The following is a 115,343-nucleotide window of genomic DNA, read 5'->3' as shown; positions in this document are numbered from 1 at the left end:
ACAGGCGCACCTGCCCGCCATCGGTGGTCTTGACGTGGATCTGGTTCAGCGCGTCCGGGCCGATTTTCTCGCCCGATTGCGATTGCAGCACCACGCGGTACTGGCTGGCCTGGGTGTAGATGGTGGAAATCTGGCGCTGGCCGAACGCGTCATACAGGGCATCGGTGATATTCGCCACCGACACCCCGACCCGCGAAGCGGCGTCACGGTCGATCACCAGATAGACCTGCAATCCCTTGTCCTGCAAATCGCTGGCGACGTCGGCCAGCTCCGGGCGCTCGCTCAGGGCTTCGACCAGGCGGCCGCTCCACAGGCTGAGCAACTCGGCATCCGGCGATGACATGCTGAACTGGTATTGCGTACGGCTGACGCGGTCTTCGATGGTCAGGTCCTGCACCGGCTGCATGAACAGGCGAATGCCGACCAGCTTGTCCACTTCCGGTTGCAGGCGGGCAATCACCTCGGAGGCACTGAGATCACGATTGCCGTGGGATTTGAGGTTGATCAACAGGCGACCGCTGTTGAGCGTCGAGTTGTCGCCATCGACACCGATGTAGGACGACAGGCTCTCGACGGCCGGGTCGGCGAGGACCACCTTGGCCAGCGCCTGCTGGCGCTCGCTCATCGCTGCAAAGGAGATCGACTGCGGCGCTTCGGAGATGCCCTGGATGACCCCGGTGTCCTGGACCGGAAAGAAGCCCTTGGGCACCACCAGGTACAGGAACACGGTCAACGCCAGCGTGCCGACAGCCACCAGCAATGTCAGCGGCTGGTGCTTGAGAACCCACGTCAACTTGCGCCCGTAAGCCTCGATCATCCAATCAATGACCGCACCGCTGGCCCGATAGAAACGGCCCTGCTCTTCCTCTTTGGGTTCACGCTTGAGCAACCGCGCGCACATCATCGGCGTCAGGGTCAGGGACACCACCAGGGAAATCAGGATCGCCACCGCCAGGGTGATCGCGAACTCGCGAAACAGACGCCCTACCACATCGGCCATGAACAGCAGCGGAATCAGTACGGCAATCAGCGACAGCGTCAGGGACACCAGGGTGAAGCCAATCTGTTTCGCGCCCTTGAGCGCCGCATTCAGCGGACTGTCGCCCTCTTCGATGAAACGGGAAATGTTCTCCAGCATCACGATCGCATCGTCCACCACGAAACCGGTGGCGATGGTCAGGGCCATCAGGGTCAGGTTGTTGACCGAGAAACCGGCGAGGTACATCACGCCAAAGGTGCCAATCAGCGAGAGCGGCACCGCCACCGACGGAATGATCGTCGCGCTGGCCCGGCGCAGGAACAGGAAGGTCACCATCACCACCAGGGCAATGGCGATCAGCAATTCGTGCTGGACGTCGGTCACGGAAGCGCGAATGGTCTGGGTGCGGTCGGTGAGGACGGTGACCTCGAGGCCGGCCGGCAGGTTATCGGTGATGCTCGGCAGCAAGGCCTTGATCCGGTCGACCACCTCGATGACGTTGGCGCCCGGCTGGCGCTGGATGTTGAGCAACACCGCCTGGCTTTCATTGGCCCAGGCGGCGAGACGTTCGTTTTCGGCGCCGTCGGCGATTTCCGCCACATCCTTGAGTCGCAAGGGTGCGCCATTGCTGTAGGCCAGGATCAGGTTGGCGTAGTCTGCGGGCGAGGTCAGTTGATCGTTGGCATCGAGCATCGAGACCCGCGTCGGGCCGTCGAAGTTGCCCTTGGGCTGGTTGACGTTCGAGGCGCCGACCAGCGTGCGCACGTCCGACAGGTTCAGCCCGGCCGCCGCCAGGGCCTCGGGGTTGACCTTGATCCGTACCGCCTGGCGCTGACCACCGGAAATACTGACCATGCCGACGCCGCTGATCTGGGCGATTTTCTGCGCCATGCGGGTATCGACCAGGTCATTGAGCTTGGGCATCAACATGGTCTTGGAGGTGATCGCCAGCGTCAGTACAGGGGTGTCGGCCGGGTTGACCTTGTTGTACACCGGCGGCGCCGGCAGGTCTTTGGGCAACAGGTTGGTCGCGGCATTGATCGCGGCTTGCACCTCCTGCTCGGCGACATCCATGTTGATGTCGAGGCTGAACCGCAGGGTCAGCACCGAGGCGCCGCCGGAGCTTGTCGAGGCCATCTGGGTCAAGCCCGGCATCTGCCCGAACTGGCGCTCCAGTGGTGCCGTCACCGCGCTGGTCATGACATCCGGGCTGGCGCCGGGATAAAGCGTCATCACGCGGATGGTCGGGTAGTCGACCTGGGGCAAGGCCGACACCGGCAACAGGCGGTAGGCGATCAGGCCGGCCAGGACAATGGCCAGCATGCTCAGGGTGGTGGCTACCGGGCGAAGGATGAACAGCCGCGAGAGATTCATGCGCCGCCCTTTTTCGCCTTGTCGGTGGTGACCGGCTCAGTCGTGCTGGCCGCCGACTTGCCCTGCAGGTGCCCGGTCGGCGAGGTCGGTACGTCCTTGGTGTCGTTGACCACTTCCACTTCGCTGCCTTCCTTGAGGCGGTCGGTGCCTTCCAGGACGACGCGTTCACCCGCCTTCAGGCCCTCGATGACAACGGTGTTCTCGCCATCGCTGGCGCCGACCTTCAACGGGCGGATCGTGACTTTCTTGTCACCGTCCATCGCATAGACGAACGTGCCGTTGGTGCCGAACTGGATGGCTGCCGCCGGGGCCAGCACCACGTCTTTCAGGGTGTCGGCCAGCAAGTGGACGTTGACGAACTGGTTGGGGAACAGCGCTTGGTCGCGGTTTTCGTAGCGCGCCTTGAATTTCAGGGTGCCGGTGGCGACATCGATCTGGTTATCGAGGCTTTGCAACACGCCGGTGGCCTGCAATTTGGCGTCGCCACGGTCCCAGGCCTCAGCGGGCAGCCTGGCGCCGCTGCGATAGCGGGCCAGCACCACGTCGAGGCTGTTCTCCGGCAAGGTGAAGGCGACACTGATCGGCTGGGTCTGGGTGATGATCGCCAGCGCCGTGGTGTCGTTGGCGGCGACCAGGTTGCCGACGTCGAGCTGACGCAGGCCGACGCGCCCGGCAATCGGTGCGCGGATGCGGGTGAATTCGAGATTGAGCTTGGCGTCGTTGACCGCCGCCTGGTTGGTCTTGACCGTGCCCTGGTACTGGCCGACCAATGCTTCGGCGGTGTCCAGGGTCTGCTTGGCGATGCTGTCTTCGCGATACAAACCGCGATAACGCTCGACGTCGACCTGAGCATTTTTCAGTTGTGCCTGATTCTGCAGCAAGGTGCCTTCGGCCTGCAGCAAGGCGTTCTGGTAGGGACGCGGGTCGATTTCCGCCAGCAGGTCGCCCGCCTTGACCATCTGCCCCTCTTCGAACGACACCTTGATCAGTTCGCCGCCCACGCGGCTGCGCACATTGATGGTGTTCAACGCCGTCACCGTGCCCAGCGCCCGGTAATACAATGGGAAATCGCCCTTGACCGCCGGCGCAACACGCACCGGCACCGCCCCGGCCGCGCCACCGAAGCCGGGCCGCATCCCGCCGGCGCGCCCCGCATGGCCCACCGCGGCTTTCTGCCCTGCCCCTTCTTTGGGTGCAGCACCACCGGGCCAGAATTTCCAGCACAGGGCAGCGATGACCAACAGGACGAGCAGGCCGAACAGCCAGCGACGAGGACTACGGGAAGCGGAGGATTGCATGGAATGATCAACCATTGGGCGCGTGGGCTTTTTCTACAGGAGGCTGAACGATAAGCACTGGCGGCTAAATAGCAAAGCGCCTTTACCGGCAATTTACCTTCGGCTTACGTATCAGGAGAGTTATCTAAGGGACTGAAGCACAAATGAAAACGGCCTGAACAGGAGCAGGCCGTTAACAATTGTAAGCGATTGCTTATTTCAGAACGGCGAGTGCCGCGTCGTAGTTCGGCTCCTGACCGATTTCACTGACCAGCTCGCTGTGCAGCACGTTGTCGTTTTCGTCCAGCACCACCACGGCGCGGGCAGTCAGGCCTTTGAGCGGACCGTCAGCGATGGCCACGCCATAGTTCTCGATGAACTCGGCGCCACGCAGCGTCGACAGGTTCTGCACGTTGTCCAGGCCTTCGGCACCGCAGAAGCGCGCCTGGGCGAATGGCAGGTCGGCGGAGATGCACAGCACCACGGTGTTCGCCAGGTCATTGGCCTGGGCGTTGAACTTGCGCACCGAGGTGGCGCAGGTCGGGGTGTCGACGCTTGGGAAAATGTTCAGCACTTTGCGCTTGCCGGCGAAGCTGGCCAGGGTGGTATCGGACAGGTTGCCAGCCACCAGGGAAAAGGCTGGCGCCTTGGAGCCGGCTTGAGGCAGTTGGCCGTTGACTTGAACCGGGTTGCCTTTAAGAGTGACTTGAGCCATGAACGGAGTCCTTCTGCACGTTGTTGTAGAGAATTTTGAAGAGGCAGAAGTTAACCACGAAACGGGCCGACGACCTACCGGCAGATACAAATTGTGAACACTCTCCTGAAGACCTGTGGGTGCGAGGCGGCTCCGGGCGGCGTTCCGACGATTGCGGCGTGTCAGGCATTTTGATGTTGGATGTACCGCCCCATCGCTGGCAAGCCAGCTCCCACAGGATCCCTGTTGTCCAGTCATCCTGCGCCTGGCCACGAACAATTGTGGGAGCTGGCTTGCCAGCGATGGCTGGTGTATCACACAACGACGATGTTCAACTCATCGCGAGCAGGCTCCCTCCCACAGAAGGTTTTTTCCAACTGTGTCGATTTGGCCACTTGCCAACCGACCATAGGCTGAATCAACACAATCCAGCGGAGACACCACCATGCGATTCATGATCATCATTAAAGCCAGCGCCGATTCCGAAGCCGGCGTCATGCCCAGCCAAGAACTGCTGACGGCAATGGGCAACTACAACGAAGAGCTGGCCAAGGCCGGGATACTGCTGGCGGGCGAAGGCCTGCACCCTAGCAGTAAAGGCGCCCGCGTTCGCTTCTCCGGTGACAAACGCTCGGTCATCGACGGCCCGTTCGCCGAAACCAAGGAGCTGATTGCCGGCTTTTGGCTGTGGCAGGTCAAGTCCAAAGAAGAAGCCATCGAATGGGTCAAGCGCTGTCCCAATCCAATGCCGGGCACCGAGTCAGAGATCGAAATCCGCCAGGTATTTGAACTGGACGATTTCGGTGTCGAACTCACGCCCGAGTTGCGGGAGCAGGAAGAACGGGCGTTTGGAAAGAGGGGCTGACCCTTCCCCAAATCGGTTTGCGTAACCACGGTACGATCACGTCTGCAACGCACGTGATCGCTCGATTCGCCGATCAAACCGGAGACAAATGTTCATTGCTGAGCACGACATAAACCGGATCAAGCCCTGAGCTTGCAGGGAAAACCACGATGTAGTCATCAGGCTCGACGTGTTGTCCATCACCGGAAATCACTTCAATCGCCGGCACCGGTGACGAATAAATATGGCCCAAGCGTTTTGATCGCACCGGGGCGTCCGGAACACGGCTGTCCTGAACAGCCGGCGCACACCAGCAAACAGTGGCGGGAGCAGTGCCATCCGCCGTAAAACGCAAGGCGCGCCGTTGCTCATCGTATTGTGCAGGCCTCACGCGAACGCTGGAAGCCAACGATTGTCCTCGGCAAGCACTGACGTGTATTTGCGTCAGCGTTTCGACCTCCCGTAAACCTTGAAACATCGTTTTAGGTTTTGCGGGCACTACGGCCGTTCCGATTCTGAAGGGCAGATCAACTTCAAGATGGTGAGTTGCCAACAACTGCCAATCAGGCCCTTCGAGTGGCTGAAGTTCAGCCAGGGGTACGCTAATGCCAAAAATACGAGTGTCCGCCCGACTGGAACATTCGAAGCTCAACACGGCTGCTCGCTGGTTTTCATCAGAGACCTCACCTGAAGTGTGCTGCCACGTAAACTCGGCAACCGCTGAACGAACGGCTTTTTGCATATCGATGCGCTGAGACAGATACAACGCTGGTGATGTGCCATTAAGCAGAACATCAGGACGAGTGTCGACAAAGTCCAACAACGCTTGCATTACGGAGGGAGTGCGACCGGAATTTGATTCGGCCAGTGCGCGAGAATGAATGAGCTTCTCCTGCGCTGAGATCAAAAGGATTTCAGCTTCATCATGCTGTGCACGATGACGTTGGTTGATGCCAGCCAGTCGTGAGAGGTAGCCGTCATGCAGCGCATTGATTTGTTGCGCGATGCTTTGCCGCTGCGCATGGTCCGATCGCGCATAAATCAAATTGTCCTGTTCGCGTTTTCTTGCAAACTCGAGTCGCATTTTCCAGAACTTGAACTTATTGATGGCCGTAGAGGCTTCGTGCTGGGCAGCCTCAAGTGTCCGAATGCTTGTTTCCCTGCCGGAGATGTCCATCTGCGCAACCTGGAGACTGCGCATGTGCTCAATAGCCTGCAGGAAAATAGCGGCAGCTGATTCAACGATCAGTTCAGCCGCAGCCACGTCTGCGGCCAGCTTGTGCATTTCCGCCAGGCTGATTTCAATGGCGCTTTTTCGTGGGGTGGGAAGAGGCACGGAAACGGTTTCTTCCTTGAAGGCCGCCACCCCCTGGCGCTGATGCCAGTTCCTGACGCGGTTCACAACCGACCCTTGGCTGCTCCAGCTGTCGCGTTCGTCGGGATAAAAGAGCAGGTCCGCGCCCTCGGGGTGGCCAACAATGCGATCGAAATGGTTGATCAGCCGATCATGATCCTTCTTCGGAAGATCGACCTCCCTGATTCGGTTGATCAGCGTCTGAAATTCCGACGCGGTGTATTCCTTGAGTGTTGATTTGAGTTCCATTGGTTCTTCCTTGAATCTCTTTTACAAAGCCATCGCGGACAATGGCACCTGCCCGGTTCAGAGCAAGTGCCATCAAGTTGTCAACGAGATGGGTTTATTCCGGTTTGAAGCCGGGCTTGTTATTGGCTGCACGCCATTCCTTGACTGTCTTCAAGATGCCTTCGGCACTGTCTTCCTGACCTTCCTTTGGGTAGAAGATGACGTCTGAGCGGTCCGGGTGTTCCGTTATGAGTTCGAAGTGCGCGAGAAGATGATCCAGATACTTCTCCAGCGCCTTTCCTTTCAGCCCGGGGGGATAGTCGGTAAATCCTTGTAAAAAGGATAAGAACTCCGATTCAGTATAGTCTTCCAGCTTCTCTTTAAAGATCATGATTGCTTTCCTTGTGCAGCTGTATATGACGCCGTGGTGTCATTACTAAAATGTTATCGACCCCGTAAACATCACCCCCGCTAGAAACCTTGACGTCGTGATGCAGTTCGAACGTCTTGCGCCCCCCTAGCTGGTCAGCAAGTTGAGGATAAGGAGCCAGGCCTTCCATCATTCTGCTTAAGTTTCGAACAGAGAACTGTTGCCGTAGGGACGCATCTGCTGCCACAGCCTTCCAAAACGCCTCTCTAAACCGATGAAAGTTCGCAAACTCTTTACCCCTTAACTGATCGGCAATCTGCAATGGAACTGGCGCCCCATCTCCACGCGCAGCATCGCCCAACCATACCCCTGACACCACCCGCCCTGCCCCGGTCGCAACCCCCGGATCATCACGCCGATCACGAAACAACGCATCCGGCGAAGGCAGTTCCATATCTCCCGGAAACCCAGGAATACTCGCCCCAATCTCACCTTCGTCAACAGCCGGAAACGTCTGGTTTGGCGGTAGGACGGGGACGGCAGGGCTGCCGGGATAAATCAACGGATCGGTCGACGTGATCGGCGAAGCCGTCGAGTCAATATACTCGCTACCCGGTGGCACCAGAGGCTTCCAACTGCTGGCCGGCGGGATGGCCCAAGGAACCACCGCAGGAACTATCCCCACCCATCCTGCTGTGCTGTCCGGCGTCTTGATGCTGATTTTGTCGAGGTTAAAGGGATCCGTCCAAAATTCCGGCCGTTGCTCATAACGCAGCTCAAACTCACGGAACTCACCGACCCACGTGCTTTTCGGTGCATAGGGTGCGAAACCTTGTTCGACGCGCTTTTTGTTGATGTCATCCAATCCGGAGATCAGAACACGCTGTTCTCCGAGGGTTTGCCAGAAGGCTTTATCGAACGCATCGAACGATTTGAATTGGCGACCTCGGAACTGATCGCCGATTTCACTGGGGATGGCCGCACCTTGCGGTTGGCTGGCGGCCTTCCACCAATCCAGCGTCGCCGGTTGACCGGTCCCGGTGACCACGCCTGCGCCCATGGGCGGTACGTTGAACGACAGGTACAAGGGCTCCAGACCGGGCACGCAGACGATGCAATCCTGAATGCGCAGGTCGACACCTGCCGGGATATCTTGAATCTGCGGCTCCGTGACCATCAGCCTGGGCTGACTGCCACTGGCCGAGTCGGGCATCGCGTCGGGCGAGAACTCCACATATCGAGTCGGTGCACCCGGAACTACGGCGGTGTAGACGCCTGTCAGCGGATCAAGCACTGCACTCACGACCGAAACTCGCGGAGCGATTTCGCCCCCGGTACTGGCAACGATGATGGCGGTACCTTCCGGTGTGGCAACGGGTTTCAGCCGGTATTCGGCTTCTACCGAAGCACCAGTGCTGGCAGCATCATGCAACTCTTCGGAATCATGAAATTCCAGTGCGTGCGCCGGAATGACGACTGCTTCATACAATCGATTCCTTTGTTCGGGGGTTAATTCACCGTTGCCCAATTCACGGGTTGGAACAAGCATTCCAGCCATGAAAACGGCGACTTGCGGTCGCGTCACGGTGCTCAGGACGGAATAGGTGAGGATGGACGCACGCGTAGCAGCGGCGACCAGTTTCTGCGCATGGCCCCACTCGCCGCCGTGGCTCGGTAGCAGCCCGCCTGGCATTGTCGATTGTGCGATAGGGACGTGTAAGGTGTTAGCTTGCTTGACCCGTTCCAGACGTGTATCGGCATCCGCCTGCTGTTTGAATCGAATGCGCGCATCACGCTGTTCGGCTTGTAGACGATGCCGCTCCTGTTGTGCTTCCCGCTCACGCCAGATAACGGACTGCTCGGCGTGATGCTTGGCCAGGTCGTTGGATTTTTGCGCAAGTGCATTTATCTGGGTTGCTAACCACTGCGCCTCATGAGCGGCGTTGTAGGCGTTTTCCCAGGTTTGATGACCGCTGTTAAGCGCCTCGCCGAACTGCTCCAGCCGGGCCCGATAATCTGCTTCGGTGCGCGTGAGCGGATCGTGTCCATCGAATGAAAGTGCTGTTGCGTGCTTGATCCCAAGTTCCGCAGTTTTGCGGTTGATCAGCCCATCGATCTCGTTTTTTTCTTTGGTGATCAGGTACAGCTGCCAGCGCTCGGACGGATTGTGCACGGGAGGCTGTTGCGCTGCTGAAATTTCCTGTTCAAGGGATAACGTGAGTTTCTCGATTTTGGTCGCAAACGCCTGGTCGAGTTCGACCCTCACCGCGTTGTGACGCTGGACTAAACCCGCGAGCGCTTGTTGACGCGCCTGAACACGAGCCCGCCGCGCGGCTTCTGCCTGGTCCCTCGCCGCCTTTTCTGCCCGCTCCCTCTTGGCCGCTTTTCTGAGCGCGGCCGTCCTTCTACTGACACCGCCAAAATTACCCGACGCGCCGACCCGGTTGCCTCCTCCGCCGCCAATGCCGCCACCCCAACCGCCGACACCGCCAGAAGCAGGCGGGCCGGACCTGATAACGACATCCCCCGTAGATCCATCATGCAATGTTCGTTGTGCCATACAGTCTCTCCTTGTCTGTAAGGGCACAGCATGTGGATCGGACAATGATCAGGTGCGGTACATAGTTATCGCTTGCACAATTCAACCGGTCCCGTCCGGAAACTCGCGAGGTGATGCACGGATATAGCAGGAGTCCGGATTACCGGTGGTTTGTGGCGCAGTGATTTGGCTCCGCTGTGTTCTTGAAACCGCGAGCAGGCTCGCTTTCACAGGAGTGCGCGTGAGCCTGTGGGAGCGAGCCTGCTCGCGAAGGGACCCTCAGCCCCTAATACCTCATTTGGATTTGAGCTTCAGATACGACTGGTGCAGATCCGACGCCCAGCCATCGATCACGCCTTTCACGTCATCGGCCTTCATCACCTGCGAATCGTTTTCCAGCGGCTTGCCGGTGCCTTTGCGCACCACCTGCGCCAACACATGGTTGTTGCCGCCATCGAGGAACACCGCTTCGGTGGCCAGGTCGGTTTCCTGGTCGCGAATGCCGCTGGCGGTACTCACCGCCGCCGCCACCAGCGCGATCGGAATCACTTCATAAGGCTTCAGGCCTTCGGTCTTGCTGCTGACGGCGGTGATCGCCGCCCGCACCACGATCACACCCGGCCCGGGACCGGACGCCAGTGGCAGGGATTTACCGATCTCACGCTTGAGCGCCTGATCGTAATAACTGGTGATGCCGTTCAAGGTGGCCTGCGGAATCTTCACCGTTGGTTGAGGCTTGGGGTACAACTGGGTTGGCTCGACGTACACGCTTTTGTATTTGTCGATGTCCAGCTTCGGATCGATCCAGCGCATCACCACCGCACCCGACGGCGACTTGGCCTCCTTGAGCTGGCTGTAATCCTTGAGGAACCCGGAATACTGATCCGGCTCGACGGTCTTGCTGGCGCAGCCCACCACGCCGATCGAGGCGATGCAGACGGTGCTCACTATCAATGCCAGCTTCATGCGGTAACTCCTGTAGGCGGTCGACGACAGTTGGGGAACGGTGTAACAGGTATAGCCAATGCCGCAGGTTTTGCCTTGGAAAATCACCGTCAATTGACAGACTCCGGACCCTGTAAGAGCGAGCCTGCTCGCGATAGGGCCGACTCAGCCCACGAGGGTGTCTAGCGCCTGCGAAACAACGGCCTCGGCTCAATCACCGAGCGCCCATACAACACGCTCATCCCCGCCAATCCCTTGAGCGCGTCTTCGGCGGACTTGTCTTCGCGCACGGCAAAACTGTCGAAGCCGCATTGACGCATATGGCTGAGCTGATCGCGCAGGACGTCGCCGATGGCGCGCAGTTCGCCGGTCCAGCCCAGGCGGGTGCGCAGCAGGTACGCCTGGCTGTAGGCGCGGCCATCACGGAAACTGGGAAAGTCCAGGGCGATCAATGGCAGCGTGTCGAACCAGGGTTCGAGGCGCTGCACCTCGTCATCCGGCCCCAGCCACACACCCTGCCGTTGCGGGTCCTGCAGCCAGCTCTCCAGCGGCAATATCAGCGGACCGGCGGGGCGAGCGACCTCGGGCTCGCGGACCAGCGTCCACGGATCATCGCTGACCCTGCGCGCCTCACCCATGTGCAGTCGCAACAGGTTGTTCATGCCGACGCCTCCAGCACTTTCGGATACACCACTTCCTTGAACGGCTCCAGGCCGATGCGCTGCAAGGTGTCGACGAACAGCTCCTCGCTTTCGCGGTAGCGCACGAAGGTTTCGATGATGCGTTCGATCACACCGGGCACTTCACTGGCACTGAAGGACGGGCCGATGACCTTGCCCAATGCGCTGTCTTTGCCTTGCGCACCGCCGAGGGTGATCTGGTACCACTCGCTGCCGTTTTTATCGACGCCAAGAATGCCGATGTTGCCGATGTGGTGGTGACCACAGGCATTCATGCACCCGGAAATGTTCAGGCTGATGTCGCCCAGGTCATGCAGGTAATCCAGGTCTTCGAAGCGCGCCTGGATGCCTTGGGCAATCGGGATCGACTTGGCATTGGCCAGGGCACAGAAATCGCCGCCGGGGCAGGCAATGATGTCGGTGAGCAAACCGGCATTGGCACTGCCCAGACCCTGTTCACAGGCCAGCGTCCACACTTCGAACAGCTTGGCTTTAGGCACATCCGGCAGGACGATGTTCTGTTCATGGGCGATGCGAATCTCGCCGAATCCGAACTGCTCGGACCACGCCGCCACGGCCTCCATCTGCTGCGCAGTCACGTCGCCCGGCGGTGCGGCGGCCCCGGGTTTGGTCGACAGCACCACGCTGGCGTAGCCCGACACCTTGTGCGGCTGCACGTTGCGCGTCACCCAACGAGCAAAGGCCGGGTTCTCGGCCATTCGCGTGCCAAACGCCAGGTCGGTGTTGGCCAACGCCTGGTAATCCGGCGGCAGAAAGGCGCTTGCGACCCGTTCATACTCTTCGTCGGTGAGCTGGGCCGGGCCGTCCTTGAGGTATTGCCACTCCTCCTCCACTTCCTTGGCGAAGGCTTCGATACCCAGCGCCTTGACCAGAATCTTGATCCGCGCCTTGTACTTGTTGTCCCGCCGGCCGTGACGGTTGTAGACCCTCAGCACCGCTTCGACGTAGGACAGCAAGTGGTGCCACGGCAGCCCTTCACGAATCTGCAGCCCGAGGATCGGTGTGCGCCCCAGGCCGCCCCCGACCATGACCCGCAACAGCATTTGCCCGTAGGTGCCGCGATACAGGTAAAGCCCGATGTCATGCATCATGATGGCCGCGCGATCCTGCTCGGCGGAACAGATGGCGATCTTGAACTTGCGCGGCAGGAACAGGAATTCCGGATTGATGGTCGACCACTGCCGGAGGATTTCCGCCAGTGGACGCGGGTCGATCAACTCGTCTGCCGCTACCCCGGCAAAGGCTTCGGTGGTGATGTTGCGCACGCAGTTGCCCGAGGTCTGGATCGCATGCATGTTCACCTCGGCCAGGCGTTCGAGGATCTGCGGGACCTGATCGAGTTCGATCCAGTTGAACTGCAGGTTTTGCCGGGTGGTGAAATGGCCGTAGCCACGATCGTAATCCCGGGCGATGCTCGCGAGCGTACGCATCTGCCGCGTATCGAGCGTCCCATAGGGAATCGCCACGCGCAGCATGTAGGCGTGTTTTTGCAGGTACAGGCCGTTCTGCAGGCGCAACGGCAGGAATTCCTCTTCGCTCAACTCGCCGGCCCGGTAGCGTTCGACCTGGTCGCGAAACTGCGCAACCCGCTCGAACACCAGGGCGCGGTCATAGTCGTCATATTGATACATCTGGCTGCCTCATCAGGGTTCTTCGAGCCTTCGGTCATTGCACCGCTCCCACAGGGATGGCGTCGGGAGGCGAGTTCCGTGGTTCGTTTTGAGAGCGTGACTATGAGCCCCCGGCACAGTGCACGACAGATTCACCTGAAGGTTAAAAAACCGGATCAGAATGCAGCATGTCACCGTTGGCATGGCTGCGGATCTGATCCGCATAAATGAAGTTTTACTGAGTCTGTTTTGTTTCTTCCGGGGTTTCTACAGTGCAGGGGCATGCCAGTCCGGGTGGCCTGGCAAGACTTTGCAACCGTGGAAGCATTGACCATGAGCACAGCAACAATCGGACAGGCCTACAACTACAAGGTCGTCCGCCAATTCGTCATCGCGACCGTGTTCTGGGGCGTGGTGGGGATGGCAATGGGGGTGTGGATCGCCTCGCAACTGGTGTGGCCCGAGATGAACCTCGACCTGCCCTGGACCACCTTCGGCCGCCTGCGGCCGCTGCACACCAGCCTGGTGATCTTCGGCTTCGCCGGCAGCGCCCAGTTCGCCGCCAGTTACTACGCCGTGCAGCGCACCTGCCAGGTACGCCTGTACTCCGACACCCTCGCCGCCTTCACCTTCTGGGGCTGGCAATCGGTGATCGTGATCATGCTGGTCACCCTGCCGCTGGGCTACACCACCACCAAGGAATACGCCGAGATCGAGTTCTCCGGCGCGGTGTGGATGGCGGTGGTCTGGGTCGCCTACGCCATCGTGTTTTTCACCACCGTGGTGCAACGCAAGACCAAGCACATCTACGTCGGCAACTGGTTCTTCGGCGCGTTCATCGTGGTGATCGCCATGCTGCACGTGGTCAATCACCTGTCGATCCCGGTGGACTGGTTCAAGTCCTACCCGGTGTATTCCGGCGCCACCGACGCCATGGTCCAGTGGTGGTACGGCCACAACGCCGTGGGCTTTTTCCTCACCACCGGCTTCCTCGGCATGATGTATTACTTCGTGCCCAAGCAAGTCGGCCGGCCGGTCTACTCCTATCGCCTGTCCATCGTGCACTTCTGGGCGCTGATCACCCTGTACATCTGGGCCGGGCCGCACCACCTGCACTACACCGCCCTGCCCGACTGGGCGCAGTCGCTGGGCATGGCGATGTCGCTGATCCTCCTGGCCCCCAGCTGGGGCGGCATGATCAACGGCATGATGACCCTCTCGGGCGCCTGGCATAAGTTGCGCAGCGACCCGATCCTGCGCTTCCTGGTGCTGTCCCTGGCGTTCTACGGCATGTCGACCTTCGAAGGGCCGATGATGGCGATCAAGACTGTCAACGCCCTCTCCCACTACACCGACTGGACCATCGGCCACGTGCACGCCGGGGCCCTGGGCTGGGTGGCGATGATCACCTTCGGCGCCACCTACCACATGGTGCCCAAAGTCTTCGGGCGTGAGCAGATGCACAGCACCCCGCTGATCAACCTGCACTTCTGGCTCGCGACCATCGGCACTGTGCTGTACATCGCCTCGATGTGGGTCAACGGCATCACCCAGGGCCTGATGTGGCGCGCGATCAACGACGACGGCACGCTGACCTACTCCTTCGTCGAAGCCTTGCAGGCCAGCCACCCCGGCTTTGTGGTGCGCTTTGCCGGTGGCGTGTTCTTCCTCAGCGGCATGCTGCTGATGGCCTACAACGTCTGGCGCACCGTGCGGGTGGCGGACGTGCGCCTGGCCGAACGTGAAGCGCAGATTGCCTGAGGCAAGGAGATTGAGATGGGCGAGATACTGCTGAACTTACTGTTTGTCGCCGGGCTGTGGCTGGCGGTCGAATACTGTCTGAAGCGGGAGACCGCGCAGAGCCTGGACGACGCCAGCCTGATCCCCTTCGCCGACGATCCGGAAGTGGCGCGGCGCGTGGAGCTGGCGACCGGCAAGGTCGTCAAGGCGGTGACGCCCGAAGAAGCCAGGCCGGGGTATGTAAACCTCGATATGTGATGCAACGGCAAACCCTGTGGGAGCGAGCAGGCTCGCTCCCACACTGAATGGGATTCAACGTCAGGGATTCAGCCGCGCTCGCGGGGAATCAGGCTCTGCAACTGCTGCGCCAGAAAATTCGCATCGAAAGTAAAGTTGTCGGACTCCTTCAAGCCGTTGGTCTTGCGCCATTGCCAGCTGTCCGACGGCGGCAGGCACACCAGCGAAATGCTGCCATACCGCGCCGCCGTCAGGCCCATCACCGCCAGGGAAATCTGCCCGCCTGCGCCCATCACGTCGGGCAGGAACTCCACGGGTTTGCCGGCGATCACGATACTGAGCTTCTCCGTCTTGAACGTCGAAGTCTCCAGCGGAACGCTCGGCCCCGAAGCCACATAGGCTTCGCGTGATACTTCCAGCAGGTTCGGTGCCTGGACCGGTTCCAGCCATTGCTGGATCTGATCGAACAGTTCGGTGATGCGTGTCGTCCACACCGCCGATTGCGCCTCGAACAGTTGTTGTTTGTGCGCCTTGCCGTCTGCGTAGTGGCGAAGCATCTCACCCAGTTGCTGTACGTCGTCCATTGCGATGTTCCTTTGGTGGAAGCCGTGCTGCGGACCCTGAGCATGGCAGATGCCGACGCCGGCCGTACAAATCAATGATGGCCGGGCACAACGCACACCGGCGATTCGACGACAGCTCGCGCTCACAGAAAGCCAGGCTGGCGGTCTGATCAGGCGTTGGGGGCCTGCCGGAAGCTGACGGCCAGGCGATTCCAGCTGTTGATCGTAGTGACGGCAATGGTCAGGTCGACCAGTTCGTTTTCGCTGAAGTGCTGTCGGGCCTGCTCGTAGACGTCGTCCGGCACGTGGCTGTCGGCAAGCAACGTGACCGATTCGGTCCAGGCCAGCGCCGCGCGCTCGCGCGGGTTGAAAAAGTTGCTGTCGCGCCAGACCACGATCGAATACAGGCGCCGGTCGGTCTCGCCGAGGCGCCGCGCATCCACCGAGTGCATGTCGGTGCAGAAGGCGCAGCCATTGAGTTGTGAAGCGCGGATCTTGATCAGGTGCAGCAACTCCGGCTCGATGCTCAGGTGGCTGGTCAGCGCCTCCATGGCAATCATGGCTTTCATCGCCTTGGGCGATGCGCTGTAGTAATCCAGGCGGGACGTCATGACTAGCCTCGGGGGTCGATGGGGACTGTTCAAAATTAGGCGCTGATGCCTCGCCGTGACAGAGCCAATTACGCGAAATACCAGTGGACCATTGCGTAAAAAGACCAATCCCGGGTTTTTGCACCACGCAACTTCTGCGCATCCACGCTTGCGGGTAATCTTGCGCGACGCAAACGCGCGTCAACTGCCCCAGGAGCCCCGTCGGTATGGAACTTCATGTAGTCATCAACGGCCGCAAGGACCTGGCTGGCCAGTTGTACAACCAGTTGCGCAGCGCCATCGAATCCGGCCGCCTGGCCGCCGGCACGCAGTTGCCGCCCAGCCGCCTGCTGGCGGAACAACTGGGCATCTCGCGCAAGACCATTTCCGACACCTATGCGCAACTGACGTACGAGAACTTCCTGACCGGTGTGATCGGCAAGGGCACGTTCGTCAACACCCGGCCAGCGAAAGCACAGCCCAAGCAGAGCCATACGCAACTGGCGAGCGCCGAGGTCATCGAGTCCTGGCGCAACCTGCCGGTGTTCCTGCGCCACCCGACCCTGGAAGGCTCATTGCGTTATGACTTCATCGGTGGCGCCACCAGCAAGGGCCAATTCCCCCAGGACGACTGGCGACGCTGCACCGCCCACGCGCTGCGCCAGATCGCCGGTTCCAAGGGGTTCTACAGTTTGCCCGAAGGCCTCCCGGCGCTGCGCAACGCAATCGCCCGGCACATCGCATTTTCCCGTGGGGTGAACTGCCAGGATGAAGATGTGGTGGTGTGCAACGGCGCGCAACAGGCGCTGGACCTGATCTCCCGGGTGATGACACGCCCCGGCAGCATCGTTGCCATGGAAGACCCCGGCTATCCGCCCGCGCGCCTGTTGTTTGGCAGTCATGGCGCCACGGTGGTCGGCGTACCGGTGGACGCCGAAGGCATTCAGGTCGACAAAATCCCCGACGGAACCCGCCTGATCTATGTGACCCCCTCACACCAGTTTCCCCTCGGCATCGCGATGAGCCAGGCTCGCCGAGCAGCACTGCTCGAACGGGCCCGCGAATTGGGCGCGATCATCATCGAGGACGACTACGACAGCGAATTCCGCTACGAAGGCCGCCCCACCGACTCCCTGCAAAGCATGGACGAGCACGGGATCGTCGCCTACGTGGGGACCTTTTCGAAGACCCTGCTGCCGGAACTGCGCCTGGGCTACATGATTCTGCCGCCGGCGATCCTCGACGCGGTGGTCCGCGCCAAGCAACTGACCGACCTGCACACCTCCACCCTGCCCCAGTGGGCACTGGCCAAGTTCATCGCCGAAGGTTGCCTGCTCAAGCACATCCGGCGCTGTCATACGATCTATGCCGGACGGCGCGAACGCCTGCTGTCGCGTGTTGCCGGGGATCTGGCCCCCTGGCTCGAGGCGATCCCGAGCACCGCCGGTTTCCACATGACGCTTAGATGCAAAACACCTATCGATATGCCGTTGTTGGTCGAACTGGCAAAAAAAGTCGAGGTCGGCCTGTACCCCATCGAGCCCTTCTACTACCAGCAAACACCCCAGGCCGGCCTGCTCATGGGCTTTGGCGCCATTGAAACCCTGGACATCGACACCGCACTGGACCGGCTGAGGGACCTCTTGCAGCAGGTGGCGTAAGGCATTGGCCTGGGGTTTTATCCGGCGATTGGCTATTGGCGGTCCGGGAGTGCAGGCCTATTCTGCATGGGCGTTGTCCCTCAATGAGCAGGATTCGTCCGGCCTGATTCAGGAGTGTGAGTAATGTCCAACGAAGTGATCAATACCGTAAAGGTGCAGGCCGTCTCCGGCCGCTCGGAAGAGCTGGGCAAGCAACTGCAAAAGATTGTCGAAACCCTGCGCGAGTTACCGGGCTGTGAATCCTATATGGTCGACCGCTGCCCCGAGGACAGCAACCGCTGGAACGTCAGCGCCCGCTGGCAATCGGAAGCGGCCATGCACAGGCATTTCAACTGCCCGGAAGTCCAGGGTTTCATCGGCCTGATCGACAACCAACTGGCGAACGCCGTGGATTTCAACAGTTTCCCCCTCCGCTGACACGCTTGAAAGATCGCAGTCTTCGGCGACGCCTGCAGGGCCATGGGTACCTCTGCAAGCCTCGCCGCAGGCTGCGATCTTTTTTGTGCGCGAGCAGGATTGGTCCCCTCGCCTTCACGAAAATTGGCCGTTTGAACACCCGGGTACGCGGTCTACTCTGGTCCCTGACGACTAACCACTGCAGGTGATAATCCATGAAAGCTTTGCACTTGTGTGCCGCTCCGCTGGCGGCTCTCGCCCTGACCCTCTCGGCCTCGGCATTTGCCCACGACCCCTCGGAAAAAGTCACGATCCTGCAGGACGAAGTCCTCAAGAACGTCCCGGACAAAAAAGCCCTGATGCTCGAAGTCGACTACAAGCCCGGCCAGTCGTCCATCGCCCACAAACACGAAGGGACGGCGATGGCGTACGTACTGTCCGGATCGATTGTTTCCCAGGTCAAGGGCGAACCGGCAAAAACCTACAAGGCGGGCGAGTTCTGGTACGAACCGGCCGGCTCGGAACACCTGGTGTCGAAAAACGCCAGCAAGACCAAGCCGGCCAAGCTGCTGGTGTTCATGGTGTTGTCGCCGGACGAGAAAGTGTTGATTCCGCTGGAACATTGAACAGACACGCGAGCGGTAATCCCAGTGTGGGAGCGGGCTTGCTCGCGATAGCGATAGACCTGCCGACAACTCAGTCGACTGTGCCGCCGCCTTCGCGAGCAAGCCCGCTCCCACAGGGTTTTGCGGCGAGCCCGATTTCGGCCATAAAAAAGCCCCGTATCTTTCGATACGGGGCTTTTTCATTCAACGCCTGATCAGGCCGGTTCCAGCTCCGCGCTGGTCTGGGCTGCAGCAGGCACTACCGCTTGTCCGCTCAACGCCAGATCCAGCAACTCACGGTTGGCCACCGCATACATGGCGTAGTCCGTACCGCTGGCGGCACGGATTTCCACCAACATGGAGCGCCAGCGCTCGATCATGCTCTCGTGCTGCGCCATCCACGCCTCCAGACGGGCTTCCACCGAGCCTTCGCCCAGTTGCAGCACCGAGATGGTGATGGCGCGCTGTTGCCAGTCGACGTCATCGCGGAACGCTTCACGGGCCAGGGCCTGCCAGTTGTTTTCAACCGGCAAGGCACTGATCTGTTGCAGGTACCAGGTGATGTCCAGCTTCTCGCCCACCGCGAAGTAGGCCTTGGCCACTTCGGCAGGGTCCTGGCCGGTCACGTCGGACGCCTCGATGACAGGCAGCAGGGTGTACAGGTGCGAGGTACCCGCCACCATACGTGCCAGCAACTCCGGCACACCCGCTTCGACGTAAGCCAGGTAACGCTTCTGCCAGCCCTCCCGGGTCGGGCCTTCCAGCAGTTCGTCGAGCTTCAGGCCCAGCTCCTTCAGGTGCGGGCCGAAATGCGCGACGTCACGGGCGGCGTTCTGCTCGTTGCGGCGGGCACGCAGGAACCAGCGCGTGGCGCGACGGCCCAGGCGCATCAGCTCGTCCATCATCTCCAGTTGCACGTCAGCGGACACCTTGTAGTCCAGGGCTTCGATCTGACGGAACCAGTGCGGGAGGTGGAAAATGTCCCGAACGATGACATAAGCACCCGCAACATTCGCCGGGCTCATGCCGGTCGACTCCTTGAGTCGCTGAACGAAGGTGATGCCCATGTGGTTCACCAGGTCGTTGGCGATCTGGGTGCTGACGATTTCGCGCTTCAGGCGGTGACGGCGCATGGCCTCGGAGAACTTGCTCACCAGGGTTGGCGGGAAAGCGGTTTCCATGTCCCGGGTCAGGTACTCGTCATCCGGCACCAGGGACTCGAGCAATTGTGCCTTGAGGTCGATCTTGCTGTAGGAGATCAGGACCGACAGCTCCGGACGGGTCAGGCCGTGGCCCGCCGCGACGCGTTCGTTGATCTGGTCTTCGGACGGCAGGAACTCGATGGCACGGTCCAGCTTGCCGCGACTTTCCAGGTCGTTCATCAGGCGCTTGTATTCAGCGATGCGTGGCAATGCACGACGCGCCGCCAGGGACAGGGCCTGGGTCTGCTTGTAGTTGTTGCCCAGCACCAGGCCACCGACTTCGTCGGTCATGCTCGACAGCAACTGGTTGCGCTGCTTGTCGGTCATGTCGCCGGCCTGAACCACTTCGTTCAGCAGGATCTTGATGTTCACTTCATGGTCGGAGCAGTCCACGCCACCTGCGTTGTCAATGAAGTCGGTGTTGGAACCGCCGCCATTGAGACCGAACTCGACGCGGCCCAATTGGGTCATGCCCAGGTTACCGCCCTCGCCCACGACCTTGCAGCGCAGCTCATTGCCGTTCACGCGCAACGCATCGTTGGCCTTGTCGCCGACGTCGGCGTGGCTCTCGCTGCTGGCCTTGACGTACGTACCGATACCACCGTTCCACAACAGGTCCACCGGCGCCTTGAGCAAGGCGTTCAGCAGTTCGGTCGGGGTCAGTTTGTCGGCCTGGATGTCGAAGCGCTCTTTCATCTGCGGGGAAATCGCGATGCTTTTCGCGCTGCGGGAGAAGATCCCGCCGCCTTCGGACATGATGCTGGTGTCGTAATCCGACCACGCCGAACGCGGCAGGTCGAACATGCGCTGACGCTCGGCGAAGCTGGTCGCCGGGTTCGGGTTCGGGTCGATGAAGATGTGCAGGTGGTTGAACGCCGCGACCAGTTGCAGCTTGTCGGACATCAGCAAGCCGTTACCGAACACGTCACCGGCCATGTCGCCGACGCCCACGACTGTAATGCTGTCTTCCTGGACATTGATGCCGCGCTCGCGGAAGTGACGTTGCACGCCCACCCACGCGCCCTTGGCGGTGATGCCCATTTTCTTGTGGTCGTAACCGGCCGAGCCGCCGGAGGCGAACGCATCGCCCAGCCAGAAGCCGTAGTCGATGGCGATGCCGTTGGCGATGTCGGAGAAGGTCGCGGTGCCCTTGTCCGCAGCGACGACCAGGTACGGGTCATCGTCGTCATGGCGCACGACGTTGGCCGGCGGAACCAGCACGCCGTCCTTCAGGTTGTCGGTGATGTCCAGCAGGCCGGAAATGAAGATGCGGTAGCAGGCGATGCCTTCCGCCGCGATCTCGTCCCGGCCGCCGCCCAGTGGCAGGCGACGTGGCAGGAAGCCACCCTTGGCGCCCACCGGCACAATGACCGAGTTCTTCACCTGCTGGGCTTTTACCAGGCCCAGCACTTCGGTGCGGAAGTCTTCCTCACGGTCGGACCAGCGCAGGCCACCGCGCGCCACGTTGCCAAAGCGCAGGTGCACGCCTTCGACCCGTGGCGAGTAAACGAAGATCTCGAATTTCGGCACCGGCTTGGGCAGCTCGGGGATCAGGTGCGGGTTGAACTTGAAGCTGAAGTACGACTTGTTCTGACCATTGGCATCGGCCTGGTAGAAGTTGGTCCGCAGGGTCGCCTTGATCAGGTCCAGGTAACGACGCAGGATGCGGTCTTCGTTGAGCACCTGAACCTCATCCAGGGCGCTGAGAATCGCGTGTTCCAGGCGTTGCTGCTTGTCGTCCAGATCGTCGCCGCTGAGCTTGCGCGCCAGGTAGAAACGAGTCTTGAACAACCGGGTCAACTCGCGGGCGATGTCGGTGTGGTTGTTCAGGGTGCTGGCGATGTAGCCCAGATCGAAGCCCAGGCGGATCTGCTTCATGTAGCGGGCGTAGGCACGCAGCAGCGCCACATCGCGCCATGGCAGGCCGGCGGTCAGCACCAGGCGGTTGAAGGCATCGTTCTCGGCATCGCCGCGCACGATGTGGACGAAGGCGTCCTGCAGGGTGTCGTTGAGTTGCTGGATGTCCAGGTCCAGGCCTTCGGCGGCGGTGAACGCGAAGTCATGGATCCAGAACTCGCGACCGTTGGTGTGACGCAGACGATAAGGGAATTCACCGAGCACACGCAGACCGAGGTTTTCCAGGATCGGCAGCACGTCGGACAGTGCCAGCGGGGTGTCGGCGTGATACAGCTTGCAATGCAGCTCGCGCTGGCCGGACACCTGGCCCAGTGGCTGATAGAAGCTCATCACCAGCGGGTTCTTTTCGTTCAGGCTCAGCAGGTGCTGCATGTCGACCACGGCCGAATGCGCCGCGAAACGCTCGCGATAACCGGCCGGGAAGCCTTTCGGGAAGTCGGCCAGCACGTTGGTGCCGTGGGCTTCGCCGAAGCTCTCGACGGTCAGGGCGGCGTAATCGTCCTGCCAGCTGCGGCAGGCCTGGATCACTTCGTTTTCCAGTTGCTGCGGGTCGATGTCGATGCGGTTTTTCGGGTCGACGCGCAGAATCAGTTGCACGCGGGCCAGCACAGACTCGGAGAAGAAGGTCCAGAACTCGCAATCCGAGGCCTTCAGGCGATCCATCAGGACCTGCTGGATCTTCTGGCGCACTTCGGTGGAGTAGATGTCACGCGGCACATAGGCCAGGCAGTAGCAGAAACGGCCGTACGGGTCCTTGCGCAGGAACACGCGGATCTTGTTGCGTTCCTGGATCTGCACGATCGACATCACGGTGCTGAACAGTTCGTCCACCGGGGTCTGGAACAGATCGTCCCGTGGCAGCACTTCGAGGACCTGTGCCAGTTCCTTGCCCAGGTGAGCCTTGGCCTGGAAGCCGGAGCGGCGTTCGATTTCCGCCACCTTGCGACGGATGTACGGAATGACCCGCACGCTCTCACCGTACACCGACGAAGTGTACAGGCCCATGAAGCGGCATTCCTTGATGACCTTGCCATCGGCGTCGATTTCACGGATCGACACGTAGTCAGGGTAAGCCGGACGGTGGACACGGCTCGGGTGCGCAGCCTTGGCGAACGACAGCAGGGTCGGTTCGCGCAGGTAGTTCACGGCGTAGTCTTCGATGCGCAGGTCATCGTAGGTCAGGCCGACACGCAGCAGCTTGGCCAGGCCCAGGAAGGAGCTCTGGTCGTATTCGATGTGACCGCCATCGGCCTGGTCGGTGACCACGAACTCTTCGTAGCCGAGGAAGGTGAAGTGGTTGCCCACCAGCCATTCCAGGAAGCTCTTGATTTCGTTCTTTTCTTCGGCATCGACGGCGAAACGGCTGTTGTCCAGGTTGGTCAGGATTTCCTGGACCTTGGCCTTCATCGGCTCGAAATCGGTGACCGCGACGCGCACTTCACCCAGCACCTGCTCCAGCTCTTTGCTCAGCACGTTCAGTTCGGCGGTATTGGCGCAACGGTCGATTTCCAGGTACATCAGCGACTCTTGCAGCACGTCGTCGCCCTGGGTGCCTTTTGGCAGGATTTCCAGCAATTCGCCCTTGCTGCCACGACGCACGCTCAGCACGGTGGTCTGCAGGGTGTGAATGCTGTAGCCGCGACGGTTCAGCTCGGTGCGTACCGAGTCCACCAGGAATGGCAGGTCGTGGTGCAGCACTTCGACCGCGGTGTGGGTCGACTGCCAGCCGTGGCGTTCGTAATCGGGGTTGTAGACGCGCACTTGCGGTTGCGCGTGATCGAAGCGCTCAAGCAGGCGCCACGCAGAAAGGGTACAGCCAGCGAGGTCGGACAGGCGACGCTGGGTCAGCTCGTCCAGGGAAATGATGCCGAAGAATTGTTCAGCGAACAGCGCCACTTGTGGCAGTGCCTGTTCACTGATGTGCTGCGCCAGTGCCGCTTGCAGTTGGTGCTGGAAGTCGGCTTTGCTGGCTGCGGTGAAGAACGCCATCTGTGGTACTCCGCTTGGGCTTGTTATTGATTGAAGCGTCGCGTGCAACACCCCTTTCGGGGCGATCCGTCATCCTGTTCCTGATTCTCGGGCAGAGGAAACAGGGTGACAGGTGGGTGAAGCTGGACGGGACACTCAGGTCACATTCACCTTCCGTGAATGGGCATCTGCAAAAACCACCGTGCGATCAATTGCACACTCTCTTTACAGGCAGGTTTTACAGATATCCATTCGATGCGCAGCTTAACCAGTGCGGCAAGGCCGGTGCTTGCAGTGCTGCGACATATTCGGTCATCGGAATGCAGCTGGCGCGACATGCCTCGAACAACACTAGCAGCCGCGAGGGAAATTGGGCGTTTTATCCCCGTATTTACGGCACGGGCGTACCAGAAATGACCGACAGGACATCGGATGTTCACGAAGGATTCGTCGAGTCAGCCAAGCAGAAATGCCCGAGGGCTGGCAGAATTGCCTTTTGTCGCTTTCACAACGCTCGTCGAGCCAGGAATTCCCCATGCAAATGACCACCGCCCTGTTGATCGTCAACCCGTGCGACGACGAAGAAGACAACATGGCCATGCTGGCCTGCCACAGCAACCAGGGGGAAATGTTCCTGATGACCCGCTATCCGGACGAGGACGAGCTGGAAATCACCCTCGACGGCGAACCTTCGACCCTGGACGGCGTGAAAGTCACCCTCAGCCCGACTCGCCTGCTGATCGAAATCGCCGCCGCGGATGCCGATGCGCTCAATGGTGATGATTCGCTGGAAATCATTCACGGCACCGATGCGGGTGACCTGGCGGAGGTTGAGGAGACCTTGCGCAACATTCTCAAGGGCACCGGGACCTACATCAGCGAACTTTGATGGCGTTTGTGCGGGCCCCGTCGCGAGCAGGCTCGCTCCCACAGGGGCTATACGAACGGCTTCTTTGTGGGAGCGAGCGTGCTCGCGATGGCGCTCGCCAGGTCGCCACCGTTCCCATCATTTCCCACACTTTGCACAAAATGCCGTTAGTCGCCGCCCCCCGCGATGGATTAAAGTAACGCCCCCAGCCCTGGCGTTAATTCGAACGTCTTCGGTCACCCTTTCCAGGAACAGTCATCGATGGAACATCGTGAAGCGCTAATCGCGCTGCGAACCTTTCTTTCAACGCAGATTCTCGGCCAGGAAAAACTCATCGAGCGCTTGCTCATCGCCCTGCTCGCCGATGGCCACATGCTGGTCGAGGGTGCACCGGGCCTGGCCAAGACCAAGGCCATCAAGGAGCTCGCCGAGGGCATCGAAGCCCAGTTCCATCGTATCCAGTTCACCCCCGACCTGCTGCCCGCCGACATCACCGGCACGGAGATCTATCGCCCGGAAACCGGCAGCTTCGTGTTCCAGCAAGGCCCGATCTTCCACAACCTGGTGCTCGCGGACGAAATCAACCGGGCCCCGGCCAAGGTGCAATCGGCCCTGCTCGAAGCCATGGCCGAGCGCCAGGTCAGTGTCGGGCGCAGCACCTACGAGTTGTCGCCGCTGTTCCTGGTGATGGCCACGCAGAACCCGATCGAGCAGGAAGGCACCTATCCGCTGCCCGAAGCTCAGCTCGACCGCTTCCTGATGCACGTGAAAATCGGCTTTCCGGACGCCGCGGTCGAACGCCGCATCCTGCAACAGGCCCGTGGCGAAGCGCTGAACGGCGAAACCAAGCCGGAACGCCGGGTCAGCCAGCAGGCAATCTTCGCCGCGCGCAAGGAAATCCTCGGCCTGTACATGGCCGACGCCGTGGAGGAATACCTGGTGCAACTGGTCATGGCCACGCGCACCCCGGCCAAGTTCGACCCGGAGATGGCCGAGTGGATCGCCTATGGCGCCAGCCCGCGCGGTTCGATCGCCCTGGACCGCTGCGCCCGGGCCCACGCCTGGCTGGCCGGTCGCGACTTCGTCAGCCCGGAGGACATTCAGGCCGTGCTGTTCGACGTGCTGCGCCATCGCATCATCCTGTCCTTCGAAGCCGAGGCCGCCGGCATTGACCAGGACCGGGTGGTCCAGCGAATTCTCGACGTCGTAGCCGTCGCTTGACCCCGATGAACGCCCACCTGCCGCCCGAGCCGGGCATCCGCATCAGCCTCTCCGACCTGATCGAGATGCGCCATCGCGTGCGCGAAGTGCAACTGTTTTCCACGCCGAGCCAGCGCAGCCCGCTGATCGGCCTGCACCACTCCAAGCTGCGGGGTCGCGGGGTGGATTTCGATCAGGTGCGGGTCTACCAGGCCGGTGACGACGTGCGCACCATCGACTGGCGCGTCACCGCCCGAACACAGGAACCGCACACCAAGCTGTTCCATGAAGAGCGCGAGCGACCGATCTTCATCATGGTCGAGCAAAGCCGTCGGCTGTTCTTCGGTTCCGGGCTGATGTTCAAGTCTGTGCTCGCCGCCCAGGCCGCGAGCCTGATCGGTTGGGCGGCGCTCGGTCATAACGACCGGGTGGGCGGGCTGGTGTTCGGCGACAAAGAGCACTACGAGATCAAGCCACGCCGTAGCAAACAAAGCCTGCTGCAACTGCTCAACCGGCTGGTGCGGGTCAATCAATCCCTGCACACCGAAACCGAACAGAATCGCGACACCCTCAACCTGGCCCTGCGCCGCGCCCGTGAAGTCTTGCGCCCTGGCAGCCTGGTGATTCTGATCTGCGACGAGCGTGCGTTGACCGAGGGCACCGAACAGCAATTGAGCCTGCTGTCGCGCCATTGCGACCTGCTGCTGTTGCCGGTATCCGACCCGCTGGACCACGCCCTGCCCGCCGCCGGCCTGCTGCGCTTCGCCGAACGTGGCGCGCAACTGGAGATCGACACCCTGAACTTCGAGCTGCGCCAGACCTATCGCGCCCAGGCCGAGGCGCGGATCGCCCGCTGGGAACTGCTGGCGCAAAAGCTGCGGGTGTTGTTGATGCCATTGAGCACCCAGAGTGAAATGGTCGAGCAACTGCGCGAGTACCTCAACCCACAGAATGCGGGGACGGGTCGATGAGCAGCCTGGACCAGTTGCAACCGCTGATTTCGCCGCCGCCCATCAGCCTCTGGCCGCCGGCGCCGGGCTGGTGGCTGTTGCTGCTGGCACTGGGGCTGATCGCATTCGGTCTGTGGAAAGCCCGAAGCCTGCTGCCGAGCAAGCGCCTCATCGTGCGCGCCGAACAACCCCTGGACCCGGTGCGCCTCGCCGCACTGGCGGAACTGGCGCTGCTGCCCAAACCCTACGACGGCGCCCCGGCCGGTGCCTGGCTGCAGCAGCTCAACGGCCTGCTCAAGCGCCTGTGCCGCAACCATTACCCCTACAGCCAGAGCCATACCCTCAACGGTCGCCAATGGCTGGCATTCCTCGACAACCGCTGCCCCGCCGCCGGCCTGACGCGCTGGATGGTGCTGGTCGAAGGCGCCTACAAACCCGAATGCAAACTCGACGACAAGGCCATCGCCGGCCTGACCCAGGCCGTCGACACCTGGATTCGCAAACATGTTTGAATTTGCCTGGCCGTGGATCTTCGCCCTGCTGCCGCTGCCGTGGTTGATGCGCCTCGTGCTGCCGGTGGCCGACAGCGGCGAGCCGGCGCTCAAGGTCAGCTTCCTTGGCGACCTCGAAGGCCTGGCGCGACGCCGTGCCCGGGCCAACCTGCCGGCCTGGCGCCAACAGGCACCGTTCATATTGCTGTGGCTGTTTCTGCTGATTGCCGCAGCGCGCCCGCAGTGGCTCGGCGAACCGCTGCCGATTGCCGCCAGTGGCCGCGACCTGCTGGTGGCGGTGGACGTGTCCGGTTCCATGGATTTCCCCGATATGCAGTGGCAGGAGGACGAGGTCAGCCGCCTGACGCTGGTGCAACACCTGCTCGGCGACTTTCTGGAAAGCCGCGACGGCGACCGGGTCGGCCTGATCCTGTTCGGCAGCCGGGCTTACTTGCAGGCGCCGCTGACCTTCGATCGACGTACGGTGCGAATCTGGCTCGACGAAGCGCGGGTCGGCATCGCCGGCAAGAACACCGCCATCGGCGACGCCATCGGCCTGGCCCTCAAGCGCCTGCGCCTGCGCCCGGCACAAAGCCGTGTGCTGATCCTGGTCACCGACGGCGCCAACAATGGCGGCGAAATCGACCCCTTGACGGCGGCACGGCTGGCGGCCCGGGAAGGGGTAAAGATCTACACCATCGGCATCGGCGCCGACCCGGAGCAGTCCGGCACCCCGGGCTTTCTCGGCGTCAACCCGAGCCTGGACCTCGATGAGCCGGCGTTGCAAGCCATCGCCGCCGCCACCGACGGCCAGTATTTCCGTGCTCGTGATGGCGCGCAGCTACAGGCGATCAAGCAAACCCTCGATCAACTGGAGCCGGTGACTCAACAACCGACCCAGGCCCGCCCCGCACAGGCGCTGTACCACTGGCCGCTGGCGATGGCGCTGCTGCTGAGCATGTTGCTGGTCGTGCGCGAACGCTGGCCGGACAACCCGCTGCAGCGCCTGTTCACCAAGGACCTGCTGTCCCAGACCGCCCTGCCCGACTGGCGCCAGCGGCTCAGGCGCCTGCGCCTGCGGAGGCGCCGATGAGCGCTCTCTGGCCTTACTGGTTCCGGCCCGGGTGGCTGTTGCTGGTGCCGCTGCTTGGCTGGTTGCTCTGGCAGCTGTGGCACCGGCAGAAACGCGCCGGGCGCTGGCAGATGATTCTGCCCCCGGCGTTCCACGCCGCACTGCTCAGTGGTGGTAACGGTCGCGACAGCAAGTTGCCGTGGGCGGCGCTCGGCGTGGCCTGGTTGCTGACGGTTCTGGCGCTGCTCGGACCGAGCTGGGAGCGTGTCGAGCAAAACAGCCAGAAACCGGCTGACCCGCTGGTGGTGATTCTGGAGCTGACCCCGGAAATGCTCGCCACCGACGTTACGCCCAACCGCCTGGAACAGGCACGCCGCAAGCTGTTCGACCTGCTGCAGAACCGCAGCGATGCACAGACCGCCATCGTCGTCTACGCCGGCAGTGCGCACACGCTGGTGCCGCTGTCGGACGATCTCGCCACCAGTCGCAATCTGCTGGATGCGCTCAAACCGTCGCTGATGCCCCAGGCCGGTCATCGCGCCGACCTGGCGGTGACCAAGGCCCTGGCATTGCTGAATCAGGGTGCATTGGGCGATGGCCGCATCCTGCTGATCGGTTCGTCCTTGAACGAACTGGAGCGCGAAGGCATTCAGCAGGCGCTGGATGGCAAATCGACCCAGTTTTTGATGCTCGGCGTCGGCACGGCCGAAGGATCGCCGATCACCCAGGAAGATGGCAGTTTCCTCAAGGACGATCAGGGCGCGATCCTGGTCCCGCACCTGGACGAGCCGAGCCTGAAAGCCTTCGTCAATGACCTCGACGGCCGTTATCGCCATGCGCGGCTCGAGGATGCCGACCTGCGCGGCCTCGGCCTGCTCGGTGGTCCGCGCAACCTGCGCGATGACGGCCAGACCCTGCGTCTCGATACCTGGGCCGACCAGGGTTACTGGCTGTTACTGCCTCTGTTGTTCCTCGCAGCCTGCGCCGGGCGGAGGGGCTGGTTGTTCTGTGTGCCGCTGCTGTTCCTGCTGCCACAACCAAGTTACGCCTTCGACTTCAAGGATTTGTGGTTGCGTCCCGATCAGCAGGGCCTGCACCTGCTCAAGCAGAAGCGCCCGGCCGAGGCCGCGCAGCACTTCGAGAATCGGCAATGGCAAGGCGTCGCGCTCTATGAGGCCGGCGACTACAGTGGCGCCGTCCAGCGCTTCGCCGAAGGCAATGATGCCCACGCCCACTACAATCGAGGCAACGCCCTGGCCAGGAGCGGTGAGCTGGAAGCCGCGCTGGACGCTTACGAACAGGCGCTGGAGCTGCAACCGGACTTGCGGCCGGCGCTCACCAACAAGGCGCTGGTGGAAAACCTGCTGAAGCAGAAGAAGGCGCCCAAGCCAGTCGAGCCGGATAATAACCAAGACGACAAGACAGACGCCCCGCAGGAACCACAGCCCGGCGCCGCCACGCAGCCGGCCAACGCCGACGAATCCAGGCCCGACGCACAGGCGCCCGCCACAGAGACACAGGACCCGGAAACGGCACCGCCACGACCGGGCAGCAATGAAGTGCCCGGTAGCGAGCTGGGCGACGAACAAAGCACCACCCCGCCCCTGCGCCCGGCCAGCGATGCCATCGACGGCGAACAGCGCCAGGCACTGGAGCAATGGCTGCGCAAGATCCCGGATGACCCGGGAGAATTGCTGCGGCGCAAATTCTGGTACGAACAGCAACAGCATCAGGATCAGGAAAAAACTCGATGACCCGCTTCACCGTTTTCTTGGCCGCCCTTCTACTCTGGACCCTGCAGGCCCAGGCTGCGGAGTTGGTCGCCAGTGTCGACCGCACTCGCCTGAACTCCGGCGAAACGGTCGAGCTGACCCTGGAAACCAACGATGTGACGCAGTTCGGCAAACCCGACCTGACGGCGCTGGAGCCTCTGTTCGAGGTGCGCGGCACGCGCCAGGTCAACCAGTTGACCACCATCAACGGCGACAGCCGCGCCACCACCCGCTGGATCATTACCCTGCTGCCACGCCAGAACGGCAGTGTGGTGATTGCCCCGCTGAAACTGGGCGACGTGCAGAGCCAGCCCATCACCCTGCAAGTGGTCGAAAGCGAAAGCCGCGACACCACCGGCACGCAGGCACCGGTGTTCATCGAGGCCAGCCTCGATCAGTCCAGCGTGTACGTGCAGGCCCAGGCGATCCTGACGCTGCGTATCTACCATTCCGTCTCGCTGTACGACGACAGTAACCTGACCCCCTTGCAGATCCCTGACGCGCGTATCGAACAGCTGGGTGAATCACGCACTTACGAAAAGGACATCAATGGCCTGCGCCACGGCGTGATCGAACTGCGCTATGCGATCTATCCGCAACACAGTGGCCAGTTGACCATACCGGCACAGATCTTCAGCGCCACCCTGGTGGACCCGCAGCCAGCCCAGGACATCGAAGCCCAGGTGCCGAAATCCGGCAAGCTGATGCGGGTCAGCTCGGCCGAGCTGATGCTGACCGTCAAGGCCAAGCCAGCCTCGTATCCGGCCGACGTCCCCTGGTTGCCGGCCCGAAGCCTGAGCCTGAGTGAAAGCTGGAACCCGGAGCCGGACCATCCGCAGGTTGGCGACTCGCTGACGCGCAGCCTGACCCTGAAGGCCGAAGGCCTGGCCAGCTCGCAACTGCCGCCGCTGCCGGGCACCGACGTCAACGGTTTGCGGCGCTACCCCGACCAGCCAGTGCTGGGCAATCAGCACAGTGAGCGCGGCCTGGTCGGCAGCCGTGAAGATCGCGAGGCCCTGGTACCCGTGCACAGCGGCGATATCGAGCTGCCGGCGGTGGATGTGGTCTGGTGGAACACCTTCGAGGACCACCTGGAACACACCAGCCTGCCGGCCCGCACCCTGAACGTGGCGAACAATCCCGGCCTGATCGTCGATACCCCGGCCGGCGTGCCAGCGGTTATCTCCGCTGCCGACAATGAAGCGCTGTGGTGGTGGAAACTCAGTACCCTGATCCTGGCCTGCACCACGCTTATGGGCTTCGGCCTCTGGTGGCGCGCCCGCTGGCAGCCGGCGATCCTGCGAGCCGCACAGACCGGCCCGAGCCCGCGCACGTTGCTCGATGACCTCAAGCGTGCCTGCCAGGCCAACGACACCCACGCCACCCGCCAGGCCCTGGACGCCTGGGCTCGCCAGCAACCGGAAACCCTGGCGGACATGGCCGCGCGCTTCGTTCCGCTGTCCGACGCACTGGATGGTTTGAACGGCGCGCTGTACAGCGAGACCGGCCAGCACTGGCAGGGTGAGGAGTTGTGGCGGGCGATCCGGACCATACCGATCGCCGAACGGACCCAGGACCCGCTGGGCGACAGCGGATTACCGCCGCTTTACCCCAAGTAAACGCAGCGAAGGCGCCAGCCCGTTACCCGCGATGGCGCCTGCTCCACCGCCTTCGCGAGCAGGCTCGCTCCCACAATGTCCGTGGCAACCCCAAATCTGCTACCCCCCTGTGGGGGCGGGTTTGCTCGCGAAGAGGCCCTCACATTCCCTATCGATGGCAACTGATCCACCGCTTTCGTGAGCCCCCCCGCCCCGACAATGCCCAATTTGCACGGCGAGTGTTATGTATCACTCCCGCTTTACCCTTAAACTCTTCCCCCTTTCGCCGCTGTCCATTTCCTCGCGGCCATGACCTTATTTCCTACGGAGCTCGCCTTGCGTCTGTTTCACACCTCCGACTGGCACCTTGGGCAGAACCTGCACGGCCAGGATCGCGATTTCGAGCACGCCTGCTTTCTCGAGTGGCTATTGCGCCAGCTGAAGCTGAACCAGCCCGATGTGCTGTTGATCGCCGGCGACATCTTCGACACGGTCAATCCACCGGTCAAAGCCCAGGAGCGCCTGTACGACTTCATCGTCAGCGCCCACGAACAACAACCGAAGCTGACCATCGTGATGATCGCCGGCAACCACGATTCCGGTTCGCGCATCGAACTGCCCGCGCCGCTGATGCGTCGCTTGCGCACCCATGCGCTGGGTCGTGTGCTGTGGCTGGACGATGGCCAACTCGACGTCGAACGCCTGCTGCTGCCACTGCCGGATGCCAAAGGCAAAACGGCGGCCTGGTGCCTGGCGCTGCCCTTCCTGCGCCCGGCCGAAGTCACCGGCGCCCATCTGGGCGACGACTACCTGCGCGGCATCGGCCAGGTGCACGAATGGCTGATCGAAGCCGCCAACGCCAGGCGAAAGAAGGGTCAGGCCCTGATCGCCATCAGCCATGCGCACATGGCCGGCGGTTCGGTATCGGAAGATTCCGAACGCAGCCTGATCATCGGCAACGCAGAAGCCCTGCCCGCCAGCCTGTTCGGCCCCAGCATCAGCTACGTCGCCCTCGGCCACTTGCACAAGCCGCAAAAGGTCAACGGTGAAGAACGCATTCGCTACAGCGGCTCACCGATCCCGCTGTCCTTCTCGGAAATCGCCTATCAGCACCAGATTCTCGACATCCAGCTCGATGGCGAAACCCTGGTCAGCGTCGAGCCCCGGCTGATTCCCCGCGCCGTCAACCTGCAACGCATCGGCCCTGCCCCATTGGCCGACATCCTGCTGCAACTGGCCGACCTGCCCAACGTCGACCTGCTGGCGGACATCCAGCGCCAGCCGTGGCTGGAAGTCCGGGTTCGTCTCGACGAACCGCAGCCCGACCTGCGCAATCAAGTGGAAACGGCCCTGCAAGGCAAAGCCGTGCGCCTGGTGCGCATTGCCGCCGAATACGCCGGCAGCGGCAGTCGCGATGGCGTCGACGACGGCGCGGCCTTGATCGAACTCGACCAGCTCACGCCCCAGGAACTGTTCAGCCGCGCTTGGCAGGACAACTATGGCAGTGAGGTCGACGAGCAAACGCTGAAGGACTTTGCCGAGTTGCTGCAGGACGTGCAGATGGAGGGCGAGCAGCCATGAAAATCCTCGCCATCCGCCTGAAAAACCTCGCCTCGCTGGCCGGGCCCTTCGAGATCGACTTCACCGCCGAACCCCTGGCCAGCGCCGGGCTGTTCGCCATCACCGGCCCGACTGGCGCCGGCAAGAGCACCTTGCTCGATGCGTTGTGCCTGGCGCTGTTCGGTGCCGTTCCGCGCTTGAGCAATGCCCAGGCATCGGCCAAGGCGCCGGACGCCGACGGCGAGATCAGCACCGGCGACCCACGCACCCTGCTGCGTCGCGGCACCGGCGAAGGCTACGCCGAAGTGGATTTTGTCGGGATCGACGGCCGCCGCTACCGGGCGCGCTGGGAAGCCAATCGCGCCCGGGACAAGGCCGGCGGCAAGTTGCAGGCCAGCCGCCAGAGCCTGCGCGACATCGACCTGGATCAACTGCTCGCCAGTCAGAAAGTCGAGTTCAAGACTCAACTCGAATCGGTGCTGGGCCTGAATTTCGAACAGTTCACCCGCGCCGTATTGCTGGCCCAAAGTGAGTTCAGTGCCTTCCTCAAGGCCAACGACAACGAACGCAGCGAGCTGCTGGAAAAGCTCACCGACACCGCGCTCTATACGCGTCTGGGCCGGCGTGCCTTCGACAAGACCAAGGAGGCGCGCGAGGCCCACAAGCAACTGCAGGATCAAGCCACCGGCGTCACCCCGTTGGCTGCGCAGGCGCGTGCCGAACTCGATGAGCGCTTCAACCAGGCGCAGCAGCAGCTCAAGACCCAACAGGCGCAACTCAAGCAACTCGAGCAGCAGCACACCTGGCTGAAACAGCTAGGCCAATTGCAGGACGAACTGCTCAGCGCCCGCGAACAACTGGCCAGTGCCGAGCAGGACTGGCAACACCTGGCCGGCGAACGCCTGACCCTGGCTCGCCTGGAACAACTGGCGCCGCAACGCCACCAGTTTGCCCGCCAGAGCGAACTCAGGGCCCGGCTCACGCCGCTGGCGGCGCAGATTCAGCAGCACACTCAGCAGGAACAGGCCTTGCAAACGCGCCAGGCGCAACTCGAACAGAGCCTGAGCGCCGCGCAAACCGCACTGACCGAAGCCCAAGGGCTGCACCGTTCGAGCGCCCCGCTGTTGCGTCAGGCCTTTGAAGCCCAGAGCACCCTGGCCCGCCTGACCCGCGAAGCCGGCCTCAGCGCGGACCTCAGGCAGCAAGCCGAACACGCCTGCAGCGAAGGGCAAAACACCCTCAAGGGTTTGCTTGACCAGCAGCAACGGGTGGCCGAGCGCCTGCAACAGATTGCCGCCGAACTTGAGCAAAGCACTCCGCTGGCGCCGATCAGCGAGGCCTGGAGCGCTTACCGTGACCGCTTGCAGCAGCTGGTGCTGATCGGCAATCGCCTGAACAAAGGTCAGGCCGAACTGCCCGCGCTGGAGCAGAACGCCAGCCTTGCCAGCGCAGAATGGACCGCGCAAAAGCAACACCTGGAAGTGTTGTACAAGGAAGCCGGCGCCGAACCGGAAGCAGTGGCGGAACAGATCCAGTTGCTCGGCAACCTGTTGCAGGACAACCGCAAACAGCTGCGCGCCTTCGAAGAGCTGATGCGACTCTGGAGCAGCCAGCAGGCTCTGGACCAACGCCTGGCCGAGTTGCAACAACGCCAGGCCAGCGCCCAACAGGAACGCGAACGCCTGACCCAGGACGGGGTGAAAACCCGTAACGAACTGGCAGTCGCCGAGCAGACCCTGACCGTCACCCGCGAACTGCTCGAACGTCAGCGCCTGGCCCGCAGCGCCAGCGTCGAAGAACTGCGCGCGCAATTGCAGGATGATCAGCCCTGCCCGGTGTGCGGCAGCCCGGATCACCCCTACCACCAGCCCGAAGCACTGCTGCAGAGCCTCGGCCGCCATGATGAAAGCGAACAGGCCAACGCGCAGAAAGCGGTGGATTCGCTCAAGGAGAAGCTCACCGACCTGCGCACCGAGGTCGGCGGCGTGATCGCCCAGCAAAAGGAACTGCTGCAACAGCAGGAACACCTGCTCACCCAGCAACAGGGCTTGGCGTCGGAGCTTGAGGCGCACCCGTTGTCCACGCAGCTGTTCAACCAGGACCACGCCAGGCGGGATGCCTGGCTGGCCCAGCAAAACAGCCAATTGAACCAGAGCATCAGCCAGGACGAACAACGGCAGACCGCCCTGCTGACCCTGCAGCAGGACGCCGCACGCTTGCAGCAGCAACTGCGCGGCGCCGAGACCGCCAGTCAGCAGGCGACCCAGCACCTGGTCAATCAACAACGTGAGCTGAGCAGCGATCGCCAGCGTCTGGACGAGGAGCTGAACGCGTTCAGCAGCCTGCTCCCGGCCAACACCCTGGAGGCCTTGCGCGTCGAGCCGGCCGCGACCTTCATGCAGCTGGATCAACAGATCGCCCAGCGCCTGGAACAACTCGATCAGCAGCGTGACGAACTCGGCGAGCAGCAACAACGCCAGCAGACGCTGGAGAAGGAACAGGACCGGCAACTGACCCGCGTCCAGCAGCTCGAAGCGGCGCAACAGCAATTCGCAGCGCTCGCCGATCAGCAGCAGGTCTGCCAGCAGCAATTGGCACAACTGCTCGGCGAGCACAGCAGCGCCGAACACTGGCAACAGGCGCTGGATCAAGCGGTCGAACAGGCGCGCCAGGCCGAAACCACGGTCAATCAGGACCTGCAAACGGTGCGCACGCAACGGGTGCAACTGGCGGCCGAACTCAACGCCCAGCAGGAGCGCCTGATCACCCTGGAAGCTGAAGATCTGCAACTGAGCGCAAGCATCGGCGACTGGCGTGCACGGCATCCGGAACTGGATGACGGCGGCCTTGAGCAACTGCTGGGCATCGACGACCAGCAGCTTGGTGAGTTGCGCCAGCGTCTGCAACAGAACGAAAAGGCCATCGAACAGGCCAAGGTGTTGCTGCAGGAGCGCGACAACCGGCTTACCAGTCATCAGGCGCAGCACAATGGCAACCTCGACGCCGAGCAACTGACCAGCGCGCTGGCCGACCTGCAACAGCAGTTTGCCGTCAGCGAACAGCTGTGCGCTGAGCTACGGGCCGAACAGGCCGAGGATCAACGCCGGCAAAACGCCAACCAGGCACTGGCGCAACAGATCGCCCAAGCCTATGCCGAGTATCAGCGCTGGGCGCGCCTGAGTGCGTTGATCGGCTCCGCCACCGGTGACACCTTCCGCAAGATTGCCCAGGCTTACAACCTCGATCTGTTGGTGCATCACGCCAACGTGCAATTGCGTCAACTGGTGCGGCGCTACCGCCTCAAGCGTGGGGGCAGCATGCTCGGCCTGCTGGTGATGGACACGGAAATGGGCGATGAGCTGCGTTCGGTGCATTCGCTGTCCGGCGGCGAAACCTTCCTTGTGTCGCTGGCACTGGCGCTGGGCCTGGCATCGATGGCATCGAGCACGCTCAAGATCGAATCGCTGTTCATCGACGAAGGCTTCGGCAGCCTCGATCCGGAGTCGCTGCAACTGGCGATGGACGCCCTCGATGGCTTGCAGGCCCAGGGCCGCAAGGTCGCGGTGATCTCCCACGTGCAGGAAATGCATGAACGGATTCCGGTGCAGATCCAGGTGCAGCGCCAGGGCAATGGCCTCAGCACCCTGGAGGTGAAGTGATCACCCTCTACTCCTTCCGCCGCTGCCCGTATGCCATGCGCGCCCGCATGGCCCTGCGCTACTCGGAGGTGGCGCTGGACATCGTCGAAGTCAGCCTGAAGGCCAAACCGGCCGAAATGCTGGCGTTGTCGAGCAAAGGCACGGTGCCGGTGCTGAACGTCGATGGCCAGGTGATCGATGAAAGCCTGGCGATCATGCACTGGGCACTGGCGCAGCACGACCCGCAGGATTGGCTGCTCAGGGACGACCCCGTCGGGCAAGCGTCAATGGCGGCATTGATCGAAGAGAACGACCAGGTGTTCAAGGTGCACCTCAATCGCTACAAATATGCCGAACGCTACCCCGAGCAGCCGATGGTGTTCTATCGGGGCGAAGGTGAGCGATTCCTGAGCAAGCTGGAGCAGTTGCTGGCGCAGCACGCCTATTTGCTGGGCACTCAGCCGAGCCTGGCGGACGTGGCGCTGATGCCGTTCATCCGGCAGTTCGCGCATGTCGATCGCGAGTGGTTCGCGCAGAGCCCTTACCGGCGCTTGCAGCGTTGGCTGCAGGGATTTCTGGACTCGGCGCTGTTCACCGCGATCATGAAAAAATAACCTTTCAAGCAAACACTTCGCACATCTGCACCGCCGAGCAATCGATCTGGAAAGGACCGAAGAAATCGCCCTGGCGTTTCACCGGCGGATTGCCGGCCAGCAAGCCCATGGCCTTGGCGGTTTCAATGTTGTGCGCTAGGTTGTGATTGGCCTCGATCGACCGCGCGACCGAGCCTGCGGAGCCGTGGCTGAAGCCGAGCAACGAAGGCCCGTTGGTCATGAACGCCAGGAAGGCAACGACCCAGAGTCTGACCCCTTTCATATCCCTGCCACTCCCGCCGCGTCGACGTGATCGACCACGGCGTTTTGCACGCGATGTTCGAACTGGATGCCTGGGTGAGCGACCTGGATCGGTGCGTCCATGTCACGTTGAGATTGCGCCGAAAGGCTGACGACCAACACCAGCGCCACGTAAAGACCGATGGCCAGGTAGGCGCCGTATTTGGCTGAAGTAAGAATGCTGCTGGCCATGATGTTCTCCGTGGGCATGTTTCGATGTCCACAGAATCGATCAAAAAAGCAGTGATAACCACTCAGGGTTATCCATAGTGACCATCAGCTTTATTGATCATTGAGCCAGTCTATATCAGCCTTCAATAAAACTTATCATGCGCTCGCGCGCAGCATCGGGCTCGCCCGGAATGGGCGTGTGAGCGGATAGGATGGGAGTTGAATAGAGGCAGAGAAGAACTACGGCCAGACGCATCGCCATACTGTCGATCCTTTTTATGGGGGGAAGGAGTCAGAACGTCAGCGACAAATCTAAACACATGGCCATGTGATATCAAGCATTGCACTGATAGCACTGTGACAGTGTCGTGAACGCGTTATGCAGGAGCGACATCACTCGGGTTTCAATCAAGTGACTTCGCTCCTGCATAAAGGGTGCAGTGCCTGGCTTTCAGGCTTGGGTCTTGTGATCCAGTGCGGCGTAGAAATTGGCGCTCTGTTGCAGGTATTTCTGGGTGTAGCTCTGGGTGTGGGCTTTTTTATCGCTGATTTCCACGTTGGCGCTGGCTGGCAGAGCAACGGTGGCGGAGATGGCGGAAGCGGCGATGATGGAGAAGAGATTGAAGTTCATGGGGTATTCCTCGTAGTCAGTGGGCTTGCTTGCCGGTTAAGGCCGTGGAGCAAACTTAACGTTCGAGGTTGGTGCGTTGAAATCTTTTGTAGCACTAACGCATATCACTGACATTGATAGAAAGCTACAGGCCCCATCAACCGGGGCCTGCGGTCTATTGACGCACCAGGAATTTCAAGTCGCTGGGGGCATCCATCGGCAGTTTCTGGACGGTTTTGCCCAGCAGGCCGCTCTTGGCATCGCGTTCGATCACGACAATCTGATTGCTCTTCTGGTTGGCGATCAGCAGAAAGCGGCCACTCGGGTCGAGGCTGAACTCGCGCGGGTGATCGCCTTCCACCGAACGACGCTGCAGCTCCTTGAGGTGGCCCGTGGCGGGGTCGATGGCGAATACCAGCATCTGGTTGGCGGTGCCACGGTTGCTGACGTAGAGAAAGCGCCCATCGGCCGAGGCATGCAGCGCGGCAGCAGCCTTGTCCGACACCGGTTGCCCAGCGGCAAGGTCGACACTCTGCGTTTGCTCAAGCCTGCCGTCGCGGTAGTCGAACACTGCGACCTGTGCGCTCATCTCCATCGTCAGCCAGGCATGCTTGCCATCGTCGCTGAACAGCAAATGCCGAGGACCGCTGCCCGCTGGCAATTGCACGAACGCCGGGTCGGCGGGCACCAGCGGCAGGTCCGGGTTGGCCTTGGGATCGAAGCGATAGACAAACACCCTGTCGGCGCCCAGGTCATTGGAGAACACAAACCGGCCATCCGGCGACGACACCGTGGAGTGGACATGCGCCGACATCTGCCGCTCGGGGTTGACCCGGCTGGCGGGATGGCTGCTCATCTGCACCACGGGCCGCAGTTGGCCAGCGGTGCCCAGCGGCAACACGGCCAGGGTCCCACCCGGGTCTTCAGCCACTGAATAGTTGCTGACGAACAGGTGGCTGGCGTCCTGGCTGAGGCTCGAATGGGTCGGCTCATTGCCCAGGCTCTGCACCTGGTTGATCAGGCTCAGCGCGTGGGTCTTGGGATCGATGGCATAGCTGCTGACGCGTCCGACCGGGTCGGCCTGTCCCGGACCGTTTTCGTTGACCACGAACAGGTAACGCAGGTCCTTGGACAGGGTCAGCCAGGACGGGTTTTCGCTCTTGACCACTTGCAGTGGTTTGGCCTCGAGCTGGCCGCGGACGCTGTCGAAATCCAGGCGATAAATCCCCTGGCTCTGGCCCGCGGTGTACGAACCCACCAACACCTGGTAGTGCTCGGCAGGTGCTGCCTGCACGCCCATGGCGCCGACGCTGCCGGCCATCAACAGCGGCCAGAGCTTACGCATCCTCATGCACATCATCCTCGTTGTCACCACCCGTGGCGTCCAGACAGACCAGGCGGTGCTCACCGGACTGACCGCTGATGACCCAGCTTTGCAGGGTGGCATCGAAGGTCGCCGCTTCAATCTGCGCCATATTGAACACCCAACGCTTGAGCGCACGGCCGTCCATGCATTCGATGTGCAGTTGGTCCTCTTCATCAAGGGAGAAATCGAAGGCGTGCAGCCCGTCGATTTCCAGCATGTCGCAGGTTTCGAGGGCGGCGAGCAAGGTGTGGGTTACGGCAGTCATGGCAGTCGTCTTTATCGGTAAAGACGCAATGATAGCTCAATGTGATGCTGGCCCCGATGCTGCGACCAACATAGAACGAAGGTGGGAGCGGGCTTGCTCGCGAAGAGGTAGTGTCAGTCGCCGATGATGTGACTGATAGACCGCTTCGCGAGCAAGCCCGCTCCCACCCTTGAATCGTGTTGCGACGTGGCGGTTTTCAGCCGTTACAACCCCTCACGCGACGGCTGTCCATCCACCAGCCGCTGGATGCCCAGTGGGTTGGCGTTTTTCAGCGGGTCCGGCAGCAAGCTGTCGGGGTAGTTCTGGAAGCACACCGGGCGCAGGAAACGGTCGATGGCCAGGGTGCCCACCGACGTGCCACGCGCATCGGAGGTGGCCGGGTACGGGCCGCCGTGGACCATCGAATCGCAGACTTCGACACCGGTCGGGTATCCATTGAGCAGGATCCGCCCAACCTTTTGCTCCAGCAACGGCGTCAGCTCGCCGAACTGTTCGAAATCGCCAGGCTCGCCAATGATCGTCGCCGTCAGTTGCCCGTGCAGGCCGTGCAAGGCTGCACTCAACTGCGCCTGGTCGGCGACTTCGACAAACACCGTGGTCGGGCCGAAGATCTCTTCCTGCAACACTTCATCGCCATCGATCAGCAGGCCGACATCTGCCTTGAACAATTGCGGTTGCGCCTGATTGCCCTGCTGCGCACTGCCGGCCAGATGAGTCACGGCCGGGTGCGCCAGGAGCTTTTGCAGCCCCTTGCCGTAGCTGCTCAAGGTGCCGGCGTTGAGCATGGTTTGCGCCGGCTGATCGTTGATCAACCCCGCCACCTGCTGCACGAACGCACTGAATTGCGGCGAGCGAATGCCAATCACCAGGCCAGGGTTGGTGCAGAACTGGCCACAGCCCTGGACCACCGACGCCGTCAGGTCACGGGCAACGGTTTCGCTGCGCGCTTGCAGTGCCTGGGGCAGGACGATCACCGGGTTGATGCTCGACATCTCGGCGAACACCGGGATCGGTTGCGCCCGGGCGGCCGCCATATCGCACAGGGCGCGGCCGCCACGCAACGAACCGGTGAAGCCCACTGCCTGGATCGCCGGATGCTTGACCAGCGCCTCGCCGACCCCGCCGCCGTAGATCATGTTGAACACACCGGCCGGCATATCGGTTTTTTCCGCAGCACGGATGATCGCGTCGGCAACCTGTTCTGCGGTCGCCATGTGCCCGCTGTGGGCCTTGAAGACCACGGGGCAACCGGCGGCCAGGGCCGAAGCGGTGTCGCCGCCCGCCGTGGAAAAGGCCAGCGGAAAGTTGCTCGCGCCGAACACGGCCACGGGACCCAGGCCGATGCGGTACTGACGCAAGTCGGGACGCGGCAAGGGCTTGCGTTCCGGCAAGGCCTGGTCGATCCGCGCGCCGTAGAAATCGCCGCGTCGCAGGACCTTGGCGAACAGACGCATCTGGCCGCTGGTGCGACCGCGCTCGCCCTGAATCCGTGCTGCCGGCAGCGCGGTTTCGCGGCAGACCACGGCGACGAAATCGTCGCCCAGGGCGTCCAGCTCATCGGCAATCGCATCGAGAAACTGTGCGCGGCGCTCGGCGCTGAGGCTGCGATACGCCGGGTAAGCCACAGCGGCGGCCTTGGCGGCGGCATCCACCTCCTGCGGCGTAGCCTGCACGAACGTGCCTGGCAGCGCCTCGCCGGTGCTGGCGTCGACGCTTTGCAGTTTGACCGTGCCGGCCGCGCTGCGCGAACCGCCGATGTAGTTGTGACCCAGTAGCTGACTCATGGGGGTTTCCTTAAAGAGTACCGATGGTGCCGGGTTCGAAGACCGCTTCAACCGGTGCAATACCGTTGACCAACGGTGCGCCGAACTCGGCCTGACTGATTTCGAAGACATCACCCGGCTGCGTACGAATGCCGTCGGCAAACGATAGCGTCGCTGTGCCGAAGAAGTGAATGTGCACGTCACCCGGGCGCAGGAACTGACTGTACTTGAAATGGTGGTATTCGAGGTTCTCCAGGCTATGGCACATGTTCGCCTCACCGCTCAGGAACTCGTTCTGCCACAACACTTCGCCGTTACGCACGATGCGGCTGGTGCCCGCCAGATGTTGAGGCAGTTCACCGACCCGAAGTTCCGGGCCGTAGCTGCAACTGCGCAATTTCGAGTGCGCCAGGTACAGGTAGTTCTTGCGCTCCATGACGTGGTCGGAAAACTCGTTGCCAACCGCAAAGCCCAGTCGATAAGGCTTGCCATCGTGGCCGATGACATACAGGCCGCTGATCTCCGGTTCTTCACCGGCGTCTTCGGCGAATGGCGGCAGCGGGAACGGCTGGCCCGGGCGCACGACGATGCTGCCGTCGCCCTTGTAGAACCATTCCGGCTGCACGCCGGCCTGGCCCGCCGCCGGCTTGCCGCCCTCCACGCCCCACTTGAAGATACGCATGGTGTCGGTCATCGCCGCTTCGTCGCCGGCTTGCTGGTGCATTTTGTCCCGCGCCGAGGCGCTGCCCAGATGGGTCAGGCCGGTGCCGCTGACCAGCATGTGCGCCGGGTCCGGATGGTCCAGCGGCGGCAGGATGCGCAGCTTGGCCAACAGTTCGGCGTATTCGTGGCTGATGCCCAGGCCCAGTGCATTGACCTGCCGCTCAAGGTTGACCCCGGCTTCGATGGCCGCCAGGGCGAGGTCGCGCACCGTGTGCGCATCCTGTACTTCGCGCACCAGACCGGCCTCGACCACACCGACCCGGCGTTCACCGTTAACCAATTCGAATTGAACCAGACGCATGAATTTCTCCTGTTTGATTCAACACCGCCTATCCCTGTGGGAGCGAGCCCGCTGGCGATAGCGGTGTTTCAGTAGCATGAATATTGAATGTGATATCCCTTCGCGAGCAGGCTCGCTCCCACAGGGGGTGGAGGTGCTCCGTATTCAGCTCCGGCGGGCACTGGCGGCAAACTGATCCGCCGGCAATACATGCTTGCGCTCCAGCTGGCGATACACCACGCCGGTCAGGATCAGCCCGAACACCATCACCCCGGACAGGAAGTAGAGTCCCGACGCCAGATTGCCGGTGTATTCCTTCAGCGCACCGATCACGAACGGGCCAATGTAGCCGCCGAGGTTGCCCACCGAGTTGATCAAGGCAATCCCCGCCGCCGCGCTGGCACCGGCAAAGAAACGGCCCGGCAACGTCCAGAACACCGCGGTGCAGGAAAACAGCGCGAATGCCACCAGGCACAATGCTGCCAGTTGCAGCACGGGCAACGTCAGCCAGGCACTGAGGAACAGGCCGATGGCCCCCAGGACATACAGCACCGCCAGGTGACCGTAGCGATCATTCAGGCGGTCGGAACTGCGCGGAATGATCAACAGGCCGACGATCCCGAAAATGTAGGGCACCGAGGAGACGAAACCGGTGACCAGATCACTGCCGCCGAACTGTTTGATCAGTGTCGGCAGCCACAGGCCCAGGCCATAGATGCTCAGGGTCACCGGCAGGTAGAACAGCGCCAGCAGCAGCACGCGGGTGTCCTTGAGCGCATGCAATGGATTGCCATGACGCGTCTGGCCGTATTCCGCCAGGTCTCTTTTCAGCTCGCCGGCCAGCCAGTCCTTCTCGGCCTGGTCCATCCATTTCACCTGTTGCGGACCATCCGGCAACCAGCGCAGTACCGGCCAGGTCAGCAAGATCGCCGGGGTGCCGATGACGATGAACAGCCACTGCCAGCCATGCAAACCGAGGATCCCGTCCATCCCCAGCAAGCCACCGGACACCGGGCCGGTGATCAGCATGGCAATCGGTTGGGACAGGATGAACAGGCCGAGGATCTTGCCGCGATGGCGCACCGGGAACCATTGGGTGATGTAGTACAGAACACCCGGAAAGAAGCCGGCTTCGGCGGCGCCCAGCAGGAAGCGCATCACATAGAAGCTGTGTGGCCCCTGGACGAAGGCCATGCCGATGGTGATGGCACCCCAGGTGATCATGATCCGCGCAAACCAGCGTCGTGCGCCGAAGCGTTCGAGCATCAGGTTGCTGGGGATCTCGAACAGGAAGTAGCCAATGAAGAACAGCCCCGCACCGAGGCCGTAGGCCGCATCGCCGATACCGATGTCAGCGCCCATGTGCAGCTTGGCAAAACCCACGGCGGAGCGATCCACATAGGCGATCAGGTACAGCAGGATCAGGAAGGGAATCAGTTTGAGTGTGATGCGACGAATAAGCCGCAATTCCTGGCTCATGAGATCGGTCTCCGATTGTTGTTGTTATGGAACCTCGGGGGACGCCTCTCGCGAAAATCGCCAGGGCCATCCCTCCAGTGAAAGCGACTATATAGTAATACTATTTAATCGAGCAACACTTCCAAAGCGGAGAAATTGCGCTTATGGTACGGGTCAGCACGAACAATATAGTCATACAATAAGAGAATCGATCATGTCTGATAAGAAACCCACCCTGCGCTCCGCCCAATGGTTTGGCACGGCCGACAAGAACGGCTTCATGTACCGCAGCTGGATGAAGAATCAGGGCATCGCCGACCACCAGTTCCATGGCAAGCCGATCATTGGCATCTGTAACACCTGGTCGGAGCTGACCCCCTGCAACGCGCATTTCCGCCAGATCGCCGAGCACGTCAAACGCGGCGTGATCGAGGCCGGCGGTTTCCCGGTGGAGTTTCCAGTGTTCTCCAACGGTGAATCGAACCTGCGCCCGACCGCCATGCTCACCCGTAACCTGGCGAGCATGGACGTGGAGGAAGCCATTCGCGGCAACCCGATCGACGGCGTGGTGCTGCTGACCGGTTGCGACAAGACCACCCCGGCCCTGCTGATGGGCGCCGCCAGTTGCGATGTGCCGGCCATCGTCGTCACCGGTGGGCCGATGCTCAACGGCAAACACAAGGGCAAGGACATCGGTTCGGGCACCGTGGTCTGGCAACTGAGCGAACAGGTCAAGGCCGGCACCATCACCATCGACGATTTCCTCGCGGCCGAGGGCGGCATGTCCCGTTCGGCGGGCACCTGCAACACCATGGGCACCGCCTCGACCATGGCCTGCATGGCCGAAGCGCTTGGCACCTCCCTGCCCCACAACGCGGCGATTCCAGCGGTGGACGCACGCCGCTACGTGTTGGCGCACATGTCCGGCATGCGTGCGGTGGAGATGGTCCGTGAAGACTTGCGGCTGTCGAAGATCCTCACCAAGGAAGCGTTCGAAAACGCCATTCGAGTCAACGCGGCGATTGGCGGTTCGACCAACGCGGTGATCCACCTGAAGGCCATCGCCGGACGGATTGGCGTTGAACTGGACCTCGATGACTGGACCCGCATCGGTCGTGGCATGCCGACCATCGTCGACCTGCAGCCGTCCGGGCGTTTCCTGATGGAAGAGTTCTACTACGCCGGCGGCCTGCCTGCCGTACTGCGACGCCTGGGTGAAGCGAATCTGATCCCGAACCCGAACGCCCTGACGGTCAACGGCAAGTCCCTGGGCGAGAACACCAAGGACGCGCCGATCTATGGCGAAGACGAAGTGATCCGTACCCTCGACAACCCGATCCGGGCCGATGGCGGGATCTGCGTGCTGCGCGGCAACCTGGCGCCGCTCGGTGCCGTACTCAAGCCTTCGGCGGCCACGCCGGAACTGATGCAGCATCGCGGGCGCGCCGTGGTGTTCGAGAACTTCGACATGTACAAGGCCCGGATCAACGACCCGGAACTGGACGTGGACGCCAGCTCGATCCTGGTGATGAAGAACTGCGGGCCGAAGGGTTATCCGGGCATGGCCGAAGTCGGCAACATGGGCTTGCCGGCCAAACTGCTGGCCCAGGGTGTGACCGACATGGTGCGCATTTCCGATGCGCGCATGAGCGGCACCGCCTACGGCACCGTGGTATTGCACGTGGCGCCGGAAGCGGCGGCTGGCGGTCCTCTGGCCGTGGTGAAGGAAGGTGACTGGATCGAACTGGATTGCGCCAGCGGCCGCCTGCACCTGGACATTCCGGATGCCGAACTCGCTGCGCGCATGGCCGACCTGCAACCGCCACAACAGTTGCTGGTGGGCGGCTATCGTCAGTTGTACATCGACCATGTCTTGCAAGCGGACCAGGGTTGCGACTTTGACTTCCTGGTCGGCTGCCGTGGGGCCGAAGTGCCGCGCCACTCGCACTGACCCTCTTCCAAGGGATGGCCCCCATCCTGTGGGAGCGGGCTTGCTCGCGAAAGCGGTGTATCAGTCGCCCATGTGTTGATTGGCACACTGTCTTCGCGAGCAAGCCCGCTCCCACATATGTTCTGCATCTGCCTCAAGACCGTGCCGTGCCTGCTATCATGCGCGGCATATCCCCCCGCACAGGATCGCGCCGTTCCCCATGGACTACCGCAAACCCTCCGACCGCAAGAGCATGCATTCGCGCATCGTCCAGGAACTGGGCATGCAGATCGTTTCCGGGCGCTTCAAGCCGGACGACAAACTGCCCGCCGAAGCCCTGCTGTGCGAAGAGTACGCGGTCAGCCGGCCGGTACTGCGCGAGGCCACTCGCGTGCTGGTCGCCAAGGGCCTGGTGTATTCCCGTCCGCGGGTCGGCACGGTGGTCAAGCAGCGCAAGGAGTGGCACATGCTCGACCCGGACGTGCTGCACTGGCTGATGCAAAGCAGCCCGCAAAATGAATTCTTCGACCTGCTGACCAGCGTTCGCAGCATCATCGAACCGGCCGCCGCCGCCCTGGCCGCGCAGCACGCCACGGACGCCGACATTGCCGCCATCGGTGAAGCCTACCAACGCATGGAGACCGCGCCGACCCCCGAAGCCCTGCTGCAACCGGACCTGGACTTCCACAGCCGCATCGCCGATGCCACCCACAACGACCTGCTGGCCAACCTGTGCAACATGCTCGCGGTGGCAATTGCCGAGGCCTTGAAGCACTCCAATCAGCGCCCGAACCTGCATGAACTGGCACTGCCCCGCCACAAGGCGATCCTGACCGCCATCGAGAACCGTGACGCCCTGGGTGCGCGGCACGCGACGCTGGTGCAGCTGGATGATGCGCGCAGCGCGCTGCATGTGGTGTTGGGTAGCGATCCGGCCTGACCCCCGGCACCACAAATCCCTGTGGGAGGGAGCCTGCGCGCTCCCACCCGATTGGGTCAGCATGAATTCGAGACATGAAAAAGCCGCAACCTGGGTTGCGGCTTTTTCATTTCAGGCCGGGATCAGTGGGCAAACAACGAATTGCCCTTCTGCCCCGCCAGTTTCTCCGGTTTGATCAGGAACCGCGCCAGTGCCGGCAGCAGCCACAGCGCCCCGAACATGTTCCACAGCAGCATGAAGGTCAGCATCAGGCCCATGTCGGCCTGGAACTTGATGGCCGAGAAGATCCAGGTGCACACGCCAATGGCCAGGCACAGGCCGGTGAACAGCACCGCTTTACCGGTGGACTTCAGGGTCTGGTAGTACGCCTCCTGCAACGGCAAGCCGGCGCGCAGGAAACTTTCCAGGCGACTGTAGATGTAGATGCCGTAGTCCACGCCAATCCCCACGCCCAATGCCACCACCGGCAGAGTCGCGACTTTCACGCCGATGCCCATGAAGGCCATCAGGGCGTTGCCCAGGACCGAGGTCAGCACCAGCGGCAGGACGATGCACAGGGTCGCCGCCCAGGAGCGGAAGGTGATCATGCACATGACCGCCACGCAGATGTACACCAGGATCAGGATGGTCAGCTCGGACTTCTTGATCACCTCGTTGGTGGCCGCCTCGATCCCGGCGTTACCGGCCGCGAGGATGAATTCCAGGCCATCCTTGTTGTTTTCCTTGGCGAACTCCTGCACCGCATGGACGGCGCGGTCGAGGGTCTCGGCCTTGTGGTCGTTGAGGAACACCAGCACCGGCGCCAGGGAGCAACTGTTGTTATACAGACCATCGGCACGGGCGATGGAGTTGTTCAGCACGTCGGAGTTGCGCGACAGGGTTTCCCATTTCAGGTTGCCCTCGTTCATGCCCTTGATCATCTGCTTGGACACGGTCACCAGGGAAATCGCCGACTGCACGCCCTCGGTGTTCTGCATCTTCCACATCAGTTCGTCGATCGGCGCCATGGTCTCGTAGTGCGAACAGCCTTCGGCCTTGGTCTTGACCATCACCACCAACACGTCCGAACTGGTGGAGTAGTTGCTGATGATGAAGTTGTTGTCCTTGTTGTAGCGTGAATCCGGACGCAGTTCGGGAGCTCCCTGGTCGAGGTCGCCGATCTTCAGGTTCTGGCTGTACCAGAGGCCGCCACCGAAGGCGATCAGTGCCAGGGCAATGGAAACCGGAGCGACTTTCGGGCTGGCGAAGCTCGACAGCAGGCGCCAGAACGGGTGCTCGCGGTGCGCGTCCTTCTTGCTGCGCTCGACCGCGCGCTTGCTGATGCCGACGTAGGAAATCGCCACCGGCAACAGAATCAGGTTGGTGAACACGATCACCGCCACACCGATGGACGCACCGATGGCCAGTTCGCGAATCACACCGATATCGATGATCAGCAGCGTGATGAAGCCAACCGCGTCCGCGAGGATCGCAATCATCCCCGGCAGGAACAATTGACGGAACGTACGTCGTGCCGCCGTCAGCGCGTTATCAGCCTCGCTCGACTGCAGGGCGATACCGTTGATCTTCTGTACGCCGTGGGAAATACCGATGGCGAAAATCAGGAACGGCACCAACATCGAATACGGGTCGAGGCCGAAGCCGAAGAAGTGCATCAGGCCCAGTTGCCAGACCACCGCGACCAGCGTCGTGCTCAACACCGCCACGGTGCTGCGCATGCAGTGGGTGAACCAATACAGCAGAATCAGAGTGATGACGAAGGCGACGCCGAAGAACATCACCACCATCACCAGCCCGTCGATCAGGTCGCCGACCTTCTTGGCGAAACCGACGATGTGGATCTTGACGTTGGGGTTCTGTTTTTCGAACTTGTCGCGGATCTTTTCTTCAAGATCGTGGGAGAACTTGCGGTAGTCCAGTGCCAGCAACTTGCCCTGGTCCTGCGGGTCCGGGTAGGACTCCAGCAACGGGATGTCGACGATGCTCGACTTGAAGTCGTTGGCCACCAGGCGTCCGATCTGACCGGACTTGAGCACGTTATTGCGCAGCAGGTCGAGGCTTTGCTGGGAACCGTTGTAACTCTGCGGGATCACTTCACCACCGGCAAAGCCCTCCTCCGTCACCTCGGTCCAGCGTACGCTCGGGCTCCACAGCGACTTCAGGCCGGAACGGTCAACGCCGGAGATGTAGAACACCTCGTCGTTGATCTGGCGCAGCGTCTCCATGTACTCCTTGGAGAAGATGTCACCGTCGGTGGCTTCCACCGAGATGCGCACGGTGTTGCCCAGGTTCGCCAGATCGTTGCGGTGCTCCATCATCTTCTGGATGAACGGATGCTCCAGCGGGATCATTTTTTCGAAGCTGGTGGACGGCCGGATCAGCGTCGCCTGCCAGAACAGGAAAATGCTGACCAGCAGGCAGATGAAGATCACTGCCGGGCGGTTATTGAAAATCAGGCGCTCGAGAAACGTCGCCTTGTCCTGGTGATGGCTTGTCATGGATGTCATAGCTCCGCCCTTCTTATTATTTGCCCAGCTCTGAGCCGGTTGGCGAAGTAGCGCGAACGCCGCCCTGTCCTGCCAGAATCAAGTTGCCGTTGCCTGCCGCGGTCACCGCAGAAACGGAGATGCGGTCCGGACGGTTGAATACGCTGAAGGTTTCGCCGTCGTCGTTGCTGCGCACGACGCTGCCACCGTTGCCGACGATCACGATGGAACCGTCATCCAGCAGCGTAGCGCCCGACAGCCCGAACTCCAGCGCGCCGCGGGCCGCCTTCAGCTCGACCGGTTCCCAGGTGCTGCCAAAGTCGGTGGAACGAAACAGGTTGCCGCGCAGGCCGTAGGCCAGCAGCGTGTTGGGTTGGGCTGTGCCGATCACGCCAAACAGCGAGCCTTCGTACGGGCCTTCAAGCTTCTCCCAGGTCTGGCCCCCGTCGGCCGAACGGAACATGCTGCCCTGCTCGCCGACGATGAACAGCCCGGCATCCTTGACCGCAGCGATGGCGTTGAGGTGGTACTGGTCTTCGTTGTCGAGGCGGTCGCTGGCGTCTTCCCAGTGCTTGCCGCCGTCGGTGGTCGCCATCAGCGAACCATAGGCGCCCACGGCAAAGCCGTTGTTGGCGTCCTGGAACCAGACGTCGAGCAGCGGCGATTCGCGGGTGAGGTCTTCGAATTGCTTGGTCCAGGTGACGCCGCCGTCTTCGCTGGCGAGGATCTGGGCGTCATGGCCGACGGCCCAGCCGTGCTTGTCATCGACAAAATACACCGAGGTCAGCAGTTGCCGGGTCGGCACCTTGGCCTGGGTCCAGGTGGCGCCCTGGTCATCGGAGTACAGGATGTGCCCGCGATCGCCGACCGCCACCAGGCGCTTGCCGGCGTGCACGACGTCGAGCATCAGGCTTTTACTGGCCTTGGCCGATTCCACGGAATAGATAACGTCGGATGACGGCGCGGCGGCAGCCAGCACAGGAGCCGACCACACGGCGCAGCCCAGCAGCGAGAGCGCTGTGGCCAGCAACGCGAATTTGCGCAGTGCCGGCGGGCGGCTGGCACCCACACCCATGACAGGCTCACTCATAGACCTTCCCCCATTATTATTGTTAGGTCATTCAACCTTTCAGGGCGCCGCAAGGGGTACTCGAAGGGATTGAATGGTTAGGAGCATAGTCCTGAAACCCGCAATCCAGAGCCCCTTCGGAAGCTGGGCTTATCCTATCGGGGTTTGGAAAGGTCTGACAATCGACGCCACGTTATCTTTTGTTAACCCGGCGGGGTCGGGAGGGAGGCTGAATGATGGGGTATCAGGCGGGGTGATCGGGAGCGGCCACCTGTGGGAGCGAGCGGGCTCGCTCCCACAAGGATTGAGTAATGAACCAGCCGAGGCTTACGCCAGGCTCTTGCTCACCACTTCAAACACATCGCTGGACAACTGGCCCGAAGCGCGGATCCGCTCCAGTTCACCTTTCATCAAGGCCTGGCGAGCGCCGTCGTACTTGCGCCAGCGCGTCAGCGGCGCCAGTTGGCGAGAGGCGATCTGCGGATTGAAGGCATTGAGCTCGATCACCAGATCCGCCAGGAAGCGGTAGCCCGAGCCATCGGCCGCATGGAAGTTGATCAGGTTCTGCCCGGCGAACGCACCGATCAGTGCCCGCACCTTGTTCGGGTTCTTCAGGTTGAACGCCGGGTGCTGCATCAACGCCTTGACCCGATCCAACCCGCCCGGCAGGGTGCTGCCGGCCTGGACGCTGAACCACTGGTCCATGACCAGCGGGTTGTCCTTGAAGTGCTCGGCAAACGCCGCCAGCGCCCGGGCCTTCTGCTCTTCGTGCGGCGAATTGACCAGCACGGCCAGGGCCGTCAGGCGCTCGGTCATGTTGTCACTGTTCTCGAACTGCTCGAGCGTCGCCGCCAGCACTTCGGGTTTGCCACTCAGCATCAGGTACGACAGCGCAATGTTCTGCAACGCACGGCGTGCAAAGTGCTCGGCCTCGGCGATGTAGGGCGTCTGTTTCGACAGGTCGCGATTGGCCTGGTAACGCAGCCACAACGCTTCGAACAAACCGTCGACCAATTGTTTACGGGCAAATTCGCGGGCGATATGGATGGCCTCGACATCGGCCACCTCGCTGATTTCGGTCAGGTAGGCCTCGCCCGGCAGTGCGAGCATCTCGGCGACCATCGCCTGGTCCAGCGATTCGTCCGACAGCACCGTGCGCAAGGCCGAAACCAGGCGTGGGTCGAGCACCAGCGGCTCGCCCTTCTGCTGCTGGGCGATCAGTTCCTGCAGCACCTGCACCGACAGTTGCTGACCGGCATCCCAGCGGTTGAAGCCGTCGCTGTCGTGCTGCATCAGGAACATCAACTGGTCACGGCTGTACGGGAAGCTCAGTTTCACCGGCGCCGAGAAGCCGCGCAGCAACGAAGGCAGCGGTTGTTCGGCGATGTCGACGAAGGTGAACGTCTGCTCGGCTTGCGTCACCGAAATCACTCGCGAAGTGCCCTGGGCGCTGGCTTCGCCGGACAGGCGCAAGGCAATGGCCGCGCCGTTGGCGTCCAGCAGGCCGAGCGCCACCGGAATCACGAAGGGCAGCTTTTCAACCTTGTCCGGGGTGGCCGGGCAGCTCTGGCGGAACGTCAGGCTGTAGGTTTTCGCCGCGGCATCGTAGGACTCGCTCACCGCCAGGCGCGGCGTACCGGCCTGGCTGTACCAGCGTTTGAACTGGGTCAGGTCGACGCCATTGGCGTCTTCCATGGCCTTGATGAAGTCGTCGCAGGTCACGGCCTGGCCGTCATGGCGTTCGAAATACAGGTCGCTGCCTTTGCGGAACCCTTCGGCGCCGAGCAAGGTGTGAATCATGCCGACCACTTCCGAACCCTTTTCGTACACGGTCAAGGTGTAGAAGTTGGAGATCTCGATGAAACTGTCCGGGCGCACCGCGTGCGCCATGGGGCCGGCGTCTTCGGCGAACTGGTGCGTGCGCAGGTACGCCACGTCCTGAATGCGCTTGACCGTGGCCGAGTTCATGTCGGCGGAGAAACCCGAGTCACGGAATACGGTAAAGCCTTCCTTGAGCGACAGCTGGAACCAGTCGCGGCACGTCACGCGGTTGCCCGACCAGTTATGGAAGTATTCGTGGGCGACGATCGCTTCCACACGCTGGTGCGCGGCGTCGGTCGCGGTTTCGGCACGCGCCAGTACCGCGCTGGAGTTGAAGATGTTGAGGCCCTTGTTCTCCATCGCACCCATGTTGAAGTCGTTGACGGCCACGATCATGAAGATGTCCAGGTCGTACTCGCGACCGTACACCTCTTCATCCCAGCGCATCGACTTCTTCAGGCTGTTCATCGCGTGCTGGCACTTGTCGATGTTTTCCGGCTCGACGTAGATGCGCAGCGCCACCGTGCGTTCGGTCATGGTGGTGAAGGTGTCCTCGACACACCACAGGTCACCGGCCACCAGCGCGAACAGGTACGCCGGCTTCATGAACGGGTCTTCCCACGTCGCCCAATGCCGCCCGTCTTCGCCCGGGCCGCTGGCAATCGGGTTGCCGTTGGACAGCAGCACCGGGTAGCTGTGCTGCTCGGCGACCACGGTGGTGGTGAACTTGCTCATCACGTCCGGGCGGTCGAGGTAGTAGGTGATCTTGCGGAAGCCTTCGGCCTCGCACTGGGTGCAGAACATCGTACCGGACTTGTACAGGCCTTCCAGCGCGGTATTGGTTTCCGGATGAATCCTGACGCTGGTGTCGACCGTGAACGTGGTGCCGGTCGGTTGCAGGGTCAAGTGGTTCTCGGTCAACTGATAGTCGGCAGCGCTCAGTTCGCGGTCGGCCAGGGTCACCGACAACAGTTCCAGCTGCTGGCCATCCAGCACCAGCGGCGGCAGGCCCGGGCCGCGCTCGGGGTTACGGCGCATCACCAGTTGCGCGTGGACCAGGCTGTGGTCCTCGAACAACTCGAAGGTCAGGTGCGTTTCGTCGATCAGGTACTCGGGCGCCTGATAGTCTTTCAAATAGATCATCTTCGGTTGTTCGGTGCGCATGCTGGAGTCCTTACTGATGCACGGCGAGCTGATAAGCCGTGTATTTACGAATATTGATCACGCCGGTGTCGAAAATCAGGTACTGGCCCTTGATCCCCAGCAGCGTGCCTTCGGCAATCGGGTTCTTGTCCAGGTTGAAGCTGACGATCTTGGCCGGGTACTGCTGGACCGGAAAGCGGATTTCCAGCGGTTCCACATCGGCAATGGTCTGGATCGCCTGCAGGCCGAATCGTTCCTGCAAAGCCTGCAATCCCTCGGCACAGCGGTCGAACAACTGGTCGCGAATTTCCGCCAGGTCCACCGCCGCCGCCTCGCCCTTGAGTAACGCACGCCAGTTGGTCTTGTCCGCCACCTGACTGCGCAGCAGGTCCTCGACGAAACCCGATTGCTGGCGGGTGGCGACACGCATGATCGGCAGCGCCTGGCGGGCTCCCTGGTCGATCCAGCGGGTTGGCAGCTGGGTGGCCCGGGTTATCCCGACTTTCACCCCGGACGAGTTCGACAGATACACAATGTGATCGGTCATGCAGAACTGCTCGCCCCACGCCGGTTCACGGCAGGTGCCGGCGTCGTAATGGCAGCGCTCCGGGCTCATGATGCACAGGTCGCACTGCGCCAGCTTGGTCATGCACGGATAGCAGTAACCCTGGCTGAAACTGGTTTTGGTCTTGCGCCCGCAATGGGAGCAGAAAATCGCCCCCAGGTATTCCAGGCGGACCGTGCTGCCGATCAACGGATTGACCGGCACCTCGAGCTCGCCCAGACGAAACGCGTACTGCACCTCGGCCCCGTCAAGGCGTGCCGACATCTTGCTGATTGCACCGCGGCCAATCTCGATCAATGGACGGCATCCGACTTGAACAGCACGTTCGGAATCTCGATCGATTTGGAAGCGCACTCCTGCACGCCCATGTAGCCGGTGCGCTGGTCTTCGGGCAGGTTCTGGATTTCCCAGGCGATCATCGCTTGCAGCGACAGCTCGCGCTGCTCGGCGGTGAGTTTGCCACCGTCGGACCATTTACCGATTTCCACCGCCACTTTCAGGCTGTTGTAGATATCCGGGGTGATGTTCTTGATCATTTCGTTGAAAGAGGACATTGGTTCTGCGCACTCCATGATTCACATGACAAATTTAGACGGCCAGTTTACGGCGGTTGTACAAACCGCCCAACAAACCGGTCAAGCATCCGACGAGCAACCCGCCGACGTGGGCGGCGTTGGCGATTTCACCGAAGCCGATCAACGAGACCAGCCCCGACAGACACAGCAGCAGCCACACCAGCATCATCACCAGCACGCCACGTGGCAGGCGATAGGCCCGGTTCGGGGACAACAGCTGGAAAATCCAGCAATGCCCGAGCAGCCCATACAGTACGCCGGACAACCCGCCAAACAGGGTCGGGCCGCTGACAATGAACTGGGCGTAGTTGGACACCAGGGCAAACAGCAGGGTCAGGCCGATCAGGTTGATGCTGCCCTGGCGTGATTCGATACGCCTTCCCAGCTCCCAGTACCACATGCCGTTCATGGCCAGGTGCAGGAAGCCGAAGTGGATCAGCATCGGCGTCACCAGGCGCCACCACTGCCCCGCCGCCAGGCTGTCGGCCAATGGGGTGAAATGAATGTATTCGCCGACGACCCGGAAATCGAGGAAGGTCAGCCAGCGCATTGCCTCGAGATTTTCGCCCAGCAGCGTCACCGCGCCGACGATCAGGCTGAGCAGCAACACCAGTGCCGTGGCCTTGGCGTGGCGCAATTGCTCGACAAATCCGGGGCGCGTGGGGGCTTTCGCCACCGGGATGTCGAGTCGCTGATCAGGATCGCCGGCCGGATAGCGCTCGTACAGCACGCGCACATCTTCGCTGATGCTGGCGGGCACCCAGAGCACTTGCTCGCCCTGCTCTTCGCTGACCCGGTGCGGCACCTGCATGCGTTCGAGCAGGTTGACAAAACCGCTCAGGTCCACCGCCAGCGGCAAGCGCAATACGGCCACGGCGCTCATCGCAACGCCTCCGGCCGCTCGACATCGACCCAGACGAATTTGTGCGGGTCCAGGCGCGTTTCCTGGTCCAGGCGATAGGCAACCAGTTTGCCGTAGAGCACCGCGCTGTAGTCCAGGCAGGCCAGGTTCGGTCGGATCGGCGCCGGTTTGCCGCTGCGCCAGTAGTGGCCAACGAACAGCAACGGCTCATCGGCGCCATAACGCAGCAAGGTATTCTTTTCGCTGGAGCTCAGCGGTGTGCGGGCCACGGGTTCCGGCAAGGCATCGGGCTGGAACACGATATCGCCATAGGTCTGCGGGTCGTCTTCCCAGAATTTGGTCCGGAAGAAAGAGCGGGTCAACCCGTCGCCGCTGGTCATGGTCAGGCCGTGCGGCAGACGCATGTCGGTGCCGCGCAGCAAGCGGTCGAACACGGTGCAGGCGAAACTGCCGGGCATGCCGGAGGCCTGGAGAAAATGTTCGTCGACACAGCCATCGGGGAACAGTGCGCGCAGCGGTTCGATCAGGCCACCATCCCAGCAGGCATGGACCACGCGGAAACGCCCGGCGTCGACGAACAGCGGCAACTGGTAGAACCATTGCAGGAAGTCATGCCAGTCGGCGGGGTGATCTTCAAACTGGGCCAGGGTCTCGCCCAGCAGGCGCGCGTGGCGCGGCGTGTGTTCGCGCACGAACTGCTTGCCGCTGCCCGGCGGCGCCGGCGTGCTCCAGCCCAGGGCGTTGAACTCATGATTGCCCATGATGCACAGCGCCTGCCCGGCCTCGACCATGTCGTGAACGATGTGCAGCGCCTCGCGAATCCGCGGGCCGCGGTCGATGATGTCGCCGACGAACACCGCCATGCGCGAAGTGTGCCGCCAGACGCCAGCCTGTTTATGATAACCGAGCCGATCGAGCAAATGCTCAAGGGTCAACGCGCAACCATGTACGTCGCCGATCAGGTCATAACTTCGCGCGGGATCGAGCATCAGTCGCCTCCACCACCCAACTTGCTGCCCCAGCCGAGCTTGGTCCGGCAGACTTCATAGTAGTTGTGGTCGAGCGGGTGAATCAGCCGCAGTTTCTGCGCTTTCTTGCTGACGGTAATGGTGTCACCCGGCGCGCAGGTGAAGTGGTTCTGCCCGTCACAGGAGACCTGCGGGTAGATCTGCATATCCTTGGACACGACGATTTTCAGCTCACTGTTGCCATCGACCACAATCGGCCTACCCGACAAGGTATGGGGGTACATGGGCACAATCACAATAGCGTCGAGCTTGGGATGCATGATCGGCCCGCCCGCCGACAGCGCATAGGCGGTGGAACCGGTCGGCGTGGCGACGATCAGGCCGTCGGCCTTCTGGCTGCAGACGAACTGGCCGTCGATGTACAGCTCGAACTCGATCATCCGGGTCGATTTGCCAGGGTGCAGGACCACATCGTTCAGTGCATCGCCCTGGCCAATGGCCTCGGCGTGGCGCCGGACTTCGGCCTGCAACAGGAAACGGTTTTCCACCAGGTAGTGGCCGTCGAGCACTTCGGCGACCTTGGCTTCGAGTTCGTCGGGACGGATATCGGTGAGAAAACCCAGGCTGCCACGGTTGATGCCGAGCACCGGGATGTTGTGCCGGGCCAGGGCGCGCGCGGCGCCGAGCAGGCTGCCATCACCGCCGACCACAATCACCATGTCACACACTTCGCCCAGCATCTTGCGCGACGAGGTTTGCAAGCCGTGCCCCGGAAGCACTTCGGCGATGGTGTCTTCGAGGATCACATGCAGGTGACGATCGAGCAGAAACCGTTTCAGTCGGCGGACGGTATCCAGCACCTGCGAACTGCCCAGGCGACCGATGATGCCGATATTACGAAATTGCTCCATGGGGCTCCTATAGGGACGCGGGGGCCTGCGACGGCTAAAAACACGATTATGGGCGAAAGCGCGGGATAGACAAAATCCTTTCAGCGACAAGGGTGTACTCATGTTTGAGGCTATGCTCGCAAGATGATCCTATTTCCCGACCTGTTGCAGTTACCCCATCAGTTGCGTCACCCCGAGGTGCGCGACCTGGCGTGGGTCATCCTTGCGCCGCCGATGCTCGAGGTCACGCCGTGGCCACAGCGTCATCCGCTGGCCGGCAGTGATTGGGTGCAAGCGCCGGAGCGCCTCGAGCAATGGCTGCGCCAACTGGATCGCGACAGCTATGACTTGCTGCACTGGCTGGCCCAGGCTCGAACCCGGCGCCTTGGGCTGTATTACGAACGCTTGTGGCAGTACGCAGTGCGTCATGCCCCGGGTATCGAGCTGCTGGCCGCCAACCTGCCGATCCGCCGCGAGGGCCACACGCTGGGGGAGCTGGACATGCTGCTGCGCGACCGCGACGGCGTGCATCATCTGGAGCTGGCGATCAAGCTTTACCTGGGTCCGCAGGCGGGCGATGGCCATGACGCTGCGCGCTGGCTGGGCCCCGGCTGCCACGATCGGCTGGACCGTAAACTGGCGCACCTGAGCCAGCATCAGTTGCCGATCTCCAACCGCCCCGAAAGCCGCGAGGTGCTGGCAGCCCTGGACATCCGCGAGTTCAGCGCCCATTTGTGGCTTGGGGGCTACCTGTTGTATCCGTGGCCGGGAAAGTCTCGACCGCCGGCTGGCGCGCATCCGCAGCACCTGCGTGGCCGCTGGCTGCATCAAAAGGACTGGCCGGCGTTCTTCACCCGGCAGCCGCCCGGCCGCTGGCAACCCCTGCCCCGTCATGCCTGGCTGGCGCCGGCGCATTATCCGGCCGAGCAGGCCTGGAATGCTCAACAGCTGGAGGCGTGGCTCGGGGAGCTGGAACCGCTGGCGCCGGCGCAACTGCTGGTGCGCCTGATCGAAAACACCGACGGCGACTGGGAGGAAGCGGAGCGCCTGTTCCTGGTGGCCGATGCCTGGCCGAATGTGCCAGGTAACGGCTAACCGTCCCTGTAGGAGCGAGCCTGCTCGCGATGGAGCCGACACGGTCTAGATGGACAACCGCACCGCCAACGCCGCCAACGTCACCAGCAACACCGGCAGGGTCAACACAATCCCGACCTTGAAGTAATACCCCCAGCCGATCCGGATGTTCTTGCGCTCGAGCACATGCAGCCACAGCAGTGTCGCCAGGCTGCCGATCGGGGTGATTTTCGGCCCCAGGTCGCTGCCGATGACGTTGGCGTAGATCATCGCCTCCTTCACCACGCCCGTGGCCTGGCTGGCGTCGATGGACAGCAGACCAATCAGCACGGTCGGCAGGTTGTTCATCATCGACGACAGCAACGCGGTCATCACACCGGTGCCCAGCGCCGCACCCCAGACGCCGTATCCGGCAAACACGTCGAGCCAACCCGCCAGGTACACGGTGAGCCCCGCATTGCGCAGGCCATAGACCACCAGATACATGCCCAGGGAGAAAATCACGATGTGCCACGGCGCTTCCTTCATGACCTTGCGCGTGGAAATCCGGTGGCCACGAGCCGCGATGGCCAGCAACAGTGCCGCGCAGACCGCCGAGATGGCGCTGATCGGAATGCCCAGCGGCTCCAGCGCGAAACAACCGAGCAACAGAATCACCAGCACCGCCCAACCGGCGAAAAAAGTCGCCCGGTCGTGGATCGCACTGGCCGGGTCCTCGAGTTGCTCAGGGTCATACGTCCGGGGAATATCCCGTCGGAAGAACCACAGCAACACCGCGAGCGTCGCCGCGACGCTGACCAGGTTGACCGGAATCATGACCGCCGCGTAGCGATTGAAGCCGATGTTGAAGTAGTCGGCGGAGACGATGTTGACCAGGTTCGACACCACCAGTGGCAGGCTCGCGGTATCGGCAATGAACCCGGCGCCCATGACGAACGCCAGGGTGGCCGTCGGGGAGAAGCGCAAGGCCAGCAGCATGGAAATCACGATCGGCGTGAGGATCAGCGCCGCGCCGTCATTGGCGAACAGTGCCGAAACCAGCGCCCCCAGCAGCACCATCCAGGCGAACAGCCTGCGGCCATTGCCCCGCCCCCAACGCGCGACGTGCAACGCCGCCCAGGCAAAGAAACCGGCCTCGTCCAGCAACAGGCTGATGATGATCAGGGCAACGAAGGTGCCGGTGGCGTTCCAGATGATCTGCCACACCAGCGGGATGTCACTGACGTGCACCACGCCGGTAATCAGTGCCAGCACAGCGCCCAGTACCGCACTCCAGCCGACGCCCAGGCCTTTGGGTTGCCAGATCACCAGGGTGATGGTCAGCAGGAAAATCAGAGACGCCGTGAGCATGAAAAGCTGCCTGAAGGGAACAAAGGCGCAGATTCTGGAGCAGGCCACGCCTTTGTGGCAACGGGATCATGACAATGCGGGCGTCAGGCCTTCTTGTACTGCTCGACCCACTTGGCGTAAGCATTGATAAAGTTCTGCAGGAACGGCTTCACCGACTCCGACAGCTTGCCCGCCTCGTCAAACGCCGAGCCGGCGCCGCCGAGATAGGCTTCCGGTTGCTGCATGCACGGCACATCGAGGAATACCAGGGACTGGCGCAGGTGATGGTTGGCACCGAACCCGCCAATCGCCCCCGGCGATACGCTGATGATCGCCCCTGGCTTGCCACCCCAGGCGCTCTTGCCGTAGGGCCGCGAACCGACGTCAATCGCATTTTTCAACGGCGCCGGAACCGAACGGTTGTATTCCGGAGTGACAAACAGCAACGCGTCGGATGAAGCCACTTGTTCGCGGAAAGTGCTGTAGGCTGCCGGCGGTGATACATCGATGTCTTCGTTGTACAGCGGCAAATCGCCAATTTCTACGATGTTCAGTTTGAGATTTGCGGGAGCCAGATCGGCCAGGGCCAGGGCGACCTTGCGATTGATCGACTCCTTTCTCAAGCTGCCGACTACAACGGCGATGGTGTACACGTTGCTCATGGAAGATTCTCGACTGTCCGATTGAAAGAGCTTGTAGTTATAGATGACGTTTCATCACGCGGGCTAGCTATACCCAGGTTCAGTTGACTATTTTTTTCCTGTAGGAAAACTTACAGCGCCTTACGACGGTCTACTGAGCCGCAAATTGAGTGTTTTATCCCCAGAGGTTCTAAGCAGATGGCAGCAGTACTCGTCGGTCAGTTCCATGCAAGAGACGCAGAAGGCCGGGTCTATTCCGTACATGAGTTCCAGGAATCCACCCCGTCCGCAGAAGGCCTTGCGCCCGTCACCACCTATAAGCTGGCCATCGGTGACCGCGTCAAGAAGCTCGATGACAATCAGTTTTTGCTGGTGCAATCGGACATTACCCTCGTCCGCGAACCCGACTCCTTCATTACGGGCGTGGCGGAAACCAACGTCGCCTCATAACGATGCGTTATGAGCAGAAGTCATGTGCGGACTTGAGTTAGGATTCAACCACTGACTCTTCACCCGCTGAACATGGACTTCACGCATGCGTTTACGCCATATCGAAGTAATTCAGGCACTTTTGCAGACCGGTCACCTGGGCACCGCCGCCGAATGGCTGCAACTGCCGGTGGCCGAGATCGAACGTACGTTGCGGGACGCCGAAAGTCAGTTGGGTTTCATGTTGTTTTCCAGTGTGCGCGGGCGCTTGCAGGCCACGCGCGAAGCACGGGAATTGCAAGTCGAGATTGCCCACGTGTATGAGGCGCTCGAACCCGTCCAGCGGCTGGCCAGCAGCCTCAAGCAGTATCACGCCCCACCCCTTCGTATCATTTGCACGCCGCCCCTGGCCCAGCAGTTGCTGCCCCAAAGCATCGCAGCCCTGCGCCGGCGCCTGCCCGATGTGCCCTGCAGCCTGCTGAGCCAGCCTACACGCGACATCGTCCGACACCTGCTGTTGCGCGAGAGCGACCTGGGCCTGAGCCTGCACGACCCCGATCATGCGGACATTGATTGTCAGGTCATCGCCCAGGGTAAATTGCAGTTGCTGGCCCCCCATGGCTGGCTGCAACCGAAACAGAAATACATTTCCCTGCAGGACCTGGCCGGTCAAGCAATGATAGGCCTCGAAGGTCATGACCCGCTGAACCCGGCACTGGACAACAAGTTGCACGCCCTGCGCCCTGCGCCCGTGATCCACACCCGGGTGCAGACCCACCAGATGATGCGCAGCATGGTCGAGGCCGGTGAAGGTCTGGCGATTGTCGACCCGTTCACCGCGCTTGGCGCCAGGTCCGCAGGCCTGGACATGTGTCCGCTGGCGCCCGCCGTCCCGATCAGCGTCTACGCCCTGTCGCTGAAAAACGCCGAACCGTCACCGGCAGCTCAAGCCTTGCTGGACATCGTCACGGAACAAGCCGCGGCGATGTTGGCGAACTGATCGGGTTCTCCAGCGGATTATCGAAGAACCGATACCAGAACAAGGCCACCTCGGCGGTGTTCGGGTCGATACCGCGATAACGCAGGTGGTCAACGCCACCAATCACGTAGCCGCAACGCTCATACAGCCGGCAAGCTCCCAGGTTGTTGTTCTGGGTTTCGAGCATGATGCCCGGCAGCTTCTTCTTGCGACTCCAGAACTGCGCCACGTCCAGAAGCGCCTTGGCCACACCGTGCCGTCGGGCCGGTGCATGCACGGCCAACTCGTCGATATGGGCAAAAGCATTCCAGTTGGTGCTGATCACCAAGTGCCCCACCGGCTCATCATCGAGATAAGCCATGAAAATCGCACTGTCGGCGGCATCGTGATACGCACTGAACTCTTCAGGGTCGATGCCATAACACTTGCGGTACGGGACGATCGGCGTGACCGGCCACTGTTCCACCGACTTGCCGATTTCGGCTGTCCCATAGGCCGCGACTTCAAAGCTGAAATCACTGCTCCAGATGTAAGCGGCGAAACCCTCATCGGCCACGCGTACCGACAGGCCCGGGTATTTCGGATTCATGACCGGCTGCATTTTGGGAAATGTCCTCACTCCTTGATGCAATCGACGGTGTAACGCCGTCCATCGCCCTCTTCTTCGTGTTGCAAGCCGTGCACATCGGCGACAAACCCTGGAAAGCTGCTGTCGAAGGTGCGGGCAAACGCCAGGTAATCATTGATCGAGCGGGTTGACTCGGTGAAGCGCTCACCCGGCATGATCAGCGGTATGCCTGGCGGGTACGGCACCAGCATCACCGCAGCGATACGCCCTTGCAACTGATCGATCGACACCGCTTCCACCTGCCCGCGAACCAGGTGGTCATAGGCGTCCGCCGGCTTCATGGCGACCTCCGGCAGCACGGTGTACATGCGTTTGAGGTGCTTGGCCGTGGCGTTGCTGCGATAGCAGGCGTGCAGTTGATCGCACAAGTCGCGCAAGCCCATGCCCTTGTAGCGCGCAACATCCTGCTGTGCCACGCACGGCAGACAGCTCGCCAGGCTGACGTTGGCATCGTAGCTGCGCTTGAACTCCAGCAGTTCGGTGAGCAGCGTGCTCCACTTGCCCTTGGTGATGCCCATGGAGAACAGCACCAGGAAGGAATACAAACCGGTTTTCTCGACGACCAGCCCACGTTCCCACAGGAACTTGCTGACCACCGCCGCAGGAATTCCGCGCTCGCTCAACGCGCCCCCCGCCGTCAGGCCCGGCATCACCAGCGTGACCTTTATCGGGTCGAGCAGCACGTAGTCATCGGTGACACCACCGAAGCCATGCCAGTCGGCATCGGGTTGCAACAACCAGTCCTGGGTCTGCACATGGTCGATGCCATCTGCCGACGGCGGTTGCCAGATGGAAAACCACCAGTCATCGGCGGCGATGTGTTGGCGCAGGTTCGCCAGAGCCCGCCGAAAACTCAAGGCCTCGTCGAACATTTCCTGTAACAGGGAGCGACCGGCCGGACCTTCCATCATCGCCGACGCCACGTCCAGTGACGCGATGATGCTGTACTGCGGCGAGGTGGAGATATGCATCATGAATGCTTCGTTGAAACGGTCATGATCCAACTGCCGCGCGCCGCCGTCCTGGACGTGGATCATCGAGGCCTGGCTGAACGCCGCCAACAGTTTGTGGGTGGAGTGGGTGGTGAACACCAGTGGGCTGTCTTCGGTACGGGAGGTGCCCATGCCGTAGCGACCGGCGAAGAATTCGTGAAACGCCGCGTAGGCATACCAGGCTTCGTCGAAATGCAGCACTTCGACGCTGTTGCCCAGTTTTTGCTTGATCAGCTCGGCGTTGTAGCACAGGCCGTCGTAGGTCGAATTGGTCACCACCGCCAGCTTCACCCTGGGCTCGCGCCCCTTGGTCAACGGGCTGGCGTCGATCTTGGCCTGGATCGATTCACGGCTGAACTCACTCAGCGGAATCGGGCCGATGATGCCCAGTTCGTTGCGTTCCGGGCACAGGTACAACGGAATCGCCCCGGTCATGATGATCGAGTGCAGCACCGACTTGTGGCAATTGCGATCCACCAGCACCAGGTCGTCCCGCGCCACCATGGAGTGCCAGACGATCTTGTTGGCGGTCGAAGTGCCATTGATCACGAAGAAGGTGTGATCGGCGCCAAAATTGCGCGCCGCGCGGGCCTCGGCTTCCGCCAGCGGTCCGGTGTGATCGAGCAGCGAACCCAGCTCGGGCACCGACACCGACAAGTCAGAGCGCAGGGTGTTTTCCCCGAAGAACTGGTGGAACGCCTGCCCCACCGGGCTCTTGTGATAGGCCACGCCACCGCCGTGACCGGGCGTGTGCCAGGAATAGTTGGAATCGGCGGTGTGCTGCACCAGCGCCTTGAAAAACGGCGGCAGCAGGCCGTCCAGGTATCGTCGTGCGGCGCGAGCCACTTGCCGCGCCAGGAACGGCACGGTGTCTTCGAACAGATAGAGAATGCCGCGCAATTGGTTGAGTTCGTCCATGGCGTCCGCCGGCGCGTTTTCCAGCGTCACCTGCTCGCCAAGGGCAAAGATCGGCAGGTCCGGTGCCCGCACCCGCGCCAGGCCAATCAGCTCGTCCATGTTGTGCAGCAGATGGGAATTGGCGCTGGGGTCTTCGGCGGCGATCAACATGCACGAAAGACGGTGATGGGTCGACGCGACCAGCCGCCCCTCGTTGTAATCCACCGCCGAAACGACACTGAAGCCTTCCTGCTCCAGCTCCCGGGCGATGCCACGCACACGATCGCCGGCGACGGTGTCGGCCTTGATGTCGCGATGAACAATCAAGACCGGGAATTTCAAGTCTTTGTACATGAGGCACAGCGTCCTGAGGCGACAAGCCGCAGCTTGCCAATAACCTCAGGGTAGAGGGTTGAAGCGGATGTGGCGAGCACCGATGCCCTGACGCAGGTCAATCGGCGCAGCATCATTTGGCCACATTTCAGGCCTGCGCCTTGGCCTCGGCCAGTTGCTGCCACAGCGCTGGAGCGCCGGCGGACTTGGCGATCGCTTCCAGGCGCGCGACGTGCTGCGCCAGGTCGTCTTCGCTGGCACGGATGACCCGCGTGCGCGGGCGATCGGCCGGCAAACGACGAATCTCACTGCCGGCATTGCCACCCTCGCCGGTGCCATCGGAAGCATTGCCGGCCAGCGACAGGCTGGTCTGGCCACCGGTCATGGTCAGGTAGACGTCGGCGAGAATCTCGGAGTCGAGCAGAGCGCCGTGGAGCTCACGACCGGAGTTGTCGACGCCGTAGCGTTTGCACAGGGCATCGAGGCTGTTGCGCTGACCGGGGTGACGCTCCCGGGCCATCATAAGGGTGTCGAGGATCGAGCAGTGTTGCGCGATATCCGCGCGCTCGTGCTGCCCCATCAGGGCGAATTCGTTGTTGATGAATCCAACGTCGAACGCCGCGTTATGGATGATCAGCTGGGCGCCCTGGATGAATTCGAAAAACTCGTCGGCCACTTCAGGGAAACGCGGCTTGCCCACCAGGAATTCGTTGGTGATGCCGTGGACGCCGATGGCGCCTTCGTCGCTTTCCCGATCCGGTTGCAGGTAGACGTGGAAGTGCCGGCCCGTCAGGCGCCGACCGATCAATTCGACACAACCGATTTCGATAATCCGGTGGCCGTCGGTCACCGGCATGCCGGTGGTTTCGGTATCGAGTACAACGGATCTGGTGGCCATCAGTGTTCAGCTCTCAATCGGTGAATCGGGTAAAAGGTGGCGATGTTAGCATGGCTGTCAGGGGTTTCAGGTAGACCGTGTGGCCCCCATCGCGAGCAGGCTCGCTCCCACAGAGGATCACGCCAGTGTGGGAGCGAGCCTGCTCGCGATAAGGGCGACTCGGTCCTCAGCCCTGCTTGAACCCCCGCACCTCGTCTACCCCACGGTTGGCCAACTGGTCGGCCCGCTCGTTGCCATGATGCCCGATGTGCCCGCGCACCCACTTCCACGTGACGTTGTGGCGGTTGACCTGCTCATCGAGCTGTTTCCACAGGTCGGCGTTTTTCACCGGCTCTTTCGCCGCCGTTTTCCAGCCGCGCTTCTTCCAGTTGGCCATCCATTCGTTGATGCCTTTCATCACGTACTGCGAGTCGGTCACCAGCAGCACGTCGCAGGAACGCTTGAGCTCTTCCAGCCCGCGGATCGCGCCCATCAGTTCCATGCGGTTGTTGGTGGTATTGGCTTCGCCGCCCCAGAGTTCTTTCTCAACCCCCTTGTACACCAGCAACGCACCCCAGCCGCCAGGGCCGGGATTACCTTTGCAGGCGCCGTCGGTGAAGAGTTCTACGCTATCGCTCATGCCAATCTATCCAGAAAATGCGCTGGCCCGCCGAGCCGCGCTCGACGAAGCCCGAGGCCGGGACATGCCCGACCGGGAATGAATACAGGTTTACGGTTCGATATTGCGCCGGTTGACCTTGGCCATTGGCAGCGGGATCAGCTTGCCCATCGGCTCGCGGCGCTCCTGGCGAAGCGGGCGCAGGCCCACGACGATCTTGCGTGCCACCAATAAATAGAAGCCGCCGCCCGAGAGCTGCCAGTGACCGGCCCTGCGCTCCCAACCGGCCAGCCGTGCTTGCCAGGCGGGCGACGCAAGCGGCGGACGATAGCACCCGAAGCGGCGTTTCTCCAGCGCGAAGCCCAGCAGGTTAAGCCAGTCGCCGACCCGTGATGGGGAAATGCAGCGGGCCTTGCGCAAGGCATCATGGGCAAATACATGGCGCAGCCCCCAGGTGCTCCAGGGGTTGATCCCGATGATCAGCAAATGCCCGCCGGGCCGCACGCTGCTGGCGGCCTCGCGCAGCAGGCCATGGGGCGACAGGCAGAAATCCAGCCCGTGCTGCAACACCACCACATCGGCGGCATGCTCGCTCAACGGCCAGGCCTGTTCTTCACAGACGATCTCGACACCCGGCAACGGCGCGCCGAGCCGCACATTGCGCTGCACCTGCGGTGCCGAAGGCGGTGTCTCGGCCGAAGGACCGTAATGCACCAGATAGCCGCCGAAGAAGCGCCCCAGCTCGTCCTCGAGCATGCGCCGCTCTTCGTCCAGCAAAAATTGCCCGTGCGGGCCGGACAGCCATTCACGGGCCGCGCTGATCAACGCGAGCCAGTCAGGATCAGCCTGAGCGAACGCTTTATCGGTCATTGCATTCTCCAACGCGCCAGGAAGTTCTAAGATGCGCCATTGTTTACCGCTTGGCGAATCCGACGATGATACAGATCACAGCCCTGCCCGCCTTCACAGACAACTACATCTGGTTGTTACAAGACCCCGATACCCGGCGCTGCGCCGTGGTCGACCCGGGCGATGCCGCACCGGTGCAAGCCTGGCTGGCCGATCATCCGGGCTGGGCGCTCAGTGATATTCTGATCACTCATCACCATCACGACCATGTCGGCGGCGTCGAACAGCTGAAAAAAGCGACGGACGCGAAGGTCTTCGGCCCCGCCAGCGAGAAGATCCCGGCGCGAGACGTTGCCCTCAAGGATAACGACCGCATCAACGTCCTGGGTTGGGACTTCGAGGTGTTCGCCGTTCCCGGCCATACCTTGGGGCACATCGCTTTCTATCATGACGGCGTGCTGTTCTGTGGCGACACCCTGTTCGCCGCCGGTTGCGGACGCCTGTTCGAAGGCACGCCCGAGCAAATGCACACCTCGCTGAGTCGTCTCGCGGCCTTGCCCGAGCAGACACAGGTCTACTGCACTCACGAATACACCCTGAGCAACCTGCGCTTTGCCGTCGCGGTCGAACCCGACAACCGGCACACCGCCGATCGCCTGGCCGACGTCACGCAAAAACGCCAGGCCGGGATCATCACACTGCCTTCGACTTTGGCCCTGGAAAAGCTGACAAACCCGTTCCTGAGGACCGGTGAAACATCCGTTAAAGATAAAGTGGACGAACGGAACGGCCCGCAAGACCGGGCTCCCAGTGCGGTTTTTGCGGCTCTGAGGGCGTGGAAAGACACCTTCTGAGCGGCCCCTGCGTCACTGCGGCCGATCGCAATGGTTGACCGCAGGGGGTGCGCTTTCTAGAATCGCCCGACATTTTTGCCCGGAACTTACTTCCAGCCAATGTCGTCATCCATTCGTAAGTCCGTCCATTCAGACGCATTGACCCGCCTGGCTCAAGCCATAGCGGTGGCTGTGTCCGCCACGCTGGCGGGCTGTTCCAGCCATGTGCCCCAGACAGAAGCGACTCACACGCCGAACATTGCCGCGCGGGCCAAACAGAAGCCGATCTGGCTCAGCGAAAAGCCGAGCCCGCAAGTTCCGCAGGACGTCTGGGAACGCATGCGCCAGGGCTTCCAGTTGCAGGAAGGCCTGGGCGTTAACCCGCGCATCGAGCAGCAGCGCCTGTGGTTCGCCAGCAACCCCTCCTTTCTCGAAAACGCCGGCGAACGCGGCAGCCTCTACATTCATTACATCGTCGAACGCCTTGAAGAGCGCAACATGCCGCTGGAACTGGCGCTGCTGCCAGTGATTGAAAGCGCCTACAACCCGATGGCCTATTCCCGGGCCGATGCGGTTGGCCTGTGGCAGTTCATCCCTTCCACCGGGCGTTATTTCAACCTGCGCCAGACCCGTTTTTATGATGGCCGTCGCGACATCACCGCGTCGACCACCGCCGCGATGGATTACCTGACGCGCCTGCACGACATGTTCAACGGCGACTGGTTGCTGGCCCTGGCTGCCTACAACGCCGGCGAAGGCACGGTCAGCCGCGCCATCGAACGCAACGAAAAGCTGGGCCTGCCCACCGATTACTGGAACCTGCCACTGCCGTCCGAAACCCAGGCCTATGTGCCGAAGTTGCTGGCGCTGTCACAAGTCGTGCTGGCCCCCGAAGCCTACGGCGTGAACCTCAATCCGATCGCCAACGAACCGTATTTCCAGGTGGTCGAGATCAACCAGCGCATGGACCTGTCCAAGGTCGCCGCAGTGGCGAATATCGACGAGGATGAACTGTTCCAGCTCAACCCGGCCTTCAAGCAGCGCACCACCATCGACGGACCCCAGCACCTGCTGGTGCCGACATCCAAGGCGCAGTTGCTGACCACCAGCCTGTCGACCATGCGTCCCGAAGAACTGATGAGCAAGCGTCCGCTCAAGCCGGTCTTCGAGGGTGCCGACAATACCCGGATCGCCAGCGCCAAGCGCAGCTACCGGGTCAAGCGTGGCGACAACCTGGGCACCATCGCCAAGGCCAACAAGGTCGACGTCAAGGACCTGCAACGCTGGAACAAGCTGACCGGCCAGAACCTGAAGGTCGGCCAGACGCTGGTGATGCAGGACACCAGCAAGCGCAGCAGCGGGCGTGTTGACACCGTACTGGCGGCCAACACCAGGACGAAGGCCAAGGACAAGAAAGAGCCGACCCAGTACAAGGTCCAGCAAGGCGACTCGCTGTATATCGTCGCCAAGCGTTTCAATGTCGAGATGCAACACCTCAAGCGCTGGAACCCGCGGGTCGGCAAGGCCCTCAAGCCTGGACAGATGCTGACGGTTGCCTCACCGCACTGATCAAGAGCCCCTGAATTCAGGGGCTTTTTTCATGCGGGAGCGAACCTGCTCGCGATGGCCTGAAAAGATGACGCGTTGTTTACCACCATCGCGAGCAGGCTCGCTCCCACAGGGTGCCGACGGGCCCTGGGCCAACAATTAACCCCGCATTAAAGCCCTGTCTTTTTCCTGTCCATACAAGCTGTTACTGTACGAGCCATAAAAGCCCAAGCCGCATGGATCGGATTTCTGACTTGACGCGTCCCCTCCTCACTTTCCTGATCAGCCTGGCCTTGAGCTCCTCTGCAAACGCGACGATCAGCGAAAGTCACGGTTATGCGCAGTTCGGCACACTCAAGTACCCGGCCAGATTTACCCACTTCGACTGGGTTAACCCGCAAGCCCCCAAGGGCGGTACGTTGCGGGTGATGGCGTTTGGCACCTTCGATACGCTCAACCCCTACACCTTCAAGGGCTCAAGTCCGGTCTCCACGCCGAACTTCCTGCAGTACGGCATCAACGAGCTCAACGAACCGCTGATGGTCGGCACCGGCCAGTACGCACCGTCCGGCGACGAACCCACCTCCAGCTATGGCCTGATCGCCCAATCGGTCGAATACAGCGAGGACCGCAGCTGGGTGGTGTTCAACCTGCGCCCGGAAGCACGCTTCCATGATGGCGTGCCGATTACCGCTTACGACGTGGCGTTTTCCTACCGCTTGCTGCTCAAGGAAGGTCACCCGCAATACCGCACCAACCTGCAGGAAGTGCTGCGGGTCGACGTGCTCAATCCGCATCGCATTCGGTTTGTCTTCAAGCGCGCCGGCAATCCGCTGCTGATCCTGCGCCTGGGCGAATTACCGGTGCTGCCACAGCACTACTGGAAAGGTCGCGACTTCAAGGCAACCACCTTCGAACCGCCACTGGGCAGCGGCCCGTACCGCATCACTTCGGTCACGCCCGGGCGGCAGATCGTTTTCGAACGGGTCAAGGACTATTGGGGCAAGGACCTGCCGGTCAATCGCGGCAAGTACAACGTCGACCGCATGGAAGTCGAGTTCTACCGCGACAGCGACGTGGCGTTCGAAGCGTTCAAGGCCGGCGAGTTCGACATCTACATCGAGCACCAGGCCAAGAACTGGGACACCGGTTACCGCTTCCCGGCGGTCAACCGCGGCGACGTGATCAAGGCACAGATTGCCCACCAGATCCCGACCCAGAGCCAGGGCTTGTTCATGAACAGCCGCCGCGCGGCGTTCTCCGACGCCCGAGTGCGCGAAGCGCTGGGGCTGATGTTCGACTTCGAGTGGACCAATCGCACCCTGTTCAGCGGCGCTTACAAGCGCGCCATGAGCTACTACCCCAACAGTGAGTTTTCCGCCAGCGGCCTGCCGGTCGGTCACGAATGGCTGATGCTCAAGCCGTACCGCGAGCAATTGCCCGCCAGGCTGTTCACCGAACCCTTCACCCTGGCGCAGACTCAGGGCCGCGGCATCCCCCGGGAAACCATGCGCAAGGCCTTGGGCCTGCTGGCCGAGGCGGGCTGGAAACTCAATGGCCAGCATGTGCAGAACGCCGCCGGACAGCCGCTGCGCCTGGAAATCCTGCTGGTCAATCCAAACCTTGAGCGCATTCTGCAGCCCTATGTCGAGAACCTCGCCAGCATCGGCATCGACGCCCGGCTTCGCACCGTGGATCGCGCCCAGTACAAGCAGCGCCTGGACCAGTTCGACTTCGACATGATTCTGATGACCCTCAGTCAAACCCTCAGCCCGGGTCTTGAACAATGGCAGTACTTCCACTCGAGCCAGGTCGGGGTCAAGGGCAGCAAGAACTACGCGGGCATCGCCAATCCGGTGGTCGATCACTTGCTCGAACAATTGCTCGCCGCCAAGACCCGAGACGAACAGGTGGCCGCCGGCAAGGCCCTGGATCGGGTGCTGTTGTGGCAGCACTACATCATTCCCAACTGGTATCTCAACTATCACCGCCTGGCGTACCGCAACCGGTTCGCCTTCGTCACCACGCCGCCCTACACCCTGGGCCTGAGTGCATGGTGGTTGAAATCTTCGGAGAAAGATCGATGAAACCCGTACGCGCCCTGCTCCTGCAGGCTGGCGGCCTGTTGTTCTGTGGACTGGCCTGGGCCGCTCCGCAACACGCCGTCACGCTTTACAACGAGCCGCCGAAATACCCGGCGGACTTCAAGCACTTCGATTACGTGAACCCGGACGCGCCCAAGGGCGGGATTTTCCGTCAGGCCGGGTTCGGCGGCTTCGACAGCCTCAATCCGTTCATCAGCAAAGGCGTGCCGGCGGACGACGTCGGCCTGATCTACGACACCCTGGCCAAACAGGGCCTGGACGAACCGTTCACCGAGTACGGACTGATCGCCGGCAAGATCGAGAAAGCCCCGGACAACAGCTGGGTGCGTTTCTACCTGCGTCCTGAAGCCCGTTTCCACGACGGCCATCCGGTGCGCGCCGAGGACGTGGTGTTCAGCTTCCAGACTCTGATCAAGGACGGCGCCCCGCTCTACCGCGGTTACTACAGTGACGTCGAAGAGGCCGTCGCCGAAGACCCGCTGACTGTGCTGTTCAAGTTCAAGCACACCAACAACCGCGAACTGCCATTGATCCTCGGCCAGCTGCCGGTGCTGCCCAAGCACTGGTGGGCAACCCGGGATTTCACCAAGGGCAACCTGGAAATGCCACTGGGCAGCGGGCCGTACAAGGTCACCCAAGTCAAGGCCGGCCGTTCGGTGCGCTATGAGCGGGTCAAGGACTACTGGGGCAAGGACCTGCCGGCCAACCGAGGCTTCTACAACTTCGACGTGATGCTCACCGATTACTACCGCGACAACACCGTGGCCCTGGAAGCCCTCAAGGCCGGCCAGTTCGATTACTGGCTGGAGATGACCGCGAAGAACTGGGCCAATGGCTACAACATCCCGGCGGTCACCGAAGGCCGACTGATCAAGGAACAGATTCCCAACGGCAACCCGACCGGCATGCAGGGATTTGTCTTCAACATGCGCCGTCCGGTGTTCCAGGACGTGCGGGTGCGCCACGCGCTGACGCTGCTGATGGACTTCGAATGGACCAACAAGCAACTGTTCAATAGCGCCTATGCGCGAACCCGCAGCTTCTTCGAGAACTCGGAAATGGCCGCCACCGGGCTTCCCGACGCCGAGCAACTGGCGATCCTCGAGCCTTTCCGCGGCAAGATCCCCGAACAGGTCTTCACCGAGGCCTTCGAAAACCCGGTGACCGACGGCAGCGGCATGATCCGCACCCAGCAACGCAAGGCCTACCAGTTGCTGCAAGAGGCCGGCTGGCGCATCGTCGACGACAAGATGGTCGATGCCAACGGCAAGCCGGTGACCATCGAATTCCTCCTGGCCCAGACCGAGTTCGAACGGGTGCTGCTGCCATTCAAGCGCAACCTGAGCGACCTGGGCATCGACCTGGTGATTCGCCGCGTGGACGTCTCGCAATACGTCAACCGCGTGCGCTCCCGGGACTTCGATATGATCGTCGGCAGCTTCCCGCAGTCCAATTCCCCGGGTAACGAGCAACGGGAGTTCTGGATGACCGACGCCGCCGACCGGCCCGGAAGCCGCAACTCCATGGGCCTCAAGGACCCGGTGGTGGACCAGCTGGTCGAACAACTGATCAACGCCGATTCACGCAAAAGCCTGGTGGCCCACGCCCGCGCACTGGACCGCGTGCTGCAATGGGGTTATTACGTGATCCCCAACTGGCACATCAAGACCTGGCGCGTGGCGTACTGGAACCACATCGGTCACCCGAAAACCTCGCCCAGGTATGACATCGGCATCGCCACCTGGTGGATCAAGCCGAACGTGGCACCGGCCATCGAAGTCGAAACCAAACTGCAAGCCGACCCTGCGGGCACGGAGTAATAGATGCTGGCGTATATTTTTCGGCGACTGCTGCTGATCATCCCGACGCTGTTCGGCATCCTGCTGATCAACTTCGTGATCATCCAGGCCGCTCCCGGTGGACCGGTCGAACAGATGATCGCCAAGCTCGAGGGCTTCGAAGGCGCCACCAGCCGGATTGCCGGCGGCGGTGCCGAGGTCTCGGTGGCCGGCTCCTCCTATCGCGGCGCACAGGGCCTGGACCCGGCGTTGGTCAAGGAAATCGAGCACATGTACGGCTTCGACAAGTCGGCGCCTGAACGCTTGTGGATCATGATCAAGAACTACGCGACCCTGGACTTTGGCGACAGCTTCTTCCGCGACGCCAAGGTCATCGACCTGATCAAGGAAAAGATGCCGGTGTCGATCTCCCTCGGGCTGTGGAGCACGCTGATCATGTACCTGGTGTCGATTCCACTGGGGATCGCCAAGGCCACGCGGCACGGCAGTCATTTCGACGTCTGGACCAGTTCGGCGATCATCGTCGGCTATGCCATCCCCTCGTTCCTGTTCGCCATCCTGCTGATCGTGGTGTTCGCCGGCGGCAGCTACCTGGACTGGTTTCCGCTACGGGGCCTGACCTCGAACAACTTCGATGAGTTGAGCATGGGCGGCAAGATTCTCGACTACTTCTGGCACCTGGCGCTGCCCGTGACCGCGCTGGTGATCGGCAACTTCGCGACCATGACCCTGTTGACCAAGAACAGCTTCCTGGACGAGATCAACAAACAGTACGTGGTGACCGCCAAGGCCAAGGGGCTGACGAAAAACCGCGTGCTCTACGGCCACGTGTTTCGTAACGCCATGCTGTTGGTCATCGCGGGTTTCCCGTCCGCATTCATCGGGATTTTCTTCACCGGCTCGCTGCTGGTGGAAGTGATCTTCTCCCTCGACGGCCTGGGCCTGATGAGTTTTGAAGCGGCGATCAACCGCGATTACCCGGTGGTGTTCGGCACACTGTTCATCTTCACGTTACTGGGCCTGCTGGTGAAACTGATCGGCGACCTGACCTACTCCTTCGTCGATCCACGCATCGACTTCGAAAGCCGGGAGCATTGAGATGAACCTGTCCCCGCTCAATCGCCGACGTTTCGAACTGTTCAAGGCCAACAAGCGTGGCTGGTGGTCGTTGTGGCTGTTCCTGATCCTGTTCGGCCTGAGCCTCGGCGCCGAGCTGATCGCCAACGACAAGCCGCTGGCGGTGCATTACGACAACAACTGGTACTTCCCGGCCATCAAGCGCTACCCGGAAACCACGTTCGGCGGCGAATTCCCGCTGGAGGCCAACTACAAGAGCCCGTATATCCGCGAACTGCTCAAGGCCAAGGACGCCTGGGTGCTGTGGGCGCCCATCCCGTTCAGCTACCAGAGCATCAACTACGACCTGAAAGTCCCGGCTCCCGCCCCGCCCTCGGCTGACAACCTGCTGGGCACCGACGACCAGGGGCGCGACGTGTTGGCGCGAGTGATCTACGGCTTTCGCATTTCGGTGCTGTTCGCCCTGACGCTGACCGTACTCAGCTCGATCATCGGCGTGATTGCCGGGGCCTTGCAGGGCTTCTATGGGGGCTGGGTCGATCTGGCCGGACAGCGTTTCCTGGAAATCTGGTCCGGATTGCCCGTCCTGTACCTGCTGATCATTCTCGCCAGCTTCGTGCAGCCGAACTTCTGGTGGCTGCTGGGGATCATGCTGCTGTTTTCCTGGATGAGCCTGGTGGACGTGGTCCGTGCCGAATTCCTGCGCGGGCGCAACCTTGAATACGTGCGCGCCGCCCGCGCGCTGGGGATGCAGAATGGCGCAATCATGTTCCGTCACATCCTGCCCAACGCCATGGTCTCGACCATGACCTTCATGCCCTTTATCCTCACCGGCGCCATCGGCACGCTGACGGCCCTGGACTTCCTCGGTTTCGGCCTGCCACCGGGCGCGCCGTCGCTGGGTGAACTGGTGGCCCAGGGCAAATCCAACCTGCAGGCGCCGTGGCTGGGCATGAGCGCGTTTGCGGTGCTGGCGCTGATGTTGAGCCTGCTGGTATTCATCGGCGAGTCCGCTCGCGATGCCTTCGACCCGAGGAAGTGAAATGAATCAGGACAATCTGATCGAAGTGCGCGACCTGGCCGTCGAATTCGTCGTAGGCGAGCACAGCCAGCGCGTAGTGGAAGGCGTCAGTTTCGATATCAGGCGCGGCGAAACCCTGGCGCTGGTGGGTGAAAGCGGCTCCGGCAAATCGGTGACCGCGCATTCGATCCTGCGCCTGCTGCCCTACCCGCTCGCCCGCCACCCCTCGGGCACCATCGAGTATTCCGGGCAGAACCTGCTGGACCTGAAAGAGAAAACCATCCGTCACATCCGTGGCAACCGGATCGCGATGATCTTCCAGGAGCCGATGACCTCGCTCAACCCGCTGCACTCGATCGAAAAGCAGATCAATGAGGTGCTGGGCATCCACAAGGGCCTGGTCGGTAAAGTGGCGACCAGGCGGACCCTGGAATTGCTGGAGATGGTCGGCATTCCCGAGCCCGAGAAACGCCTCAAGGCCTTGCCCCACGAGCTGTCCGGCGGCCAGCGCCAGCGGGTGATGATCGCCATGGCCCTGGCCAACGAGCCGGAACTGCTGATCGCCGATGAGCCGACCACCGCGCTGGACGTTACCGTTCAGCTGAAAATCCTCGAATTGCTCAAGCAATTGCAGGCCCGCCTGGGCATGGCGCTGTTACTGATCAGTCACGATTTGAACCTTGTTCGAAGAATTGCGCATCGCGTATGTGTCATGCAGCGCGGTTGCATCGTCGAACAGGCATCGTGCGAAGAGTTGTTCCGCGCGCCGCAGCATCCGTACACTCGGGAACTGCTGGCAGCGGAGCCCAGCGGCAAGCCGGCAACCAACGTTATCGGGCCGCCGCTGCTGCAGGTCGAGGACCTTAAAGTCTGGTTCCCGGTCAAGAAAGGCCTGCTGAAAAAGACCGTCGATCACATCAAGGCGGTGGACGGGATCAATTTCAGCCTGCCCCAGGGGCAGACATTGGGCATTGTCGGCGAAAGCGGTTCCGGCAAATCGACGTTAGGCCTGGCAATTTTGCGTTTGATCGGCAGCCAAGGGGCGATCCGGTTCGAAGGCAAGCAGCTAGACTGCATGACGCAACAACAGGTTCGGCCGCTGCGTCGGGAGATGCAGGTGGTGTTTCAGGACCCTTTCGGCAGCCTGAGCCCGCGAATGTGCGTGAGCCAGATCGTCGGCGAAGGCCTGCGGATCCACGGGATCGGCACCGAGGCGGAACAGGAACAAGCGATTATTGCGGCATTGAAGGAGGTAGGCCTGGATCCGGACACCCGGAACCGCTACCCCCACGAATTTTCCGGAGGGCAACGGCAGAGAATCGCCATTGCCCGGGCACTGGTGTTGAAACCGGCGCTGATCCTGCTGGACGAGCCGACCTCGGCCCTCGACCGGACAGTGCAGCGCCAAGTGGTGGAGCTGCTGCGTTCACTGCAAAGCAAGTACAACCTGACGTATCTGTTCATCAGCCATGACCTGGCTGTCGTCAAGGCGCTGAGCCACCAGTTGATGGTGGTCAAGCATGGCCAAGTGGTCGAACAGGGAGACGCGCAAAGTATTTTTGCCGCCCCCCAACATCCGTATACACAGCAGTTGCTGGAAGCCGCTTTCCTGGCTCCAGCCACTGCGCAATAACCTGAAAGAGGAGCAACACATGGGTTTTCTCGCCGGTAAGCGCGTACTGATCGTCGGTGTCGCCAGCAAGCTGTCCATCGCATCCGGCATCGCCGCCGCCATGCATCGCGAGGGCGCTGAGCTTGCCTTCACTTATCAGAACGACAAACTCAAGGGTCGTGTCGAAGAGTTCGCCCAAGGCTGGGGTTCCAGCCCGGAACTGTGCTTCCCGTGCGACGTGGCCAGCGATGAAGAAATCGCCCAGGTCTTCGAAGCGTTGAGCAAGAAGTGGGACGGCCTGGACTGCATCGTGCACTCCGTCGGCTTCGCCCCGGGCGACCAACTGGACGGCGACTTCACCGAAGCCACCACCCGTGAAGGTTTCCGCATCGCTCACGACATCAGCGCCTACAGCTTCGTGGCCCTGGCCAAGGCCGGTCGCGAAATGATGAAGGGCCGCAATGGCAGCCTGCTGACCCTGTCGTACCTGGGCGCCGAGCGCACCATGCCGAACTACAACGTGATGGGCATGGCCAAGGCTTCGCTGGAAGCTGGCGTACGTTACCTGGCCGGTTCCCTGGGCCCGGACGGCACCCGCGTCAACGCCGTATCGGCCGGTCCGATCCGCACCCTCGCCGCCTCCGGCATCAAGAACTTCCGCAAAATGCTGGCCGCCAACGAAGCGCAAACCCCGCTGCGTCGCAACGTCACCATCGACGAAGTCGGCAACGCCGGCGCCTTCCTGTGCTCGGACCTGGCGTCCGGCATCAGCGGCGAAATCATGTACGTGGACGGCGGTTTCAACACCACGGCCATGGGCAACATCGAAGAGTAATCTTCGGCGCGCCGTACAAAAAAACCCGCCTTGACTGGCGGGTTTTTTATGCCTGCGATTTATCAGGCAACCGTAATCCCTGGGGGAGCGGGCTCGCTGGCGAAGGCGTTTTCCTGCTCGGAATGGGCGTCGTCCGGTGCAACGCCTTGCGAGCAAGCCCGCGCCCACGGGGTCAGTGGTATCCCAGGCACTCGGCAAACAACTGCTGAATGGGCTGCTGTCGCTGGCTGTAGCGCTGCAACAGCACGATCTCGCGGTAAAACGTCAATTCACCCAAACGGATGATCCTGACCTTCGCGCCATGCTCCAGCCACAACCCGGCCTCGGGCAACAGTGAAATCCCCAGCCCGCACTCGACCATTTTCACAATGGCTTCCAGCTCATCCAGCTCCAGCGCCGCCTGCACCTCGATGTGCTGCTCGCGCAGAAAGCGCGTCACCAGGCGCCCGCCGAACGAGTTGCGGTCATAGCGCACATGCGGATGCTCAGCCAGCAACCGCAACGGATCATCGCCTTCGAGGCCGGCCGGGACGATCAGTACGAACGGCTCGCGACGGATAACCTGGGCCGACAGCTCCTTGGGCAGCTCGAACGGTGGCTTGATCAGGATCGCCAGGTCCACTTCGCCGGTGTCCACCTGACTGAGCAGGTTGAGCGACACGCCGGGCACCAACTTCGGTTCCAGCAGCGGTGCCAGTTGGCGCAAGCGTAACAGGGCCTGAGGCAACAGACCGGTCTGGGCCGTGGCGACCGCGCCGATTTTCAATTCGCCACGGTACTCGCTGACATCGTCACTGACGGCCATGCGGCTGAAGGTATCCAGCATGTCCCGGGCCATTGGCAATGCACGCTGACCCGCCGCATTGAGAATGGCCTGGCGACCGGTGCGATCGAACAGCCGGATGCCCAGCGCCTGCTCCAGATTGCGCATCTGCGCGCTGACCGCCGACTGGGTCAGGCCAACATGCATGCCGGCCGCCGCAAACGTTCCGTGGCGCGCCACCGCCAGGAAGGTTTTCAATTCACGCAGCATGACGCCCCCGATTGATCGAAATAATTTGAGCTCGACGCAAAAACTATCGTCTTTCAATCAAAAAGCACAGCGCTAAACTCAATGTCACCGACCCATTCCCTGCGAGACTCCCTGATGCAACTGTCGCCTTTTCACCTGGCCATCCCCGTGTACGACCTGCAAGCTGCCCGAGCTTTTTACGGCGAGGTGTTCGGTCTGGAAGAAGGTCGTTCCAGCGACCATTGGGTCGACTTCAACTTTTTCGGCCATCAATTGGTGATCCACCTGGCGTCAAAAAACGCCTCACAGGAAGCCGCGCACACCAACGCCGTGGACGGCCACGATGTGCCCGTGCCGCATTTTGGTGTGGTGTTGGGGATGGCGGAATGGGAAGCCCTGGCCGAACGCCTGAAAGCACGTGAGACCCGATTTGTGATCGAACCGGGTATTCGCTTCAAGGGGCTGGTGGGTGAGCAGGCGACCATGTTCCTGTTCGACCCGTGCGGCAATGCGCTGGAATTCAAGGCGTTCAAGGACATTGGCCAGTTGTTCGCAAAATAGTGCTCGATGGCGGAAACGCCATCGCGAGCAGGCTCGCTCCCACCGTTCGGATCCGGCAGGCCACTCGAGGGAGTGAGCCTGCTCGCGATAACGGCCTACCTGAACAAACCCTTCTCTCCTTCAACCAGCATCGCTTCAACCGTGTCATGGAGGGCCGGGTCGTACTCGATCTGACCGATGTTGAAACGAATGTCATAACCGCGGCGCATCGTGGCGTTGCGCTCATCGAGTATTTCCTCGAGCCGCGCCTTGATCGCACTCAGCTCCACCGCACTCGAGCCGGTCAACAACACCACGAATTCATCGTCCCCGAGCCTCCCGACCACATCGCTTTCGCGAAAGGCGATGCGCAATACGTCCGCGAAGGTCTTCAGCGCATCGTCGCCCTCGGCGCGGCCATACAGGTAATTGATGTGCTTGAAATGATCAAGGTCGAAAAACAACAGTGTGGCGGGTATTTCCATGCGTTGGCACGCATCCAGCCCTAACTGCGCCAGTGCAGTGAAACCGTGGCGATTGGAGAGCAGCGTCAGCGCGTCCATGTTGGCCATGGTCACGCCCATCACTTGCTGCTCGGCCATACGGGCCAGGTTGCGCAAGGTTGCGCGTATCTGCTGCGGCGAAAGCGATGGCGCCGCGCTGGCGCCGTGTTTGAGCGGTCTGCCTGAGGTCAGCATCAGTTGCTCCGGTGGTGGGTATGTACGTTAGAGTCCCCAGACCCGCTTTGACTCCCCGGTACCGGACAATCGGTCAACGGCCGCTCCGAAAAATACCCGTAAACCTGTAGGCGTGAGCTTGCTCGGGCGGCGTTGCGACGATGGCGGTCAACGACAATGCCGGCTGACGGAATGCCCGCGTTATCCATCGCGAGCATTCGAGCATCGACCGGCCGCCCCGCCGTGGCCGGCGTTTCGTTAGAAGTCAGTGGACACCGACACCTCACGCCATGCCTGTAACTCACCGGCGACAAAGCTGTTTTTCGCTTCAATGGCCGCGACACAGTCACTGCCCAGGGGCAAGCGCAGCGGCGCGTCGTTCGTTTCCACCAGGGTGATCATCACCTGGGCCAGCTTGTCCGGATCGCCTGGCTGGTTCAGGGTCACGGCCTTGGCGATTCTGCGCACTTCACCGGCGGTGCTGTCGTAGTCGGCAATCGACGCTGGGGATTCAACCAGCGAGTTGCCTTCCAGGAACTCGGTACGGAAGTAACCCGGCTCAACCACGGTCACCTTGATACCCAGCGGCGCCAGCTCGGCGTGCAAGGCCTCGGTCAGGCCTTCGACGGCGAACTTGGTCGAGCAATAGACGCCGAAGCCGGGCCCGGACTTGTAGCCCCCGACCGAGGACAGGTTGATCACATGCCCGCTGCGAGCGGCGCGCATATGTGGCAGGACAGCGCGGGTGACATTGAGCAGGCCAAAGACGTTGGTTTCATACACGCGGCGCACTTCATCGGCCGTGGCCTCTTCCACGGCGCCGAGCACGCCGAAGCCCGCATTGTTGACCAGCACGTCGATGCGCCCGAAGTGCTCGATGGCCTGCTGGGCGACCGCAATGCCCTGGGCTTCGTTTGTGACATCCAGGCTGGCGGCGAGCAAGCCAGGGTGTTCGCCAAAGCGTTGGGTAATGCTGCTGGCGTCTCGGGCGGTGGCAACCACGGCGTCACCGTTGGCCAGGGCGGCGGCGGCGATCTTGGCACCGATGCCACGGGAAGCGCCGGTGATCAGCCAGATGCGATTGAAGGTATTGGAAGTGGTCATGAGCGTGTTTCCTTGGTTACGTTGGGGTAGGCACAAGGTACGCAGGAAGATTGCCCGGAAAAATGCCCTCGTGTTACAAGCACTATGAAACGCTCTTTCATAATGGCGATCTCGATGAATCACGATCCTTTCGATGGCCTGACCGAGTTTCTGGCGGTGGCCGAGCACAAGAGCTTCACCGTCGCCGCTACCCGCCTGGCGGTGACGCCCACGGCCGTCAGCCACGCCATCAAATTGCTTGAGCGGCGCACTGGCGTGCTGCTGTTCCAACGCACCACGCGCCGGGTCGCCTTGACCGAAGCGGGCGCCAGCCTGTTTGCCCGATTACGCCCGGCGGCCAGCGAAATCGATGAGGCGCTGGCAGTCCTCAGCGGCTTTCGCGACCAACCCATGGGCACGCTGCGCCTGACGGCGCCGCGGTTGTCGGGGGCGCTGTTGATCGAACCGCTGATGCCGTTGTTTCGCCAGGCGTATCCGCAGGTCACGCTCGACATCTGCCTGGACGATGCCACAGTGGACTTGATGGCCGGCGGGTTTGATGCGGGGATCAGGCTGGGCGAATCCATCGAAAAGGACATGATCGCGGTGCGCCTCACGCCGGACCTGCAGTGGTCGGTGGTGGGCGCGCCGGCGTATTTCGCCAGGGCCGGCAAACCTGAAAGCCCGGAAGACCTGACCGATCACCAATGCATCGGCTTTCGTTTCTCGACCTCGGGCAACGCACACCGCTGGGAATTCCGCCGCGATGGCCGTGACTTCACAGTAGGGGTAGAAGGCGGCGTGATCGTCAACGATCGAGGGCTGCTGGTCTCGGCGGCACGCAGCGGTTGCGGGCTGGTGTACGCCTGCGACCTGGAAATTGCCGATGAATTGGCGGATGGACGGCTGGAGCGCGTATTGCAACCTTTTGTGCCGCTGAGTACGGCGCTGTACCTCTACTTCCCCAGCCGCACACAGACGCAGCCCAAGTTGCGGGCGTTCATTGACCTGGCGACCGGGTGGGTTGCCCGTCAGCGCAGCACATCGCCTTGATGATGGAAGCGAGACCGGTTTTTCGGCGAAAAACCGAAGCAAACTGTTCAAACACAGCTAGCGTTCGCCTGCTTCTTTGTAAATCGCTGCACGCTCGCGCTTTCCCACCGCAATGACAGTCACAACCAACACGTCGTCGATGACACGATAAACCAATCGGTATCCGGAACTGCGCAACTTGATCTTGTAGGCATTGCCAAGCCCGTTGAGTCGGTCCCCTGGAACATGCGGGCTGCCCAGCCGTTCCTGCAGCTTTTTCTTGAACTGTTCTCTGATAGTTGCCCCAAGTTTGCGCCACTCCTTCCAGGCCTTCTCAGAGAACGCCAACTCATAGGTCATCCAGCGAGACCTTGATGGTCGGGTCGTTTTCTCGTTCCTTGCAAAGCGCGATCAATTCAATATCGTCCAGCCGGTTCATCAACGCTTCATATTCTTTGGCTGGGATGCAGTAAAAGGCCGGCTCGTTACGATTGAGGATCGCGACAGAGGACCCTCGCCCTGCTGCAACCGTGCCCATCGGGTTTTTTTTCAGTTCCGATATGCTTGCAACAACCTGCGAGAGCACGACGTGTGGCATGAGGGTGTTCCCAAAAGTGCTTTTAGAGGTGCTGAAAATAGCACTCCAAAGCCCTTTTGGCGTCATCGCTTTTGACATGAATCGGCTCCGGGATTTGGTGAAGCACCAAAGTATCAGCTATCGCGCTTCACCGTTTCCGCGTCTTCTATCGGTCAGATCCTGCCATCAAGTGAGCAAAATCCCACTTCTGTAGGAAAACCTCATGATATTCATCGCGAGCAGGCTCGCTCCCACAGGGCCGGTGCAGATCAGGCTTACGCAGCGACTTGGCTGGTCAGGCCTTTGCCCAGCCGATGTTGCGACAGCAGGCGCATGACGTAGCCGATCTTGATCAGGGTCGGGCCGACGATGGTCATGGCGTGCAGCGCGACCTGGACCACGATCGACAGGTGCCCGCTGTAGAGGTAGGCGCCGTAGATCCCCACCAGCAACATTGCCAGCCCCGCGATCAGGACTTCGCTCGACAGGTGCAGAACTTTATGTGGATTGTTGAAGTAGGCGAACATTTTTCGTACTCCTGAATCAGACCAGTTGTACGTGGGTTATTTCACCATTCGTGCCAGGTTCACCGTCCATTAAAATCAATCACTTAGGACATAACGGGTCAATTTGACCCCGCCAAAGGCAAGTCAAAATGACAGCTTCCCAAGTCATATTGACCACAACTGCCATCGTCCCACCCAAAAGCAAATCGATATCATTTGCGCACCTTCAAGGCTTTTGCTTTAATCGCGACCAATTCTTATTTGCACCGAGGCGCTCGTCGCCCAGGGACACGTGCTTACGATGATGGTTGCCGACTCTTCCAGTGTACAGAACCTCTACGTCACTCATCACCGCTGGCTGCACGAGCTGCTGCGCCGGCGCTTGAGCAATGCGTTTGATGCTGCCGACCTGGCCCATGACACCTTCATCCGGGTGCTCAAGCGCCCACAGATTTTCGACAGCGAAACCCGCGAGCGCTCCTACCTCGCCACCATCGCCCGCGGTCTGTGCATCGATCACTGGCGTCGGCGACAGCTCGAACAAGCGTGGCTGGAGACCCTGGCCGCACGTCCGCAGGCGGTGCAACCTTCTCCGGAACAGCGGGCGATCATCGTTGAAACTCTCTACGAAGTGGACGCTATGCTGCAGCGCCTGCCCCAACGGGTGCGCGACGCCTTAATCCTCGCCCAATTGCACGGCCTGCCGTACAAGCACATCGCCGAGCAAATCGGGGTATGCGAGCGCATGGTGAAGAAGTACCTGGCCCAGGCGCTGATGCATTGCGCGATGCTCGAGGCCGAGCTCGACGGCCTGCTGATCGAGTAAGCACATGCCCTCCCCGACCACTTCCGCCAACAGCATCAACCACGCCAGCCTCGAGCAGGCGGCGCAATGGTACGTGCAGCTCAACGATCAGCAGGTCGGCGAGCAGGAACGCCAGCGCTGGCAAGCCTGGCTGGCGCAGAGTGGCGATCATCAGGCGGCCTGGCGTTATGTCGAGCGCGTCGGCCAGCGTTTTGCCGCGCTGCAGGATGACCATCAGGCCGCCGGTTCGGTGCTGCGCAACACTGCACGCTCGCCGATCAGCCGTCGGCAAACGGTCAAGAGTTTGCTTATCCTCGCTTCGGGTGGCCTGCTGGGCTGGAATGCCTGGCGCGAAACGTCGCTCCCGGACGCTTTCGGCCGCTGGACCGCCGACCTCTCGACCGGCACCGGCGAGACCCGCGAAAGCCTGCTCAGCGATGGCAGCCGCCTCTGGCTCAATGCCCTGAGCGCCTTGAACGTACGCTTCGACACCCAGCAACGACTGTTGCTGTTAAGCGCCGGGGAAGTGTTGATCGACACTGCCAAAGACAGCAGCCGACCTTTCCTGGTGCAAACCGCCCAAGGCCGGCTGCGCGCCCTGGGCACGCGCTTCAGCGTGCGTCAGCAACAACGGCAGACTTTGCTCAACGTCTATGAAGGCGCGGTGGAGGTGCGTACCGACCGGGGGCAAATGCAAGTGGTCGAAGCGGGACGCCAACTGGCGTTCACGGAAGATCACACGCCTGCTTCCACCGAAGCAGCGGCGGGTCGCGAAGCCTGGCGCCGGGGCGTGTTGCTGGCGGACAACTTGCCGCTGGGCGAGTTGATCGAGGAGTTGAGTCGCTATCGACATGGACACCTGGCGTGCGATCCGACGATTGCCGGGCTGCCGGTGATGGGTTCGTTCCCGCTCAAGGACACCGATCAGGCGTTGAGCCTGCTGGAAGCCGCGTTGCCGATTCGCGTGGAGAAAACCCTGTCCTGGTGGGTCAGCGTCGGTCCCGCTTGAGGCGTATCGGCCCGAGCGTCACGATGACCCGGCAAAAAAAACGGCAGCGCAGTTCCCTTTTACCCTTCTCGTTCGGTTAACCCTGTGAAGCCCTTGAATCGCCGACCGGCAGGGAAACCTTTTTTGCGCACTGCCTTCACCTCCTTGCGTCTGCTCACCCTGGCCATACCGCTCGCCCTGAGCCTCGCGTCAACACCGGCCAACGCTCAGACCCCGGCTGTACACACCGGCAGTCAGGCGCGCTACTACGCCATCGCGCCCGGTTCGCTGATTAGCGTACTGAACAGCTTCGCCGAACAAGCCGGCATCTTCCTCGCCGGCCACAACGACCTCGCCAGTGACAAGCGCAGCCCCGGCCTCACTGGCGAATTCACCGAGCAACAGGGTTTGCAACGTCTGCTCCAGGGCAGCGGCCTGCAAGCGCACCCCCAGGGCCATCGTGGCTATGTTCTGAAAGTCGCGCAGGAAAGTCTCCTGGAACTGGACGCGACCCACATTGCCGCCCAGGCACTGGGCACCATCACCGAAAACACCCACGCCTACACCACCGGCTCGACGTCCTCGGCCACCGGCCTGCCCTTGTCCCTGCGGGAAACGCCGCAATCGGTGACGGTCATCACCCGCCAGCAGCTCGACGATCAGGGCTCCACCAGCATCGCCGACGCGTTGCGCCGCGTGCCCGGTATCAGCGTGCAGAACTACGACAGCGAACGCTGGGAGTTTTCCAGCCGTGGCCTGCCGATCACCAACTTCCAGTACGACGGCGTCAACACCGACTACGACGGCGTCTATGACTACGGCACCACCAGCACCGACATGGTGACCTTCGACCGCGTTGAGATCATCAAGGGCGCCACCGGCCTGATGACCGGTTCAGGCGACCCGTCGGCCACTGTCAACCTGATCCGCAAGCGCCCCACCCGTGCTTTCCAGGCCTCGGTCAGCGGTGCCGTCGGTTCCTGGGACAATGAGCGCAGCACCGCCGACATCGCAGGCCCCCTGACCGACAGCGGCAACCTGCGCGGACGCTTCGTCGGTGCCTATCAAGACCGTGGCGCCTATATGGATCACTACCGCAATACCCGGGACATCGGTTACGGCATCCTGGAGGCCGACCTGACACCGGGCACCTTGCTGACCCTCGGTATCGACCAGCAGAACACCCGCTCCCGTGGCGCCAGCTGGACCGGTTTCCCGATGTACGACAGCGACGGTTCGCGCACGCACTTTTCCCGCTCGTTCAACCCCGCCACCGACTGGAGCCGCCGCGACTTCGACAACCAGACGCTGTTCGCCTCGGTCCAGCAGCAACTGGCCCAGGACTGGGCGCTCAAGGTCAGCTACGACCGCAAGCACCGCCAGCACGACACCTTCCTCGCCTCGGCCAGCGGCGGCAACCCGGATCCGGCTACTGGCGAGGGGATGTTCATGTACATGGGCAAGTTCAAGGGCGATCAGTTGCAGGACAACCTCGACCTCAACTTCAGCGGCCCTTTCAACTGGCTGGGCCGCGAGCATCAATTGATCGCCGGATTCATGTCGATCAGCACCCGCCAGGACATCCCGGTGCATGGCTCGATCTACCCCCCGGTGGGCGAAAGCATCGAGGACTGGAACGGCGAGTATGCGAAACCGGACATCCCCAAGGTGGGTGACAACGACATCGTGCGGCGCCAGACCGGCCTTTATGTCGCCACCCGACTCAAGCCGAGCGACGACCTTGCGCTGATCCTTGGCACCCGCGTCAGCCAGTTCAGTGCCGACGATGACATCGACTATATCGACCCCGCGACCCCGGACCTGCACGACCGCTACCGGCAAACCGGTGTGGTCACGCCCTACGCCGGGTTGGTCTACGACCTGGATGACCGCTACTCGCTGTACAGCAGTTACACGCGGATCTATCAACCGCAGATGAGCAAGGACGCCGAACGCAAGCTGCTCGACCCGGTGCAAGGCAACAGCTACGAGGCCGGGATCAAGGCCGAGTATTTTGGCGGGCGCCTGAACGCCAGCTTCGCCGTGTTCCGCATCGAGCAGGACAACCTCGCCGAATACGTCAGCGGCGTCGACAGCGAATCGGTGTACCGCGCCGTGCAAGGTGCGGTCACCAAGGGCTTTGAGCTGGAGCTGGCCGGCGAAGTGCGCGATGGCTGGAACCTGTCGGCCGGCTACAGCTATAACCACACCCGCGATGCCCAGGGCGATTACGTCTATGGCGCGATCCTGCAAACCACCGCGCCGCAGCAGATGGTGCGGCTGTTCAGCACCTATCGCTTGTCCGGGGCCCTGGAAAAACTCACGGTCGGCGCGGGCGTGAACTGGCAGAGCGAGTTCTTCGGCAACGTATTGCAGCCCGACCCGAACGACCCGGTCAATGGCGGCCAGCCTTCGAAGATCACCCAGCACAGTTACGCCCTGGTCGACACCATGGTGCGCTACCGCTTCAACGACCACTTGAGCACCACACTCAACGTCAAGAACCTGTTCGACAGGACTTATTACACCGGCCTGGGCAACTTCGGCACCGGGTTCTACGGCGAACCCCGCAGCCTGCAACTGACTACCCGCTGGGATTTCTGATCGGCAATGGGTCGCAGAGCGCTTACACTGCACAACGGATCTGCCGAGGACACCGACGATGAAGCCCACCGCCAAAAACACCGACAAGGCCCCGCGCTTCTGGCGCGACGACGCCCTGCCCTTCATCGAGGCCCGGGCCATCGCCGACGGCCGCGAGGTCTGCTACACCCGGCATTCCCACGAGCACTTTTCCATCGGCGCGATCACCGCCGGGCGCAGTACCTACCTGCATGAGCAATCGTCGTTTGAGGTCGCCGCCGGCACGGTGGTGCTGATGAACCCCGGCGATGTCCATGCGTGCAACCCGATCAACGACCAACCCTGGTCTTACCTGATGTTGTATGTCGACACGGCCTGGCTGACCGATTTGCAGCATCAGCTCGGGTTCAGCCACGACCTGGCGTTTCGTCGCTTCGCCATCACCCACACCGAGGACGCCGGCCTGTTTAGCGGCCTGGCCGCCCTGTACGACATCCTCGTTGACCACCAGCAGGATGTGCTGCGCAAGCAGAGCGCTGCGGTCGAGTTTTTCACCGAGGTTCAGCAACGCCTCAACCCCGGTGATCAGCCTGGACGCGAACCGAACTTCAAACTCGAGCGCGCAGCCGACTTCATCCGTGACAACTGCACCCGTCTGCTCAAGCTCGAAGACATCTGCGAGGCGGCGCAGTTGTCGCCGTCGTACCTGATCCGCGCGTTCAAACAGCATTACGGCATGACGCCCCACGCCTTTCTGGTCAATCGACGCATCCAGTTTGCCCGCGAGCGCCTGCGCAGCGGCCAACTGATCGCCGACGTCGCGCTGGAAGCCGGGTTCGCCGACCAGGCGCATTTCCAGCGCGCGTTCAAACAGCATCTGGCGGCGACACCAGGGCAGTATCGCGGCTAAGGCAATAACAGGTACGCTGCGCTCAAGGCCAGCAGCAGCGCCATGACCCGATTGAACAAGCGCATGCCCGCCGGGTTGTTCAGGTAACCGCGCAGGAAGGTACCGGCATACGCCCAGCAACCGACAGATAGGTAACAGATCACCAGGTACACCGCCGCAAACTGCCAGATCAATCGCGCCTCGCCATCGGCGACAAACGCGCCCATGCCCGCCACACAGGCCAGCCAGGCCTTGGGATTGAGCCATTGCATCACCGCGCCGTACACCATCGACGGCGCCCGTGCCGAATCCTTCGCATCGAGCTGACCGTTGTCCGCCGCCAGTTTCCACGCCATGAACAACAGAAACGCCACCCCGGCCAGTTGCACGATCCGTGTCAGCTGCGGCCATTGCTGCAACACCTCATGCAACCCCAGCCCCATCAACACCAGCAGCAGTACAAAGCCCAGGGTCGCTCCGGCCACGTGCCGCTGACTGGCGCGAAAGCCGAACTGCGCCCCGGAACTCAACGCCACGATATTCACCGGCCCCGGCGTGATCGACGCCACCAGGGCGAACGCGGCCATCGACATGATCAGACTCATTGTTGTTTTCTTCCCTTCAGTTGAACCAGGGGCTCAAGGTAAAGAGCCCGCTGATTGTCGTATTGAAGAAAACTACCCAATGCCCACGCTCACAGAAAATGTCCGAGCACCGAAGCCCTTTTTGTGGGAGCGGCGGCATGCCTCAGGAATACGCGCCGACCACCCGTTTCACTTTGATCAGCGCCTCGCGCAATGAATCCATGTCCACCGACCCCAACGCCAGCCGGATCGCATGCGGCACATGCACCGACGTGGCAAACGGCTCAGCCGTGGACACCGCCACCTGCTCCTGCATCAACGCCACCGCAATCTGGTCCGCCCGCGCGTCTTCGCCCAGCGGCAACCAGAGAAAATACGAAAAAGGGTGGGTCATGCAACGCAGTCCCTTCAGCACCTCAGCGGCCAGCGTCTGGCGCGCCTGGGCATCCGCCCGCTTTTGCACCTCGAGCTGGCTGACCGTCCCATCGTCGATCCAGCCGCAGGCTATGGCGGTCATCACGCCGGGGGTGTTCCAGGTCGTGGCCCGAATCACCCGTTCCAGGGCTGGCACCTTGTCCAGCGGCGCCGCCACAAATCCCACACGCAGCCCCGTGGCGACATTCTTCGAGAACCCCGACACATACACCGTCCGCTCCGGCGCCAGCTCGGCCACCGGCACCGGCGCCTCCTCCACCAGAAACGCATAGGCCGCGTCTTCGATAATCAACAGATCATGCTGGCGCGCAATCGCCACCAGACGCCCCCGCCACGACACATCCATCACCCACCCGCAGGGGTTGTGCAGCGTCGGCATGGTGTAGACCGCCCGCACCGAACGCCGCCGGCACAGCGCCTCGAGCGCCGCCAGGTCCGGCCCGTTCTCCGTGACCGGAATCGGCACAATCTCCAGATGCAGCGACTCGGCCAGCACCTTGAAACCGGTATAGGTCAAGGCATCCGCCGCAATCACATCCCCCGGCTTGAGCAACGCCATCATCGCCACGGCCAGGCCATGCTGCGCGCCGCTGACGATCAGGACCTGCTCGGCTGTCAGGTTCAGGCCGCGTGACAGCAGGTGCCGGGCAATCGATGCCCGCTCATGCAAACGCCCGCCATGGGGCTGGTAACGCAGATGGGCTTCGAGGTCACCGGACAACGCCAGTTGGCGCAACGCCGTGCGCAACAGATCGGCCTGCCCCGGCAACGACGGGTAGTTGAAATTGAGATCGGCCATGCCCACCGCCACCACATGCTGGCTGACGCCCTGACCGGCCGGCAGCGAGATCTCCCGCACGAACGTGCCCCGTCCCGTTTCGCCACTGACCAATCCCATCGTCTCCAGCTCGGCATACACCCGGCTGGCGGTGACCAGCGCCAACCCGTGTTCGGCGGCGAGCTGCCGGTGAGTCGGCAGGCGCGTGCCGGGCGCGAGGCGACCTGAACGAATGTCCGCCGCGAAGGTGTCGACCAGTGATTTGTAGCGCAGGCGAGGCATGGGTTCATCAATCCAGAACAATTGAGAGATTGTCTTGATACTCGTCTGCTACGCGATCTGTCCAGCACGGCCACAGGATATCTCTCGAACGTTCAACGGTTGCTGGCCGCTAAAGACACGCTTCTGACCTCCAGAGCCAATCGAACTGTCATTTATCACAGGTTTAACGCGCAGACGAAGGCGAGATAGTCCGTCGGGCTGGATCAACTTTTTCAAGGACGCTGACCATGACAACGACCAAACTGCCGAATGAATGGGTACAACCTGGCGAATTCGACCCTGCATTTGCCAATAACGGCGTGTTTGCGGTTCCCAGTGACGGGGGATCGATCAAAGCCATCGTTGCTGACGGATCGGGTGGCTTTATCCTGGCTATCTGGGTAGCGCCGCAAGTCTGGCTTTATCGCATTCTCGCGGACGGCGCACTGGATCATCAGTTTGGACAGAACGGCGTCAGCAAATGGTCCTTTTCCACTGGGCTGAATTCCGCTCCCGCAAAATTGTTTCTGCAATCGGATGGAAAAATCCTTCTGCTGGGTTACGTCCTGAGAGGTATCGACAAGCAGACGGCTTTGACGAGATTCAATCCCAGTGGCAGCCCGGACCTGATCTTCGGCAACCAATTCATTCCCGGCGTAGAGCTGTTTGCCTCCTCGGGAGCCGTGCAAGCAGACGGGAAGATACTGGTGTTGATCAGCAGGGCCGTCGGCGCCACCGGAGCGCAGAAAGCCGAGCTTTATCGTCTGCTGCCAAGTGGTGGACTCGATCATGAGTTCGGCGAACAAGGTTTCGTCGAGATCCAGGTCAACGGCAAAGCATTGCTAGGATCGGCGGTGGCAGTTGCTGAGGATGGCAACATACTGATCGGTGGGACTGTCCGGCAAACTGGTCCGACGCCACCCAACAAAGCGGTCGTCCGGCTATCTCCTGACGGCAGCCTGGATCCTTCCTTTGGGCAAGGCGGATATTGGGAATCGGACAGCAACAATACGCTGCTCACAATGGCTGTGGCGCGAGGGACCATCATTTGCGCGGGCGCCGGGGCTGAATCCGCGTGTTTTTCAAGATTGACCGCGGGCGGCGCTTTCGATCCCGGATTCAACAATGGTCAAACGCTGCACGTGCCGATCCCCTCTTCCACGTCTTCCACTTGCGAAGCCGTTGCCGTGCAACCCGATGGCAAACTGGTCGCGGGTGGCGTTGCCGATGCTGGCAGTAGCACCTATTGGCTGCGCCTGATGCCAGACGGTCGCCTCGATCCGGATTTTGGCAATGATGGAATCTTTGTGCATGACAAGCGTAGCCATTTGCATGACTTGCAGAGTCAGCCCGACAAAGCCCGCTTTCTCGCGGCCGTCGACTCAACGGAGCACGGCGTTCAGAACCCGTACGTATTCGGAATTTTTTCTGAATGAAACGCTGAAACGGCTCGTATCAAGTTCAGCACAGCCGACGGTACAGTGGATGTATTCATGACAATTTTTTGATTGTCTTGCTCACTCGCTCATACGATGGGTGCAATACATCCTTCGCCGCATCCTCCGTCGAGTGAACGCCATGAACCGAGCAACGCACCTGAATACCCAGCCCCAAGAGAAGTCTGCGGGCTGGCTCAATGGCCTGATCGGCGTCATCATTTTCAGCGGCTCACTGCCGGCGACCCGCGTCGCGGTGCTGGAATTCGACCCAGTGTTCCTCACCGTCATCCGCGCCACCCTCGCCGGCGTGCTCGCGCTGTGCCTGCTGAGCCTGTTCAAGCAACAACGCCCAACGCGCAATCAACTGCTGCCGCTGCTCATTGTCGCCCTCGGCGTGGTGGTCGGCTTCCCGCTGCTGACGGCGTTGGCCCTGCAATACGTGACCTCCGCGCATTCGATCGTCTTCGTCGGCCTGCTGCCGCTGGCCACCGCCGTGTTCGGCGTGATACGCGGCGGCGAGCGGCCGCGCCCGGCGTTCTGGCTGTTCTCCGTGCTGGGCAGCCTGCTGGTGTCGGGCTACGCGCTCGCCCAGGGCGTGACGGCCTCTCCCCTGGGCGACATCCTCATGCTGCTGGCCATCCTCGCCTGCGGCCTGGGTTATGCCGAAGGGGCAAAGCTGTCGCGCACACTGGGTGGCTGGCAGGTGATTTGCTGGGCGCTGGTGTTGTCGTTACCGGCTATGGCACTGCTGAGCGCCTGGCGCGCGCCCGCCTCGTTCAGCGGGATCAGCCTGCCGGCGTGGTTCAGCCTGGGTTACGTGTCGCTGTTCAGCATGCTGATCGGCTTTGTGTTCTGGTATCGCGGGCTGGCTCAGGGCGGGATCGCGGCGGTGGGACAACTGCAACTGCTGCAGCCATTCTTTGGCTTGGCGCTGGCGGCGGGACTGCTGCATGAGCAGGTCAGCCCGGGGATGGTGGCCGTAACTGTGGCGGTGATTCTGTGCGTGGCGGGCGCGAAGAATTTTTCCAAATAAATCAACTTATTACAAACCATTTCCATCTGTGCCCGGCAGCAATACCCGGTAAATCAAACAGCCGGTTGATCCCCCTTTTCGATGGCAAGATTTCTCGGCATCCCCACCCTTGGCCGCAGAAAAACGGTGATCAATGAAACCTCTACTGCTTTTGCTTGGCACGCTCTTCATCAGCCCGGGCACCTTCGCCATGAATGGCGACTTCTGGTATTTCCAGACGAGTGCCTACACCAAACACTGGAAAAGCGACCCCGACCACAACAACCGTCAAAAGCTGATCAGCGTCGAACGCAACCGGGCTGATGGTTCGCTGTGGGGAGGCGCGACCTTCAAAAACTCCTTCGATCAGCGCTCCTACTACGCGTACTACGGCCATCGCTGGGTCGCCGAGGAGTATCCGGTCTACGTCAAGCTCAGTGGCGGGCTGCTCCACGGGTACAAAGGCAAATACAAGGACCGGATTCCACTGAACAACCTGGGCGTCGCGCCGGTGATCATTCCCGCCGTTGGCACCTATTACGGCCCCGTGGGTGCCGAGCTGGTCGTCCTGGGCGGCGCCGCGGTCATGGTCAATGTCGGTTACCGCTACTGACCATCCAGGCTCAAAGCGCTGACATTGCCTGTATTTTTCGTCAATCATGCTGGCCGAGCTGGCGTTCAATCGGACGCTGGATCAGTTGGATCCGGTTGAGTCACGCAGGACAGGGTCGTACTCACCCAGTGGGAACAATCCATGTGCCTTCTTGCCAGGAAGAACGCGTTTACGCTCATCGCGAGCGGGCTCGCTTCCACAGAGGTAACACAGGAGCTGATTCCGATTTGTTTTGCTTGATATTGCCAACGCAGGATCCGCAGTGATATCAATTTGGCACTGCACAGATTTTCCAGTATCTTGACGCCCTTGAATTGTTCCAACGCTATGGAAAGCACGAATGACCGCGAAGCTCGCAACCGTTATCCAGAAAGAGACTTACCTGGGCCACGATATCATCGTCGAAACCTTCTGCCCTGCGACTGCAAACCCGAGCATTACCGGCAGTGTGCAAACGCATCACACCAGCACAATTTCCATCTGGCTGGATGGCGAAGAAATCAGGGATGCGCGGGAGACGCCCTCGCTTCTGTTTGTATCGCGCGAAGATGCGATCGTGCTGGGCTTTGAAATCGGCCGGATGATCGTCAGCCAACGTCGCGATTCAGCGGCTACCGGTCTGACGGCCCGGATGTGCGAGTTCTTCAAGTCGACTCGCCTGCCGTTTTCCTCACTGCGCGCCTGATCGTGCCGGCCCTGCTCGCCAGCATTGGCGAACAGGGCCGGACAGACTCACCTGGCCGATGTAGAACACACCGGAAATCACGGTGTAGATGCGATCTTCCGGATGCGTGTGCGGCATGAGCTTCAAGCCGTCAGGCACTTTGCCCCTGACCACGTAAGGCCCCGGCTGACTCGGGTTGCCAACGATCACGGCCAGTTTCAGGGACGCGGATAAATCACGTCCCGGGCACTTCAGTTCTTACATCGATCAACAAACTATCGCGGGTTGTTGCGCAGGATGGCAAAGTTGAGTGCGGCAGCGACGCACAGCCACACCAGATAAGGGAACAGGATCAGCCCGGTGATCACGTCCAGGCGCAGAGCCAGCACTACCATGGCCGCGACCACCAGCCACAGCAGCACCAGAATCACCATCCCCGCGAACACGCGTTGCGCACCGAAGAAGACCGGCGTCCACAGGGTGTTGAGCGCAATCTGCGCCGCCCACAATGCCAGCACTTCCTGACTGCCGGGGATCAGGGTCAGTCGGTAGCCCGCCCAGGCAAGCAGCAGGTAGATGATCGTCCAGGCGACCGGAAACAACCAGTCGGGCGGTGTGAAGCTCGGTTTGACCAGCGATCGGTACCATTCACCCGGCTTGAAGAACATGCCGGTGCTGGCGGCCGCCGCGCTGGCCAGGAGAAAGATGAAAAAGGTGTAGGTCATGGTCGCTTCCTGTCTGGGGTTATTTGAAACTTGGACGCGTGGCGACCCGCAAAAAGTTCACCAGCGTCCGGCGTAAAATCCACGCTCCCCCTCGGCCGCCTGATCGACTACCATACGCCGCCGGTTCCCGAACGGGACTAACAGGGAATTCGAAACGCCGTATATGGCGTCAATCGAAACTGCCCCCGCAACTGTAGGTGCTGAGCCTGCTCCTCGATGGCCACTGGATCAGATCCGGGAAGGCCGGAGCACGGCGACGACGCATCAGTCAGGAGACCTGCCGGCCAGCTGAATCACTAACCGGCGGGGTGTCCGGGGAGGACATCCTTTGCCGACCGGCCTTGCCCTGCTTATACCGCAGCGTTCGATGGTGTGTTTCCAGACCCGTACCGCGCCCGTTTCAAGTACGGTCCACATGGAGATTGCATCATGCTGTTGCCCCGCCTTGCCGCGCTGTTCACCAGTCTGGGCCTGTGTGCCCTGGCGCACGCTGCCCCGACCCAGTACCCGCTGACCGTCGATAACTGCGGCAGCCCCCTCACCTTCCCGCAGGCGCCCACCCGCACCGTGACCATCGGCCAGGCCGGCACCGAAATGCTCTACGGCTTGGGCCTGGGCGACAAGGTGGTTGCGACTTCGCTGTGGTTCAACGATGTGTTGCCGGCATACAAGACGCAAAACGACAAAATCGAACGCCTGGCGAACAACGAGCCGAGTTTTGAAGCGGTGATCGGCAAGCGTCCGGAGCTGGTGACCGTGGAATTCGAGTGGATGGTCGGGCCGCAAGGCGCGGTGGGCACCCGCGAGCAGTTTCACGAGTTGAAGATTCCGACCTACCTGCTGCCGTCCGACTGTGAAGGCAAGGACAACCTGGTGGGCGCTGACGGCACGCGACTGGAGCCGTTCCGCATCGACACGATCTACAAGAGCATCGAGCAACTGGCGCAGATTTTCGACGTGCAGGCGCGCGGCGAACAGTGGGTCGCGCAGCTCAAGGGCAAACTGGCCGCCTCCGTGGTCAAGGTCCAGGAAAAAGGCGTGAAGCAGGCCAGTGCGCTGGTGTGGTTCTCCAGCACCGACCTGCACGTCGATCCGTTCGTGGCCGGGCACAAGGGCATTCCGGATTTCATGCTTGGCACCTTGGGTATCCGCAACGTGGTGGAGTCCGATGAGGAATGGCCGACCGTGGGCTGGGAAACCATTGCCAAGGCCAACCCGACCTTCCTGGTGATTGCACGCATGGACCGTCGCCGTTTCCCGGCCGATGACCATGAGAAGAAACTGGCGTTCCTGCGCAACGACCCGGTCACCCGCAACATGGACGCAGTGAAGCACAACCGCATCATCATTCTCGACGCCATGGCCCTGCAGGCCAGCGCGCGGATGTTCGATGGCCTCGAACAACTGGCCAGCGCCATCGACGGCTACGACCTGCCGAAATGACCGCCCGCCTGATTCGCACCCTGCTGGCGTTGCTGCTGCTGTTGATGGCGGTGCTCGCCGGGGTGGCCATCGGTGAAACACGCATCGATCCGGGCGTGGTGTTCCAGGTGCTGGCTAACAAAGTGTGGGGCGCGGGTTACACGCTCAACCCTATCGATGAAGGCATCGTCTGGAACTACCGCCTGACCCGCGCCCTGGTGGCCGCCGCCTGCGGAGCCGGGCTGGCGACCTGCGGGGTGATCCTGCAGTCGTTGCTGCGCAACCCCTTGGCCGACCCGTATTTGCTGGGGATCAGTGCCGGCGCCTCCACCGGCGCGGTGCTGGTGGCATTGCTCGGTGTCGGGGCCGGGTTGCTGACACTGTCGGCCGGGGCATTTGTCGGGGCCATGGCCGCGTTTGCGCTGGTGGTGGTGTTGGCGCGGGTCAGCGGGTCTGCCAACGGCACCGGTCAGATCATTCTGGCGGGCATCGCCGGCTCGCAATTGTTCAATGCCCTGACGGCGTTTCTCATCACCAAGTCGGCCAGTTCCGAACAGGCGCGGGGCATTCTGTTCTGGTTGCTGGGCAACCTCAGTGGCGTGCGCTGGCCGTCGGTGTGGCTGGCGGTGCCGGTGGCCGTCGCTGGGCTGGTCGTGTGTCTGTGGCATCGGCGGGCGTTGGATGCGTTTACCTTTGGCGCCGACTCGGCAGCGTCGCTGGGGATTGCGGTGCGCCGGGTGCAGTTGGTGTTGATCGGCTGTGCTGCACTGGTGACGGCGGTGATGGTGTCGATCGTCGGCTCCATCGGGTTTGTCGGGCTGGTGATTCCCCATGCCGCACGCCTGATGCTCGGCACCGGGCATTCGCGGTTGTTGCCGGCCAGTGCCCTGGGCGGTGCGCTGTTTCTGATTGCGGCGGACGTGTTGTCACGGACCTTGATCAAGGGCCAGGTGATTCCGGTGGGGGTGATCACTGCTTTGGTGGGCGCGCCGGTGTTTGCGCTGATCCTGATTGGGCGGAGGAATGCCCGATGAGCGTTTTGAGTTGTTCCGGCCTGGGCTTCCGAGTGCGCGAAGCCGAATTGCTCATCGATATTCACCTGGACGTCCAAGCGGGCGAAACCCTCGGCATCGTCGGGCCGAACGGCTCGGGCAAGTCGACCCTGCTCAAGCTGCTTGCCGGCTTGCGCACGCCGGCTACCGGCGAGGTCCGCCTGAGCGGCAGGCGCCTGGCGGAACTGTCGCGCCGCAGCATCGCGCAGCAACTGGCGGTGGTGGAACAACAGGCCGACACGGACGAAGCCATTCGGGTGTTCGATGCCGTGGCGCTGGGCCGTACGCCCTGGCTGTCAGCCTTGAGCCCGTGGTCGGACGACGATGACGCCATCGTGCGCCAGGCTTTGCAGGACGTCGATGCCACGCACCTGCGCCAACGCACCTGGCGCAGCCTCTCCGGAGGTGAGCGCCAGCGCGTGCACATCGCACGGGCCCTCGCCCAACGCCCGCAGATCCTGTTGCTGGACGAGCCGACCAATCACCTGGATATCCAACATCAACTGGCGATCCTGAAGGGGGTGCAGTCTTTGCCGGTGACCACCCTGATCGCCTTGCATGACCTCAATCAGGCGTTGAGCTGTGACCGTCTGGCCGTGCTGGATCGGAGTCGGCTGGTGGCACTCGGCAAGCCCCTGGAGGTGCTGACGCCGCAATGTTTGCAAGACACCTTTGGCGTGCAGGCGCACTACCTGACGGACCCGTTCGACGGTGCGCCGATCTTGCGCTTGCGCTCTACCTGATAACGCGCTGCTGCATGTGGGTGGTTTGCCAGACCGGGTCGGCTTCGATGTCGATGATCTCGAAACCCTGGCGAACCCAGAAGTCGATCGCGCCGGGTAGAAACGGATGGGTGTGCAGGTAGACCACCTCGACGCCATCGGCTTGCGCCAGCGCGGTCAGGGCGCGGTACAACTCGGCCGCCAAACCGCTGCGACGGAACGGCGGCAGCACGAACAGGCGGACCACCTCCACCACTTTCACACCCTGGTATTTCAATTGAGGAAAGCGCCCGTCGTAAGGCCGGTAGCCCACCGCCGCGACCATTTGTCCCTCGAACCGCGCGACCAGGAACCGGCCATCCCCGTGAAGGTAGACGGCTTCGAAATGTTCCAGGTCCGCCGGCATGCCGGCAGCGCTGAGTTTGGGAAACAGCTCGGTGCGGGCCTGGAGAGTGAAGGCCAGGACTTCGGGGATGTCGGTGACAGTAACGGGATGGAGGCTGGGGCGGTGGTTCATGCGCAGGTGACGGTTGCCAGTTCGGCCGCCCACACTAACAGATTGAGCAACACCCCACTGCGGGGTGTCAGGCGAGCAGCGTTTTCGTTGACGACCTTCGCGAGCAGGCTCGCGCCCACAAAAGATCGAGTCCTGCAGGTTGGCGATCAGTTGCGGGTGGGGGCTGCGATATCGCCGCAAAAGATATCGGCATCGCCATCCGAGGGCGCACTGCGCAGGACGATGGAATGTGGGCTGGCCAGCAAGGTCGCCAGCGGCACTGGCGCACTTCGGTAAAAGCCCCAGCCCTTGGTGCCCGCATTGCTTTTGGTGTTGACCTGATCATTCAAGGCGTACGCCATCGCGCCCGGTTGCTGGCAACTGCCCTTGTGGATGAAGGTAAACACCCGGGGCGGCAACAGGGTGCCAGTCGGCACACCCGTGATGTAGAAATTCAGATTGGTCTGATTATTCACGTCGGTGAGGGTGACCCGGCCAATCTGACCCGCATTTCTGTGGATCCCCTTCAGCGCGAGATTCACCGATTGGCTGGATGAATGGGTGCAGCCACACAGGCTTGCCGCGATCATTGTGATCAGGAGTGTTTTGCAGGGTCTCATGCTCTGCCTCCAACCTCGGTGCGCGAGATATCTGCGCCGAAGTTGCGCAGATAAAGCAACTTTAGTCGAACATCAGGCCGAGCTTGCTCAGTCGGACAGTCGGCTGACTGACTTCGGCGATGGCGTTCCGGCTGACGTTCCGATCAGAGTGCAGGCCGCTGCAACCCCACCCATTCCTGCACCGAAGGCCTCTGCCACTGGCGCTTTGCATACGCCACCAGCGCAGTTGGCACCGTGTCCCCATTGAGAATAAGCCGGTTGAGCATCACGGCCAGGTCGACGTCGGCAATCGACCACTCACCGAACAGGTACTCGCGGTTGCCGGCCAGCAGCGCTTGCGCGGCGTCGATCAGTTTGTTCGCGGCGGATTCGGCAGACGCCGACAACGGGCCGTATGTCTGTCCGTAAAACACCACCAGGGTGGACCGCTCCTGGCGAATCGGCAGCAGGTCGCTGCGCAACCAGGCCTGGACTTGCCGTGCCTTTGCGCGCTGCCGGGGGTCTTGAGGATAGACCGGCACCTGGGGGAATACCTCTTCCAGGTACTCGGTGATCGCCGAGGATTCGGACAGCGCGAAGTCGCCCTGCACCAGCGTCGGCACGCGCCGGGTCAATGACAGGTTGGCGTAATCCACGGTCTGGTTTTCGCTGGCATCGAGGTCCAGTGTCTTGATCTCGAAATCGATGCCCTTTTCGCGAAGCACCACGAATGCCGACAGGGCATAAGGGCTGGTGAATTGGGCGTCTACGTACAGGCGCAGCGGGGAATGGTTCACGGCGGTCATCTCCATATGCATGAGCCCGCTACGCTACGAGATCCGCCGCTATAAATGAAATGGATGATTTTCATGGACGTATTCCCGTGCGGAATACGCCAGTGCCCCCGGGATCCGAGGGCACCTTGCGCCACGCCTAAACCAGGTCCTGAGGCTGCATCGTCAGGATGATCTTGCCGACGTTTTGCGCCGACTCCATTTTGCGATGGGCATCGGCGGCACGCGAAAGCGGGTACGTGCTGTCGACCACCGGCTCCAGGCTGCCACCGCCTTCGAAGCGATCCAGCCAGTGCTCGCGGAAGCGCTTGATCATGGCGTGTTTCTCCGGCTGGGTACGGGACTTCATCACCGTGCCGATGATTTGCAGGTGGCGGTACAGGATGTCCTCCAGCTTCAGCGCCACGTGGCCGCCGCCACCGAGAATCCCTACCTGGACCAGCCGGCCGCCGTTGGCCAGGGACGCGAGGTTGCGGGCGAAATAAGGTTCGCCGACGAAGTCGATGATCGCGTCGACACCACGCCCATTGGTTTTGCTCGCGATGACCTCGGCGAAATCCTCAGCCTTGTAGTCGATGGCCACATCCGCCCCCAGGTGCTCGACACGGGAGATCTTGCTGCCCTCGGTGGTCGCGTATACGGTGGCGCCCGTGGCGTAGGCCAGTTGCACGGCGGCGGAGCCGACACCGCCTGCGGCGGCGTGGATCAATACCGAGTCACCGGCCTTGAGTCGCGCCAGGTGCATCATCGCTTCATGAGCGGTGACGAACACCTCGGGAATCGCCGCCGCATGCACGTAGTCCAGCTCAGCGGGAATCGGCATGGCCATGCGGTAATCGACGCGCGCCAGCTCGGCATAAGCGCCACCCCCGACAACGCCCATCACGCGATCCCCGATTTCGTAGCCCGTGACGGCGCTGCCCTTTTCGATCACTTCGCCAGCGATCTCCAGGCCGATGATCAGCGAGTCGCCGAAATTGGGGTGGCCGTAGCCACCGGTGCGATGGGTCAGGTCCGCTCGATTGACGCCGGCGGCATACACACGCACCAGCAGGTCGGTGGGACGCACTTGCGGGGCGGCAACGTCCGTCAGTTCAAGGACATCGGCGTCGCCAAAGGCGGCAAAGGTAATGGCTTTCATCACTGATTGGCCTCCGGTGCATTGAGTGTGGCGTTGGCGATGGCCGACGCGGTGATGGCGGCGGGGAAACCGGCGTAGAACGCCAGGTGAGTGATCGCTGCAGAGATTTCGTTCAGGGTGACGCCATTGCTGACGGCACGGCGCAAGTGCGCAGGCAATTCTTCGGAGTGCCCGCCGGCAATCAGCGCGGCGACGGTGATCAGGCTGCGGTCGCGCGTCGACAGTGCCGGATCGCTCCAGATCTGCGGGTACAGCGTCGAGTCGACGAACTGCGAGAGCTTGGGAGTGAACGCCCTGGCGGCTTCGCGAGGGCTGCTGAAATTGATGGCTGACATGTGGGTGTCCTCAGATCTGGCTGATGAATTTGTGGGTCAGGTAGTGTTCGATACCTTCAATGCCGCCCTCGGAGCCGTGACCGCTCTCCTTCAGGCCGCCGAAGGGCAGTTCAGTGGCGACGATGCGGTATTGGTTGATGCCGATCATGCCGGCCTCCAGCCCGTCGGCAACGTCGATGGCGGTGCGGGCGTTGCTGGTGAAGGCATAGGCCGACAGCCCGTAAGGCAGGCGATTGGCCTCGGCCAGGCCGTCTGCCAGCCCCTCGAACGGCATCAGGATGGCGATGGGGCCGAAGGGTTCTTCGTGCATGACCCGAGCGTCCATCGGCACCTCCGCCAAGACGGTCGGCGCGAAGAAGTAGCCCTGCCCCGGCAGGCGTTCGCCACCGGCCAGCACCCGTGCGCCCTTGGCGACGGCGTCATCCACCAGCTCCTGCATCTTGGCCAGTTGCCGTGGGTTGGCCAGGGGACCGACCTGGGTGTGAGGGTGCAGGCCGTTACCGATGCGCAGTGCGTTCGTGGCCTCGACAAAATGCTCGACAAAGGACTCGTAGGCACCGCGCTGGATCAGGAACCGGGTTGACGAGATACACACCTGACCCGTGCCACGGAAGCGGTTGGCGACGCCTTCCACGGCGGCCTTCCTGATGTCGGCATCGGCAAACACCAGCACCGGCCCGTGACCGCCCAGTTCCAGGGTGATCGGCTTGACGCCTTCGGCGGCCCTGGCCGACAGCAGGCGGCCGATCGGTACGGAACCGGTAAACGTCACCTTGCGAATGACCGAAGACGCGATCAGGTGACTGGACACCTGATCCGGTACGCCGAACACCACTTGCAGAACGCCTTTGGGCAAGCCCGCATCGTCCAGCGCACGGGCAAGCGCCAGCGCCGTGGAAGGGCTTTCTTCGCCAGGCTTGAGAATCACGCTGCACCCGGCCGCCAGGGCCGCCGACAACTTGCGGGCCGGGGTAATGGCCGGGAAGTTCCAGGGCGTGAACGCCGCCACCGGGCCGATCGCCTGGCGCTTGACCAGTTGCAGGACACCCGGGCGGTTGCTCGGCACGACACGACCATCGATGCGGCGAGCGCTTTCGGCAAACCACTCGAAATACTCGGCGGCCCGGGTGACTTCGTCCATGGCCTCGCCAATCGGCTTGCCCTCTTCGAGCGTCATCTGCGCAGCAATGTGCGGTACACGCTCCAGAATCAGGTCGGCGGCGCGCTTCAACACTTTGGCGCGCTGGTCAGGCACGGTCTTGCGCCAGACGTCGAAACTGCGTTGCGCCACTTCCAGGGCGTGATCCAGATCGCCAGCGGTGGCCAGCGGCACCCGTCCGATTTGGTTTTCAGTGGCCGGATTGACGACCGCAGCCGTATTGCGGCCTTCAGCGCCGATCCATTCACCGCCGATGAAAAGGTAAAGCGAGTCATAGGGCGTGTTCATACAGGAGACCTTCATTGGGTTGTCAGGGTCGGTGCCGGCTCAGGCGGCCCGTGCAATCCAGTCTATGGAGGAAGGCTCTGTTGATTTAGCGGTCCTGGAGGGAATGATTGTTGTGCTCAGAGGGAAGATCGCCTTTAAATACCCGCGGATTCTCACAACCCGTGCGATCAATGCAGCCTTGGGCAGGTAGCGATGGACAAGCTTTCGAATATGTCGGTGTACGTAAAAGTCGTGGAGATGGGCAGCTTCACGGCGGTGGCCAACCATCTCGACTCGACCGTCGGCAACGTATCCCGCTCGGTGTCCGCGCTCGAACAGATGCTGGACACCCGTCTGCTGCAACGCTCGACCCGACGCCTGTCGGTCACCGATGCGGGCCGACGCTTTTACGACCGCTGTACGGCGATCCTGGCCGACCTGGATAACGCCGAAGCCGAAGCGCGCAATGCGCTGCTTGAACCACGGGGCACGCTGCGGGTGCATTGCGTTCCGGGCCTGGCGCGGCAACTGGTGACCGGCGCGGTACTTGAATACCGCACGGCACATCCGCAGGTCACCGTCGACCTGATGCTGTCCCAGCGGATGCCGAACCTGCTGGAAGACCAGTTGGACGTGTCGATCCTGATTGCCCGGACCCTGCCCGATTCGGCTTATGTCAGCCAGAAGATCGGCGTCAGCCATTGCGTGCTGGTCGCCTCCCCCGAGTACCTGGCCCGGCATCCCGCGCCCCGGGAGCCGGAAGATCTCAGGGACCACCAGTGCCTGTTGCTGGGCACCGTCGATTACGTGCGCGATGAATGGCAGCTCGAGGGTCGCAACGGCAAAGCGACGTATGTTCCCACCGGCCCAAGTTTCAGCGTGAACGACATGGACGCCATGTCGTTCGCCGTGCAGCAAGGCGCCGGTATCGGCTTGATGGCCGGTTTTTCGGCCATTGATGACCTGCGCTCGGGGAAACTGGTGCGTGTGCTGCCCGACTATCACACCCACGAGCGCAACGTGTATGCCGTCTACACCTCGCGCCAGTTCGTCGATGCCAAGATCACCCGGTTTATCGAAACCCTGAAATCGCGCGTGGGGGATCAACTGGCCGCCACGGCCACCGAACTGATCGGTCAATGACGGCGGGCAGAGCCCTGCCCCCTGCACGGTCCGGATCGGAAAATTCGCTGTCGATTTTCCGGTGGAGGCGTGCCCCGGCGCGGCTTATGCTCAACCCATGAACCTACAAAACCCGATGCTTCCGCCCCACGCCGAGATGGTTCGCGCCATGCTCGAGCGCGACACCACCTACGAGGGGGTGTTTTTCACGGCGGTCAAAACCACCGGCATCTTCTGCCGCCCCAGTTGTACGGCGCGCAAGCCCAAGCCGGAGAACGTCGAATTCTTCGCCCATGCCGATGAATGCCTGTCCGCCGGTTACCGCGCCTGCCTGCGCTGTAAACCGCTGGACGCGGCCGCCATCGCGCCAGACTGGGTGCAGGCGCTGCTCAAGGCCGTGGATGCCGCGCCCGACCAGCGCTGGAGCGATGCCCAACTGCTGGCCGAGGGCATCGAGCCTTTGAAGCTGCGGCGCTGGTTCAAGCAGCATTTCGGCATGACCTTCCATGCCTGGCTGCGCACCCGACGCCTGGGCATGGCGTTGGGCGGGATCAAACAGGGCGACTCCATCGATGGCGCGGCATTCGATTCAGGTTACGAGTCCCTGAGCGGTTTTCGCGACGCCTTTCAGAAGTCCTTCCACATCACACCCGGCCGTGCGGCCAACAGTGAGCCGTTGCTGTTCACGCGCCTGACCACCCCCCTGGGGCCAATGATTGCCATGGCCGAACGGCGCGGTCTGGTGCTGCTGGAGTTTCTCGACCGGCCCGCATTGACCCGGGAAGTCGAAGCCCTGCAAAACCGTCATGGCTATGCGGTGGCGCCCGGGCATAACACCCACTTGCAGCAAATCGAGGATGAACTGGCACGTTATTTTGCCGGCCAACTGACCGGGTTCGAGGTGCCGCTGCACCTGCCCGGCAGCGAGTTTTCCCGGCAGGTGTGGGCTGAACTGCTGAAAATCCCCTACGGCCAGACCAGCACCTACGGCACCCTCGCCGCACGGTTGGGCAAGCCGGGGGCCAGCCGTGCCGTGGGCCTGGCCAACGGTCATAATCGCATTTCCATCGTTGTGCCCTGCCACCGGGTGATCGGCGCCGACGGTTCGTTGACCGGTTACGGTGGCGGACAGGCGCGCAAGGCGTTTCTGCTGCGGCTGGAAAACGCGGCGTTGCAAGTCACCCGGCAACTGGCGTTCTAATCAACCGGAAAGGAAATATCGTCTGAGCACCCTGCCCGATCCTTATCAGCCGGCGAGCGAATGGCTGGCCAGCATCGACACCGACTGGGCCCGTCACATCGCGGCCATCGGCCCCTGCCTGCACCAGCCGCACCCGGCCCGCGCCCCCTATGAGTCGCTGGTGCGGGCGATTGCCTATCAGCAACTGCATGCCAGGGCCGGGGACGCGATCATCGGCCGGCTAGTGGCGCTGTTTCCAGCGCTGACCTTTCCCGGGCCCGAGCAGATGCTCGCGACCACGTTCGATCAACTGCGCGCCTGCGGTTTTTCCGCGAGCAAGATCACCACCCTCCAAGGCATTGCCCAGGCGACGCTGGACGGTGTGGTGCCCGACTACGCGACAGCGCGGGCGATGGACGATGAAGCGCTGATCGAACGCCTGGTGACCCTGCGCGGCGTCGGGCGCTGGACCGTCGAGATGTTGCTGATCTACAGCCTGGAGCGGATGGACATTCTGCCGGCCGATGACTTCGGGGTGCGTGAGGGCTATCGGCGCCTGAAGGGCCTGGACGTGCAGCCCACGCCCAAGCAGATGCAGAAAATCGGGCTGGCGTGGCGACCGTATCGGACGGTGGCGGCCTGGTACTTGTGGCGGGTGCCTAACCGCTAGACCCGGTTATCGGTCATCGCGAGCGAGCCCGCTCCTGTATTGACTGCGCCGTCCCTGCAGGAGCGGGCTTGCCCGCGAAGGCTTCACCTAGATCGCCCAAGTTCCCGCCCGGTCGCAGCAACAATTGAAGGAAAAACAGATTTTTCGCCCCCGGCAGTTCCCCTTTGCGTTTTTCGTTCGGTTAACCCTCAGAAGCATTCACTTTCCGAACGATCCGATACAAAGGGACCTCCATGTCGCACCTTCTCGCCGCGCGTTTTCGCTTTGCCCTGCGCCCCCTGGCGCTGGCCCTTCCGGCCGCCCTGCTGAGCCTCGCCTCCACCGCCCACGCCGCCGAAACGGCGAACAGCAAAACGGCGACCGGGGAAGACGGCGCGCTGCAACTGGGCGCGACCAATATTTCCGCCCAGGCCCTGGGCGCGACCACCGAGGGCACCCATTCCTACACCACCGGTGCGACTTCCTCTGCCACCGGCCTGTCCCTGTCGCCGCGCGAAACACCCCAATCGGTCACCATAGTGACTCGTCAGCAGATGGACGACCAGGGTGTGCAGAGTGTCAGCGACGCCTTGCGCAATACCCCCGGCGTCTCGACGCAAAAGTACGACAGCGACCGTACCGAGTTTTCCGCCCGTGGCTTTGCCATCACCAACTTCCAGTACGACGGGGTCAACCAGCCGTACGATGGCGTCTACGGGGAAAACCCGAACAACGGCGATGATGCGGCGAGCCTCGATCGCATCGAAGTGATCAAAGGTGCGACCGGCCTGATGACCGGCTCGGGCGACCCGGCCGCCACCGTCAACCTCATCCGCAAGAAACCGACCCGGGAATTCAAGGCGTCGATCAGCGGCACGGTGGGCTCCTGGGACAACTACCGCACCACCGGCGACATTTCCGGGCCGTTGAATGACAGCGGCAGCGTGCGCGGCCGCTTTGTCGGCTCGTATCAGGACAAAAACTCGTACATCGATCATTACAGCCAGAAGAAGGACCTGTATTACGGCATTCTTGAAGCCGACCTGACGGACGATACCTTGCTGACCTTCGGCATCGACAAGTCCAGCACCACGCCACGGGGCACTTCCTGGACCGGCAACAGCGTGTACTTCGCCGACGGTGGTCGCACCGATTTCCCCCGCAGTTTCAACCCGGGCGCCGACTGGAGCCGCCGCGACTTCGACACCGTGACGTACTTCTCGTCGCTGGAACAGGCCCTGGCCAACGACTGGAAACTCAAGGTCAGCCTGAACCAGAAAACCACCGACCACGATACGCGGCTGGCGTCTGCCAGCGGCGGCGCTCCCGACCGGGCAACCGGTGAAGGCATGTCGTTCTATTGGGGTCGCTGGGAAGGTCATCGCGTGCAGAATACGGCGGACGTAAACGTCTCCGGCCCCTTCACCCTGGGCGGGCGCGAGCACGAACTGGTCGCCGGGTTCATGACCTCCCATGCACGCCAGACCGGCGCGACATTCGACAGCTTTATCCCCGGTGCCGGCGGGGTGCCCGGCAGCATCTACGACTGGAACGGCGATGTGGCGGAACCGGATTTCCCCAAGAATGGCAAGTACCAGCGCACCACCAGCCAGAACGGTGCCTACCTGGCCACACGCCTGCGCCCGACCGATGATTTGTCGTTCATCCTTGGCACCCGCGTCAGCACCTTCAAGTACAACGAGGATTACCGCTACTACCCCGGCGCCGGTCAGGTCGACACCCAGACCAGCTACAAGGAGCACGGCGTGGTCACGCCTTACGCCGGTGTGGTCTATGACCTGAACGAGACCTACTCGGCCTACGCCAGCTACACCAACATCTACCAGCCGCAAACCTACAAGGATGCGGCGGGCTCCACCCTGAAGCCGGTTGAAGGCAACAGCTACGAGACCGGCCTGAAGGCGGCCTACCTTGAAGGCAAGCTGAATGCCAGCCTGGCCTACTTTCAGATCGAACAGGAAAACGTCGCGCAATACGTCACCACCGATGGCACCGGGCAGGACGTGTACGAAGCCATCCCCGGCGCCAAGACCAAGGGCATCGAGCTGGAACTGGCCGGCGAGCTGGCCGATGGCTGGAACCTGTCGGCCGGCTACACCTATGCCCGCACCCGCGACAAGGATTCGCAGCGCATCTACGGTTATCCGCTGGCCACCACCAAACCGGAACACCTGGTGCGTACGTTCACCACGTACCGTTTGCCGGGTGCGCTGGACAAGGTCACCGTCGGTGGCGGCATCAGTTGGCAAAGCGCGTTCTACGGCCAGAGCAGCAGCCCCGTCGAAGGTGCCACCTCACTCAAGCAAGGCGGCTACACCCTGGTCGACCTGATGACCCGCTATCAGTACAACGAGCACCTGAGCTTCACGGCCAACGCCAACAACGTATTCGACAAGAAATACATGAGCGGCCTGGGCAACTTCGGCACCACCTTCTATGGCGAGCCGCGCAACCTGATGCTGACCACGCGCTGGGATTTCTGAGCGGCTGTCGTCGGTTGATCCGCCATCGCCGGCAAGTCGGCGATGGCGGCCAAAAACACAAAGCCGGTCAGTTGGCGGCCGGTACGCCACTGTGGAAACGGAATTCCACGTCCGGGGATTCGATCAGTTCCTGTTCGGCAGCGCGCACGCGCTCGATCACCTGAGCGATGTCCCTGGCGTCACAGTACTGGTAGGCGAGTTTCAGGTAACCCTGGAAATGCCGGGCTTCGCTTTTCAGCAGGCCGAAATAGAACTTGCCCAGCTCTTCGTCCAGGTGCGGCACCAGGGCTTCGAAACGCTCGCAACTGCGGGCCTCGATGAACGCACCGACCACCAGCGTATCCACCAGCTTGACCGGCTCGTGGCTACGCACCACTTTGCGCAGACCTGAAGCGTAGCGCCCGGCGGACAACTGACGCAGTTCGACCTTGCGCTTCTTCATCAGGCGCATGACTTGCTCGTGATGCACCAACTCTTCCCTGGCCAGGCGCGACATCATATTGATAAGGTCGACATGGGAATGGTATTTGGCGATCAGGCTCAATGCCGTGCTGGCAGCCTTGAATTCGCAGTTCTTGTGGTCGATCAGCAGCGTTTCCTGATCGGCCAGCGCGGCCCGGACCCAGCCGTCGGGGGTGCGGCAGCCAAGGAACTCGTGAATTTCGGGAAGGATCATGGGGTTCACGCAGATAAAGGGTTCAATCGAAGGGCGCCGATTATACCGGCCCGTCGACAGACCACCAGCCGTGACCGTTGATATGCATCAAGTCCCGGATACGCGACCAGCAACTATAGTTGTTCAACGCCGCTTTTTACTTCCTGGAGATCCCGATCATGCAAGCCATTCGCAGCATTCTGGTGGTCATCGAGCCCGAACACTCGGAAAGCCTGGCGCTCAAACGGGCGAAATTGATTGCCGGCGTGACCCAGGCGCACCTGCATCTGCTGGTCTGTGATCGCAAGCATGACCACAGCGCCATGCTCAGCGTGCTCAAGGCCGCGCTGATCCAGGACGGCTACAGCGTCACCACCGAACAAGCCTGGAACGAGACCCTGCAGGAAACCATCGTCGATGTGCAGCAGGCCGAAGGCTGCGGCCTGGTGATCAAGCAGCACTTCCCGGACAGCCCGTTGAAAAAGGCGCTGCTGACCCCGGCGGACTGGAAGCTGCTGCGCTCCTGCCCTACCCCGGTGCTGCTGGTGAAAACCTCGAAACCCTGGACCGGCGGCGTCATCCTGGCGGCCGTCGACGTGGGCAATACCGACGGCGAACACCGGACCCTGCACGCCACCCTCATCGATCACGGCTACGACATCGCCAGCCTGGCCAAGGCGAGCCTGCACGTGATCAGCGCTCACCCTTCGCCGATGCTGTCGGCGGCCGATCCGTCGTTGCAGCTCAGCGAAACCATCGAGGCGCGTTATCGCGAGCAGTGCAAGGCGTTCCAGGCCGAGTTCGACATCGACGATGCACACTTGCACATCGAGGAAGGTCCGGCAGACGTGTTGATTCCGTTCATGGCCCACAAGCTGCAAGCGGCGGTGACCGTGATTGGCACGGTGGCACGGTCCGGGCTATCGGGGGCGTTGATCGGCAATACCGCGGAAGTGGTGCTGGATGCGTTGGAGAGCGATGTGCTGGTGCTGAAACCGGATGAGGTGATGGACCATCTTGAAGAGGTGGTTTCCCATCATTGACTTCAGAGCCGGATCGACCGCTTTCGCGAGCAGGCTCGCTTCCACAGGGACAGGTGTTCCACTGTGGCAGCGAGCCTGCTCGCGATGCTCTCAGCCGCCGAAGGCATCCTTGAGGAACCCGGGCGCAATGTAGCGCTGGTAATGCGCCTCGGAGAGCAGGAAGAACTCCCGATCGATCGCATCACGCAGCTCCGGCAGGTTCCAGTCGCGGAACTCCGGCAGCAAGACCATCCCATAGGCGTCCAGATTGTTGATCACTCTCGCGCCCCGGGCGATCAACTGGTAAGCCCAGCAATATTCCGACTGATGCGGCACGAAGCGGATCTTGCGCTGCTCCAGCTGCTGGCGCAGGCGATCGCGATCAAAAACCTCCAGCTTGGCGGCCATCACCTGAGACAACAATTGCTCCAGGCGCAGCCAGACCGCGCGTTTTTCCTCCTCGTTGTAACCGTTCCAGTTGATCACCTCGTGGTGGAAACGCTTGCAGCCACGGCAGACCAGGTCACCGTAAACGGTGGAGCAAAGGCCGACGCAGGGGGTCTTGATGGTCTGATTGGGCATAGTCAACAAAGCAAGGGGCGGCAGGACAGACGGGCATGTTAGCCCTTTGTCTAACATTCATCACCCCTCAAAGTTCAGGGGCTAACTTACCTTTAATTGTTTTTTGCCGTAGAATCGGCCTGCCTTTTTAGGCGCCAATGTCCGTAAGAAGCTGTTTTCAAAGCGTCACGAGCACAGTCGTTCCTTCAGAGCGGTGTTGGCGAAGGGTTTTTCCAGCGGGGAAACGCCCAACGCCAACCCTCATCAGCTCCCGTTCTGCAGGCGTAAAACTTTGAAAGCAGCTTCTGTAAGGAATGGCCGGTAATTCTGGCTAAGTGGCTCACAACGCCATGCAGCGCATGAGTACGGTCATTTCGGGATGAGCGTCCCGGACACCCATTTGGGACCACTGATGAGGGTAATAACTGTGCTTGAAGCCTACCGCAAACATATCGAAGAGCGCGCAGCACTGGGTATCGTTCCCCAGCCGCTTAACGCCGAACAAACTGCAGGCCTGGTCGAGCTGCTGAAGAATCCCCCGGCTGGCGAAGAAGCTTTCCTCGTTGACCTGATCACCAATCGCGTACCACCAGGAGTGGACGAAGCCGCCTACGTCAAGGCCGGCTTTCTCTCCGCACTGGCCAAGGGCGAAGTCACCTCCCCTCTGTTGGACAAGAAACGCGCTGTAGAACTGCTCGGCACCATGCAGGGCGGCTACAACATCGTGACCCTGGTTGAGCTGCTGGACAACGCCGAACTGGCGCCAGTGGCCGCCGAAGAACTCAAGCACACCCTGCTGATGTTCGATGCCTTCCACGACGTGGCTGAAAAAGCCAAGAACGGCAACGTTCACGCCAAGGCCGTGCTGCAATCCTGGGCTGAAGGCGAGTGGTTCAAGAAGCGCCCTGTACTGGCCGACAAGATCAGCCTGCGCGTATTCAAGGTCACCGGTGAAACCAACACCGACGACCTGTCCCCTGCTCCGGACGCCTGGTCCCGCCCGGACATCCCGCTGCACGCCCTGGCCATGCTGAAAATGGCTCGCGACGGCATCGTGCCTGACGAGCAAGGCAAGACCGGCCCGATGAAGCAGATCGAAGAAATGCGCGGCCAAGGCTTCCCGATCGCCTACGTCGGTGACGTGGTCGGTACCGGTTCCTCGCGTAAATCCGCGACCAACTCGGTGCTGTGGTTCTTCGGCGACGACATCCCTTACGTACCGAACAAGCGTGCCGGTGGCTTCTGCTTCGGCAGCAAGATCGCTCCGATCTTCTACAACACCATGGAAGATGCGGGCGCACTGCCGATCGAGTTCGACGTATCCAACATGAACATGGGCGACGTGATCGACCTGTACCCGCATGCTGGCAAAGTCTGCAAGCACGGTACCGACGAAGTCATCACCACCTTCGAAATGAAGACCCCTGTGCTGTTGGACGAAGTCCGTGCCGGCGGTCGTATCCCGCTGATCATCGGCCGTGGCCTGACCGAGAAGGCTCGCGCCGAGCTGGGTCTGCCGGCGTTCGACCTGTTCAAGAAGCCTGAAGCCCCGGCCGAAAGCACCAAGGGTTTCACCCTGGCGCAGAAAATGGTCGGCAAGGCTTGCGGCCTGGCAGAAGGCAAAGGCGTTCGTCCTGGCACCTACTGCGAACCGAAGATGACCACCGTGGGCTCCCAGGACACCACCGGTCCAATGACCCGTGATGAACTGAAAGACCTGGCGTGCCTGGGCTTCTCCGCTGATCTGGTGATGCAGTCGTTCTGCCACACCGCGGCCTATCCAAAGCCGATCGACGTGACCACCCACCACACCCTGCCCGACTTCATCATGACCCGCGGCGGCGTTTCCCTGCGTCCGGGCGACGGCATCATCCACTCGTGGCTGAACCGCATGCTGCTGCCGGACACCGTCGGTACCGGTGGTGACTCGCACACCCGTTTCCCGATGGGCATCTCGTTCCCGGCCGGTTCGGGCCTGGTCGCGTTCGCGGCCGCCACTGGCGTCATGCCGCTGGACATGCCGGAATCGATCCTGGTGCGCTTCAAGGGCAAGATGAAACCTGGCATCACCCTGCGTGACTTGGTTCATGCCATTCCTTACTTCGCCATCCAGAATGGCCTGCTGACCGTCGAGAAGAAAGGCAAGAAAAACGCCTTCTCCGGCCGCATCCTGGAAATCGAAGGCCTGGAAGGCCTGACGCTGGAACAGGCTTTCGAGCTGTCCGACGCGTCGGCTGAACGTTCGGCTGCCGGTTGCACCATCAAGCTGTCGAAAGAATCGATCACCGAGTACCTGCAATCCAACATCACCCTGCTGCGCTGGATGATCGGCGAAGGCTACGGCGATGCTCGTACCCTGGAACGTCGTGCCCAGGCGATGGAAGCCTGGATCGCCAACCCGCAGCTGATGGAAGCCGATGTCGACGCCGAATACGCCGAAGTCATCGAAATCGACCTGGCCGACATCAGCGAGCCAGTGCTCTGCGCGCCGAACGATCCGGACGACGCCCGTCTGCTGTCCAGCGTTGCTGGCGAGAAGATCGACGAAGTGTTCATCGGCTCGTGCATGACCAACATCGGTCACTTCCGCGCTGCCGGCAAGTTGCTGGATCAGGTCAAGGGTCAGCTGCCAACCCGTCTGTGGCTGTCGCCGCCGACCAAGATGGACGCTCACCAACTGACCGAAGAAGGCTACTACGGCATCTACGGCAAGGCTGGCGCACGCATGGAAATGCCGGGCTGCTCGCTGTGCATGGGTAACCAGGCACGCGTAGAGCCGAACTCGACCGTCGTGTCGACGTCGACCCGTAACTTCCCGAACCGTCTGGGTGACGGCGCGAACGTCTACCTGGCTTCGGCCGAGCTGGCGTCCGTGGCTTCCATCCTGGGTCGCCTGCCGACCGTCGAGGAGTACATGGAATACGCTGGCAAGATCGACAGCATGGCGGCCGATGTCTACCGCTACCTGTCCTTCGACCAGATTGCCGAGTTCCGTGAAGCGGCAGCGAACGCCAAGATCCCGGTCGTTCAAGCCTAACGCTACCCTGCAATGAAAAACGCCGCCCATCGTGAGATGAGCGGCGTTTTTTTATGCCCTCGACTCAGCCCTTGAGGGCTTGTTGCACCGCGCCATCCACACTCAGGCCGCTCAGGGTCACGCCATTGGCAGCCACCTCTGGCAGCTCGGCCAGCGCGCTCAATGCCTGATGCTTGAGACGGGTGCACCGCGTTATCGTCCATCGCGAGCAGGCTCGCTCCCACAACGAGCTGCAAGGTATCTGCAATCTGCGTCCCCCGCCGCTCCCACAGTATGCGCGCGCGTCCGCGATCCGGGCCCGGCGCAAATCACTGTGGGAGCGAGCCTGCTCGCGATGGCGGCGTATCAGTCCCCCACTGACGCCTGTCAGGCGCTGAGCGAGTACACCAGCGCCGTGATCGCCACCAGCCCTACCGCCACCACAAACACGTTCGACGCCTGGCCGCGATAACGCGCCATCGCCGGGACCTTGCGGATCGCGTACATCGGCATCAGGAACAGAATCGCCGCGATAACCGGCCCGCCGAGGGTTTCAATCATTCGCAGGATGCTTGGATTCCACGTCGCGACCAGCCAGCACACCACCAGCATGAAGGCGGCCGTCATGCGATCGAGTGTCTTTGGCGTCGGGCGCCTGCCGCTTTTGACGATCAAGCCTTTCAGACCTTCACTGGCCCCGATGTAGTGGCCCAGGAACGACTTGGAAATCGCCACGAACGCAATCAACGGCGCCGCGAACTCGATGGTCGGATTGTTGAAGTGGTTGGCCAGGTACGACAGGATCGACAGGTTCTGCGCCTTGGCTTCGGCCAGTTCGGCCGGTGACAGGGTCAGCACGCAACTGAAGACAAAGAACAGCACCATCACCACCATCAACAAGTGAGCGCGGGACAGGATCTGCGAGCTGCGCGCTTCGGCGTGCTCACCGTAGCGACGCTTCTGGTCCACCGCGAAGGCCGAGATGATCGGCGAGTGGTTGAACGAGAACACCATCACCGGAATCGCCAGCCACAGCGTGTGCAGCAGCGCCGACGGCTCAGGCAGCGTCGAGGCGGTGCTGAGGATGCCGCCGTTCCAGTGCGGAATCAGGAACACCGCCAGGAACAGCAACGCCACGATGAACGGATAAACCATCAGGCTCATGGCCTTGACGATCACCTGCTCGCCGCAACGCACCACCACCAGCAGGCCGAGGATCAGCACCAGCGACAGGATGGCGCGCGGT

At 61.9% G+C, this 115,343-nt stretch carries 102 protein-coding genes and 1 riboswitch (2 of these 103 only partly in view); of the genes, 48 read left to right on the top strand and 54 right to left on the bottom strand.

Annotated features, from left to right (window positions below; genetic code table 11):
- The 3 genes from ACM6IM_RS05065 to tpx form a co-directional block, all read right to left on the bottom strand.
- Positions 1–2,353 carry the 5' portion of an MdtB/MuxB family multidrug efflux RND transporter permease subunit gene (locus ACM6IM_RS05065; protein WP_414864386.1) on the bottom strand. The gene continues 752 nt to the left of window position 1, outside the view, so 2,353 of the gene's 3,105 nt are visible here — the first part of the coding sequence; its start codon is at positions 2,351–2,353; its stop codon lies beyond the left edge, outside the window.
- Complete coding sequence (locus ACM6IM_RS05060) at positions 2,350–3,666, bottom strand: MdtA/MuxA family multidrug efflux RND transporter periplasmic adaptor subunit (RefSeq protein ID WP_414864385.1); 1,317 nt, start codon at positions 3,664–3,666, stop codon at positions 2,350–2,352. The genes ACM6IM_RS05065 and ACM6IM_RS05060 overlap by 4 nt, the downstream gene beginning before the upstream one ends.
- A gap of 178 nt (positions 3,667–3,844) precedes the next feature.
- A complete protein-coding gene (gene tpx / locus ACM6IM_RS05055; RefSeq protein WP_414864384.1) occupies positions 3,845–4,345 on the bottom strand; it encodes a thiol peroxidase in 501 nt (166 codons plus the stop codon).
- A 424-nt stretch (positions 4,346–4,769) separates the two neighbouring features.
- Between tpx and ACM6IM_RS05050 the strand changes: the two genes are divergently transcribed.
- Positions 4,770–5,189, top strand: coding sequence for a YciI family protein (locus ACM6IM_RS05050; protein ID WP_201192805.1), 420 nt, complete (start codon positions 4,770–4,772; stop codon positions 5,187–5,189).
- A 73-nt stretch (positions 5,190–5,262) separates the two neighbouring features.
- Here the strand turns inward: ACM6IM_RS05050 and ACM6IM_RS05045 are convergent, their stop codons facing one another.
- From ACM6IM_RS05045 to ACM6IM_RS05020, 6 genes are all read right to left on the bottom strand, one after another.
- The gene (locus tag ACM6IM_RS05045; RefSeq protein WP_414864383.1) at positions 5,263–6,771 is read right to left on the bottom strand and encodes a bacteriocin immunity protein; all 1,509 of its coding nucleotides are present in this window, start codon (positions 6,769–6,771) and stop codon (positions 5,263–5,265) included.
- 94 nt (positions 6,772–6,865) lie between these two features.
- Entirely contained in the window at positions 6,866–7,141 is a 276-nt protein-coding gene (locus ACM6IM_RS05040) for a bacteriocin immunity protein (protein ID WP_201192811.1), read from the bottom strand.
- The gene (locus tag ACM6IM_RS05035; protein WP_414864382.1) at positions 7,131–9,680 is read right to left on the bottom strand and encodes an S-type pyocin domain-containing protein; all 2,550 of its coding nucleotides are present in this window, start codon (positions 9,678–9,680) and stop codon (positions 7,131–7,133) included. The genes ACM6IM_RS05040 and ACM6IM_RS05035 overlap by 11 nt, the downstream gene beginning before the upstream one ends.
- A 273-nt stretch (positions 9,681–9,953) precedes the next feature.
- Positions 9,954–10,625 carry a DUF3313 domain-containing protein gene (locus tag ACM6IM_RS05030; protein ID WP_201192817.1) on the bottom strand — a complete coding sequence of 224 codons (672 nt, stop codon included), beginning with the start codon at positions 10,623–10,625 and terminating at the stop codon, positions 9,954–9,956.
- Positions 10,626–10,786: 161 nt separating this feature from the next.
- Entirely contained in the window at positions 10,787–11,266 is a 480-nt protein-coding gene (locus ACM6IM_RS05025; protein ID WP_201192820.1) for a DUF934 domain-containing protein, read from the bottom strand.
- On the bottom strand, positions 11,263–12,936 hold the full coding sequence (locus tag ACM6IM_RS05020; protein ID WP_414864381.1) for a nitrite/sulfite reductase: 1,674 nt from the start codon (positions 12,934–12,936) through the stop codon (positions 11,263–11,265). Before ACM6IM_RS05020 ends, ACM6IM_RS05025 begins: the two co-directional genes overlap by 4 nt.
- A gap of 312 nt (positions 12,937–13,248) precedes the next feature.
- Between ACM6IM_RS05020 and ccoN the strand changes: the two genes are divergently transcribed.
- Positions 13,249–14,676 carry a cytochrome-c oxidase, cbb3-type subunit I gene (gene ccoN / locus ACM6IM_RS05015; RefSeq protein ID WP_414864380.1) on the top strand — a complete coding sequence of 476 codons (1,428 nt, stop codon included), beginning with the start codon at positions 13,249–13,251 and terminating at the stop codon, positions 14,674–14,676.
- A 15-nt stretch (positions 14,677–14,691) separates the two neighbouring features.
- The gene (locus ACM6IM_RS05010; protein ID WP_414864379.1) at positions 14,692–14,913 is read left to right on the top strand and encodes a cbb3-type cytochrome c oxidase subunit 3; all 222 of its coding nucleotides are present in this window, start codon (positions 14,692–14,694) and stop codon (positions 14,911–14,913) included.
- Between the two features lie 68 nt (positions 14,914–14,981).
- On the opposite strand, the gene ACM6IM_RS05005 is transcribed toward ACM6IM_RS05010, so the two are convergent.
- Together ACM6IM_RS05005 and ACM6IM_RS05000 are read right to left on the bottom strand one after the other, a co-directional pair.
- Entirely contained in the window at positions 14,982–15,476 is a 495-nt protein-coding gene (locus tag ACM6IM_RS05005) for a hypothetical protein (RefSeq protein ID WP_192302899.1), read from the bottom strand.
- Positions 15,477–15,625: 149 nt separating this feature from the next.
- Positions 15,626–16,066 carry a carboxymuconolactone decarboxylase family protein gene (locus ACM6IM_RS05000; RefSeq protein ID WP_414864378.1) on the bottom strand — a complete coding sequence of 147 codons (441 nt, stop codon included), beginning with the start codon at positions 16,064–16,066 and terminating at the stop codon, positions 15,626–15,628.
- 206 nt (positions 16,067–16,272) lie between these two features.
- Between ACM6IM_RS05000 and ACM6IM_RS04995 the strand changes: the two genes are divergently transcribed.
- The 3 genes from ACM6IM_RS04995 to ACM6IM_RS04985 all read left to right on the top strand — a co-directional run bounded on the left by ACM6IM_RS04995 (position 16,273) and on the right by ACM6IM_RS04985 (position 18,728).
- Positions 16,273–17,706, top strand: a complete 1,434-nt coding sequence (locus ACM6IM_RS04995; protein WP_414864377.1) for a PLP-dependent aminotransferase family protein — start codon at positions 16,273–16,275, stop codon at positions 17,704–17,706.
- A gap of 123 nt (positions 17,707–17,829) precedes the next feature.
- Positions 17,830–18,123, top strand: coding sequence for an antibiotic biosynthesis monooxygenase family protein (locus tag ACM6IM_RS04990; protein WP_192302905.1), 294 nt, complete (start codon positions 17,830–17,832; stop codon positions 18,121–18,123).
- 194 nt (positions 18,124–18,317) lie between these two features.
- Positions 18,318–18,728 (top strand): cupin domain-containing protein, encoded by a 411-nt coding sequence (locus ACM6IM_RS04985; protein ID WP_414864376.1) that lies wholly within the window; start codon positions 18,318–18,320, stop codon positions 18,726–18,728.
- A gap of 194 nt (positions 18,729–18,922) precedes the next feature.
- On the opposite strand, the gene ACM6IM_RS04980 is transcribed toward ACM6IM_RS04985, so the two are convergent.
- On the bottom strand, positions 18,923–23,815 hold the full coding sequence (locus tag ACM6IM_RS04980; RefSeq protein ID WP_414864375.1) for an NAD-glutamate dehydrogenase: 4,893 nt from the start codon (positions 23,813–23,815) through the stop codon (positions 18,923–18,925).
- A gap of 514 nt (positions 23,816–24,329) precedes the next feature.
- On the opposite strand from ACM6IM_RS04980, the gene ACM6IM_RS04975 reads away from it, so the two are divergent.
- The 10 genes from ACM6IM_RS04975 to ACM6IM_RS04930 all read left to right on the top strand — a co-directional run bounded on the left by ACM6IM_RS04975 (position 24,330) and on the right by ACM6IM_RS04930 (position 37,557).
- Entirely contained in the window at positions 24,330–24,683 is a 354-nt protein-coding gene (locus tag ACM6IM_RS04975; protein WP_414864374.1) for a hypothetical protein, read from the top strand.
- Positions 24,684–24,923: 240 nt separating this feature from the next.
- Positions 24,924–25,883, top strand: a complete 960-nt coding sequence (locus ACM6IM_RS04970) for an AAA family ATPase (protein ID WP_192302915.1) — start codon at positions 24,924–24,926, stop codon at positions 25,881–25,883.
- A gap of 5 nt (positions 25,884–25,888) precedes the next feature.
- On the top strand, positions 25,889–26,833 hold the full coding sequence (locus ACM6IM_RS04965; RefSeq protein WP_414864373.1) for a DUF58 domain-containing protein: 945 nt from the start codon (positions 25,889–25,891) through the stop codon (positions 26,831–26,833).
- Positions 26,830–27,324: a DUF4381 domain-containing protein gene (locus ACM6IM_RS04960; protein ID WP_192302919.1), complete on the top strand. Its 495-nt coding sequence runs from the start codon at positions 26,830–26,832 to the stop codon at positions 27,322–27,324. Before ACM6IM_RS04965 ends, ACM6IM_RS04960 begins: the two co-directional genes overlap by 4 nt.
- The gene (locus tag ACM6IM_RS04955) at positions 27,317–28,396 is read left to right on the top strand and encodes a vWA domain-containing protein (RefSeq protein ID WP_414864372.1); all 1,080 of its coding nucleotides are present in this window, start codon (positions 27,317–27,319) and stop codon (positions 28,394–28,396) included. Before ACM6IM_RS04960 ends, ACM6IM_RS04955 begins: the two co-directional genes overlap by 8 nt.
- Positions 28,393–30,129 carry a tetratricopeptide repeat protein gene (locus ACM6IM_RS04950; protein ID WP_414864371.1) on the top strand — a complete coding sequence of 579 codons (1,737 nt, stop codon included), beginning with the start codon at positions 28,393–28,395 and terminating at the stop codon, positions 30,127–30,129. The genes ACM6IM_RS04955 and ACM6IM_RS04950 overlap by 4 nt, the downstream gene beginning before the upstream one ends.
- Positions 30,126–31,766, top strand: coding sequence for a BatD family protein (locus ACM6IM_RS04945; protein ID WP_414864370.1), 1,641 nt, complete (start codon positions 30,126–30,128; stop codon positions 31,764–31,766). The genes ACM6IM_RS04950 and ACM6IM_RS04945 overlap by 4 nt, the downstream gene beginning before the upstream one ends.
- A 315-nt stretch (positions 31,767–32,081) precedes the next feature.
- Entirely contained in the window at positions 32,082–33,326 is a 1,245-nt protein-coding gene (locus tag ACM6IM_RS04940) for an exonuclease SbcCD subunit D C-terminal domain-containing protein (protein WP_414864369.1), read from the top strand.
- Positions 33,323–36,964 (top strand): SbcC/MukB-like Walker B domain-containing protein, encoded by a 3,642-nt coding sequence (locus ACM6IM_RS04935; protein WP_414864368.1) that lies wholly within the window; start codon positions 33,323–33,325, stop codon positions 36,962–36,964. Before ACM6IM_RS04940 ends, ACM6IM_RS04935 begins: the two co-directional genes overlap by 4 nt.
- On the top strand, positions 36,961–37,557 hold the full coding sequence (locus tag ACM6IM_RS04930) for a glutathione S-transferase (RefSeq protein ID WP_414864367.1): 597 nt from the start codon (positions 36,961–36,963) through the stop codon (positions 37,555–37,557). Before ACM6IM_RS04935 ends, ACM6IM_RS04930 begins: the two co-directional genes overlap by 4 nt.
- Before the next feature lie 4 nt (positions 37,558–37,561).
- On the opposite strand, the gene ACM6IM_RS04925 is transcribed toward ACM6IM_RS04930, so the two are convergent.
- The 8 genes from ACM6IM_RS04925 to ACM6IM_RS04890 all read right to left on the bottom strand — a co-directional run bounded on the left by ACM6IM_RS04925 (position 37,562) and on the right by ACM6IM_RS04890 (position 44,493).
- Positions 37,562–37,819 (bottom strand): hypothetical protein, encoded by a 258-nt coding sequence (locus tag ACM6IM_RS04925; RefSeq protein WP_192302933.1) that lies wholly within the window; start codon positions 37,817–37,819, stop codon positions 37,562–37,564.
- Positions 37,816–38,028 carry a hypothetical protein gene (locus ACM6IM_RS04920; protein WP_368558581.1) on the bottom strand — a complete coding sequence of 71 codons (213 nt, stop codon included), beginning with the start codon at positions 38,026–38,028 and terminating at the stop codon, positions 37,816–37,818. Before ACM6IM_RS04920 ends, ACM6IM_RS04925 begins: the two co-directional genes overlap by 4 nt.
- A gap of 430 nt (positions 38,029–38,458) precedes the next feature.
- A complete protein-coding gene (locus ACM6IM_RS04915) occupies positions 38,459–38,638 on the bottom strand; it encodes a hypothetical protein (RefSeq protein WP_201189902.1) in 180 nt (59 codons plus the stop codon).
- A gap of 154 nt (positions 38,639–38,792) precedes the next feature.
- The gene (locus ACM6IM_RS04910) at positions 38,793–39,962 is read right to left on the bottom strand and encodes a lactonase family protein (protein WP_414864834.1); all 1,170 of its coding nucleotides are present in this window, start codon (positions 39,960–39,962) and stop codon (positions 38,793–38,795) included.
- Positions 39,955–40,248, bottom strand: coding sequence for a DUF5629 family protein (locus tag ACM6IM_RS04905; RefSeq protein WP_414864366.1), 294 nt, complete (start codon positions 40,246–40,248; stop codon positions 39,955–39,957). The genes ACM6IM_RS04910 and ACM6IM_RS04905 overlap by 8 nt, the downstream gene beginning before the upstream one ends.
- A gap of 203 nt (positions 40,249–40,451) precedes the next feature.
- The gene (locus ACM6IM_RS04900) at positions 40,452–42,032 is read right to left on the bottom strand and encodes an aldehyde dehydrogenase (NADP(+)) (RefSeq protein WP_414864365.1); all 1,581 of its coding nucleotides are present in this window, start codon (positions 42,030–42,032) and stop codon (positions 40,452–40,454) included.
- A gap of 10 nt (positions 42,033–42,042) precedes the next feature.
- Positions 42,043–43,035, bottom strand: a complete 993-nt coding sequence (araD1, locus tag ACM6IM_RS04895) for an AraD1 family protein (protein ID WP_414864364.1) — start codon at positions 43,033–43,035, stop codon at positions 42,043–42,045.
- A 144-nt stretch (positions 43,036–43,179) separates the two neighbouring features.
- Complete coding sequence (locus ACM6IM_RS04890) at positions 43,180–44,493, bottom strand: MFS transporter (protein ID WP_414864363.1); 1,314 nt, start codon at positions 44,491–44,493, stop codon at positions 43,180–43,182.
- Between the two features lie 193 nt (positions 44,494–44,686).
- On the opposite strand from ACM6IM_RS04890, the gene ACM6IM_RS04885 reads away from it, so the two are divergent.
- Both ACM6IM_RS04885 and ACM6IM_RS04880 read left to right on the top strand, forming a co-directional pair.
- Entirely contained in the window at positions 44,687–46,423 is a 1,737-nt protein-coding gene (locus tag ACM6IM_RS04885) for an IlvD/Edd family dehydratase (protein WP_192302945.1), read from the top strand.
- A gap of 199 nt (positions 46,424–46,622) precedes the next feature.
- A complete protein-coding gene (locus tag ACM6IM_RS04880) occupies positions 46,623–47,342 on the top strand; it encodes a FadR/GntR family transcriptional regulator (RefSeq protein ID WP_192302947.1) in 720 nt (239 codons plus the stop codon).
- Between the two features lie 122 nt (positions 47,343–47,464).
- Here ACM6IM_RS04880 and ACM6IM_RS04875 read toward each other — a convergent pair whose 3' ends face one another.
- From ACM6IM_RS04875 to ACM6IM_RS04840, 8 genes are all read right to left on the bottom strand, one after another.
- A complete protein-coding gene (locus ACM6IM_RS04875) occupies positions 47,465–49,840 on the bottom strand; it encodes an efflux RND transporter permease subunit (RefSeq protein WP_414864362.1) in 2,376 nt (791 codons plus the stop codon).
- A gap of 25 nt (positions 49,841–49,865) precedes the next feature.
- Positions 49,866–50,918 (bottom strand): WD40/YVTN/BNR-like repeat-containing protein, encoded by a 1,053-nt coding sequence (locus tag ACM6IM_RS04870; RefSeq protein ID WP_414864361.1) that lies wholly within the window; start codon positions 50,916–50,918, stop codon positions 49,866–49,868.
- Between the two features lie 306 nt (positions 50,919–51,224).
- Positions 51,225–53,882: an aminopeptidase N gene (gene pepN, locus ACM6IM_RS04865; protein WP_414864360.1), complete on the bottom strand. Its 2,658-nt coding sequence runs from the start codon at positions 53,880–53,882 to the stop codon at positions 51,225–51,227.
- Between the two features lie 10 nt (positions 53,883–53,892).
- A complete protein-coding gene (locus ACM6IM_RS04860) occupies positions 53,893–54,723 on the bottom strand; it encodes a DUF2797 domain-containing protein (RefSeq protein WP_201189910.1) in 831 nt (276 codons plus the stop codon).
- Positions 54,720–54,980: a YeaC family protein gene (locus ACM6IM_RS04855; RefSeq protein WP_192302957.1), complete on the bottom strand. Its 261-nt coding sequence runs from the start codon at positions 54,978–54,980 to the stop codon at positions 54,720–54,722. The genes ACM6IM_RS04860 and ACM6IM_RS04855 overlap by 4 nt, the downstream gene beginning before the upstream one ends.
- 34 nt (positions 54,981–55,014) lie before the next feature.
- A complete protein-coding gene (locus ACM6IM_RS04850) occupies positions 55,015–55,884 on the bottom strand; it encodes a rhomboid family intramembrane serine protease (RefSeq protein ID WP_201189912.1) in 870 nt (289 codons plus the stop codon).
- The gene (locus ACM6IM_RS04845) at positions 55,881–56,855 is read right to left on the bottom strand and encodes a metallophosphoesterase (RefSeq protein WP_192304803.1); all 975 of its coding nucleotides are present in this window, start codon (positions 56,853–56,855) and stop codon (positions 55,881–55,883) included. The genes ACM6IM_RS04850 and ACM6IM_RS04845 overlap by 4 nt, the downstream gene beginning before the upstream one ends.
- The gene (locus tag ACM6IM_RS04840; protein ID WP_192302967.1) at positions 56,852–57,742 is read right to left on the bottom strand and encodes an NAD(+) kinase; all 891 of its coding nucleotides are present in this window, start codon (positions 57,740–57,742) and stop codon (positions 56,852–56,854) included. Before ACM6IM_RS04840 ends, ACM6IM_RS04845 begins: the two co-directional genes overlap by 4 nt.
- A 123-nt stretch (positions 57,743–57,865) precedes the next feature.
- Here ACM6IM_RS04840 and ACM6IM_RS04835 point away from each other — a divergent pair, with 123 nt between their 5' ends.
- Positions 57,866–58,816: a DUF1853 family protein gene (locus tag ACM6IM_RS04835; RefSeq protein WP_414864359.1), complete on the top strand. Its 951-nt coding sequence runs from the start codon at positions 57,866–57,868 to the stop codon at positions 58,814–58,816.
- Between the two features lie 45 nt (positions 58,817–58,861).
- Here the strand turns inward: ACM6IM_RS04835 and ACM6IM_RS04830 are convergent, their stop codons facing one another.
- Positions 58,862–60,145 (bottom strand): arsenic transporter, encoded by a 1,284-nt coding sequence (locus ACM6IM_RS04830; protein WP_414864358.1) that lies wholly within the window; start codon positions 60,143–60,145, stop codon positions 58,862–58,864.
- 83 nt (positions 60,146–60,228) lie between these two features.
- Positions 60,229–60,786, bottom strand: a complete 558-nt coding sequence (locus ACM6IM_RS04825; protein WP_192302973.1) for an NADPH-dependent FMN reductase — start codon at positions 60,784–60,786, stop codon at positions 60,229–60,231.
- 177 nt (positions 60,787–60,963) lie between these two features.
- On the opposite strand from ACM6IM_RS04825, the gene ACM6IM_RS04820 reads away from it, so the two are divergent.
- Entirely contained in the window at positions 60,964–61,215 is a 252-nt protein-coding gene (locus ACM6IM_RS04820; protein WP_192302975.1) for a hypothetical protein, read from the top strand.
- Between the two features lie 85 nt (positions 61,216–61,300).
- Entirely contained in the window at positions 61,301–62,194 is an 894-nt protein-coding gene (locus tag ACM6IM_RS04815; RefSeq protein WP_414864357.1) for a LysR substrate-binding domain-containing protein, read from the top strand.
- Here ACM6IM_RS04815 and ACM6IM_RS04810 read toward each other — a convergent pair.
- The 5 genes from ACM6IM_RS04810 to ACM6IM_RS04790 all read right to left on the bottom strand — a co-directional run bounded on the left by ACM6IM_RS04810 (position 62,160) and on the right by ACM6IM_RS04790 (position 67,389).
- On the bottom strand, positions 62,160–62,774 hold the full coding sequence (locus ACM6IM_RS04810) for a GNAT family N-acetyltransferase (RefSeq protein ID WP_414864356.1): 615 nt from the start codon (positions 62,772–62,774) through the stop codon (positions 62,160–62,162). The genes ACM6IM_RS04815 and ACM6IM_RS04810 overlap by 35 nt on opposite strands.
- Positions 62,775–62,788: 14 nt before the next feature.
- Positions 62,789–65,044: an Orn/Lys/Arg decarboxylase N-terminal domain-containing protein gene (locus tag ACM6IM_RS04805; RefSeq protein ID WP_414864355.1), complete on the bottom strand. Its 2,256-nt coding sequence runs from the start codon at positions 65,042–65,044 to the stop codon at positions 62,789–62,791.
- Positions 65,045–65,171: 127 nt separating this feature from the next.
- On the bottom strand, positions 65,172–65,921 hold the full coding sequence (gene dnaQ, locus ACM6IM_RS04800) for a DNA polymerase III subunit epsilon (protein ID WP_192302983.1): 750 nt from the start codon (positions 65,919–65,921) through the stop codon (positions 65,172–65,174).
- Positions 65,922–66,087: 166 nt separating this feature from the next.
- On the bottom strand, positions 66,088–66,540 hold the full coding sequence (gene rnhA, locus ACM6IM_RS04795) for a ribonuclease HI (protein WP_192302985.1): 453 nt from the start codon (positions 66,538–66,540) through the stop codon (positions 66,088–66,090).
- Positions 66,541–66,630: 90 nt separating this feature from the next.
- Positions 66,631–67,389 (bottom strand): methyltransferase domain-containing protein, encoded by a 759-nt coding sequence (locus ACM6IM_RS04790; RefSeq protein WP_414864354.1) that lies wholly within the window; start codon positions 67,387–67,389, stop codon positions 66,631–66,633.
- Positions 67,390–67,454: 65 nt separating this feature from the next.
- Here ACM6IM_RS04790 and gloB point away from each other — a divergent pair, with 65 nt between their 5' ends.
- The 8 genes from gloB (at position 67,455) to fabI (ending at position 78,198) form a co-directional block, all read left to right on the top strand.
- Positions 67,455–68,222, top strand: a complete 768-nt coding sequence (gloB, locus tag ACM6IM_RS04785) for a hydroxyacylglutathione hydrolase (protein WP_192302988.1) — start codon at positions 67,455–67,457, stop codon at positions 68,220–68,222.
- Positions 68,223–68,321: 99 nt separating this feature from the next.
- A complete protein-coding gene (locus tag ACM6IM_RS04780) occupies positions 68,322–69,770 on the top strand; it encodes a transglycosylase SLT domain-containing protein (RefSeq protein WP_414864353.1) in 1,449 nt (482 codons plus the stop codon).
- A 233-nt stretch (positions 69,771–70,003) separates the two neighbouring features.
- A complete protein-coding gene (locus ACM6IM_RS04775) occupies positions 70,004–71,836 on the top strand; it encodes an extracellular solute-binding protein (RefSeq protein ID WP_414864352.1) in 1,833 nt (610 codons plus the stop codon).
- On the top strand, positions 71,833–73,674 hold the full coding sequence (locus ACM6IM_RS04770; protein ID WP_192302994.1) for an extracellular solute-binding protein: 1,842 nt from the start codon (positions 71,833–71,835) through the stop codon (positions 73,672–73,674). The genes ACM6IM_RS04775 and ACM6IM_RS04770 overlap by 4 nt, the downstream gene beginning before the upstream one ends.
- Before the next feature lie 3 nt (positions 73,675–73,677).
- Complete coding sequence (locus ACM6IM_RS04765; RefSeq protein ID WP_192302996.1) at positions 73,678–74,751, top strand: microcin C ABC transporter permease YejB; 1,074 nt, start codon at positions 73,678–73,680, stop codon at positions 74,749–74,751.
- Between the two features lies 1 nt (position 74,752).
- A complete protein-coding gene (locus ACM6IM_RS04760; RefSeq protein ID WP_201189931.1) occupies positions 74,753–75,772 on the top strand; it encodes an ABC transporter permease in 1,020 nt (339 codons plus the stop codon).
- Position 75,773: 1 nt separating this feature from the next.
- Positions 75,774–77,384, top strand: a complete 1,611-nt coding sequence (locus tag ACM6IM_RS04755; protein WP_192303000.1) for an ABC transporter ATP-binding protein — start codon at positions 75,774–75,776, stop codon at positions 77,382–77,384.
- A 19-nt stretch (positions 77,385–77,403) separates the two neighbouring features.
- On the top strand, positions 77,404–78,198 hold the full coding sequence (fabI, locus tag ACM6IM_RS04750) for an enoyl-ACP reductase FabI (RefSeq protein ID WP_192303002.1): 795 nt from the start codon (positions 77,404–77,406) through the stop codon (positions 78,196–78,198).
- A gap of 172 nt (positions 78,199–78,370) precedes the next feature.
- Here the strand turns inward: fabI and ACM6IM_RS04745 are convergent, their stop codons facing one another.
- The gene (locus ACM6IM_RS04745; RefSeq protein ID WP_414864351.1) at positions 78,371–79,231 is read right to left on the bottom strand and encodes a LysR family transcriptional regulator; all 861 of its coding nucleotides are present in this window, start codon (positions 79,229–79,231) and stop codon (positions 78,371–78,373) included.
- A 114-nt stretch (positions 79,232–79,345) separates the two neighbouring features.
- Here ACM6IM_RS04745 and ACM6IM_RS04740 point away from each other — a divergent pair, with 114 nt between their 5' ends.
- A complete protein-coding gene (locus ACM6IM_RS04740; protein WP_414864350.1) occupies positions 79,346–79,771 on the top strand; it encodes a VOC family protein in 426 nt (141 codons plus the stop codon).
- Between the two features lie 95 nt (positions 79,772–79,866).
- Here the strand turns inward: ACM6IM_RS04740 and ACM6IM_RS04735 are convergent, their stop codons facing one another.
- Both ACM6IM_RS04735 and ACM6IM_RS04730 read right to left on the bottom strand, forming a co-directional pair.
- Complete coding sequence (locus tag ACM6IM_RS04735) at positions 79,867–80,448, bottom strand: GGDEF domain-containing protein (RefSeq protein ID WP_414864349.1); 582 nt, start codon at positions 80,446–80,448, stop codon at positions 79,867–79,869.
- Positions 80,449–80,685: 237 nt separating this feature from the next.
- Positions 80,686–81,531 (bottom strand): oxidoreductase, encoded by an 846-nt coding sequence (locus ACM6IM_RS04730; RefSeq protein WP_414864348.1) that lies wholly within the window; start codon positions 81,529–81,531, stop codon positions 80,686–80,688.
- A 114-nt stretch (positions 81,532–81,645) separates the two neighbouring features.
- Between ACM6IM_RS04730 and ACM6IM_RS04725 the strand changes: the two genes are divergently transcribed.
- On the top strand, positions 81,646–82,563 hold the full coding sequence (locus ACM6IM_RS04725) for a LysR substrate-binding domain-containing protein (protein WP_414864347.1): 918 nt from the start codon (positions 81,646–81,648) through the stop codon (positions 82,561–82,563).
- A 57-nt stretch (positions 82,564–82,620) separates the two neighbouring features.
- Here the strand turns inward: ACM6IM_RS04725 and ACM6IM_RS04720 are convergent, their stop codons facing one another.
- The 3 genes from ACM6IM_RS04720 to ACM6IM_RS04710 form a co-directional block, all read right to left on the bottom strand.
- On the bottom strand, positions 82,621–82,902 hold the full coding sequence (locus ACM6IM_RS04720; protein ID WP_414864346.1) for a type II toxin-antitoxin system RelE family toxin: 282 nt from the start codon (positions 82,900–82,902) through the stop codon (positions 82,621–82,623).
- Positions 82,892–83,140 (bottom strand): type II toxin-antitoxin system Phd/YefM family antitoxin, encoded by a 249-nt coding sequence (locus tag ACM6IM_RS04715; protein WP_414864833.1) that lies wholly within the window; start codon positions 83,138–83,140, stop codon positions 82,892–82,894. Before ACM6IM_RS04715 ends, ACM6IM_RS04720 begins: the two co-directional genes overlap by 11 nt.
- Before the next feature lie 254 nt (positions 83,141–83,394).
- On the bottom strand, positions 83,395–83,646 hold the full coding sequence (locus ACM6IM_RS04710; protein WP_414864345.1) for a transmembrane sensor/regulator PpyR: 252 nt from the start codon (positions 83,644–83,646) through the stop codon (positions 83,395–83,397).
- Between the two features lie 280 nt (positions 83,647–83,926).
- Here ACM6IM_RS04710 and ACM6IM_RS04705 point away from each other — a divergent pair, with 280 nt between their 5' ends.
- From ACM6IM_RS04705 to ACM6IM_RS04690, 4 genes are all read left to right on the top strand, one after another.
- Entirely contained in the window at positions 83,927–84,451 is a 525-nt protein-coding gene (locus ACM6IM_RS04705) for a sigma-70 family RNA polymerase sigma factor (RefSeq protein WP_414864344.1), read from the top strand.
- Between the two features lie 4 nt (positions 84,452–84,455).
- Positions 84,456–85,439, top strand: coding sequence for a FecR domain-containing protein (locus ACM6IM_RS04700; RefSeq protein WP_414864343.1), 984 nt, complete (start codon positions 84,456–84,458; stop codon positions 85,437–85,439).
- 177 nt (positions 85,440–85,616) lie between these two features.
- On the top strand, positions 85,617–88,022 hold the full coding sequence (locus ACM6IM_RS04695; RefSeq protein WP_414864832.1) for a TonB-dependent siderophore receptor: 2,406 nt from the start codon (positions 85,617–85,619) through the stop codon (positions 88,020–88,022).
- A 58-nt stretch (positions 88,023–88,080) separates the two neighbouring features.
- A complete protein-coding gene (locus ACM6IM_RS04690) occupies positions 88,081–88,911 on the top strand; it encodes an AraC family transcriptional regulator (RefSeq protein WP_414864342.1) in 831 nt (276 codons plus the stop codon).
- Here ACM6IM_RS04690 and ACM6IM_RS04685 read toward each other — a convergent pair.
- Both ACM6IM_RS04685 and ACM6IM_RS04680 read right to left on the bottom strand, forming a co-directional pair.
- Complete coding sequence (locus tag ACM6IM_RS04685; protein ID WP_414864341.1) at positions 88,908–89,495, bottom strand: LysE family translocator; 588 nt, start codon at positions 89,493–89,495, stop codon at positions 88,908–88,910. The two genes, ACM6IM_RS04690 and ACM6IM_RS04685, sit on opposite strands and share 4 nt — an antisense overlap.
- 142 nt (positions 89,496–89,637) lie before the next feature.
- Complete coding sequence (locus ACM6IM_RS04680) at positions 89,638–90,969, bottom strand: PLP-dependent aminotransferase family protein (protein ID WP_414864340.1); 1,332 nt, start codon at positions 90,967–90,969, stop codon at positions 89,638–89,640.
- Positions 90,970–91,196: 227 nt separating this feature from the next.
- Between ACM6IM_RS04680 and ACM6IM_RS04675 the strand changes: the two genes are divergently transcribed.
- From ACM6IM_RS04675 to ACM6IM_RS04660, 4 genes are all read left to right on the top strand, one after another.
- A complete protein-coding gene (locus ACM6IM_RS04675) occupies positions 91,197–92,384 on the top strand; it encodes a hypothetical protein (RefSeq protein ID WP_201189949.1) in 1,188 nt (395 codons plus the stop codon).
- Positions 92,385–92,526: 142 nt separating this feature from the next.
- On the top strand, positions 92,527–93,420 hold the full coding sequence (locus tag ACM6IM_RS04670) for a DMT family transporter (RefSeq protein WP_414864339.1): 894 nt from the start codon (positions 92,527–92,529) through the stop codon (positions 93,418–93,420).
- Positions 93,421–93,553: 133 nt separating this feature from the next.
- A complete protein-coding gene (locus ACM6IM_RS04665) occupies positions 93,554–94,012 on the top strand; it encodes a sn-glycerol-3-phosphate transporter (protein ID WP_414864338.1) in 459 nt (152 codons plus the stop codon).
- Between the two features lie 340 nt (positions 94,013–94,352).
- On the top strand, positions 94,353–94,697 hold the full coding sequence (locus ACM6IM_RS04660) for a hypothetical protein (RefSeq protein WP_414864337.1): 345 nt from the start codon (positions 94,353–94,355) through the stop codon (positions 94,695–94,697).
- Here ACM6IM_RS04660 and ACM6IM_RS04655 read toward each other — a convergent pair.
- On the bottom strand, positions 94,683–94,886 hold the full coding sequence (locus ACM6IM_RS04655; RefSeq protein ID WP_414864336.1) for a cupin domain-containing protein: 204 nt from the start codon (positions 94,884–94,886) through the stop codon (positions 94,683–94,685). The genes ACM6IM_RS04660 and ACM6IM_RS04655 overlap by 15 nt on opposite strands.
- Positions 94,887–94,951: 65 nt before the next feature.
- Positions 94,952–95,401 carry a tryptophan-rich sensory protein TspO gene (tspO, locus tag ACM6IM_RS04650; RefSeq protein WP_192303033.1) on the bottom strand — a complete coding sequence of 150 codons (450 nt, stop codon included), beginning with the start codon at positions 95,399–95,401 and terminating at the stop codon, positions 94,952–94,954.
- 104 nt (positions 95,402–95,505) lie between these two features.
- Positions 95,506–95,701: riboswitch (cobalamin riboswitch) on the top strand.
- Between the two features lie 129 nt (positions 95,702–95,830).
- Between tspO and ACM6IM_RS04645 the strand changes: the two genes are divergently transcribed.
- From ACM6IM_RS04645 to ACM6IM_RS04635, 3 genes are read left to right on the top strand one after another with little or no spacing between them, the layout of a single operon-like run.
- Positions 95,831–96,844 (top strand): ABC transporter substrate-binding protein, encoded by a 1,014-nt coding sequence (locus ACM6IM_RS04645; protein ID WP_414864335.1) that lies wholly within the window; start codon positions 95,831–95,833, stop codon positions 96,842–96,844.
- An 8-nt stretch (positions 96,845–96,852) separates the two neighbouring features.
- The gene (locus tag ACM6IM_RS04640; protein WP_414864831.1) at positions 96,853–97,857 is read left to right on the top strand and encodes a FecCD family ABC transporter permease; all 1,005 of its coding nucleotides are present in this window, start codon (positions 96,853–96,855) and stop codon (positions 97,855–97,857) included.
- Complete coding sequence (locus tag ACM6IM_RS04635) at positions 97,854–98,618, top strand: ABC transporter ATP-binding protein (RefSeq protein ID WP_414864334.1); 765 nt, start codon at positions 97,854–97,856, stop codon at positions 98,616–98,618. Before ACM6IM_RS04640 ends, ACM6IM_RS04635 begins: the two co-directional genes overlap by 4 nt.
- Here ACM6IM_RS04635 and ACM6IM_RS04630 read toward each other — a convergent pair.
- The 6 genes from ACM6IM_RS04630 to ACM6IM_RS04605 all read right to left on the bottom strand — a co-directional run bounded on the left by ACM6IM_RS04630 (position 98,611) and on the right by ACM6IM_RS04605 (position 103,409).
- A complete protein-coding gene (locus ACM6IM_RS04630) occupies positions 98,611–99,114 on the bottom strand; it encodes a GNAT family N-acetyltransferase (protein ID WP_414864333.1) in 504 nt (167 codons plus the stop codon). The genes ACM6IM_RS04635 and ACM6IM_RS04630 overlap by 8 nt on opposite strands.
- Positions 99,115–99,260: 146 nt before the next feature.
- Entirely contained in the window at positions 99,261–99,713 is a 453-nt protein-coding gene (locus ACM6IM_RS04625; RefSeq protein WP_414864332.1) for a hypothetical protein, read from the bottom strand.
- A 143-nt stretch (positions 99,714–99,856) separates the two neighbouring features.
- The gene (yfcF, locus tag ACM6IM_RS04620; RefSeq protein WP_201189966.1) at positions 99,857–100,489 is read right to left on the bottom strand and encodes a glutathione transferase; all 633 of its coding nucleotides are present in this window, start codon (positions 100,487–100,489) and stop codon (positions 99,857–99,859) included.
- Between the two features lie 136 nt (positions 100,490–100,625).
- The gene (locus tag ACM6IM_RS04615) at positions 100,626–101,627 is read right to left on the bottom strand and encodes an NAD(P)H-quinone oxidoreductase (RefSeq protein WP_414864331.1); all 1,002 of its coding nucleotides are present in this window, start codon (positions 101,625–101,627) and stop codon (positions 100,626–100,628) included.
- Complete coding sequence (locus ACM6IM_RS04610) at positions 101,627–101,962, bottom strand: carboxymuconolactone decarboxylase family protein (protein ID WP_414864330.1); 336 nt, start codon at positions 101,960–101,962, stop codon at positions 101,627–101,629. The genes ACM6IM_RS04615 and ACM6IM_RS04610 overlap by 1 nt, the downstream gene beginning before the upstream one ends.
- Before the next feature lie 10 nt (positions 101,963–101,972).
- Positions 101,973–103,409: an NAD-dependent succinate-semialdehyde dehydrogenase gene (locus ACM6IM_RS04605; protein ID WP_414864329.1), complete on the bottom strand. Its 1,437-nt coding sequence runs from the start codon at positions 103,407–103,409 to the stop codon at positions 101,973–101,975.
- A 192-nt stretch (positions 103,410–103,601) separates the two neighbouring features.
- Here ACM6IM_RS04605 and ACM6IM_RS04600 point away from each other — a divergent pair, with 192 nt between their 5' ends.
- The 4 genes from ACM6IM_RS04600 (at position 103,602) to ACM6IM_RS04585 (ending at position 108,843) form a co-directional block, all read left to right on the top strand.
- Positions 103,602–104,531: a LysR family transcriptional regulator gene (locus ACM6IM_RS04600; RefSeq protein ID WP_192303052.1), complete on the top strand. Its 930-nt coding sequence runs from the start codon at positions 103,602–103,604 to the stop codon at positions 104,529–104,531.
- Between the two features lie 97 nt (positions 104,532–104,628).
- Positions 104,629–105,711, top strand: coding sequence for a bifunctional transcriptional activator/DNA repair enzyme AdaA (locus ACM6IM_RS04595; protein ID WP_414864328.1), 1,083 nt, complete (start codon positions 104,629–104,631; stop codon positions 105,709–105,711).
- Positions 105,712–105,742: 31 nt separating this feature from the next.
- Positions 105,743–106,360 carry a DNA-3-methyladenine glycosylase family protein gene (locus tag ACM6IM_RS04590; RefSeq protein ID WP_414864830.1) on the top strand — a complete coding sequence of 206 codons (618 nt, stop codon included), beginning with the start codon at positions 105,743–105,745 and terminating at the stop codon, positions 106,358–106,360.
- Between the two features lie 233 nt (positions 106,361–106,593).
- Complete coding sequence (locus ACM6IM_RS04585; protein WP_414864327.1) at positions 106,594–108,843, top strand: TonB-dependent siderophore receptor; 2,250 nt, start codon at positions 106,594–106,596, stop codon at positions 108,841–108,843.
- A gap of 67 nt (positions 108,844–108,910) precedes the next feature.
- Here the strand turns inward: ACM6IM_RS04585 and ACM6IM_RS04580 are convergent, their stop codons facing one another.
- The gene (locus tag ACM6IM_RS04580) at positions 108,911–109,519 is read right to left on the bottom strand and encodes a tRNA-(ms[2]io[6]A)-hydroxylase (protein WP_414864326.1); all 609 of its coding nucleotides are present in this window, start codon (positions 109,517–109,519) and stop codon (positions 108,911–108,913) included.
- Between the two features lie 158 nt (positions 109,520–109,677).
- On the opposite strand from ACM6IM_RS04580, the gene ACM6IM_RS04575 reads away from it, so the two are divergent.
- Complete coding sequence (locus tag ACM6IM_RS04575; RefSeq protein ID WP_192303059.1) at positions 109,678–110,541, top strand: universal stress protein; 864 nt, start codon at positions 109,678–109,680, stop codon at positions 110,539–110,541.
- A gap of 90 nt (positions 110,542–110,631) precedes the next feature.
- On the opposite strand, the gene ACM6IM_RS04570 is transcribed toward ACM6IM_RS04575, so the two are convergent.
- Positions 110,632–111,102, bottom strand: a complete 471-nt coding sequence (locus tag ACM6IM_RS04570; RefSeq protein ID WP_192303061.1) for a DUF1289 domain-containing protein — start codon at positions 111,100–111,102, stop codon at positions 110,632–110,634.
- Between the two features lie 406 nt (positions 111,103–111,508).
- On the opposite strand from ACM6IM_RS04570, the gene acnB reads away from it, so the two are divergent.
- Positions 111,509–114,118, top strand: coding sequence for a bifunctional aconitate hydratase 2/2-methylisocitrate dehydratase (acnB, locus tag ACM6IM_RS04565; protein ID WP_414864829.1), 2,610 nt, complete (start codon positions 111,509–111,511; stop codon positions 114,116–114,118).
- A gap of 366 nt (positions 114,119–114,484) precedes the next feature.
- On the opposite strand, the gene ACM6IM_RS04560 is transcribed toward acnB, so the two are convergent.
- A protein-coding gene (locus tag ACM6IM_RS04560) for a serine/threonine transporter (protein ID WP_414864325.1) crosses the window boundary here: on the bottom strand, positions 114,485–115,343 show its 3' portion. It continues 422 nt past the right edge of the window; 859 of the gene's 1,281 nt are visible here — the last part of the coding sequence; its start codon lies beyond the right edge, outside the window — the gene reads right to left on this strand; the stop codon is at positions 114,485–114,487.

Source organism: Pseudomonas sp. IT-P12 (assembly GCF_949767465.1).
In the GTDB taxonomy this organism is placed as follows: Bacteria; Pseudomonadota; Gammaproteobacteria; order Pseudomonadales; family Pseudomonadaceae; genus Aquipseudomonas.
Note: the sequence above shows the minus strand (reverse complement) of the source record. Positions and strands in the feature narration are given on the sequence as shown.

Bases quoted from the DNA above. Each gene is read 5' to 3' on its own strand.
- ACM6IM_RS05060 (WP_414864385.1), bottom strand. From the start codon at position 3,666: ATGGTTGATCATTCCATGCAATCCTCCGCTTCCCGTAGTCCTCGTCGC.
- tpx (WP_414864384.1), bottom strand. From the start codon at position 4,345: ATGGCTCAAGTCACTCTTAAAGGCAACCCGGTTCAAGTCAACGGCCAA.
- ACM6IM_RS05050 (WP_201192805.1), top strand. From the start codon at position 4,770: ATGCGATTCATGATCATCATTAAAGCCAGCGCCGATTCCGAAGCCGGC.
- ACM6IM_RS05045 (WP_414864383.1), bottom strand. From the start codon at position 6,771: ATGGAACTCAAATCAACACTCAAGGAATACACCGCGTCGGAATTTCAG.
- ACM6IM_RS05040 (WP_201192811.1), bottom strand. From the start codon at position 7,141: ATGATCTTTAAAGAGAAGCTGGAAGACTATACTGAATCGGAGTTCTTA.
- ACM6IM_RS05035 (WP_414864382.1), bottom strand. From the start codon at position 9,680: ATGGCACAACGAACATTGCATGATGGATCTACGGGGGATGTCGTTATC.
- ACM6IM_RS05030 (WP_201192817.1), bottom strand. From the start codon at position 10,625: ATGAAGCTGGCATTGATAGTGAGCACCGTCTGCATCGCCTCGATCGGC.
- ACM6IM_RS05025 (WP_201192820.1), bottom strand. From the start codon at position 11,266: ATGAACAACCTGTTGCGACTGCACATGGGTGAGGCGCGCAGGGTCAGC.
- ACM6IM_RS05020 (WP_414864381.1), bottom strand. From the start codon at position 12,936: ATGTATCAATATGACGACTATGACCGCGCCCTGGTGTTCGAGCGGGTT.
- ccoN (WP_414864380.1), top strand. From the start codon at position 13,249: ATGAGCACAGCAACAATCGGACAGGCCTACAACTACAAGGTCGTCCGC.
- ACM6IM_RS05010 (WP_414864379.1), top strand. From the start codon at position 14,692: ATGGGCGAGATACTGCTGAACTTACTGTTTGTCGCCGGGCTGTGGCTG.
- ACM6IM_RS05005 (WP_192302899.1), bottom strand. From the start codon at position 15,476: ATGGACGACGTACAGCAACTGGGTGAGATGCTTCGCCACTACGCAGAC.
- ACM6IM_RS05000 (WP_414864378.1), bottom strand. From the start codon at position 16,066: ATGACGTCCCGCCTGGATTACTACAGCGCATCGCCCAAGGCGATGAAA.
- ACM6IM_RS04995 (WP_414864377.1), top strand. From the start codon at position 16,273: ATGGAACTTCATGTAGTCATCAACGGCCGCAAGGACCTGGCTGGCCAG.
- ACM6IM_RS04990 (WP_192302905.1), top strand. From the start codon at position 17,830: ATGTCCAACGAAGTGATCAATACCGTAAAGGTGCAGGCCGTCTCCGGC.
- ACM6IM_RS04985 (WP_414864376.1), top strand. From the start codon at position 18,318: ATGAAAGCTTTGCACTTGTGTGCCGCTCCGCTGGCGGCTCTCGCCCTG.
- ACM6IM_RS04980 (WP_414864375.1), bottom strand. From the start codon at position 23,815: ATGGCGTTCTTCACCGCAGCCAGCAAAGCCGACTTCCAGCACCAACTG.
- ACM6IM_RS04975 (WP_414864374.1), top strand. From the start codon at position 24,330: ATGCAAATGACCACCGCCCTGTTGATCGTCAACCCGTGCGACGACGAA.
- ACM6IM_RS04970 (WP_192302915.1), top strand. From the start codon at position 24,924: ATGGAACATCGTGAAGCGCTAATCGCGCTGCGAACCTTTCTTTCAACG.
- ACM6IM_RS04965 (WP_414864373.1), top strand. From the start codon at position 25,889: ATGAACGCCCACCTGCCGCCCGAGCCGGGCATCCGCATCAGCCTCTCC.
- ACM6IM_RS04960 (WP_192302919.1), top strand. From the start codon at position 26,830: ATGAGCAGCCTGGACCAGTTGCAACCGCTGATTTCGCCGCCGCCCATC.
- ACM6IM_RS04955 (WP_414864372.1), top strand. From the start codon at position 27,317: ATGTTTGAATTTGCCTGGCCGTGGATCTTCGCCCTGCTGCCGCTGCCG.
- ACM6IM_RS04950 (WP_414864371.1), top strand. From the start codon at position 28,393: ATGAGCGCTCTCTGGCCTTACTGGTTCCGGCCCGGGTGGCTGTTGCTG.
- ACM6IM_RS04945 (WP_414864370.1), top strand. From the start codon at position 30,126: ATGACCCGCTTCACCGTTTTCTTGGCCGCCCTTCTACTCTGGACCCTG.
- ACM6IM_RS04935 (WP_414864368.1), top strand. From the start codon at position 33,323: ATGAAAATCCTCGCCATCCGCCTGAAAAACCTCGCCTCGCTGGCCGGG.
- ACM6IM_RS04925 (WP_192302933.1), bottom strand. From the start codon at position 37,819: ATGAAAGGGGTCAGACTCTGGGTCGTTGCCTTCCTGGCGTTCATGACC.
- ACM6IM_RS04920 (WP_368558581.1), bottom strand. From the start codon at position 38,028: ATGGCCAGCAGCATTCTTACTTCAGCCAAATACGGCGCCTACCTGGCC.
- ACM6IM_RS04915 (WP_201189902.1), bottom strand. From the start codon at position 38,638: ATGAACTTCAATCTCTTCTCCATCATCGCCGCTTCCGCCATCTCCGCC.
- ACM6IM_RS04910 (WP_414864834.1), bottom strand. From the start codon at position 39,962: ATGCGTAAGCTCTGGCCGCTGTTGATGGCCGGCAGCGTCGGCGCCATG.
- ACM6IM_RS04905 (WP_414864366.1), bottom strand. From the start codon at position 40,248: ATGACTGCCGTAACCCACACCTTGCTCGCCGCCCTCGAAACCTGCGAC.
- ACM6IM_RS04900 (WP_414864365.1), bottom strand. From the start codon at position 42,032: ATGAGTCAGCTACTGGGTCACAACTACATCGGCGGTTCGCGCAGCGCG.
- araD1 (WP_414864364.1), bottom strand. From the start codon at position 43,035: ATGCGTCTGGTTCAATTCGAATTGGTTAACGGTGAACGCCGGGTCGGT.
- ACM6IM_RS04890 (WP_414864363.1), bottom strand. From the start codon at position 44,493: ATGAGCCAGGAATTGCGGCTTATTCGTCGCATCACACTCAAACTGATT.
- ACM6IM_RS04885 (WP_192302945.1), top strand. From the start codon at position 44,687: ATGTCTGATAAGAAACCCACCCTGCGCTCCGCCCAATGGTTTGGCACG.
- ACM6IM_RS04880 (WP_192302947.1), top strand. From the start codon at position 46,623: ATGGACTACCGCAAACCCTCCGACCGCAAGAGCATGCATTCGCGCATC.
- ACM6IM_RS04875 (WP_414864362.1), bottom strand. From the start codon at position 49,840: ATGACAAGCCATCACCAGGACAAGGCGACGTTTCTCGAGCGCCTGATT.
- ACM6IM_RS04870 (WP_414864361.1), bottom strand. From the start codon at position 50,918: ATGAGTGAGCCTGTCATGGGTGTGGGTGCCAGCCGCCCGCCGGCACTG.
- pepN (WP_414864360.1), bottom strand. From the start codon at position 53,882: ATGCGCACCGAACAACCGAAGATGATCTATTTGAAAGACTATCAGGCG.
- ACM6IM_RS04855 (WP_192302957.1), bottom strand. From the start codon at position 54,980: ATGTCCTCTTTCAACGAAATGATCAAGAACATCACCCCGGATATCTAC.
- ACM6IM_RS04850 (WP_201189912.1), bottom strand. From the start codon at position 55,884: ATGAGCGCCGTGGCCGTATTGCGCTTGCCGCTGGCGGTGGACCTGAGC.
- ACM6IM_RS04840 (WP_192302967.1), bottom strand. From the start codon at position 57,742: ATGGAGCAATTTCGTAATATCGGCATCATCGGTCGCCTGGGCAGTTCG.
- ACM6IM_RS04835 (WP_414864359.1), top strand. From the start codon at position 57,866: ATGATCCTATTTCCCGACCTGTTGCAGTTACCCCATCAGTTGCGTCAC.
- ACM6IM_RS04830 (WP_414864358.1), bottom strand. From the start codon at position 60,145: ATGCTCACGGCGTCTCTGATTTTCCTGCTGACCATCACCCTGGTGATC.
- ACM6IM_RS04825 (WP_192302973.1), bottom strand. From the start codon at position 60,786: ATGAGCAACGTGTACACCATCGCCGTTGTAGTCGGCAGCTTGAGAAAG.
- ACM6IM_RS04820 (WP_192302975.1), top strand. From the start codon at position 60,964: ATGGCAGCAGTACTCGTCGGTCAGTTCCATGCAAGAGACGCAGAAGGC.
- ACM6IM_RS04815 (WP_414864357.1), top strand. From the start codon at position 61,301: ATGCGTTTACGCCATATCGAAGTAATTCAGGCACTTTTGCAGACCGGT.
- ACM6IM_RS04810 (WP_414864356.1), bottom strand. From the start codon at position 62,774: ATGCAGCCGGTCATGAATCCGAAATACCCGGGCCTGTCGGTACGCGTG.
- ACM6IM_RS04805 (WP_414864355.1), bottom strand. From the start codon at position 65,044: ATGTACAAAGACTTGAAATTCCCGGTCTTGATTGTTCATCGCGACATC.
- dnaQ (WP_192302983.1), bottom strand. From the start codon at position 65,921: ATGGCCACCAGATCCGTTGTACTCGATACCGAAACCACCGGCATGCCG.
- rnhA (WP_192302985.1), bottom strand. From the start codon at position 66,540: ATGAGCGATAGCGTAGAACTCTTCACCGACGGCGCCTGCAAAGGTAAT.
- ACM6IM_RS04790 (WP_414864354.1), bottom strand. From the start codon at position 67,389: ATGACCGATAAAGCGTTCGCTCAGGCTGATCCTGACTGGCTCGCGTTG.
- gloB (WP_192302988.1), top strand. From the start codon at position 67,455: ATGATACAGATCACAGCCCTGCCCGCCTTCACAGACAACTACATCTGG.
- ACM6IM_RS04780 (WP_414864353.1), top strand. From the start codon at position 68,322: ATGTCGTCATCCATTCGTAAGTCCGTCCATTCAGACGCATTGACCCGC.
- ACM6IM_RS04770 (WP_192302994.1), top strand. From the start codon at position 71,833: ATGAAACCCGTACGCGCCCTGCTCCTGCAGGCTGGCGGCCTGTTGTTC.
- ACM6IM_RS04765 (WP_192302996.1), top strand. From the start codon at position 73,678: ATGCTGGCGTATATTTTTCGGCGACTGCTGCTGATCATCCCGACGCTG.
- ACM6IM_RS04760 (WP_201189931.1), top strand. From the start codon at position 74,753: ATGAACCTGTCCCCGCTCAATCGCCGACGTTTCGAACTGTTCAAGGCC.
- ACM6IM_RS04755 (WP_192303000.1), top strand. From the start codon at position 75,774: ATGAATCAGGACAATCTGATCGAAGTGCGCGACCTGGCCGTCGAATTC.
- fabI (WP_192303002.1), top strand. From the start codon at position 77,404: ATGGGTTTTCTCGCCGGTAAGCGCGTACTGATCGTCGGTGTCGCCAGC.
- ACM6IM_RS04745 (WP_414864351.1), bottom strand. From the start codon at position 79,231: ATGCTGCGTGAATTGAAAACCTTCCTGGCGGTGGCGCGCCACGGAACG.
- ACM6IM_RS04740 (WP_414864350.1), top strand. From the start codon at position 79,346: ATGCAACTGTCGCCTTTTCACCTGGCCATCCCCGTGTACGACCTGCAA.
- ACM6IM_RS04735 (WP_414864349.1), bottom strand. From the start codon at position 80,448: ATGCTGACCTCAGGCAGACCGCTCAAACACGGCGCCAGCGCGGCGCCA.
- ACM6IM_RS04730 (WP_414864348.1), bottom strand. From the start codon at position 81,531: ATGACCACTTCCAATACCTTCAATCGCATCTGGCTGATCACCGGCGCT.
- ACM6IM_RS04725 (WP_414864347.1), top strand. From the start codon at position 81,646: ATGAATCACGATCCTTTCGATGGCCTGACCGAGTTTCTGGCGGTGGCC.
- ACM6IM_RS04720 (WP_414864346.1), bottom strand. From the start codon at position 82,902: ATGACCTATGAGTTGGCGTTCTCTGAGAAGGCCTGGAAGGAGTGGCGC.
- ACM6IM_RS04715 (WP_414864833.1), bottom strand. From the start codon at position 83,140: ATGCCACACGTCGTGCTCTCGCAGGTTGTTGCAAGCATATCGGAACTG.
- ACM6IM_RS04710 (WP_414864345.1), bottom strand. From the start codon at position 83,646: ATGTTCGCCTACTTCAACAATCCACATAAAGTTCTGCACCTGTCGAGC.
- ACM6IM_RS04705 (WP_414864344.1), top strand. From the start codon at position 83,927: ATGATGGTTGCCGACTCTTCCAGTGTACAGAACCTCTACGTCACTCAT.
- ACM6IM_RS04700 (WP_414864343.1), top strand. From the start codon at position 84,456: ATGCCCTCCCCGACCACTTCCGCCAACAGCATCAACCACGCCAGCCTC.
- ACM6IM_RS04690 (WP_414864342.1), top strand. From the start codon at position 88,081: ATGAAGCCCACCGCCAAAAACACCGACAAGGCCCCGCGCTTCTGGCGC.
- ACM6IM_RS04685 (WP_414864341.1), bottom strand. From the start codon at position 89,495: ATGAGTCTGATCATGTCGATGGCCGCGTTCGCCCTGGTGGCGTCGATC.
- ACM6IM_RS04680 (WP_414864340.1), bottom strand. From the start codon at position 90,969: ATGCCTCGCCTGCGCTACAAATCACTGGTCGACACCTTCGCGGCGGAC.
- ACM6IM_RS04675 (WP_201189949.1), top strand. From the start codon at position 91,197: ATGACAACGACCAAACTGCCGAATGAATGGGTACAACCTGGCGAATTC.
- ACM6IM_RS04670 (WP_414864339.1), top strand. From the start codon at position 92,527: ATGAACCGAGCAACGCACCTGAATACCCAGCCCCAAGAGAAGTCTGCG.
- ACM6IM_RS04665 (WP_414864338.1), top strand. From the start codon at position 93,554: ATGAAACCTCTACTGCTTTTGCTTGGCACGCTCTTCATCAGCCCGGGC.
- ACM6IM_RS04660 (WP_414864337.1), top strand. From the start codon at position 94,353: ATGACCGCGAAGCTCGCAACCGTTATCCAGAAAGAGACTTACCTGGGC.
- tspO (WP_192303033.1), bottom strand. From the start codon at position 95,401: ATGACCTACACCTTTTTCATCTTTCTCCTGGCCAGCGCGGCGGCCGCC.
- ACM6IM_RS04645 (WP_414864335.1), top strand. From the start codon at position 95,831: ATGCTGTTGCCCCGCCTTGCCGCGCTGTTCACCAGTCTGGGCCTGTGT.
- ACM6IM_RS04635 (WP_414864334.1), top strand. From the start codon at position 97,854: ATGAGCGTTTTGAGTTGTTCCGGCCTGGGCTTCCGAGTGCGCGAAGCC.
- ACM6IM_RS04630 (WP_414864333.1), bottom strand. From the start codon at position 99,114: ATGAACCACCGCCCCAGCCTCCATCCCGTTACTGTCACCGACATCCCC.
- ACM6IM_RS04625 (WP_414864332.1), bottom strand. From the start codon at position 99,713: ATGAGACCCTGCAAAACACTCCTGATCACAATGATCGCGGCAAGCCTG.
- ACM6IM_RS04615 (WP_414864331.1), bottom strand. From the start codon at position 101,627: ATGAAAGCCATTACCTTTGCCGCCTTTGGCGACGCCGATGTCCTTGAA.
- ACM6IM_RS04610 (WP_414864330.1), bottom strand. From the start codon at position 101,962: ATGTCAGCCATCAATTTCAGCAGCCCTCGCGAAGCCGCCAGGGCGTTC.
- ACM6IM_RS04605 (WP_414864329.1), bottom strand. From the start codon at position 103,409: ATGAACACGCCCTATGACTCGCTTTACCTTTTCATCGGCGGTGAATGG.
- ACM6IM_RS04600 (WP_192303052.1), top strand. From the start codon at position 103,602: ATGGACAAGCTTTCGAATATGTCGGTGTACGTAAAAGTCGTGGAGATG.
- ACM6IM_RS04595 (WP_414864328.1), top strand. From the start codon at position 104,629: ATGAACCTACAAAACCCGATGCTTCCGCCCCACGCCGAGATGGTTCGC.
- ACM6IM_RS04585 (WP_414864327.1), top strand. From the start codon at position 106,594: ATGTCGCACCTTCTCGCCGCGCGTTTTCGCTTTGCCCTGCGCCCCCTG.
- ACM6IM_RS04580 (WP_414864326.1), bottom strand. From the start codon at position 109,519: ATGATCCTTCCCGAAATTCACGAGTTCCTTGGCTGCCGCACCCCCGAC.
- ACM6IM_RS04575 (WP_192303059.1), top strand. From the start codon at position 109,678: ATGCAAGCCATTCGCAGCATTCTGGTGGTCATCGAGCCCGAACACTCG.
- ACM6IM_RS04570 (WP_192303061.1), bottom strand. From the start codon at position 111,102: ATGCCCAATCAGACCATCAAGACCCCCTGCGTCGGCCTTTGCTCCACC.